Here is a 114,505-nt window from a genome sequence, read left to right on the forward strand (position 1 = left end):
ACGTTCTGGTCGACGAAGCGGCTGAGCCGGATCACCACGCAGGTGTCTGTTGGCGGTGGCAACTACCGGGACGTCGACCGGTGGGACTTCGCCCACACCTATCTGTCGCCGGGTGACGGTACGGCGGCCGGACTCTGGCTGAGCAGCATCACTCACACCGGCGTCGCGGGCACTCCGGTCGCTACACCGCCGGTCACCTTCACTCCGACCCTGCTGCCGAACCGCGTCGACACTCCGACCGACAGCCGGCCCGCACTATGGAAGCCGCGCATCACCACGATCACCAACGAGACAGGCGGCCAGGTCACGATCAAGTACGCCGATCCGGACTGCACACCGACCTCTCTGCCGACCGCTGCCGACACCAACGGCAAACGCTGCTATCCGGTCAAATGGGCCGAGCCGCCGGAGGAGACGCCCCGCGACAACTGGTTCCACACGTACGTGGTCCAATACACGGTCAAGCACGACCTGGTGACTGACAACCGCGACGAGCTCACCGCGTACGTCTACGAGGGCGATGGGGCCTGGGCGTACGACGACAACCCGCTGGTCGACCCGAAGTACCGGACGTGGTCGCAGTGGCGTGGCTACCAGAAAGTCGTTGTGGTGAAGGGCGATGAGGTACACGACGTCGGTGTGACGCGCACTGCGACCCGCTACCAGTACTTCCGCGGGATGAACGGCGACAAGCTCGCCAACGGCGGTACGAAGAGCGACCAGATCGTCGACACCACCGGAACCGCCACTCCGGACCTGGAGCAGTACGCCGGGTTCATGCACGAGTCGATCACCTACCTGGGTGTCGGCGGCGGCGAGGTCAGTGCGGAGATCCACGACCCGTGGTCGCGCCTGACTGCGACCGAGGGGACGGAGAAGGCCTACCAGGTCGAGGACGGCCGCACCCGGACCCGGACCACGCTGGCCGCCGGGGGAGTACGTCGTACGGACGTGTCGACGACGTACGACAACTATGGCAACGTCACGCAGGTCAACGACCTCGGTGACACCGCTGTGGCGACGGACGACCGCTGCACCACCACGGCGTACGTACAGAACGCGGGCGCGATGCTGATGGACCTGCCGAGCCAGGAGACGACTGTCGGCGTCGCTTGCGGTACGACGTCGTCGCTGCCGGCAGATGCGATCTCCGACACGCGGACGTCGTACGACGGGGCGGCCTTCGGGACTGCTCCGACGCGTGGTGATGTCACCCGGACCGAGCAGGCCAAGGCCTACCCGGCGCAGTACCTGACGACTGCTACTACGACTGTCGACGCGTTCGGTAGGCCGTTGGTGCAGGAGGATGCGCTGCACCGGAAGACGACTACTGCCTACAGCGACGTCAACGGGCTGAACACGACGACAACTGTCACCAATGCGCTCGGACATGTGTCGACCAGCACGGTCGACCCGGCCTGGGCACTGCCGGTGTCCCAGGTGGATGCCAACCAGCGGGTCACGTCGTCGACGTACGACGCGCTCGGGCGGCTTATCAAGGTGTGGAAACCCGGACGGACCGAGGTGAATCAGCAGACACCCCATCTGGCCTACGAGTACGGCGTACGGCAGTCCGGTGGGCCGAGCTGGGTCAAGACGCTCACCCTGAAGGCGAACGGGAACCAGGTGGCGTCGTACAGCCTGATCGACGGGTTCGGGCGCGAGCGGCAGTCGCAGCAGCCCAGCCCGGCCGGCGGACGGATCCTGTCGGACACGGTGTACGACAGCCGCGGCCTGGTCGTGCTGAAGCGTCCTGCGTACTACAACAGCGACGCTGCTCCCGGTACGACGCTCTTCAAGCCGGATCCGGGTCGGGTGCCGAGTGCGACGGTGCTGGGGTACGACGGGGCGGAGCGGCAGGTCAGCGAGACGTTCGCGGCGTACAACGTCGGGCAGTGGACGACGTACACGACGTACGGCGGCGACCGCGTGACCGTGCTGCCACCGGGGGGCGGGACGTTGACGACGACCGTCTCGGATGCGCGGGGGAATATGACCGCGAAGATCCAGTACCGCGGCCGGACGACCAACACGGCGGCTGACACGACCAGCTACGGCTACACGAAGCGGGGCGAGCTGGCGCGGATCACCGACGCGGCCGGCAACAACTGGCGGTACGAGTACGACGTACTGGGTCGCAAGGTGAAGGCGGACGACCCGGACAAGGGCGTGGCTGAGCTGACGTACGACGATGCCGGGCAGGTGATCTCGAGCAAGGACGCGCGGGGCCGGGTCGTCCAGACCGACTACGACGACCTGGGCCGCAAGATCCGGACCAAGTCCGGTGGAACGGTCCTGGCGGAGTGGACCTACGACACCCTCGCCAAGGGCTCGCCGACGTCGTCGACGCGGTACGTCGGTGCGGATGCCTACGTGCGCGCCGTGACCGGCTACGACACCGGCGGACGGCCGACCGGGGAGCGGGTGACGATCCCGACGTCCCAGAGCAAGCTGGCCGGCGTCTACGACACCACCCAGCGGTACGCCGACGACGGCAGCCTCAAGTCGACCCGACAGCCCGCACTGGGCGATCTGGCGGCGGAGACGATCAACTACGAGTACGACCCGTTCGGCATGCCGGACAAGGTCACCGGTGCGCTGCCGTACGTACGCGACACCAAGTACACCGGTCTGGGCGAGGTCACCCAGCAGCTCCTCGGCAACGACACCAGGCCGCTGTGGCGCACCACGTCGTACGAGGACACCACGAGGCGCCTCGCCGAGGTCCGCACCGACCGCGACCAGTCAGGCGGTCTACTCCTCGACAAGCTCACCTACGCCTACGACCAAACCGGTAACGTCACCAGGACGTCCGACCAGGTCCCCTCCACCGGCACCGACACCCAATGCTTCACCTACGACTACCTGCGCCGAGTCGACACAGCCTGGACCGCCACGGACAACTGCGCCGCCTCTCCCTCCACTGCGGTCGTCGGCGGACCGGCGCCGTACTGGCAAGAATTCGCCTACGACTCAGCAGGCAACCGCACGAAGCTGGTCAAGAAGGGTCTCGGCGGCACCGCAGATGTGGCGAGCACGTACACCTACACCCGCCCCCACGCCGTCAGGTCGGTGACAACCGGCTCGACGACCAAGTCGTACACCTACGATGCCGCAGGCAACACCCTCACCCGGCCCGGGCAGTCCCTCACCTGGGACGACGAGAACCTGCTCACCGCGGCCGGCCCGTCGACCTATCTGTACGACGCCGACGGCAACCAACTGATCCGCCGGGACAAGGACTCGGCGACGCTCTTCGTGAGCGGCGGCGAGATCAGAGCCGGAGCCGGCGGTACGGCGACGGGGACGCGGTACTATCCGAATCTGGGTGTCCGGACCGCATCCGGCTTCACCTGGACGGTCTCGGATCGCAACAGGACCGCACAGACCGCCATCACCGAATCGACCCTCCAGGTCACCAATCGGCGGCTCGACCTGTTCGGCGATCCTCGTGACGCAGCACCGTCCTGGACCGGCGGCGCACGCGGGTTCGTCGGCGGTACACCGAACACCGACACCGGGCTGACCCGCCTGGGGGCTCGTGAGTACGACCCGACCGAGGGCCGCTTCCTGTCGGTCGACCCGCTCTTCGACCCGCAGAACCCGCAACAGCTCAACCCGTACGCGTACGCCGGGAACAGCCCGGTCACGTTCAGTGACGCGAACGGCCTGATGCTCATCGAGGGTGACAGCGGTCGCACCTACGCCAATGCGAAGGCGGTCGAGAACGTCGCCTGGAAGAAGTGCCTGAGCCGGATCGGAGACTTCTTCGGCCTCGGTTGCCCGAAGAGCTTCCGGTGGTACTTCCACACGCAGTGCCCGCCGTCGAAGCCCAAGGACAAGGCGGCGTGTTCCCAGCCGAGGCCCGGGCCGAAGAAGACGCAAGGCCCGACGGCGCCCAAACCGAAGGACAAGCCGGCGCCGAAGATCATCCCGATCCCGATTCCGGACTGGGCCAAGGAGGAGATGGCCGGGGACGGCTCCGGATCACTGTGTATCGGCGCGTCGGCCGGGGCCGGAAGTGGTCGTGGTGCGGAGGCGTGTTTCACGACCGATGACCGCGGCTTCACCTTCAACGCGTCGTACAAGGAGTACCTGCTGGCCGGAGCCTCGGCCGGTGTCTCGATGGGGTACCGGCGCAGCACGCAGCGGGCCGACCAGATGAACAACGGTCAGAGCCGCTACGGGCAGACCGGGTTCGAGGTCGACGAGTTCGGGGCCAGCGCGAGCATGGAGGGCAAGAACGTGGGGGCCGTCGACGCCGGTGTCGGTCTGGGCGCCGGAGCCTCGATCGGTGAGTACGGCGACAGCTACGGTGCGAACTCCGGCTATTTCCAGTGGTGGTGGACACCGGACTACTTCGGCGAGGTGCCGTACAACTGCACGCTGAAATGCCCGTCGTCCGGTCCGGGCATGTCCTGAGCCCGCCGCCGACTGCAGGTGAGTGGACCGATACGATCTGTTCCTGGACGGGCCGGGTCGTGTCGGTCCACGGGCTTTGCGCGGGCGGCGCTTAGCCTGAGTTGGGGTCGAGTGGGAGGTGCCGCGGTGGCGAACAGCATGCTCGGCCGCGACATGGCGGTCGACCTCGGGACGGCGAACACGCTGGTGTACGTGCGCGGGCGGGGTGTCGTGCTGAACGAGCCGTCCGTGGTCGCGACCCGGACGGACGACCCGCGTGAGGCGGTCGCGTTCGGGCACGAGGCGAAGAAGATGATCGGCCGTACGCCGGGCAACATCACCGCGATCCGGCCGCTCAAGGACGGCGTGATCGCCGACTTCGACGCCGCCGAGCAGATGCTGCGGTACTTCATCCAGCGCGTCCACCGCCGGCGGTACTTCGCCAAACCGCGGATCGTGGTCTGCGTCCCGTCCGGGATCACCGCGGTCGAGCAGCGCGCGGTCCGCGACGCCGGATACATGGCCGGCGCCCGCAAGGTCTACATCATCGAGGAGCCGATGGCCGCCGCGCTCGGCTCCAACCTCGAGGTCCGCGACGCGACCGGCAACATGGTCGTCGACATCGGCGGCGGTACGACGGAGGTCGCGGTCATCTCGTTCGGCGGCATCGTCACCAGCCAGTCGATCCGGGTGGCCGGCGACGCCATCGACAAGGCGATCGTGAACTACTGCAAGAAGGAGTTCTCGCTGCTGCTCGGCGAGGCGACCTCGGAGCAGATCAAGATGACGATCGGGTCGGCGTTCCCGACCACCGACGGCCCGGACAGCGAGATCCGCGGCCGGGACATGGTCTCCGGCCTGCCGCGGACCGTGAAGGTGTCCTCGGCCGACATGCGTCAGGCGATCGAGGAGCCGATCACGGCGATCGTCGACGCGGTCAAGGCAACGCTGGACAAGACCCCGCCGGAGCTGGCCGGCGACATCGTCGACCGCGGCATCGTGCTGACCGGCGGCGGTGCGCTGCTCAAGGGCATGGACGAGCGGCTGCGGCACGAGACCGGCATCCCGATCCACGTCGCGGAGAACCCGCTCGACGCCGTCGTCCTCGGCGCCGGCAAGTGCGTGGACAACATCGAGACCCTCAACCGCATCCTGGTCACCGACAACCGGCGCTGAGGTACCACCCGATGCTCAAAGACCTCGGTACCCCGGCGAAAGGCCTGCTCCGCGCGACCGGTATGCCGCGGCAGATCCGTCGCCGCCGGACCGTGCTCGTGCTGGTGATCCTGGCCTGTTTCACGCTGATCGTGCTCGACGCCCGCCGCTCGGCCGGTTCGCCGGTCGAGCCGCTGCGGGAGGCCGCGGCCGGTGTGTTCGGCCCGCTGGAGTCGACCGCGAGTTCGGCCCGGCAGCCTGTGGACAACCTCCGCGACCGGTTCGCGGAAATGGATAGGTTGAAAGCAGAGAACGAAAAACTCAAGCAGGACAACGAGAATCTGACCCAGGAGCTGAACACCTCCGACTACGCCCGCAACCGGGCGCAGGAGTTGGACAAGCTGCTCAAGGTCGCGCCGGCGTACACGATGACGCCGGCCCGGGTGATCGGGATCGGTGGCGCCCAGACGTTCAGCCACACGGTCACGATCGACGCCGGGACGGCGGACGGCGTGCACACCGACATGACCGTGATGAACGGGACCGGTCTGGTCGGCCGGGTGGTGCGCACCACCACGGGGACCGCGACCGTGCTGCTGATCGGCGACCGCAACTCGACCGTCGGCGGCCGGCTGAACTCGTCGATGGCGCTCGGCTTCGTCTCCGGACGCGGCGACGTGGCCGGCACCCTCGACTACAAGCTCGTCGACCCGAAGGCCCGGCCGAAGGTCGGGGACCGGATCGTCACCTGGGGCTCGAGCGGCAACGCGCCGTACGTGCCGGGTGTCCCGATCGGCGTCGTCACCTCCGTGACGCCGAACGAAGGCTCCCTCGGATCCACCGCAACCATCAAGCCGTTCGTCGACCCGACCCGGATCGACACCGTCGGCGTGGTCACCGGACCACCCGCCCGTCCGCCGAGAGCCCAAATACCAGGGAAGGGGAACTGACACCGTGATCGCTTTGCGCATCGGCCTGGCTGCCCTTTTCCTGATGGTGGCCGTGACCGTGCAGACGTCGGTGCTGACCAACATCGCCGTCGCCGGGGTGACCTGTGACCTCACGCTGATCGTGGTGATCGCGCTTGCGCTGTCCCGCGGTCCGGAGTGGGGTGCGATCGCCGGATTCGTCGGCGGTCTGCTGCTCGACATCGTGCCGCCCGCGGACCACACGGCCGGGCGCTGGGCGCTGTCACTCGCGATCGCGGGATACATCGCCGGCCTGATCCGCCGCGAGACCTCCAGCGGACCCGTCGGGCCGCTCGGTGTTGCGCTGACGGTCGTGCTCGGGACGGCGGTCTCGTTCTTCATCTACAGCGCGACCGGCTCGCTGCTGCACGACCCGTCGGTCGACTGGGGCGAGTTCGGCGTCCGCCTCGGCATCGCGGCGGGGTACGACGTGGTCGGCGCGATCGTGGTGATCCCGCTGGTCATGTGGATCATGGGCCGCGTCCAACCCGCCCGCGAGCGCCGAGTCGCGCCATGAGCTGGGACGGCTTCGAAGCGCCGCTCAAGGCCCGGTTGCGGTTGTTCGTGATCGGGGTGCTCGTCTTCTCCTTGCTGTGCACGCTCTTCGGCCGGCTCTGGTACATGCAGGTGATGTCGAGCGCCGACTACACCCAGGCAGCGACCGCCCAGCACATCCGGCAGGTCCTGATCCCGGCCCCGCGCGGCACGATCGTCGACTCACAGGGCAGGACGCTCGTCGGCAACCGGGTCTCGCTGATGATCACCGTCGACCGTTCGGTGCTCGCCAAGCTCCCCGACAGCCAGCAGAACGTCGTTCTGACCCGCCTGGCGAAGGTGCTCGGCCAGAAGCCGGCGGATCTCAAGGCCCGCACGATGCTGTGCGGCGAGCCCGGCGCGTCCAAACCACCCGCCTGCTGGAACGGCACGCCGTACCAGCCGATCCCGGTGGCGAAGGACGTCAGCGAGCAGGTCGCGATCGACGTGATGGAGCGCCGCGAGGACTTCCCCGGGATCGCCGCCGACTCGCAGACGCTCCGTGCGTACCCCGAGCCGTACAAGGTGAACGCGGCCCACATCCTCGGGTACCTCTCGCCGATCACCACCGAAGAGCTCGAGGACATGGACAAGGCTGGGCAGGACTCGGTCCCGCACCGGTCCGACCTGGTCGGCCGCGCCGGCGTCGAGCGCTCGTACGACAAGCTCCTGCGCGGTACGCCCGGCGAGAAGGACGTCATCGTCGACGCGGTCGGGTACACCACCGGCATCAAGAAGCAGACCGCGCCGGTTCCGGGGGCCACGCTCGTCACCACGATCGACGCGCGGATCCAGGCCTCGGTCGAGGCCCAGCTGAAGAACGCGATCATGACCGCGCGCAAGCAGACCGACCCGGTGACCCACAAGAAGTACGTCGCCGACTCCGGTGCCGCCGTGGTCATGGACACCAAGACCGGCCGGGTCGTCGCGATGGCCAGCTACCCGACGTACGACCCGGGTGTGTGGGTCGGCGGTATCACCCAGCGCGAGCTCGACGCACTGTACTCGGCCAAGTCCGGCACGCCGCTGGTCTCCCGCGCGCTGCAGGCCCAGTTGGCGCCGGGCTCGACGTTCAAGCCGATCACGACATCGGCCGCGCTGAGCGCCGGGTACAGCACAAAGACGCGGCTCGACTGCTCGTCGTACTTCGAGGTCGGCAACCGCCGGTTCAAGAACTACGAGTCGGCCTCCTACGGGATGATCGGCTTCGACCGGGCGCTGGCGTTGTCCTGCGACACATTCTTCTACCGGGTCGCGTACGCGCTCTGGTTGAAGGAGGGCGGCAACTCCAGCGACATCAGCACCTACGACCCGCTGGTCGAGATGGCGAAGAAGTTCGGCCTCGGCAAGCCGACGGGCATCGACCTGCCCGGCGAGGCGACCGGCCGGATCGCGGACCGCCAGTGGAAGAAGACCTACTACGACTCGATGAAGGACTACTACTGCAAGCTGTCGGCCAACCCGCCCTCCGGGACGTCGGCCTTCCTCAAGCAGTTCGCCCGCGAGTTCTGCGTCGACGGGTACAAATACCGCGCCGGTGACGCGGTGAACTTCGCGATCGGCCAGGGCGACACCACCGTCACCCCGCTGCAGCTCGCGACCGTGTACTCCGCCCTGTCGAACGGCGGCACGCTCTTCGAGCCGCGCGTGGTCCAGTCCTGGGTCGGCGCGAACGGCAAGCCGCATGAGATCAAGCCGGCGGTGAAGGCCAAGCTCCCGGTCGCGAAGAACACCCTGCGCTACATCGACACCGCGCTGAAGCAGACCACGGTCAGCGGCACCGCGGCGTGGAAGTTCCAGGGCTTCCCGCTCGACAAGATCCCCGTCCGCGCCAAGACCGGTACGGCCGAGGTCTACGGCAAGCAGACGACGTCATGGCTGGCGTCGTACACGGATCGGTACGCCGTGGTGATGATGATCAGCCAGGCCGGTACCGGTTCGGGTGCCGGCGGTGACGCGGTCCGGAAGATCTACGAGACGCTGTACAACATCAAGCCGGCGCCGCCGCCCGGGCAAGAGAAGCCGAAGCAGTGAGGGCGCGCAGATGGCAACCCTGACTCCGATCCGGATGCGGTCGCGGATGGACCGGCGGTCGACCGTGTGGCAGGTGGACTGGGTCCTCGTGCTCGGCGTGGTCGCGCTGTCGTTCCTCGGCGCGATGCTGATCTGGTCCGCGACCCACAACCGGACCTCGCTGACCGACGGCAACCAGTACGCGTTCCTGGTCCGGCACGCGCTGAACTTCGCGATCGGCCTGATCCTCGCGATCGGCGCCGCCGTCACCGACCATCGCCGGGTCCGCATCCTCGCCCCGGTCCTGTACGCCGCCTCGATCGTCGGACTGATCCTGGTCCTGGTCCCGGGCGTCGGCTCGACGATCAACGGGTCGCGGTCGTGGATCCAGCTGCCGTTCATGTCGATCCAGCCGAGCGAGTTCGCCAAGCTCGCGGTGATCGTCGGGATGGCGTTGCTGATCGCGGAGAAGGGTGAGACCGACCGCAACGAGAACGCCCGTACGGTCGACGTCGCGCAGGCCGTCGCGGTCGCCGCGCTGCCGGTGATCCTGGTGATGCTGCAGCCCGACCTCGGCACGGTGATGGTGCTCGGCTCGATCGTGTTCGGGATCATCGCGGTCTCCGGCGTACCGAAACGCTGGATGCTCGGTCTGCTCACCGCGGGCGTGCTGGTCGCGGCGATCGCGATCAAGCTGCACATCCTGAAGCAGTACCAGATCTCCCGCTTCATCGCGTTCGCCCACCCGTCGTCGGATCCGCAAGGCATCGGGTACAACGTGAACCAGGCGCGGATCGCGATCGGGAACGGCGGGGTCTTCGGGCAGGGCCTGTTCCACGGCGGCCAGACGCAGAACGCATTCGTTCCCGAGCAGCACACCGACTTCGTCTTCACCGTCGCGGGGGAGGAGCTCGGCCTGATCGGCGCCGGGGCGATCATCGTGCTGTTCGCAGTGATCCTGTTCCGCGGGCTGCGGATCGCGATCAACGCACGGGACGCCTTCGGCCGGCTGGTCGCGACCGGGATCGTCTGCTGGTTCGCGTTCCAGGCCTTCGAGAACATCGGCATGACGCTCGGCATCATGCCGGTCACCGGCCTCCCGTTGCCGTTCGTGTCGTACGGCGGTTCCTCGATGTTCGCCTGCCTGCTCGCGGTCGGCCTGCTGCAGAACATCCACCTGAGGTCCCACCGCTACTGACCCGCGAACTGACACGTCAGGTACGCTCCCTCCGCGCTCCCAGTCCCCGCCGGAGAGGCCCCATGACTCTGTTGAATGCCACGACTCCGTCGCGGCGTGTCCCGGGGCTGTTGCTCCCGGCCTTCCCTCGTCGCTCCGGTCGCTCCGCTCCCTCCGCTCCTCAGTCCAGGCCGGGAGGCCCCGTGACAAGGTTCCCGCTCGCCCTCGCCGCCGCCCTTGCGCTGTCCCTCACCGCCTGTGGTGGGGATGACGACAAGAAGGGTGCCGGTACGCCGCTCACGCCCGTCCCGAGCTCGACGCCCAGCACACCGACGGCGGCGTCGACCGTCCCTGTGACCCGGACGACTGACGAGCTGACCAAGGCGCTGCTCGAGCTCAACGACCTGCCGAGCGGGTTCTCCCAGGAGAAGGACGAATCCGATGACGGCTCGAAGCCGTTCTCGTCGTCGAGCAGCCGCTGCAAGACCCTGGTCAAATACCTCAACGCCACCAAGGCTCCCGGGTCGAAGGCGAGCGTGACCCGCACCTTCACCGGCGGCCAGGAAGGCCCGTACATCGACTACGGCCTCGACTCGATGGGCACCGCGGCCGAGGTCGCCGACCTCCGCGATTCGTACGCGAAGGCCGTCGACTCCTGCACCAAGGTGACGCTGAAGACCGAGGGCTCCGGCAACACCTCGATGAAGGTCGAGAAGATCACCGCCCCGTCGTACGGCACGAAGCCGTTCGCGTTCCGGCTCACCGGGACCAGCGGGCCCAAGCGCGGCCTCGAGTACACCGCGGCCGTGACCGGCGTCGACGACGTGATCCTGTCGGTCGGCGTACTCGCCGGCCAGGGCGGCGAGCTGGAACCGGCGACCGAGGCCGCCGTCACGAAGGCCAGGCAGGTCCTCAAGACTGCGTGACCGGCGTCACACCTGCCGTTGTCACGCCGGCCGCCCGCGCCACCGTCGTGTTGGCATGGAAGAGCGGATGAGCTTCAGCAAGGTATCGCCGGCCGGCTTCCGGGCCGTGTACGGCGTGGAGAACTATGTGCAGGGCGTTCTGGACCACACGTTGCTGCACCTGATCAAGGTCAGGGCGTCGATGCTCAACGGGTGTGCGTTCTGCCTCGACATGCACACGACGGACGCGCTGAAGGAAGGCGAGAGCAGTCAGCGCCTGTTCGGGCTCGCGGCCTGGCACGACTCCTCGTTCTACGACGAGCGTGAGCGTGCCGCGCTGGCGCTGACCGATGCGGTCACGGTGCTCGCGCGTGACGGCGTACCGGACGATGTGTGGGATGCGGTGGTCGAGCACTTCGGCGAGGAGCGTGCTGCCAACGTGCTCCTCGCGATTGGCACCATCAACCTGTGGACCCGTCTGAACATCGCGACCAGGAAGCAGCCGGAACTGGCCGGTTGATCCTGCAGGAGTTCGAGTCGGCCCGCGGCATGCTCGCCGGCCTCGCGTACCGGTTGCTGGGCAGCTGGCACGACGCCGAGGACGTGCTGCAGGACGCGTACGTCCGCTGGTCCGCCGCCGACCGCGCCGATGTGGCCGAGCCGCGTCGCTACCTGACCCGGATGGTGACGCGGCTGTCCATCGACGTACTCCGAACCAGGCAGGCGCGGCGTGAGAGCTACACCGGCGAGTGGCTCCCGGAGCCGGTCTCCGCGGACATGCTGGAGCTGGAGGACATCTCGATGGCGCTACTGCACCTCATGGAGCGACTCACGCCACCGCAGCGTGCTGTCTACGTACTGCGCACCGCCTTCACCCTCCCGTACGACGAGATCGCGGAGATCCTCGACCGTACGCCGGAACACTGCCGCCAACTCCACCGCCGCGCCCTGCACGAGCTGGCCGACGACCGCCCCCGCTTCCACCCGACCGCCGCCGAACAACGCCGCCTCATCGCCGACTTCGTAGCCGCCGCCCGCGAGGGCGACCTGGCCCGCCTGGAGGACCTCCTCAAAGACTCCGTCACCTCCTGGACCGACGGCGGCGGCATCCGCCGAGCCGCCCGCAAGCCGGTCGTAGGCCGCGAGAAGGTAGCCGCCTTCTTCACCCACATCTACGCCCACACAGACGTCATCATCACCCCAGTCGACCTAGCCACCGGCCCAGCCCTGGACATAACCATCCGAGGCCACCGCCACCTCTTGACCGTCGACGCCGACGGCCCCCAAATCACCACCATCCGAGTCCTGGCCAACCCCCACAAACTCACCGCCATCTAGCGGTACAGCGGGAGGGCGCCCGTGAGGGAATCGATGGTTGGGCGGGGGCCGTAGAGGGCCAGGCCCAGGTACTCGATGTCTTCGGGCTTTGTGCCGCTCAACCTCGTGGACATCTGTTCGTAGGTGCGGGCCTGTTGGGCTACCTGGGTCATGTCGTGGATGGTGAGGTCGGGGCGTGTTGCTGCTTCGGCGCGGAGCGCGTGGAGCTGCTCGGCCGGCGCTCGGAGTACTGGGATGGGGTAGGCGCACATGCCGGTGTGGGGTGTGCCGGAGGCGTCGGCGGTGTCCGGGCCGACGGTGTCGTCGTGGTGGCGGCCTAGGCCTACGCCTAGAAGAGCGGCGGTGTTGAGGGCTACGCCGATCGGCGCTTCGGTGGCGATGATCACGACCAGTTTGTTCGTCAGCACGCCGCTCAAGCTAGCCCGATGGTCAGGCATTCCGCACAGACTCCGAACATCGTTCGGCAGATCTGCGAAACTGGCCGGCATGGACGAACTTGATACGGCGCTGCTGCGGATGCTGCAGAACGACGCCCGCCGGACCAACCGGGACATGGCGGCCGAGCTCAAGATCGCCCCGTCGACCTGTTTGGAGCGGATCCGCGGATTGCGCGATCGCGGCGTCATCAGCGGGTACCACGCGGCCGTCGATCTGAAGGCGATCGACCGGTCGACCCAGGCGATCATCTCGATCAAGCTCCGGCCGCAGGCGATGGCGGTGGCGACGGCGTTCCAGGCATACGTGATGGACCTGCCGCAGACCTTGGACATGTTCATGGTGTCCGGCGGCTCGGACTTCCTCGCCCACGTCGCGGTCAAGGACACCGAAGCCCTCCGCGACCTGGTGCTCGCCCTGGCCAAACGGCAGGAGATCGCCGACATCCGCAGCTCGGTCGTCTTCGAGCACCACCGCCGCACGACGATCATGCCGCTGACTTCGTAGGGTGGCGGTATGCGACTCAACTACGTGGAGACCGGTTCGGCTGATGCGCCCGTGGTGTTGCTCGGGTCGTCGCTGGGTGCCAATCAGGCGATGTGGGCGCCGCAGGTGGACGTACTCGCCAAGCGGTTCCGGGTGGTTGCGTTCGATCATCGGGGTCATGGCGGCTCCGAGGTCCCCGACGGCCCGTACACGATCGACGACCTCGGCGGCGACGTCGTCGAGCTGCTCGACATGCTCGAGGTAGAGCAGGCGTCGTACGTCGGGATCTCGCTCGGCGGATCGGTCGGGCTGTGGCTGGCGGAGCACGCGCCGGAGCGGATCCACCGGCTGGTGGCGATCTGCCCGCCGACCAACACGGCCGAGAACCCGCAGATGTGGATCGACCGCGCCGCGCAGGTACGCGCCGAGGGCACGCAGTCGATCGCCGACGCCACGCTCGGCCGCTGGTTCCTCCCGGAGTTCGCCGAAGACATCGAGCCGGTCCGCCAGATGCTGCAGGACTGTCCCGACGAGGGCTATGCCGCCTGCTGCGAGGCGATCAGCACGCTCAACCTCCTCCCGAAGCTGCAGGACATCACCGCCCCGGTCCTGCTGATCACCACCGACTCGGACCAGTCCGTCCCGCCGGAGACCGTCGTACCGCTGGCCGGCCAGCTCCCCGGCGCCCACCTCGAAATCATCGAGAAAGCCGCCCACCTGGTGACCTACTCCCACGCTGACGTCATCAACCCGCTGCTCCTCGCCCACCTCGCCTGACTACGCTCTGGATGCAGCCCACCGCGAGCAGGAACAATGGGGCGACCGAGAGAGAGGACGATGCGTGAGCGTGCACGACCAGCCATTCGCGCGGTCGGCAGGTCAGGCGGATCTCGAGTTGGCCGACTACGCGACGACGTTCGGCACCGAGCGCCGGCGGCGTACGTCGCCCAGCCTGATCGGTCCTGTCATGGTCGCCGGCCTCCTCGCCTTCTTCGTGGCCGACTCGGTGGCTTCGAGCCGGAGTGCTGTCACAGCCTTCTTCGTGGCCGCCGGCGCCCTGCTGGTGCTGTTCTTCGTCGTCGCCCTGGCGTCGATCGCCGCCGGACGGAGGCGCAAGTCCCGCCCGACTCCGAGCTCGCGTCGATTCCTGCCCATGGCCGCCCTCCAGACGTACGCGAGCGAGGCGGCGCAGGGTGCGGGGTTCGTCGACCTCTCGTGGATGGCCGCTGAGCAGCTCCGTACGACGACGCCGGAGCAGGGCAAGCCGATGGCGTCGGCCGCGGAGATCAACGCGGTCTTCAGGGAGCTGCTGGTGACCATCGGACGCCTGCCGCGCGGCGAGGCCGACCACGTCATCCGCGACCTCCTGCGGTACCTGATCACGCGCTCCGACCGCCCTTCTGCGGCGACCCTCCTGCACACGCCCATCCGTCCGGAGCCGCTGGCGAGTCAGTTGCGGCTCTTCACCCGGATGGTCGACCGCGCACCCGAATCGGTCGTCCGGGGTATTCGCGACGATCTCTGGCGACAGGTGCGCCCCCGGTGATCGATGACCTGGGGAAGCTGCTGGATCGGGCCTCGTCGCCGGTCGATCTCGCGGTCGTACTGCTGACCGGGCCGCTCGCGTTCGCACTCGATGCCGGCCTCGACATCGTCGGATTCCTGCCGCCGGGTTACGTCGCGATCCTCGCCGCCTCGTTCGCGCTCGGAGTACGGAAGGTGGTCGAAGCCCGGCTCGCGCCGCGGCGGGAGCGGCGTGACCGCGAGGCCCGACGGCAGGTGACCCGGAATCGCGCGACCGCGCTCCAAAGCCGGATTGCGGAGTTCAACCCTCCCTCGGAGCTCGGGAACCGGTTGCTGCAGGAGGTGGAGCTGTACCGGGCCGGGATCATCACCGACGAGCAGTTCGAGAGCGCGGTCGCAGACTGCGTGGACGACTACCGCTATCTGGTCCGGACCGCGTTCGATTCCGGCGTAGAGCAGCGGCAGCGTTAGTCTGGTAGGCGCTCTGCTCCCCGACCGGAAGTGCCCGATGACTGTTGAATCGCTGTTCCCGCGCCTGGAGGCGTTGCTGCCGAGTGTGCAGAAGCCGATCCAGTACGTCGGAGGTGAGCTGAACTCGGTCAGCAAGGACTGGGACTCGGTCAGCGTGCGCTGGGCCCTGATGTACCCGGACGCGTACGAGGTCGGCCTGCCCAACCAGGGCGTGCAGATCCTGTACGAAGTGCTGAACGAGCGCGACCACATCCTGGCCGAGCGGACGTACTCCGTCTGGCCGGACATGGAACAGATCATGCGGGACAACGCGATCCCGCAGTTCACGCTGGACTCGCACCGGCCGGTCCGGGCGTTCGACGTCTTCGGGCTGTCGTTCTCGACCGAGCTCGGCTACACGAACATGCTGACCGCGCTCGACCTGGCCGGCATTCCGTTGCACGCCGTCGACCGCACCGACGAGGACCCGATCGTGCTCGCCGGCGGGCATGCCGCGTTCAATCCGGAGCCGATCGCGGACTTCATCGACGCGGCGGTGCTCGGTGACGGCGAGGAGATCGTGCTCGCGATCTCCGAGGTGATCCGGGAGTGGAAGGACGAGGGCCGCCCGGGCGGGCGCGACGAAGTACTGCTCCGGCTGGCGAAGTCCGGCGGCGTGTACATCCCGAAGTTCTTCACCGTCGACTACCTGCCGGACGGCCGGATCCAGCGCGTCATCCCCAACCGCCAGGGTGTTCCGTTCCGGACGGCGAAGCACACGGTCATGGACCTCGACGCGTGGCCGTACCCGAAGAAGCCGCTGGTCCCGCTGGCCGAGACTGTGCACGAACGCTTCTCGGTCGAGATCTTCCGCGGCTGCACGCGCGGCTGCCGGTTCTGCCAGGCAGGCATGATCACCCGGCCGGTGCGCGAGCGCAGCATCACCACCATCGGCGACATGGTCGACAACGGCCTCAAGCAGACCGGGTTCGAGGAGGTCGGTCTGCTCAGTCTCTCGAGTGCCGACCACAGCGAGATCGCGGATGTGGCAAAGGGCCTCGGCGACCGGTACGAGGGCAGCAACGTCTCGTTGTCGTTGCCTTCGACAAGGGTCGACGCGTTCAACATCACGCTGGCGAACGAGTTCTCCCGCAACGGCCGGCGCAGCGGTCTGACGTTCGCGCCCGAGGGCGGGTCGGACCGGATGCGCAAGGTGATCAACAAGATGGTCACCGAGGAGGACCTGATCCGCACGGTCTCGGCGGCGTACAGCCACGGCTGGCGGCAGGTGAAGCTGTACTTCATGGTCGGCCTGCCGACCGAGACCGATGAGGACGTACTGGCGATCGCCGCGCTCGCGAAGCGGGTGATCGAGACCGGCCGAGAGGTGTCCGGCAGGCGCGACATCCGCTGCACGGTGTCGATCGGTGGATTCGTGCCGAAGCCGCACACGCCGTTCCAGTGGGCCTCGCAGCTGGGCGCCGAGGAGACCGATGCCCGGCTGTCGAAGCTGGCCGCGGCGATCCGGTCCGAGAAGGGCTACGCGAAGGCGATCGGCTTCCGGTACCACGACGGCAAGCCGGGCATCATCGAAGGCCTGCTGTCCCGCGGCGACCGCCGCGTCGGCCGCGTGATCGAGGCGGTCTGGCGCGACGGCGGCCGGTTCGACGGCTGGAGCGAGCACTTCTCGTACGACCGCTGGGTGCAGGCCTGCGAGCAGGCGCTCGCCGACGAACCGGTCGACCTCGCCTGGTACACGACGCGGGAGCGCGAGTACGCCGAAGTACTGCCCTGGGACCACCTGGACTCGGGCCTGGACCGGGACTGGTTGTGGGAGGACTGGCAGGACTCGCTCGAGGAAGACGGCGCGATCGAGGTCGAGGACTGCCGCTGGACCCCGTGCTTCGACTGCGGCGTCTGCCCCCAAATGGGCACCGAGATCCAGACCGGCCCCACGGGCAAGAAGCTGCTCCCGCTCTCAGTCGTTTAGTTGCAGTAGTACGCCGGAGTCGGCGTCGTCTCGGTCTGATCCTGCCAGCGCGCGACGCCGACGCAGATTAGGTCACTCAGTTACGGGCCGTCGACCCTTTCGATGCCGCTGAAAGGAGCAGGTCGGTGAGCAACACCTCGTCAGCGCTGCTCAGAACCAGGTCGGCGGCCGCGACCGCGTCCGGCGTGACGAACGGATTTGGTACGGCGACCGCGAACATCCCCGCAGCCTGCGCCGCCGCGACGCCGTGGGCCGTGTCTTCGACAGCAATGGCGGGTACGCCGACCCGCTGGAGCGCCAGCTGGTAGATCGCCGGGTCGGGCTTGTGGGTCGTGACCTCGTCGCCGGTGACGATCTCGTCGAACAAGTCGACCGCGTCGACCCGCTCCAGGTGACCGACCACCCAGCTCCGCGGCGAACTGCTGGCGATCGCGACCCGAAGCCCCAGCTCCCGGGCCGACGAGATCCAAGCACGGATCCCCGGCCGGAAGTCGAGCTCGGCATGCATCTGCTCCCGATGGGCGAGCCGTCGCGCATGACTCTCGGCCCGGTCGAACCCGCTCCCGACGGCTGCCGCGAGTACGGCGTACCTGTCCTCGCTGACGTCTCCGCCGTGTCCCGGCCAGAAGCCGTCGAGGTCGAGCTCGAGACCGTGGTACGCCCACTCGGTCTGCCAGCTCTCGACCATCGTCGTCTCGGTGTCCATCAGCAGACCGTCGAAGTCGAACACGATCGCCTGCACGTCCGTCGGCACGAGTCGCGTCGCGAGCCGATGGATCTGCGTCTCGCTCAGGCCTAGCCAGGCGAGGTACCCGCGGACCCCGCCGAAGCGCCCGTCGAGATACGAGAGCGATCCGAGGATCGTGTCCGGGTGGGACCGCGAGAACGCCGGCGCGTCCTGCAGACCGAGGTTCGTCTCGCTGATCGCGTAGTCCGCCGCGATGTCCGAGCGGGGTACGCCGACCAGGTCCAGCAGCACCGCGACCGTCAGCCCGGTCCGATCCTTCCCGGCCTTGCAGTGCACGACAACCGGCCGATCCGCCGGTGCCTCGGCGATCGCGGTGAAGATCCTGCGGACGTGGGCCGCGTTGCGGGTCAGGCTGTTGCGGTACACGTCGACCAGCCGCGGCTCGGCGGCCGGATCACGAGTCGCCTCGGCCGCCGGGTCGATCCACGGGATCCGCTGGTATACCAAATCTCCGGCCAGCGGATGTGGTTGCCTCAACTCCCAATCGGACCGCAGATCGAGCACCAGTCCGGCGCCGACCGCCTCGAATTCAGCCAGGCCGGCCGCGTCGATGCACTCACTGCGGAGCAGAGCCCGCGCACGCGTCGGTACGCCGTACCGGGTCGGAAGTCCGCCAACGTCACGCGCATTCGGGCTCCACATACCTGTCAGCTTATAGGGGGTGTCCGGCGGCCCATCGCCTACTGCGGGGCACTCGACACGGCACCTCGCCGCACGGGTGCAAAGGCCACGATGCTCCGCATCGAGACCTTCGCCCCCGCGCGCCGATGCACCGCACCGAGCACCTCTTCGCTACGGCGCTGGGCCACCGGACACCCCCTGGACAATGCCTCCTAACGACTCGAAGTCGTGCCAGGTTCCGTCGAAGGCCTTGTGATGTAAGGCGGAATCCATGCCGACCGCGAACACGTCGATCCGGCCCGGTCCCCAGGAGACCACCGAGCCCGCCGGCTGTGGACGGCGTTGTACTGCGGCCGGCTCCAGCCAGCCCGCCAAAGCGGCGATGTTCATCCGGAGGATCTCCGCGGCCAGCGACCAGTCGATGAAGTTCAACGTGTCATTGGCGGAGTGGATATGGCCGTTCGCACTGTCCCCGCCCTCGATCGTCAGAACCGCTGGTATACCAGCGTTGATGAACGGGACATGGTCGCTGGCGAACGGATTCAGCGACGTCTCGACGGTCAACCCCGTGTACGTCGCAGCCGCCGTCGCGAGATCCGCGATCTGACCCGACGAGACCGCAGCGCCTTCAAGCAGTACGCCGGGTGTCGCGGTGTTCTTCGTCGCGATCATGTCCATGTTGAGTACGGCGCGGACCCGCGACCGCTCCGCCGGCGGCAGCGCAGCGACGTACTGCTTGCTGCCGAACAGCCCCTCTTCCTCACCACCGAAGAGAATCAGCCGGATGTCGTGCTGCCAACTCCGCGTCGACAGCAGCCGACCGAGCTCGAGCACCCCGGCCGACCCGCTGCCGTTGTCATCCGCCCCCGGAGCCGCCGCGGCCGGACCGCCGGCGATATTGATCGAGTCCAGGTGCGCCGTGATGATGACCAGCTTCCGGTCAACCCCGACACCGGCCCGATCGCCGATCAGGTCCGCCGAATGCCCCGCGCCGACGTTGATCGGCGTCCGCGCCGCTTGGTAGCCAAGGGCAACCATCCGGTCGGACGCGAAATCCATCGCCTGCGTGAACGTCGTACTCAACGAATGCCTGGTCGGCAGACTGGCCAACCAGGTCAGGTCACTCTGGTACGACGCTGTCGACACCTCGCCGACCAGATCCGCGACGACCGGGTCGACCCGGGCCGCAGAGGCCGTCTGATGGTCGACGACCGTCGTGTTCGGGCGGAGCGCTTCGATCCGCCAGTGGTGGTTGGACCGCCGACGGGGTTTGTCGGCCGACGAGATGACCAGATGCCGGCCGTGGTCGAGCAGCGGCGTGACATCGGGGTACTCGTCCTGGAAACTCCGGCCCACCTGCGTGACAAGCAGCAGACCGGGAACGGTCCGGGAGGCCCGGCCGAGGCGTTGTTCGGCCGGGACCCAGAGGAGGGTCTTTTCCCCGAACCGTGCCGACCGCGCGCCACCGGCGGCGTCCGCGGTCGGTACGACGAGATAGCGAACATTCATTGTTGGTCCTGCCAAGCAATCTCGAGTCGGTCGGGCGCCGAGGAAACGATCCGCCCGGTCCCGTCCGGCAGGTGCAACCGGCCGGCCGGGTCCCAGCGCCCGGGCGGTCCGGGGGAAGGAGCGTCGCCGCGGCCGATCTGCAGCGGTACGAACGTCCCGTCCGGGCGGAACTCCACCCCCCGCCGGCCACGGGCCGGCGGGAAGGCGAAGTCGTCGCGGCGGTAGACGCTGATCCCGTCGTGGTCCTCCTCGAAGGAATGCGTCCAGCGTCCGGTCGGCGTGCTGGTCAGATCTTCACCGCCTGCCCGATCGAGGCGGGGGAGTCAGGCACGGTCAGCTTGAAGTCGCTGATGATCCCGCCGAGCGGTTCGTAGCCGGTGACCGACGGTCCCCAGGCCGATCCGTCCCACCACTTGTGGTACAGCTGCTTGTCGGTGCCGGTGACGAACACGTCGAGCCGGTTCGTGTCCCACGAGACCACGCGCGGCTCGTCGGTGCAGATCCCGCCCATGTACTCGTATCCCGTGACGCTCGGTCCCCAGGAGGATCCGTCCCACCACTTGTGGTAGAGCGCGGAGTCGGTCCCGAGCAGGAATACGTCGAGCCGGTCGGAGCCCCACGAGACCACGGTCGGCGCCGTCGTACACACGCCGCCCATGTACTCGTACCCGCTCCACGACGAGCCGTCCCACCACTTGTGGTACAGCGCCGAGTCGGTGCCGATGACGAACAGGTCGAGCCGGTTCTCGCCCCAGGCCACCACGCGTGGCGGGGAGGCACAGACGCCGCCGAGGTATTCGTAACCGTTCCACGACGACCCGTCCCACCACTTGTGGTAGACCGCGTTGTCCGTTCCCAGCACGAACACGTCGAGCCGATCGGGGCCCCAGGCAACGACTTCGGGCGGGCTCATGCAGACTCCGCCGAGATACTCGTAGCCGTTCCAGGCGGAGCCGTCCCACCACTTGTGGTACAGCGCCCGATCCGTGCCGAGGACGAACGCGTCGAGCCGATCGGGTCCCCAGGTCGCCAACCGCGGCGGGCTCATGCAGACGCCGCCGAGATACTCGTAGCCGGTGACGGACGGTCCCCAGTTCGAGCCGTCCCACCACTTGTGGTACATCGCGTGGTCGGTGCCGAGGACGAACGCGTCCAGCCGGTTCGGGCCCCAGGACGCGACTTCAGGAGCGCTCATGCAGATACCACCCATGTACTCGTATCCGGCGACGGACGGTCCCCAGGCCGATCCGTCCCACCACTTGTGATACATCGCCAGGTCGGTGCCGAGCACGAACGCGTCCAGCCGGTTCGCGCCCCACGACACCACCGAGCCGGCCGGTTCCGGCGTACCAGCGGCGCCGAAGTCCGGCAGGTCCATCCGGACGGTGTCCAGCGTCGCCTGCATCCGCGCCACCTGGTCGGTGGTGAACATGACCATGCCGCGGTCGTCGGTGTAGTCCATGTAGTCGTAGAACAGGTCACCGTTCGGCCCGTTGCTGCAGGTCACATGCGGGAACGTCGGTACGCCGAAGTTCGGGCCGGCCGCGTTCGGGGTGTCGGCGCACTCGTCGGAACCGCTGCAGCCGCTGCCGTCGTCGCCCCAGATGTGGAACAGATTCAGGTAGTGGCCGACCTCGTGCGTCGTCGTCCGGCCGAGGTCGAACGGTGCCGCCGCCGTACCGTTGGTGCCGAACCCGCTGTGCAGGATGACCACGCCGTCGGTGTTCGCCGGACCGCCCGGGAACTGTGCGTACCCGAGCAGACCGCCGCCGAGCTGGCAGACCCAGATGTTCAGGTAGTGCGCGGTGTCCCACGGGTCGATGCCGCCGGTCGCCGACGACTTCACCTTGTCGTCCGTGCCGAAGCTCGCCGTACTGGTCTGGGTCCGGGTGACACCTGTCGTCGGGTTCCCGTTCGGGTCCTCGGTCGCCAGGAAGAACTCGACCCGCGAGTCCGCGACCAGCCCGCTGAACACACTCGGCACGATGCTGGTGTCCGGGTTGGTGGCGCGGTAGTCGCGGTTCAGTACGTCGATCTGGCTGTCGATCTGCGCCTGCGAGATGTTCTGGGCGTTGGTGTTCCAGACGACGTGGACGACACACGGGATGCGAGCGACCCCGGTGAAGCGATCCTCGCCGGAGACGTAGTTCATCGTCGCGGTTTCGAGCGCCGACCGCGCTGCGGCGTACGACGGATCTGTCGTCAGCAGCCGCCGGTGTACCTCCATCACACCGCACTGTCTGCGGCTGGGGAACTCCGTCCGCCCGTCCGTGCCGCTCATACCGGCACCACTGGCCTGGCCGCCGCCTGTCATCCCCACACCGGCAGGCGATCCGCCACCACTCATGTCAGCCGCGGGTGATCCGCCGCCGCCCATGTCGGCTGCCGGTGACCCGCCGCCGCCCATGTCTGCCGCGGGCGATCCGCCGCCGCTCATCGTCGTACTGCTCGAGGCCGGTGCCCCGGTCATCGGCATGCCGTCCGCCGCGGGCTGTCCGTTCGCGGCGTGCCCGTTCTGCTCGGTCGCCGGTGCCTCACCCGGCATCCGGTGATCGTCCCGGTGCTTGTCCGCTCGCCCGTTGGCCTTCCTCGGCATCTCTCCCCCTTCCGCGGGGGCGCACGGGCAGGTCGACGTACGCGCGCCGAACCGAGAAGATTCACCCCCAGCGCACCCCTCGACCGAAGACGGTCCCTACCGCCTTCCCCCACCGAACAGTCGGCCCCCAAGTCACTGTTCTGCGTTTCACCTTGCTCCGATCGCCTCGCGCACACAACCCTTCATGACAAGACTTTCGGATCTCACTGGCCTCGATTTGTCTACAGTGCAGGATTGACCCATGCAGCGTGAGAAGTCGGTCCCGTTCGAGGTGCGTGCTCATCGTGGGTTGATCTCGGTCCGGGTGGTGCCGAACGACGATCCGTGGGCGTCCGGGCACCAACTCGTCGTACCCGGTCTGAACGCCGAGGCGTTCCGCGGCTTCCCGATCTGCACCGCGTCGATCAGGTACCACGGGCACGGCATCAACGCGATCATGGGCTGGATCCAGGTCGTCACGCGCGGGGCCGAGGTGTCGATCGATCTCGCCCCGAACTTCGACGCCACCGACCCGTTCTACGCGTACGGCTACCTGCCGACGTTCTTCGATGCGCCGGCGAACCCGGACCATCCTGACGGGATGTGGCGCGCCGACACGTTCCTCACCGTCGTACCGGACGTGATCCACTCGCGCCACGTGGTACCGATCGCTGCGTTCACCTGGGGCTACGAACTGCGCGCCGGCCGACCGACGCTGCTGGACGTCGCCGCCCTGCCCGCCGCGGACTGGGCCGGGCATCGCGACGTGCTCTCGGCCAAGCACCCGACCTGGACCTTCGGCTAGAGCACCCGCTCCCACATCGTGCGTTGCGCGACCGCCCGGAACCCGAGCTTGGCGTTCACCGCGATCATCGGGGTGTTCTCCGGCGCGTTCCAGGTGTGCATCACGGCGGGGCCGGTCTGGATCGCCCGCAGGTTCGGTGCTTTCACCGCGATACCAAGTCCGTTTCCGCGGTGCGTACGCCGTACGTAGGTGTCGTACTGGTTGAGGCGGCCCGGGCTCTCCGGCGTACCGCCCATCTGCGTGTACGCCGCGAGCTCGCCGGACGCGATGTGCACGGCCGCCGTGGTGTAGGTGAACCGCCCCTGAGCCACGCGCCGAGCCTCTGCGTCTCGCACGAGCTCGGGTGTCCACTGCACCGGCTCGTCCGTCCGATCGCCGGTCGGCACGTCCTCGCTCATCCCACTCAACAGCTCGACAAACTGCCCGAGCCACTCGTCCGGCGCCTGCTCCCGCCACTGCACGAGCTCGTACCCGTCAACCGGTTGCTCCAGCCCGCTCACATCGACCGGCAACTCCAGCACCTGATGCAGCTCGGCATGCTTCTTCTCGAACCCTCGCGCCCGAGCAAACGCCGTACCCGCACTCTCACCCGTCACTGGATCGCCCGCGAGGTTCGTCCCCGAGACAATCCGCCGGCCGTCCGCCCGAGCCCGCCCGATCGCAACCTCCAGCAAGCGACTCGCGACACCCTGCCGCCGGTACTCCGGAGCCACAGCCAGCTCCACGTCCACGGTGTCCGTGTTCCCCACCAACCACCAGTCCAGCCAGGCAACCCCCAGCCAGGTGTCCCCGTCCACCAGTCCGAGCCCGTCGGCCCGGACATCAGCATGCTCCCCACTCATGAGCACCCGAGCTTCCTCGACCCCCATTCCGACGGGAAACTCGAGCTCCTCCTGCCGAACCCCGAACTTGACGTCGTAGAACCGTCGGAACACCTCGGGATCGCGCCCGTCCACCGCAATAATCTCCACCCGCGCACCCTAGGGGGCCGGCGCCTGCGGATTAGTGGTGGGGGCGGAGGGCCCGGTTCGCGGCCGGTTCGGCGATGGAGTTGCGGAAGGGGTGCGCCGGGTAGACGCCCAGCAGGCGGACCTCGACCGAGAAGAAGGCGAGTTCTTCCAGGGCCAGCGCGACATTCGGGTCCTCGGGGTGGCCTTCGATGTCAGCGTAGAACTGAGTGGCGAAGAACATGCCGCCGAGTTGGTAGGACTCCAGCTTGGTCATGTTGACGCTGTTGGTGGCGAATCCGCCGAGCGCCTTGTAGAGGGCAGCCGACACGTTCCGCACGCGGTACACGAAGCTCGTGATGACCGGACCCGACCCGACCGGCGGTACCTCCGGCTCGCGGGACAGCACCAGGAAGCGGGTCGTGTTGTGGTGTTCGTCCTCGACATCGGACGCGAGCGTGTCCAGCCCGTACAGCTCGGCGGCCGCGCGCGGCGAGAGCGAAGCAACCGTCGGATCGCCCAGCTCGGCGACCTCACGCGCCGCGCCCGCGGTGTCATCCGCGACGACCGTCGACCACCCGTGCTCACGGATGATCTTCCGGCACTGCCCGAGCGCGTGCACGTGACTGCGGACGGTCTTGATCTGGTCGAGCGTCGTACCAGGAGTTGCCAGCAGCTGGAAGTGGATCGGAAGGAAGTACTCGCCGACGATGTGCAGCCCGGACTCCGGCAGCAGGTGGTGGATGTCCGCGACCCGGCCGGCGATCGAGTTGTCCACCGGGATCATCGCCAGCCCGGCGCGCCCGCTGCTCACCGCCTCGAGCGCGTCCTCGAACGTCGTACAAGGAAGCTGCTCGCGGTCCGGGAACATCTCGGTGCACGCCATCGCCGAATTCGCGCCTGGCTCACCCTGGTAAGCAATCGGTCCGTCCACGATCTACCAGCCTAGACCCCGAGCATCTCACCAGCCGGATCAGGTGTCCGTCTTACGGACCTTGTCCGGCGCTCCGGTGATCGCGCGACCCTCGAGCGACTTGGCCTTGGTGGCGTACATGTCGATGTACTCCTGGCCCGACAGCTCCATGATCTTGTACATGATCTCGTCGGTGACGGCCCGCAGGATGAGCCGATCGCTCTCCATCCCCTCGTACCGCGAGAAGTCCAGCGGCTCACCGAATTTCACCGTCGGCGACGCGAACGACGCGACGACCTTCCCGGGCGGCGCGACCACATCGGTCCCGATCACGCCGCACGGGATCACCGGCACCTTGGCCTCCAGCGCGAGCCGGGCCACGCCGGTCCGCCCCTTGTACAGCCGGCCGTCGTGCGACCGCGTCCCCTCCGGGTAGATCCCGAACAGCTCGCCGCGCTCCAGCACTTTCATCCCGGCCCGCATCGCCCCCTCGGACGCCGACCCGCCGGACCGGTCGATCGGCACCTGCCCGGTGCCCTTGAAGAACCCGCGCTGGAACCGTCCCTTGATCCCGGCCCCGGTGAAGTAGTCGGACTTCGCGACGAACGTGACCCGGCGGCGCAGCGCCAGCGGCATGAAGATCCAGTCGGAGTACGAGAGGTGGTTGCTGGCGATGATCGCCGCGCCGGTCTCCGGGATGTTCTCCGCGCCGACCACGATCGGCCGGAAGATGCGCTTCACCGGTGGTCCGACCAGCACGTTCTTCAGCACCCAGTAGATGCCCTTGCCGTCGCCGTCGCCGGCATCCACGACCGCAGGGTCCGGCTCCCGCCGCGGCGACTGTGCCGGTTCCGTCATCGGTGTCCTTTCCTCACACGTTCCCCGAACCTTCATGATGCCGTACGGCACCCCGGATCGGGATCAATCGCCCTGGGCCGGCCTGAAGTGTGCCTTGACGTCGGGGCGGTTGGCGAGGACGAAGGTGGTGATCAGTACGACGATCTGCAGACCCTGGCCGATGCTCATCCAGACCGGATTCTGGCCGGACGCGATGTAGTACACGTTGAGCACGGTCACCACGATCGCCACCACCCGGATCCGCCGGTACGACGAGCGCTTGCCGTGCCGCAGCCCTCTGATGATCCGCAGGTAGACGAGCAGGATGATCAGCGCCGTGATCGGCCGCGACCACAAGGCCCACGACAGGCTGGTCCGGACCTGGTCCCGGACGGCCGGATCGGGTGAGTCGTGGTTCGGGGCATGGGCGAACTGGTAGTTGAGAACGCTGTGGTGGAAGACGGCGACGAGGACCGCGATCAGGATGCTCAGGCCGAGGTAGATCGCCACCAGCCGGATCACCGGACGCATCACGCGTTCCCGCTCGACGGCGATGGTGTCGTCAATTGGATTGGTCATGAATGCAAGTTAGTGCCGCCCCCGGGGCATCGGGCCCGGTCGCCACGCGGAAGCCGCTGACATCGCGGCGCACCGCTTCGTAAGCTGCTGACCACACCGTCGCCCAGGTGGGGGAGTCCGCATGCGCATCAAGGTCCTGACCGCTGTCCTCGTGTTCCTCGCGGGAGCACTCGTCACGCAGTCGGCCAGGGCCGCGGCACCCGAAGCGACGGTGGTGCCGATCCAGGTGACCGGCCCGGCGGCGTCGCGGTTCAACCTGGTCGTGATGGGCGACGGATACACCGCGGCCGAGCTGCCGAAGTTCCGCGAGCAGCTCGACAAACACCTGAACATCCTCTGGAGCATCGAGCCGTTCAAGTCGTACCGGAACTACGTCAACGTGTACGCCGTCGAGATCGCCTCCCCGGAGTCCGGCGTCGACTGCGATCCCAATCTGACCTCGCCCCAGCGCGATACCCCGCTGCAGATGGGGTTCTGGGGCGGCTGCAACCCGGGCAGCGTCCAGCGTCTACTGACGGTCAGCTCGGCGGCCGCCACGCAGTACGCCGATCTGGTTCCCGGCACGACCTCCTCCAACCGGCAGATCCTTGCTATCGGCAACAGCAACACGTACGGCGGGGCGGGCGGCACATACGCGACCGCGTCCGGCGGCAACGCGCTGTCCGCGCTGATCACGCCGCACGAGCTCGGCCATTCGCTCGGCGGGCTGCAGGACGAATACGACTACTACGCCCGGGGCGAGCGCGGCGCGCCGTACGTCGGTCCCGAGCCGTCCTCGATCCACCACACGTTGCTGACCGAGCAGCAAATGCTCGACCAGCACGCGAAGTGGTACCGCTGGCTGGGGGAGCCGTCGGAATCCGGCGGCACGATCGGCCGCTACGAAGGCGGGATGTACGCCGGTTCAGGCGTCTGGCGGCCCAGCGCGCACTCGATGATGAAGGCGCTAGGGTACTACTTCGACCAGATCTCACGCGAGCGAATGACCCAACGACTCTCGGCCAAGGCAAACCTGTTCCAGGACAGCACGCCGGTCGGCCCAGTCGCCGCAGACCAAATCGTCTGGCTGCAAACGCTGCATCCGGTGGACCACGAGCTCACGGTGTCCTGGGCCGTCGACGGTACGACGCTGCCGACCGCGAGCGCCCGCTCCGTCGACCTGTCCACCCAGCACCTCACCGCGGGCAAACACACCCTGACCGCGACGATCGTGGACCCGACCAGCTTCATCCGCGACCCCGCCGTACGCCCGACCGCCACCCGCTCCTGGACCATCGACACCACGCTGACCGCACCGTCGTCGACCGGTACGCCGACATTCACCGGATCCACCTCGACCGAGCACCCGGTGAGCGCCGACGAGGTCGTGTACGCCGAGACTTCGCAGCCGAGCGCCCCCATCACCTGGCAGGTCGACGGGCAGACCGTCGCGAACTCGGGCAACGACCGCGACCTCGCGCTCGCCCCGCTCAAGCTGACCGGCCGGCACACGCTGACCGCCCGGACCGGCGCCCAGACACTGACCTGGCAGGTCGACGGCGTCGAGGCCGTCGTCACCCCGACGATGTCGAAACCGCTGCTCACCGTGCAGAAGCCGACCGGTCCTGAGTACGTATATAACGACGCTTTCACGATGGGGCTGACGGCAACGGACGACAGCCCGGGGTACGTCGTACCGGAGTTCCGTGTCGACGGCGACGGTTGGTACAACTACTACGGCTGGCCGACGGATGCGTCCCTGCCGTTCAAGTTCACGGCCGAGGGGACCGAGATCGATCAGCTCGTCTACGGCAAGCTCGGAGTACCGCGGGTGGTGCCGTGGGACGACGTACCGCCCGGGTACGGGCGTCATCAGGTCGAGTACCGCGCTGTCGATGCCACCGGCAACATCGCGAGCCCGCGCCGGTTCGCCGTCACGCTGCTGCACCCGGCGCCCGCCTGCACCACGACGATCAGCGGCACGCAGAACGGCCCGCTGTACCTGCGCTCCGGCGTCACCTGTCTGACCAACGCAACCGTCAACGGCCCGGTCGTGGTCGCGGCAGGCGCATCGCTCGTGGCGACCGACGCACGAGTCTCCGGTCCGGTCCGCGCCGACCACGCCGCCGACCTGCAACTCCTCCGCTCCACTGTCGCCGGCCCGGTCACCGCCGATCATGTCAGCCGAAGCGTGGTCCTCGTCGGAAGCACGGTCCAGGGCCCGGTCTCCGTCACCAACGCCTCGACCGCCCAACCTCCGGCCCTGGCCGGAAACATCGTCAACGGCCCTCTCGCCTGCTCCGCCAACGCCCCGAATCCGACCAATCTCGAGGCGCCGAACAAGGTCTCCGGACCCCGATCCGGGCAGTGCGCGAAGCTCTGAGCCGAGCAGACATGCACGTGAGTTTCGCCGACATGTTCCCGGGACCGCGGTTCTCATAACTTTTCTGGTGCGGGGAGTTCCCGCCGTACAGAAGGAGTGAGATGAACGGACTGCGGGTGGCGTCCCTGATGGCGGCCACGATGACAACAGGTCTGGTGGCCGGCGTATATGCGATCTACGCGAACGCGTTCATGCCCGGCCTGGCCAAGACCGACGACAAGACCTTCGTCAGCGCGTTCACGGCGGTGGACCGGGCGATCGTGAACCCGCTCTTCCTCGGCCTGGGCTTCCTGGGCGCGGCGCTGTTCACCGTGCTCGCCGGACTGCTCAGCCTCAAGGAGAAGTCGCTGCCGTGGATCGCGGTCGCGTTCGTGCTGTACCTGGTCTCGATCATCGTCACGATCGCGGTGAACGTCCCGCTGAACGACGCGCTGAAGGCCGCCGGGGATCCGGCCACGATCGACGTCGCGGCCGCCCGGGCCGCGTTCAACGAGTCGAAATGGGTCGCCTTCAACCTGCTCCGCACGATCCTCGCCCTGATCTCCTTCGGCCTCCTCGGCTGGGCCCTCTACCTGACCGGCAAGTCCGCGGCCCAGCCCTGAGCCTGCGACAATGCCTCCGTGGCACCAGTTCAAGCACCGCCCTCGCAGCAGCTCCCCGCGGTCCAGAAGCTCCGGGTGAGATTCGCCAAGCGGGGGCGGTTGCGATTCACCTCACACCGCGACTTCCAGCGGGCGTTCGAGCGCGCCGTACGGCGGGCCGAGCTCCCGGTGGCGTTCTCGCACGGCTTCAGCCCGCACCCGAAGATCTCGTACGCCGGTGCCGCGCCGACCGGCGCCGCCTCCGAGGCCGAGTACCTGGAGATCTCGCTCACACACGAGCGGGACGCCGAGGAGGTCCGGGCCGCCCTGGACGAGGCGCTGCCGCCGGGGCTCGACGTACTCGAGGTGGTCGTCGCCGGGCCGGGGTCGCTGGCCGAGCGGCTGGAGGCCAGCGAGTGGCGGATCGCGTTACCGGGGGTGGATCCCGCGACTGCAGGAGCCGCGGTGGAGGCGTTCCTGGCGCGGGAGGAAATTCTGGTCGAGCGCATGACCAAACGGGGGGTTCGCTCGTTCGACTGTCGGGCTGCCGTTCTCCGACTCACCGTCGCGAGTGAACCGGGGTCGGTTGAGACGTGTGCGATACTGCAAGTGGTGTTACGGCACGGAACCCCGGCCGTGAGACCCGACGACGTTCTCGCCGGCGCGCTCGAGGTAGCGACGCTCCCGGTGACGGGCCCGGCTCTTTTGACCAGGCTCGCCCAGGGCCCGCTCACCACGGACACCGGCACGGTGGAAGACCCGCTCGCTCGTGACCGCGACGCCAACCAGGCGACCGCGACCGGCCAGGCAGATCCCCACCAGACGCACACAGCGGAGGGCGACGCCGCCGCTCCCTCTGTGCCCTGAGCGCGGGCGGAGCGGATCCAGCAGGCTTCCGCCACGCGGCGGCCCCGGGAAGATTTCCGGGCCGGGCGCGGCGAACCGTGACCGCCTTGTGGCCGCGCCGGACCCGTGACAGGGGTCGCAGGATGCGCCGGAGGGCTTGAGGAGACCCGCACTACATGCTCGACAACGAGCCGACCACCGAGGCAGCCGACACGGCTGCCACCGCCCAGCCAGCCGCCTCCACCCGCAGGACCGCGAAGAAGGCGCCGGCTGCGAAGAAGACCACCACGCGCAAGCGCACGGTGAAGACCGCCGACGCGGTCCCGACCCAGTCCGACGCCGAGGCCGCCGATCCGGCGCCCGCGCCGGCGAAGAAGGCGGCAGCCAAGAAGACTGCCGCGAAGAAGACCACGGCCAAGAAGGCCGCGGCGAAGGCTCCGGCCAAGAAGACCGCCCGCGCCGCCAAGAAGACCGCGGACCAGGACATCTTCCCGCAGTTCGTCCCCGACGAGGCGGCGGAGACCGCAGATGCGGCCCCCGCGAAGAAGACCGCCCGCAAACGCACCACGAAGAAGACCTCCGCCCCGGACCTGCTGTCCGCAGACTCTCCGATGACGGACGGCCCGGTTGCCGACGCCGAGCGCGCGCCGAACGCCGCCGCCAACACATCGGCCGACGACGCGGCGAACGCAGGCACCTCCGCCCGCAAGCGCACCTCCCGCCGCCGTACGGCGAAGACCGCCGAGTCCACCGCGAACGCAGAGGCATCACCGGCCCACGCCGACGCCCCGGCCCAGGCCGACTCCGCCGCAGGCACCACGGACCGCGCCGACAGCGGCGCGACGAGCCGCGGCCGTCGCGGCCGCAACCGCGGCGCAGCTGAGGCCAACTCGAGCGCAGCCGAGGCCAACTCCGGCGCGACCACCGCGCTCACCACGGACCACGCCGGTCCCTCCAACACCTCGGGCTCTTCCAGCACCTCCGTGGACGGCGCCGCCTCGGATGCACCCGAGGAGTCCGGCACCCGCCGTACCCGTCGGCGTGCAGCCGCCCCCGCGGCCGTGCTGTTCCAGGCGCCGACCGGTGGACCGCAGCAGACCGCACCGCAGCAGGCCGAGCCGACGGCGGTCGAGGCGACCTCCGACGAGCCCCCGGAGCCGGGTACCGACGAGCAGCCGACCGGCAACCGCCGTCGCCGCAGCCGTCGTAACCGCGACGCCGAGGCCCGTGAGATCGAGGTAGCCGAGGAGTCGACCGACGCCCAGCCGCAGGCGAGCGCCGACGACACCGACCCGGCCGCCGAGAAGACCACCACCAGGACCCGCAGCCGGTCCGCCCGCAAGGCCGCCGCCGCGCAAGCAGCCGGAAGCGCGACGACCGGAGGCGCGACCGCAGACGCCACCGCCCCAGGCGCCACCGCCGCCGAGGCCGACACCGCCGCGGACGACGAGTCCGACGGCGCGAACGACGTACAGGGCGAGGACGGCGAGGAAGGTGGCGAGGGGACTCGCCGTCGCCGTCGCCGCCGTGGTGGGCGTCGTCGTCGCAAGTCCGGCGACGGTGCGGACGACAACGCCGACGACCAGTCCGACGACGAGGACGAGCACGACAGCCAGGACGCCGACCAGGACGCCGACGCGTCCGACGACGGCGACCAGGACGGTGCGGCCGACTCCGACGAGGACGGCGAGGCGGGCAGTTCGTCCCGGCGTCGTCGCCGTCGCCGTCGCCGCAAGGGCGAGGACAGCGCCGCGTCCCCAGACGACCCCGACGAGACCGTCGTACGCGTCCGTGAACCGCGCAGCAAGACCGTCAACAACGAGATCACCGCGGTCGAGGGCTCGACCCGCCTCGAGGCGAAGAAGCAGCGCCGCCGTGAGGGTCGCGCCGCCGGCCGCCGCCGCGCGCCGATCGTGACCGAGGCCGAGTTCCTGGCCCGCCGCGAGTCGGTCGAGCGGACGATGGTGATCCGGTCCCGCGAGGACCTGACCCAGATCGCGGTCTCGGAAGACAACGTCCTGGTCGAGCACTACGTGACCACCGCCGAGCAGACGTCGCTGATCGGCAACGTCTACCTCGGCCGCGTGCAGAACGTGCTGCCGAGCATGGAGGCCGCGTTCATCGACATCGGCAAGGGCCGCAACGCGGTCCTGTACGCCGGTGAGGTGGACTGGGCGACCCTTGGTGGCGCCAACGGTCCGCGCAAGATCGAGCAGGTGCTGAAGTCCGGCCAATCGGTCCTGGTCCAGGTGACCAAGGACCCGATCGGCCACAAGGGCGCCCGGCTCACCAACCAGATCAGCCTGCCCGGCCGGTACGTCGTGTACGTCCCGCGCGGCGGCAACGGCGGCATCAGCCGCAAGCTGCCCGACACCGAGCGGAACCGGCTCAAGACGATCCTCAAGGACATCGTCCCCGACGAGGCCGGCGTGATCGTCCGGACCGCCGCGGAAGGCGCCTCGGAGGAGGAGCTGACCGCCGACGTCAGCCGCCTGCAGTCCGCCTGGGAGGACATCGACAAGAAGTCGAAGAACGGCCAGGCCCCGCAGCTGCTGTACGGCGAGCCCGACCTGCTGATCCGTGTCGTACGCGACCTCTTCACCGAGGACTTCGCGAAGCTGGTCATCTCCGGCGACCGTGCCTACGAGCAGGTCCGTGAGTACGTCGCGGGCGTCGCGCCGCACCTGGCCGACCGGGTCGAGAAATGGGGCGGGGACGGCGACGTCTTCGCGAACTACCGGATCGACGAGCAGATCAAGAAGGCGCTGGACCGCAAGGTCTGGCTGCCGTCCGGCGGCTCGCTGATCATCGACCGGACCGAGGCGATGACCGTCGTCGACGTCAACACCGGCAAGTTCACCGGCTCCGGGGGCAACCTCGAGGAGACCGTCACCAAGAACAACCTGGAGGCGGCCGAGGAGATCGTCCGGCAGCTCCGGCTCCGCGACATCGGCGGCATCATCGTCATCGACTTCATCGACATGGTGCTCGAGTCGAACCGCGATCTGGTCCTGCGCCGGCTGGTCGAGTGCCTGGGCCGCGACCGGACCAAGCACCAGGTGGCCGAGGTCACCTCGCTCGGCCTGGTCCAGATGACCCGGAAGCGGATCGGTACCGGCCTGCTCGAGGCCTTCAGCGAGAACTGCGACCACTGCGGTGGCCGCGGTCTGATCCTGCACGACGAGCCGAAGGAGTCCCGCCGCCGCGACAGCCGCAACGGGCAGTCCAACGGCAACGGTCAGAACAACGGTCAGGGCAACGGTCAGGCGAACGGCAACGGTCACGACCACGGCAAGCCCGCGCAGGCGGAGGAGGGCGGCCGGAAGAGCTCGCGCCGCCGCCGGGGCAAGGGCCGCGGCGAGGAGGAGGCCACCGAGGCCGAGACCGCGCAGCACAACGCCGACGCAGCCCAGAAGCTCGCGCAGATCGCCGCCGCGACGGTCAAGAAGGACGGTGAAGGTACGCCGGAACCGACCGGCTACCCGATCTCTGCCGACGCCGACGAGCACGTCAGCCCCGAGGCGACCGGCTTCCCGGCCGAATCCGCCGCGGCGACGACGCTGATCACCGAAACACCGGCCGGCTCCGAGACGGCCGGCTCCGAGGTCGGGGCCAGCGAGGCCGCCGATCCGGCCGACGCCGCGCAGAACGGCGCCACCAAGAGCACCCGGCGGCGGCGCAGCAGCCGCAGCCGGAGCAAGACTGCTACCGAGGGTGAAGGCGCGGAGCCTTCCGAGCTCGTCACCACCGGCAGCTAACCGATTTCGGGTTTGCCGACCCGGGGTTGTAAGCTATTGGTTCGGTGCGCTGAGGCGCACCGAACCTGTGCCTGATGTGAGAGTGAGTGGATTACAGCCTCCCGCGTCATGCTTGTAATTTTCCGAACCAGCAGAGAGTGAGATCCACGGTGTACGCGATCGTGCGCAGTGGCGGCACCCAGCAGAAGGTCGCCGTCGGCGATGTCATCGAGATCGACAGCCTGACGGACAAGGTGGGCGACACTGTGTCCCTTCCGGCAGTCCTCGTCGTCGATGGCGACACCGTGACGACCGACTCTGCGGCGCTGGCCAAGGTGGCCGTTTCGGCTGAGGTTCTCGGCCGCAGCAAGGGCCCGAAGATCACCATCCTCAAGTACAAGAACAAGACCGGTTACCGCAAGCGCCAGGGGCACCGTCAGCACTACACCCAGGTCAAGGTCACCGCGATCGACGCGAAGAAGTGAGCTGATTACCAAATGGCACACAAAAAGGGAGCGGCCTCGACCCGCAACGGTCGCGACTCCAACGCGCAGCGCCTCGGCGTGAAGCGGTACGGCGGTCAGCTGGTCAACGCCGGCGAGATCATCGTCCGTCAGCGTGGCACCCACTTCCACCCGGGCAACCTGGTCGGCCGTGGCGGCGACGACACGCTGTTCGCGCTGGCCGAGGGCCACGTGGAGTTCGGCACCCGGCGCGGTCGCCGCGTCGTCAACATCGTCCCGGCCCCGGCGGAGTAACACCGCCACCCGGACGAATCAGTAAGCTCTGCAAAGGGCGGGTCGCGGAATACCGCGGACCCGCCCTTTTGCTGTGTATGTGGTTGAAGTACTTGGTAGGACCCGACAGGAAGTAGAGACACACCGATGGCAATCCCCAGCTTCGTCGACCGCGTGACGGTGAATGTCGCCGCGGGCCGCGGCGGAAACGGCTGCGCCTCGGTGCACCGGGAGAAGTTCAAGCCCCTGGGCGGTCCCGACGGCGGGAACGGCGGCGACGGCGGCAGCGTGATCCTGCGCGTCGACCCCGACGTCACCACGCTCGTCGACTACCACCGCTCCAGCCACCGCACCGCGACGAACGGTGCCCAGGGCAAGGGTGATCACCAGGCCGGCAGCAACGGCGGCGACGTCGTACTGCCCGTCCCCGACGGAACGGTCATCAGCACGGCGGACGGCGTCGTACTCGCTGACCTCGTCGGCCCTGGCGCGGAATTCGTTGCTGCCCAAGGCGGCAAGGGCGGTCTGGGCAACGCGGCCCTGGCCAGCAGCGCGCGTAAGGCGCCTGGATTCGCCTTGCTGGGTGAGGATGGCGAGGAGCGCACGCTCGTCCTCGAGCTGAAGGTCGTCGCCGATATCGGTCTGGTCGGCTTCCCGAGTGCGGGCAAGTCCTCGCTGGTGGCCTCGATCAGCCGCGCCCGGCCGAAGATCGCCGACTACCCGTTCACCACCCTGATCCCGAACCTCGGCGTCGTCGTCGCCGGTGACGTGACGTTCACCGTGGCCGACGTACCGGGTCTGATCGAGGGTGCGAGTGAAGGGCGCGGTCTCGGGCACGACTTCCTGCGGCACGTGGAGCGGTGTGCGGCGCTCGTCCACGTCATCGACTGCGCGACGTACGAGCCGGGTCGGGATCCGCTCAGCGATCTCGACACGATCGAGGCCGAGCTGCAGGCGCACGGTGGGCTCGAGGACCGGCCGCGACTCGTTGCCCTGAACAAGATCGACGTACCGGACGCGCGGGAGATCGCCGAGATGGTGCAGGCCGAGCTGGAGCAGCGCGGGCTGCGGGTGTTCCCGATCTCGACCGCGTCGCACGAGGGCCTGGAGGCGTTGAAGTTCGCGATGGCCGACATCGTCGTACGGCGTCGTGCGGAAGAGGAGAAGCCCGACACCACGCGGATCGTGATCCGGCCGCAGGCGCAGGGCGGGCCCGAGTTCAAGGTGAAGAAGCTGCCGGAGGACGCCGGCTGGCTGGTGCAGGGTGACAAGCCCGAGCGGTGGGTCCGGCAGACCGACTTCGCGAACGCGGAGGCGACCGGCTACCTGGCCGACCGGCTGAACCGGCTCGGCGTCGAGGACGAGTTGCTGAAGCTGGGCGCGCTCGCCGGCGACGCGGTGATGATCGGCGACGGACCGAACGCGATCGTGTTCGACTTCGCTCCCGACGTACTGGCCGGTGCGGAGATCCTGGCCCGGCGCGGTGAGGACCACCGGCTGGAGGAGGATCGTCCGGCGGCCCAGCGGCGGCGCGAGAAGGACACGGAGTACCACGCCAACAGGGGCCTGCGGACCGACTACAAGCAGGAATGGGGCGAGGACGAGGTCGACCTGTCCCCGGCCGAGGCGAAACGAGCAGCGGTGAAGGCGGAGAAGCTGGCGCGCAAGGAAGCGCGCGAGCTCGAAGCGGCGGAAGAAAGCACAGATCAGGACTTCTGATGGACGCTCGCGCGGAGGTCCTTGCGGCCACGCGAATCGTCGTGAAGGTCGGCTCGTCATCGCTGACCCAGCGCGGCAAGATCGATCTCGAACGACTCCGGCTGCTCGTCGACGCCATCGCGGCGCGACGGGTGGAGGGGGCCGAGGTCGTGCTCGTCTCCTCCGGCGCGATCGCCGCCGGCCTGGCCCCGATGGGGCTGCGGTCGCGACCGCGTGACCTCGCCACGCAGCAGGCTGCTGCTTCGGTCGGGCAAGGCTTGTTGATGGCTCGGTACAGCGATGCGTTCGCGGCGCACGGGCTGCGGGTCGGGCAGGTGCTGCTGACCGTCGATGACGTGACGCGGCGCAGCCACTACCGGAACGCGTACCGCACGTTCGCGCGGCTGCTCGAGCTCGGCGTCGTACCGATCGTGAACGAGAACGACACCGTCGCGACCACCGAGATCCGCTTCGGCGACAACGACCGGCTGGCCGCCTTGACCAGTCACCTCGTGCACGCCGATCTGTTGCTGCTGCTCTCTGACGTCGATGGCCTGTACGACGGGGATCCGCGGAAGCCTGGTACGTCGATGGTGACCGAGATCCGTGGTGCTGCTGATCTGGAGCCGCTCGCGATCGGCAAGTCTGGTGCGTCCGGTGTCGGTACCGGTGGCATGCAGACGAAGGTCGAGGCGGCCGCAATCGCCACAGAGGCAGGGATTCCGGTCGTCCTGACGTCTGCTGCGCGGGTCGGCGAGGCTCTCCGCGGTGATCGGGTCGGCACTCTCTTCCACCCGACCGGCCGCCGTCGCAAGACCCGGCTGCTGTGGCTGGCCCACGCCACCTCGGGGCAGGGCGTGCTCCGGTTGGACGAAGGCGCCGTCCGGGCTGTCACTCAGCGCCGAGCGTCCCTGCTGCCGGCCGGGATCTCTGCGGTAGAAGGCACTTTCTCCGCCGGTGACCCGGTCGATCTCGTGTCGCCATCGGGCGTCGTGATCGCGCGCGGCTTGGTCAACTACGACGCTGCCGAGCTGCCCGACCTTCTGGGGCGCTCTACCCGGGACCTCGCTCGCGAGCTGGGTGCGGCGTACGAGCGCGAAGTAGTCCATCGTGACGACCTGGTGTTGCTGTGAAGAAGGTTGCGTGGGGTTTGCTCGCGGCGTGGATCGTCCACGACCTCGAGGAACTCGCGACGATGCCGTCGTTCTCCCGGCAGCCTGACCTTCCGTCCTTCGTGCGTACCTCTCGAAGTGAAGCTGCCACTGCGATCGGTCTCACCGGTGTCGCGATGGCCGCTGCGTCTGCCGTTGGTGCTGCGACGGGTGGGCGGAGCAAGTTCTTCCAGGCCTCGCTGCTGGGCTTCGGACTGCACGCTGGGACGCATATCGCGCAGTCCGTAGTACTGCGCCGCTACACGCCGGGCTTGGTGACGACGCCTCTCGTCGTGATCCCGTTCAGCGTTTGGGCCTGGCGTCGGCTGAAGGCTGAGGGTGTGCCGATCGCGCCGAGTGACCGTCGGTTCAACGTCGCGCTGGCGGCGGTCGTTCCGGTGTCGCACGCGATCGCCCGGCTTCCGCGGTTGAGACGTCGGGTCCTTACTTGGAACAACGGACCTAGGATGAGCGAGTGAGCGAGATCATCGAGCTGGCGCGGCGGGCGCGCGAGGCGTCGTACGCCTTGGCCGACGCGTCCCGGGCGACGAAGGATGCGGCGCTGCACGCGATGGCGGCGGCGCTGCGCGAAAACACGGACGCGATCGTGGCGGCGAACGATGTTGACGTCGCAGCGGCTCGTGAGGCGGGTACGCCGGAGTCGACGGTCGACCGGTTGGCGCTCAACCCGGCGCGTGTCGACGGGATGGCGGCCGGGCTGGAGCAGCTTGCTGGGCTGACCGATCCGGTCGGTGAGGTGGTCCGCGGGTACACGCTGCCGAACGGTCTCGAGCTCCGCCAGGTCCGGGTGCCGTTTGGTGTCGTCGGCATCATCTACGAGGCGCGGCCCAACGTGACCGCTGACGCCGCCGGCATCTGCCTTAAGTCCGGCAACGCTGTGCTTTTGCGCGGCTCGTCTTCCGCTGCGGCATCCAACACGGCGATCATCGCGGTACTGCGGGATGCTGCCGCGGCGTGTGGGTTGCCGGCAGATGTGATCCAGGGCGTGCCGACTGATCGTGCTGCCGTGAAGGAGCTCATGCAGGCGCGCGGGCTGGTCGACGTACTGATCCCACGGGGTGGGGCCGGTCTGATCCAGACTGTTGTCGGCGAGTCGTCGGTGCCGGTGATCGAGACGGGCGTCGGCAACTGCCACGTGTACATCGACGCGGACGCCGACCTCGAGGTCGGTCTCGAGATCCTGCTGAACTCGAAAACCCAGCGACCCAGCGTGTGCAACGCCGCCGAATCCCTGCTGGTTCACTCCGCTGTTGCGGATGAGTTCCTGGCGCGTGCCCTTCCGGCTCTGCTTGAGGCCGGCGTAACAGTCCACGGCGACTCCACAGTAGTTGCCGCAGGCAATAGCCTGCCGGCATCGTCGGCCACCGACGAAGCGGGTGACGCCGCTGCGGGCGACGCCGCAAGCGACGTGGCAGGTGCTCGTGGGGCGGGTGTCGTGGCTGCGACGGAGGAGGACTTCGGGGCGGAGTACAACTCGCTCGACCTGTCGGCGGCGGTGGTGGATTCGCTCGAGGACGCCGTACAGCACATCCGCCGCTACAGCTCCGGTCACACCGAGGCGATCATCACCCGCTCCCAGTCCGCAGCCCGCCGCTTCACCCAAGCGGTCGACTCCGCCGCGGTCGTCGTCAACGCCAGCACCCGCTTCACCGACGGCGGCGAATTCGGCTTCGGCGCCGAAATCGGCATCTCCACCCAAAAACTCCACGCCCGCGGCCCCATGGGCCTCCCCGAAATGACGTCCACCAAATACATAGTCACCGGCGAAGGCCAACTCCGCACCTAAGCCCCCTCAGCCCGGCTGCCGCGGCCCCGCACACGCATCAACTGAGCAGCTGGGCCCCCGCAGCCACGTCACCTGACCAGCTAGCCCGACCCGCGCCAGCTCAGCAACTGGCCCCACCCGGGATCGCGTCAGCTCAGCAGTTGCGTTGCGTCTTCGATCCGCACGACCGGCGGCTCTGCGCTCACCACCGCCAGAGCCGCCCGGTGATCTGCGCCCACGTCGAGCTCCTGCACCTGAATCCCCGCCGGCACCGGCCCCCGCAGCTCCCCGCGCAAACCTTCCCCGGTCGCCTTCAGCACAGCCTCTCTCCGCGTCCAGTACGCCGTGAACGCCCGCGCCTTCGCGATCCCGTCGTACTCCGCCAACGCCCGCACATCGTCAGCGCTCAACGCAACCCGAGCCACCCCATCGACATCCACCCCCGCATCAACCTTCTCCACATCAAGCCCCACCGGCCGCTCACCGAACGCAACCCCGACCAGGTCCCCGGAGTGCGTCACCGACAACTCCACCCCCTCAGCCCGCACTTTCCCATGCGGCTTCCCACACTCAGTACACGTCCGATCCAACGAAACACTTGCCGCCAGCAACGAAAACCGCCGCCCAAGCGCCCGCCGAGTAATCGTCACCCCCAGCAGAAACCGCGCGCGGTCCACCTCCCGCACATACGCCGCCAACCGCCCCCGCTCCACCGAATCCAAATCCCCAACAAACCCATCCCGAGCCGCCCCAACCCGAGCCCACCACACCTCAACCACAGCCCGACCACCGCCGACACCCACCGCGCCACGCGCGCCGCCCACACCCACCGCGCGGTGCGCGCTCTCCACACCCGCCGCGCCGCGCGGTCCCGCGGCGTCGGCCCCCGGTCGGCCCGCGGTGGTCCTCCGGGTGTCTGTCACACCGGGCCCGGTGTCCACGTCAGCTTGCCGGTGTGCAGGTCGTGCAGGACCCCATCGATCCACTTCGCCTCGGCGATCGCCACCGCGACCTGGTACTCCGTCTCCAGGAGCGCGAACCGGGGGATCGGCTGCCCATCCACCTCCGACCGCAGCTCCAAATGCAGCTCCGCGATCCGCTTGGTCAGCGACTCCCGCCGCTGGCTCAGCAGCTCGCCCGCCGTCTCCGGCGTCAGCAGCATCACGAACGACAACCCAGCCGGGAACTCCGGGAACTCGTTCCGAGGCGTAGTCAGAATCTCCGCCAACCACTCCCGACAGACCTTCCGCCCCTCGTCCGTCAGGTGATAGACCGTCCGCTCCGGATACCGCTCGTCCTGCTCGACCGCTCCGGCCGTCAGCAGCCCGGCCTCCTCAAGCCGCACGATCATCCGGTACAGGCTGGTCCGTTGCCCGACGTTGACGACCTGGTCCTTGCCCCACTGCTTGATCAGCCGCTGGATCCCGTACGGGTGCATCGGCCCGTTCTCCAGCAGGCCGAGGATCGCGAGCGCGAGCGGTGAGCGTCGAAAAGTCACCCCCTCAGCATAGGGGGCAAAGTAACTAGTTGCAATGTAACTAGATCCCATGTAACTATCGATCCATGAAGACCGCAGAACTCACCCAAGGCACCGTGACCTCCCGCGACGGCACCGAGATCGGCTACTACAAGACCGGCCAGGGCCCCGCCGTCGTCGTGCTGCACGGCAGCATGGAGTCCGCCCGCAGCCACACGCTCCTCGCGGAAGCTCTGGCGTCAGACTTCACCGTCTACCTCCCGGACCGCCGCGGCCGCGGCCTCTCCGGCCCGCACCGCCCCGGCCACACGGTCCGCACCGAGGTCGAGGACCTCGAAGCAGTCCTGACCGAGGCCGGCGCCGAGAAGGCCTTCGGCGTCAGCGCCGGGGGAGCGGTCGTCCTGGAAGCCGCCCGGACCCTGCCCCTGAAGCAGATCGCGCTCTACGAGCCCGCGATCGTCGCCGACGGCGCCCCGCACCGCGCATGGCTGACCCGCTTCGACCAGGAGATCGCCCGCGGCGACCTCGCCGCCGGGATGGTCACCAGTATGTTCGGCTTCGAGATGGCCCCGCCGTTCCTCAAGGTCATTCCCCGCGGCCTGCTCCGCCGGATGACCGAGAAGATGATGGCCAAGGAAGAGCGCCAAGCCCCCGCCGACGCGATCACCATGCGCCAACTCGCCCCCACCATCCACGCCGAAGGCACGATCGTCGCCGAGCTCGCCGGCACGTTCAACAACTTCCGCGCCCTCAACGCCGACGTACTGCTCCTAGGCGGCACCAAAGGCCTCCCCGGCCTCAAGCCCGGCCGCGACACCCTCGAGCAGGTCCTCCCGCACTGCCGCCGCATCGAGTTCGACGGCTACGACCACGGCTCGTCCTCGGACCCCGGCGGCGTCAACCCGACGGGCAAGCCGGCCGCCGTACGACGGATCGCCGAAGAGGTGAATGCCTTCTTCAAGCAGTCGTGAGCGCCCACTCGACTGCATCAGCGATATCAACCACCGGATACCGCACAGCCCGCACAATCCGGTCGCGCCCGATCACCAGCAGGACCCGCTTCAACCGCTCGTACCCACCCGCCCGGAACGTCGGCAACCGCAGCGCCGCCACCAGTTCCAGATCGAGATCCGACAGCAGCAGGTGTGGAATCTCCTCCGCCCGCGCGAACGCCTGCTGCTCGTCAGTCCGCTGCGTACTCACCCCATGGACTGCGATCCCGCGCGCGACGAAGTCGTCGTACCGGCCGGCAAACAGCCGGTTCTCCAACGTGCACCCACTGGCCCCCGCGATCTCGTTCCACCCGTCCGGCAATGGCGTCGGCCGCCCGGTCGCCGGATACCCGAAGAGCACCGTCGCCCGCGCGTCGGAGTCCACCACGTCGACCGTCGTACCAGCGATCGACGGCAGGGCGACGGACGGCACCCGCTGACCCACCAGCTCGTGCAACCGATGCGTCGGTGGCTCGTCGTCAGAATTCGTCCCACTCAACGACCCGTCCCCAAGCAGCCACCGATCACCCCAGTCCTGCAACGCGACGAGCACCGGCAGCAACGCCCGCCCGCGATCAGTGAGCCGGTACGCGTACCGAGTCGGCCGCTCCTGGTACGCCGACCGCACCACGATCCCGCTCTCGAGCAGACCGTTGAGCCGCTCGGTCAGCACCTTCCGCGAGATGTGCAGCGACTCGGCGAGCTGGTCGAACCGCTCCAGCCCGCGGGCGAGATCCCGGACGAGCAGCAGTTCCCAGCCGTCGCCGATGACGCCGAGGGACTGCGCGATCGCACAGTCCGGCTCGGGCGAGAAGGTGCTCCGCCGCACGACGTACTCCTTCGATTCCGGTTGCCACCACGCTAGCTGGCCAAGTAGGTTCCCAACAGGAACTTACTAGAGGAGGTCAAGGCATGTACTGGCGCCGCATCGCGGACCTGCCCACCTGGCTCAAGGCCGTCATGGTCGGCCAACTCGTCAGCTCCGCGGGCGCCCTCGCCTGGATCTACCTCACCCTCTACCTGGTCGAGGACCGCGGCATGTCGGCGCAACAGGCCGGCTTCGCGGCGGCGGCGTACGGCGTCGGGCTGCTCGGCGGCAACCTCGGCGGCGGCTGGTTCGGCGACCGCTTCGGCCTCCGTACGGCGGCAGTCGCCAGCCAACTGCTCTGGGCCGCGAGTTGTATCGCGATGCCGTTCGCGCCCGGCGCCACGATCGCGGCCGTCGCGGTCTGCGCGGGCCTCTTCGGCGGCGCGGGCCGCCCGAACATGAGCGCCCTCGTCGCCACCGCGCTCCCGCCGGACCGCCGCCGCGAAGGCATCGCCCTCTCCCGCACGGCGAGCAATGCCGGCTTCACCATCGGCCCACCGCTCGGCGGCCTGCTCGCCGCCTACAACTTCTCGCTCGTCTTCGTGATCGACGCCGCGACAAGCCTGATCCTCGCTGCGATCGTCTGGCGATGGGTCCCGCCGGCCCGCCGTACGGCGACTGCTTCCACCGCCGGCGTGTGGAAGACGGTTCTGGCTGACCGGCCGGTTCTGCTCGTCCTCGCGACGATCGTCATCGTCGACACCGTCTACCGCCAGATCTTCGCGACGATGCCCCTGCTGCTCCGCGACGCAGGCACGCCGGCCGTCGCCTACGGCGTACTCATTGGCGTCAGCTCCGCCGTCATCGTCCTGTGCGAAGCGCCGCTCGCCGTACGGCTCCGCGGCCACCGCGCGACCCGGGTCATCGCAGTCGGCTTCGCGCTCGTCGGCGCAGGGCTCGCGATCCTCGGCATCTGGCCCGCGCTCGCCGGGGCGACGCTGGCGATCGTCGTGATCACGGCGGGGGAGATGCTCTACAAACCGACGGCCACCGCGCATGTCGCCGACGCGGCGCCGGAGGGGATGGTCGGGCGGTACTCCAGCCTGTACGCCGCTGCGTCGATCAGCGGCATGTTCCTCGCGCCGGCGCTCGGCGGATCGGCGTACCAGCACGCACCGCAGCTGCTCTATCCGATCGCCGCGGCCCTCGCGCTGGCGGCCGGCGCCGTACTGCTGGTCACTCGGGCAGCGGCGCCGGACGCCCTTCCCACCGAGTCGAAAGCACAACCGTCGTCCGCGTCCTGACCACGCCGTTGACGCGGCGCAGCGAGCCGACCACCGCCTCGAGCTGGGTGACGTCCGCGACCCGGACCTTGACCACGAGCTCCTGGTCACCGGCCACGAACCAGCAGTCCTCGACGGCGACGATGTCCCGGACCTGCTCGACGATGTCATCGGTCTCGACGTCGTCACGCTGGAACAGCCCGATCAGCGCGCTCGTCCCGAGTCCGACCTGATCCGGCGCGACGACCGCGCGGTACCCGAGCAGTACGCCGCGCTCCTCCAACCGGCGTACCCGTTCCTGGACGCTCGGGCCGGACAGACCGACCTCGCGGCCGAGCTCCGCCCAGCTGGAGCGGCCGTTCAGCCGGAGCGCCTCGATCAGCTGCCGGTCGATCGCGTCCATGACGCCTCCTGTTCACCGCAGATTCTAAGGCTTGGAATGTTTCAGACCTTTAATTCGTTTGTGACATCGTAGTCAAAACCGTACAATCACAGGTACTGGGGTCAGTCCGCCCCAGCTCCGCCGTACCAACCCCAGTGAAGGAATCATGATCACCCCCGAAGTTGCCCGTGCCCACATCGACGAGCGGCACCGCGTCGCAGCGCAGGCCCGCCGCGCCCACGCCGTACCGTCTGCCTGGCGCCGGCTGCTGACCCGTCACGTCCGCCACAGCTGACCTATTACCGCGACCGGTGTCCTCGTGAGGCCACCGGTCGCTGTCGTCGGGGCGGCCACGAGATAGGCTTCGCATCATGTTCTCGATCCTCGTGCCGCAGGTGGCGGCCATCGAAGCGACCGCCGTCGAGGCGTCGCACATCTCGAAGTGGTGGTACGGCGGGTTCGCGCTGGTCGTGTTCATCCTGCTGCTGCTCGTCACCGTCATCATGGGCAAGGGCCGGCCGCACAGCTAGGCGGCTGTCTTGAAGGGCTGACGTGGCTTCTGTGGAGCGGGTACGACGCATCGGTGTGATGGGCGGCACGTTCGACCCGATCCATCATGGCCACCTTGTCGCGGCCAGCGAAGTGCAGGCGTACTTCGATCTCGACGAGGTGATCTTCGTTCCGACCGGCCAGCCGTGGCAGAAGTCGGACAAGAAGGTCTCTCCGGCCGAGGACCGGTACCTGATGACCGTGATCGCGACCGCGTCGAACCCGCGGTTCTCGGTCAGCCGGGTCGACATCGACCGGCCGGGTCCGACGTACACCATCGACACCCTCCGCGACCTCTCCAGGCTGTATCCGGACGCCGAACTGTTCTTCATCACCGGCGCCGACGCGCTCGCCCAGATCCTCACCTGGCGGGACGTGGACGAGATGTTCAAGCTCGCCCAGTTCGTCGGCTGTACCAGGCCGGGGACCGAGAGCCTCGTGCTGCCGCTCGACCAGCTGCCGATGGACCGGATCACCCTGCTCGAGGTGCCGGCGCTGGCGATCTCGTCGACCGAGTGCCGTGCCCGGGTCGCCAAGGGCAACCCGACCTGGTACCTGGTGCCGGACGGCATCGTCCAGTACATCGCCAAGCGTGAGCTCTACACCAACCGTTAGGACGTTTATGTCTGCCAGTGAACGCGCAATCGAGCTGCTGACCGCGGCTGCGGAAGCAGCCCACGACAAGAAGGCCGAGAACGTCCTCGCCTTCGACGTGTCCGAGCAGCTCGCGATCACCGACGCGTTCCTGGTCGCCTCCGCCTCGAACGACCGCCAGGTCCGCGCGATCGTGGACGCGATCGAGGAGAAGCTCCGCGTCGACTTCGACGCCAAGCCGGTACGCCGGGAGGGCGCGCGCGAGGGCCGCTGGGTACTGCTCGACTACCTCGAGATCGTCATCCACGTCCAGCACGACGAGGAGCGGGCGTTCTACTCGCTCGAGCGCCTCTGGCGCGACTGCCCGGTCATCCCGCTGCCGTCCCCGGTCGCCGGTCCCGGTGCTGTCGTGCCCGGCTCAGGTCTGCCCGGCTCAGGTCTGCCCGGCTCGGGTCTGTCTGGCTCGGCCTCGGCCGAATGAGCGCGGGCCGGCTGATCGTCTGGCGGCACGGCCGGACGGAGTGGAACCTCCAGGACAAGATCCAAGGCCAGGCCGACATCCCGCTGGACTCGGTCGGCCTCTCCCAGGCCCGCTCCGCCGCCGCCCGCCTGGCCGCCCTGGCGCCGACGAGACTCTTCGCCAGCGACCTCCAACGCGCAGTCGCCACGGCAGGTGAGCTCGCCGCGCTCACCGACCTCAAGATCGAGTACGACGAAGCGCTGCGCGAGATCGACGTCGACGACTGGGCCGGCCTCACCTCGGCCGAACTCGCCGCCATCAACCCCGAAGCCGCCGCCCGCATCCTCAGCGGCGAAACCCAACGCCGCGGCACCAACGGCGAAACCGTCGAAGAAGTCGCCACCCGCTTCAGCGGCGCCCTCCAACGCATCTCGGAGGAAGGCACCTCCGAAGACACCATCGTCATAGCCACCCACGGCCTGGCCGCCCGCGTCGGCATCTGCGTGTTCCTCGGCATCCCCCAAGCCAACTGGCCCGCCTTCGGAGGCCTGGCCAACTGCAACTGGGTCTCCCTCCTCAACGGCCGCCGAGGCTGGCGAATCGAGGAATGGAACGCCGGCTCCCTCCCCGAACCAGTAATGAGCGACGACCCCCAACGCTGACTCCTGTACGTCGGGTGAACAGCCAAAGGACACCGCTCCGCGGCGGCTGTCTTATTGGCCGGCTCCGCCGGCGCGGGATCCGTCCCTCGGCGACTGTCTTGCCGCGGAGCTACTTAGCCCGGTGTGCCACCCGAAAAGGACACCGCTTCGCGGCGGCTGTCTTGTATGGCCGGCTTCGCCGGCGGCGCTGGATCCGTCCCGGGGCAACTGCCTCGCCATGGGGCTGTTGGGCTGGTGTGACACCCCCAAAGGACACCGCTTCGCGGCGACTGACTTGTTGGCCGGCTCCGCCGGCGCCGGGTCCGTCCCGCGGCGACTGTCTTGCCGTGGAGCTACTTAGCCTGGTGTGCCATCCGAACGGACACCGCTTCGCGGCGGCCGTCTTGTTGGCCGGCTCCGCCGGCGCTGGAACGGCCCCACGGCGAGTGTCTCGCCGTCGAGCTACTGGGCCGGTGCGGCACCCTCAACGACGACGTTCCGCGGCGCCAGCGTGAGCCGCCTCCGGCGGACGCAGAGCGTGATGCCGCGCACGCTGCTCGGCCTACAGACAGCGGCGAACTGTCGCCTACGCGAGCCCATCAGAGAGGGCAACCGACCTGTCGCGTACCTCACCAGCCCCACGAGCCAACCGATTTTTCTTTGCCGCCCCCCATCCGCTAAACTTCCGGAGTCGCAAGACACCGCGGGGCTTTGGCGCAGTTGGTAGCGCGCTTCCATGGCATGGAAGAGGTCAGGGGTTCGAATCCCCTAAGCTCCACCACAGGTCAGAGGCCGGTTTCCCCTTCGGGAGACCGGCCTCTGGCATGACCTGAGTGTCTAACTGAGTGACTACCGGTTTGCAGGTAGCAGTTGGTCCATCGCCTCCGCTCCCTCGATCAGGACCGGTCGGAGCTGGTGTCGGTAGACCGTCTCCGTGACCTGAGTGCTCTTGTGGCCAACCAGGAGCGAGATCTGTTCTTTGGTCAGACCGCCCTCGCTGAGCAGGGACACGAAGCTGTGACCTAACTCGCGGGGCGTCCAGTCCGCGCTATTCAGGCCTGGTGTCAGATCAACGACACGGCGGAAGTCTCGTCGCACGTTTGCCGCGTCAAGCTCGGTTCCGGTCGCGGAGCAGAACACGAGGTTGTGATGCTGCCAGCGATCCCCGGTCGTTGCGCGCATAACCGTCTGTCGTTCTAGGTGCTCAGCGAGCCCAGCCACACAACATTCAGGGAGTCGTAGCGTCCGGCGCGACCGACGAGTCTTGGTGTCGTTTCCCTCACGGACCGAGCGCCACTTCCCGGTGCCAGCGGAGATTGATGCTGAGGGTATAGGAGATCTGCTTACTGCGCGCCAACTCCTGAGTGGCCAGCCCGTCCGAAGGCAGTGGCAATCGGCGGAGGTCAAGTTGGAGGAGGCTGCTTGGGGCCTTCTCAAAGAGGCTGTGGGGGAGTCAAGTCGGCATGAGTTCCTCCAGGTGGCTCAGATGGCCATGCAAATCGGCGATACGACCATTCCGCTAGGCGAAGTGCAGGATCAGTTAAGCGACGCTGTTGTCGACGATTTGTCAAAGGAGGCAGGTACTGTCACTCTCAAGTTGAGGGCTTACAGCGGCTCTAGCCCGGCTGAGATGCGGCCGGCCGTTCTTGCCCCGCCGCGGATCGAAGCGCACGTAGTCATTCCCGAAGCGACGTTCAATGAGATGCTTGAGGATCTAGATGCTCCTCGTCGCCCCAGCAAGCTCCGCGAGTTGATGTGAGCGCGGAAATCGTGCCGTTGAACGGCGCTCATGATGTGACGCAACTCAATTGCGGTGTTCCGGAGTTTGACGAGTGGCTCAAGAAGACGGCAAGGACCTCTGAGGAACGCGATCTCGCGAGGACCTACGTTATCGCAGATGAGAATGACGTAGTCATCGCTTGCCGCGCCCTGGTTGCTTCGAGCATGGAATCCAGTGCCCTGACCTCGAACAATCGGCATGGGCTGCCGAGGTTTATCCCTGCGATACTTCTCGGGCGACTGGCGGTTGATCTTGAACACAAAGGCCTTAGGAGTGCCTTCCTAGGGCATGCCTGCCGCACCGCAGTCGAGGTGAGCGGGCAAGTTGGAGCACGATATCTGTTTGCTGATGCTATGAATGAGGCAGCAAGAAGCTGGTACCTGAAGAAGGAAATGAAGGCTGTGAACGATAGTAATGTCTGCTACGCTCGCATCAAGGATCTTAGAGCCGAAGTCTAGCGGGACGAGCTCTCTTTGCCGCCTTTGCGTGAAGGTGTCTTTTTACCTCTAGATCGGCCGTTCCAGGATTCTTCATGCCACGAGGCAGATCTTTCGCGCACTTCTCCGCCGGATGTGAACCCGTAGAAGATGGTTGCGCGGATCTCCTTGATCCTCGTTCCGGGAGGTTCAGGCTTCGATTCGAATTTGAAGTCTATATTCTCGCCTCGGTGTAGCTGGTGTGGGAGCTTTTCTTCGCGTGATTCCAGATCGATCTCGCAGCTTGTCGTAATGGTCATGGTTTTACTGTCTTCGACAGGCTTTCCGATCGCGTCGATTCGACACCCGTGGATATAGACCGTAGATTCCATGCATTCTACTTTGACACCGTCAAGTTCCATGAGCGGCTGCAAGAAATCTGAAGTAATGGGGTCTTTCGCCTTCAACCCGGAGGCCTCTGCCTTGTCAAGAAGTTCCTTGAGGGCGCTGCCGAGGAAAACGAGGTTCGGAGTCACTGCGAAATCGATGTTGATCGCGGCCTCTGTTGCGGCGACCGAGGCTTGCGATGCCTCCGCCGCCGTCTGTGAATGCTTAGCGGCAGTTCGGGCAGCATCAGCCATTACCTTGGTGAGCCACGCGAGCCAGGCCGTGATGGCGGCCAGCAGGACGGTGCTCGCTAGCGTGATCAGCGGACCCCAGGTTTGGACCCACCCCGTCACGTTCTGTGTGACTTGCGTAGTCGATGAGCCTGCTCCGGACAGTGTCAAGCTGGGTCTCCCGGTGTCGTTGGCGTTGACCTCGACCCCACGTGATCAAGGCGATCAAGGCACCGTAGCGGCCTTTGAGGCTGCGCGGCAGCGTCTCGGAGTTGAGTGACTAGCTGAGTGACAACGGAGTCGCACCCGGCCGGACGGCTGCGGACGCTGACGGACGGCGGGTACGCTCCAGTTTGCGGAGCCGCGGAGGTTCAGTGTGAATGGCATGGATGAGGTCAGCGGTTCGAATCCCCTAAGCTCCACTGCAAGAGTTAGCAGGTCAGGAGGCACTTTCACCCCCTCACCTGTTCTCGTTAGAGGGATCGTGGGAGCGAAAGTCCACTCCCACCAGCTTCGTCGCAACCTGCGCCGCCTCCTGCTGAGCCTTCTGGACGGTGTCCTCGATCACGGGCACCCACGTGAGCAGCTTGGCCCGCTCATCGTCGTCCAGGGCGAGCACTGAGGACAGGAAGCGCTCTTCCAACGCCTCCAAGATCTGCCGTTCCATCTCCGCAGTCACGTGGTCATACACGCGACCTTCCCTTCATCTTGTGCCCGAGCCAAGCTCGACGTGCAACCTCCACGATGCCGTCTCCGTCAACCAGGTGGCGTGAGTGTGTCGGCCTTAATGGAAGGTGAATCCCGGCAGGATCGCCGGGCGATGACGCTCCGAGGACGGATCGTCCGTATCGACTCCATCCCACGCCGGTCGCCAGAACCGCTGCCGGAAGTTCGAGCGATACCACGGCTTGCCCTGCAACGAGGTGAAGGCAAACGAGGTGCCGGAGGGTCTGGTCCGCCAAGAGCAGCTCGTACATCACCGCGATGGTCGGCGGCAGTTGAACCCAGCGCTCGCCAGCTGGGGACTTCGTCCGAGCGTTCCGCCTGATCCGTCGAGGTCGACGTGCTCAGACGGCTGTCGCCATCGCAACCTTGTCCGTGACGTCGGCCCCACTCTTCAGTAGCCGTCCGTCCACTTCCTTGAGCGGCTCGAATACGGCAACGGCCTTCTTGACCTGGCGTACTCTGCGAGGGTCTGGCCGGCCAACTCACCCCATCGACTACCGGTGTAGCCGTCCAGGGGGCCGAGCAATAGGCCCCGAGACCGAGGCATCAGTGCGCGCCTACCTCGAGTCCGTCAACCTCGCCCACCACATCCGCCACATCGAAGCACGCGATCCGGTTCACGTAGAGCGGATGAAGCTGAGCCCCTATCTGGTGTATCGAGCCGCCTCGATTCTGAGCGTTGCCGTGGACGAATGTGTCGTGATCGGCCACCAGGTCAGGCGACGCGGCCGCCGCTATCGCCGCCCGAGTCCGGAAGCATCGGCTATGCGAACAAGCCCGGCAAGGCCGCGGATCTGGCTGCGGCTGGCGCAGATGCAGTGGTCGAGGACATCGGCAGTGTGGCTGCAGTCCTTGGACTCTCTCGCTGAACCGGCTAAGTCATCTCCGCAAGGATCTCGTCAGTTCGAAGCTGGACGATCCGGGAAATTATCCTAAGCTAGACGCGTGCGTGATCCTTTTGGGCGATACCACGAAGAATCAGAGGAACCCGATCCATTCGGTCGGTTCCATGACTTGCCGGCACTCATCGCCGAGCAGGTGCCAATGCTGGATGGTGCGGTTCACGTCGCAATCAGGTCGCAAACTGCGCTGGTATCTCTGATTCTCGCTGACACCCCAACACATAAAGCGCCCAAATTGATATTCACGCAGGCCGTCAACGACCTGATTGACCTGCTTGCTGAAATCCAGTCTGGACGTGGCCGCGCTGCAATTCGCACCAGCCGGGCCTTGATCGAGCATGCCATAAATCTCCATACCGTCACGGTGGACCTGCAGCAGGCGCAGCGATATTTGGAACATCTTGATCTAGGAAAAGCTCTCATGTTAGAGCTTGAGATCGGAGCGGACCTCCTGGACCGCAGATCCAAAAGTCAATATAGACACTCGCTGAAACGAGTTGGACGCGGCGCGCGACAGCGTTTCGAGCAAGCCAGAGCCAACTGGGGAAGTGGCTTCAGTCGAGGATGGAGCAATCAATCTCTCGCGACGCGAGCAGCACGATATGATCTAGATCACCTGTATGAATACTACCGCCTTACATCCCTCGTGACTCACGGCAGCGCAGGCGGAATTCTCGGATCCATTCGGGATCATCATGAGGGAGAGATTTCGACCTACAGGACTGGACAATCGCTCGAACTTGCGCCGGTGGCATTGCATATCGGGATAGTCGCCTACATGGACGCTCTGACGGCGCTAGCTGGCCTGCGAGAAGACTTGGACGTCGAGGACTACATGCTGGGAGTGGGGGTTCTCGTCAACGTATGGCCGGAGTATTACAAAGCGTTGACTCGAATTGATTCTAAGATATGGCCAAAGAAGCCGGGTCTGCCACCGCAGGCCGTATTTGCGATATCTCGTTCTGGACGGCGGCGTTGGTATCTACATTTGCCATGGGCTTCCGTGCTTATGCCAGCTGAGCCACCAGATCTGGAGACTGGGCCGTTCGCGAGGTTGGAGGAGATCGTTAGAGAGGTCATGTCCGATCCGGACCGCTACTTCATCCCGGGAACGACTTGGTTTACCTTAGGATTCTTTGGCGTGCCACTGAAGCTCGCGGACAGCGGCTCGCCTGTTCCGGACACAGCTATCCTGTATCGACCTGAAGACCTTCCCGAGGGTTGGTCTTACAGACTTGCGTGAAACCCGCCAGGCAACGGGGCTGGCTGAGGCCGCCTGTCTGCCTGGGGACTGCACCAGCACGTTCCGTCGGAATGCACGGTCCTGACAAGTTTCTCTACGTCTTCGAGACGGGCCCCTCCAGGGCCCGAAAGCGCGCCGCCACCGCAGGGCGGGACGCCTGCCTCCCGCTCCGCTTCGCTGCGCTCCCGGCGCGTCCCTTGGCTTGACGCGCACGTGCCAAAGGGTGCCGAGTCGAAGACAGCACAACTCGCCATCAACGATCCGACACCCTGCCGGTGCGCCACACGCCGGAATGGCCGGCTACCGCCTCGCGGGTTGCCCGGGCCGCCATCCTGGCCGTGGGTTCCCGCATCGCCGCGCTAGCAATCATGGAAGGGACGGCCCGGCACGGCATGCGTCAAGGGCGCCTACGGCGTCCCTCCGGGATCTCCGACCCTTGACCCGCACCGCACCGCACCTAAGGTCGGCAGCTATCGGGGCGATGCGGGAGGACTGCCCGTGCGCTTGACGCGTAACCGTCAAGCGGCAGAATTAGGTAGATGGCTTCGAGTCGTCCCCTACAATGAATCTTGCGCGTTCAAACAATTCGTCGAAGGTGATGATCTCGATATCGATCATTGAGCGGCGGTATAGCTCGAAACTCATCGACTTCTCCGGGTTGATGTCTCCGTTTACGACGAACTCGTCTAATTTGCCGATGATAAGGATCTGCTTAGGTTTGACGGTCGACACCTCGAACCCTAGGGGAGTGCCATCTGAGTCGTACGCTCGACGCAACTGGTCTCCAATTCCTCTAACCGCCTTCTCGGCTGTCTTCTGAAGTTGAGCTACGCCACCACTGAGCTCTTTTGAGGGCCGGAATACATCGGGAGGCCGGTAAGCCTCGTTATACAACAAGGCTGCGGCAGGAGTCTTGATTTCGGCGAACATTAGGCTGCTGATATATCCCTTGGATCGCAGGACAGCGTCACTTCGCTTGCCTGCTCCTCCGAAGATATTTGCCCCAGTCGTTATCTGTTCGAGCTTCTGATCGCTAAATGACTCGCTGGAGATCAAGCTCAGGCCATACCCGAAGATCCATTGGTTGGCCTCGAAGAAGTGCTGCCAGATGCCCTCTTCGCCGATGCTCCGGATCGAATGCTCATTCCGGTACTGTTCCGTGTAGCCCTCATCAAACAGCAGTTGCTTGAAAACTTCGAGTGCGCCCTTGCGATTCGCAAGAACGGCAATATCCTCCTCCGTGAGCGAGCCACCTATAGCTGTGCGAACAGCCTCGACGATCGTGGCTTTATCCTCACCTTCCAGGCTGCGGGCGAGAGATAAACTGTCGCCGTGAATGACTCGGAATTCATCTTCAGGTAGAACGACTCCGCTGAAGCTCTCTAAGAATCGGATGACTTTCCAAAAGTTCTCGTGGCAGCCGTCAGTGTCCACGTTCGCTTTGACTCTTTTGGTCTCATTTGTTGCTTGCACCTCCTCTTCGAGGATCTTTCTCCCTGGGCGAGTTTTGTCTTTTTTCCACAGGCGGATCCGGGGCGTGTAAGTATCGCCCTTCTTTATCAGTTTAACCTGACACAGTGTCGCAACCTGCGGCCCGTCCTGAAGGAGGAAGTCTCTTACTAGACTATGAGACTCCTCGTCATAGAAGTAATGGAATCCGGTGTTGTTGCCGCTGTCTCGGATTGCAAGCTGTGAGAAATCGCCATTCTCAACGTCAAACTCGCCGTCGGAATACAGAGATGAAAAGTCGATCAAAACGCCCCCTCTGCGATCGTGATTCGGCGGATGCGCTGTCCACTGGCCCCCCAGATCTGCATGCCCGCCGTCACCCAACGTTACAGCGTTGGCCACTTGTCGACAACGATCCGCAACTGTGGGTAGTCCAGGCTGGCGAGGCCACCAACCCCAAACCTGGCCGGAAGTCATCGCGAGCGGCGGGAGGGGAGTTGTCGGCGGGCCACCGGACCGCCGGTCGCCATGGGAGGATTTTGGGAACCAACCATGCGTAACAACGGTATTGATGCAGGTCCAACTCGCAACAACCAGAAGCGCGAGAACGCCTTGCAGGTAAGAGGATGAGTGCAATCCCGTGTAGGTCGCCAACGCGACCCCCGCCAATGGCATGGAAGAGGTCAGGGGTTCGAATCCCCCAGGCTCCACCGAGAGACATTGCAGGCCAGGAGGAACTTCGCCTCCTGGCTTGTTTTCGTTTGAGGCCCCAGTGGGAGAGCTCTGGGAGAACCGCTCGCCTCCACCAACTTGGCTGCCAGGTTTGAGCCTCCTGCTGAGCCCTCTCGATGGTGTCGCAGAGGTGCGACACATCTCCGCCAACTGATGCGCGACAGGCTGCGCGTCTGGCGACCGACTGACGGAGTCGGCCCAACGCAGGGAGCAGCGGATGCTGGAGCGCGTCATGAACCAGCTGGGCAGTGCCGCCTTGGTCACGGGCGGTGCCGCAACGTGGTCAGTGCGCTTCCAGCTCGAAGAATAGGAAGCAGATGAATGAGCGACCGTCTGCGTTGGGGAGCAGTTCCGCGGGGGTGTTGGCCGCGGGTGGCGGCTCGGTGACCGTCTTGATGCCGAACCCCGCGTCGATGAAGGTGTTGATGACGTCCTGCAGGGGGCGGTGCCAGTAGGTCATCCATACGGTTCCTTCGCCGAAGTCGTAGTCCTCGGAGTACTGGGTGAGGGCGAAGTAGTCGGCCTCGGGGTAAACGACCGCGTAGACCGTGGGATGGATGATCGAGACGATGAGCCGGCCGCCTGGTTTGAGCACACGCCGCAGCTCGGCCAGTGCCGAGGCCCAGTCCTTGACGAGTGCAAGGACAGTGACGCGACGACGCTGTCGAATGCGTCGTCGGGATAGGGAAGGGGCGCACCAAGGTCGGCGACTTTCAGGTCCGCGTCCTCGCCCAGCCTTTCGCGGGCGAGTTCGATCATGGCGGGGCTCAGGTCGAAGCCGGACACCGACGCATCCTTGCCGCGCAGAGCTTCCATCAGGGGGCCTGAACCGCAGCCGGCGTCGAGAATCGCCAGGCCCGCGACGTCGCCGGCGAGGCGGATCATCTCCGGACGCGCGTAGTAAGCGTTGAAGAGGTTGTTCTCGTTGCTGGCCGAGTATGCGGCGGCGAAGCCGTCGTAGTCAGCGACTGGGGCAGCGGACTTGCTCACCGAATCGGGCATGACAGGTTTCTACTACGCCGGGAGGGCATGTGCGCGCCGACTATGCACTCGATCCAGTCGGCGGCACTCTCATTTGCCGCGATACGCCCTTCCGACTTTCGCAGATCACCTGGCGGACAGGGTCGCGCATCAGTCGACGGAGGACTGTCGCGGGAAGGCGAACATCAACGATCCGACTCGCAACAACCAGCGACGCGAGAACGCCCTGCAAAATAAGGCAATGAGAGCTGGCCCGCGTGGGTCACCTACGCTGCTCCGCCCATGCCCTGGACGAGAGCAGGCTCGAGTCCCCTCAGCTCCACCTGCGGTGACTATGGAGTTGCGAGCACGTTGCTGATGGCGTGACGGGCGGAGGTTGCGAGGGCTGGGTTGGTGTCCTTGAGGTGGTGCAGGACGGTTAGGGCCTGGGAGAGGACGCGGCCGCGGCCGCGGAGCCAGGTTGGGGGGTCTGTGTTCAGGGTGGTGCGGAATTCGGGGTGGACGGTGGCGGGTAGTAGGTACCAGATGGGGAAGAGGTCGCAGGCTGGGTCGCCGAGGCCGGAGGTTTCGAAGTCTAGGACTGCGGTTAGGCGGCCCTTCGGGGAGACGAGTAGGTTGCTTGGGGTGAGGTCTGAGTGGACCCAGACCTCGCGGCCGTCGTAGGGGGCCGCGAGGGATTCCTCCCACGATGCAAGGGCTGCGCGGGTGTCGATCAGGTCGGCCAGGTCGTCGATTGCCTTCCGTGTCGGGGAGTCCAGTGAGGCCATCGGGGCTCGGGTGCGGCGTTCGCCTGGGTAGGCCGGTGGGCGGTCCGGGAGGTTGATTTGGCGGAAGGCGTCGATGAAGGCCGCGAGGTCCGTTGCCAGGCCGCGTGGATCGACCAGCGTGGAGGGGGAGGGGTGGGCACCGGGGAGCCAGCGGTGGATGGACCACTCGCCGGGGTACGCCTTGGTGGGTGTGCCGATCGCCTCGACGGAAGGGATGGCCACGGGGAGGAACGGCGCTAGTGCCGCGAGTTTTGCCTGCTCTCGTTGGACTATGCCGGCGGTCGAGGGGCGGAGCGGTAGGCGTACGGACAGGTCGGGGCCGAGGCGGTAGATCGCGTTCACCAGTCCGCCGGAGTCGATCGGCTCCAGTGGCAACGCGGCCCATTGTGGGAACTGTGCAGCTACCAGCTCGCGGACGAGCGGGGTGCCGATGTCGGCCTGGTCGGCGTACACCTTGCGGGGGCTCACAAGGCCATCGGATCGATCGGAGCCGTCTGCCGTCAACCGAGTATCTAGATCCCATAGCGGCGCAATCACCCACGCCGGACGATGACTCGGGGCGCTGGGGCTCCGACGATGGGTTCCTGACGAGTGTCGCCCGGCGCGCGTGACGCGACTTTGGGAGTCGTGATCGGACAGGACATGACGGAGCGACGCGAGGTGTACGAAACGCTCGATCTGGCGTTGCGGATCGGCGAGGTGCTCCTGTCGTCGGGGGCCGGGGCGGCTGATGTCACGGTCGCCATGCTGGCGGTGACACGGGCCTGCGGGGTGAGTCACGTGACCGCGGACGTGACGTTCGTGAACCTGACCCTCCGCCACCAACCGACGCGTGACGAGCCCGCCGCGATCCAGGTACGCCGGGTGACCCGGCGCCCGGTCGACTATGCGCACCTGATCGAGGTCGACGAAACGCTGACCAGCCTCGTTGCCGGCGACATCAGCAGGGCCGAGGCTCGTGATCAGGTCGCCCGGATCGTGTCCACCGGTCATCACCGACGCCGATGGGCGGTGACCTTCGGTTGGGGCGTGATGGGAATCGGAATCGCGCTCACCCTGGGCGGCGGCCCGCTCGTTTGCCTGCTCGCGTTCCTGGCGGCCTGTGCGATCGACGGGACCCAGTTGCTCCTGCCCCTGCACCGCATCCCGGCGTTCTACCAGCAGGCGGCCGGGGGCTTCGTCGCCACGCTCGTAGCGGTGATCGCCTCGGCAACAGAGCTCGAGGTGGACCCGTCTCGCGTCGTCACAGCGGGGATCGTCATGCTCCTGGCCGGGGTCGGCATCATGGGTGCCACCCAGGACGCCTTGACCGGCTTCCCGGTGACGGCCAGCGCCCGGTTGATCGATGCCGTGCTGAACACGGCCGGCATCATCGCCGGCGTGGGTGCCGGGCTCACCGTCGGCGACCTGCTCGGGGTGGGCCTGACCACCTTCACGCCGGGCGCGGCCGGGCCCGCGGAGGTCGGGGTCACGGTGCTCGGCGCCGCCCTGGCCGCCGCGGCTTTCGCGTTCGCGTCGTACTCCCCGCGGCGGTCCCTGATAGCGGTGGCCCTGGTCGCGGCGCTCGGGCAGGGGTTCTGCTGGCTGTCGACAGGTCCGAGGTCGGCCGGACTTGGGGGTCGGCGGTCGCTGCCGTCACCATCGGTGCGGTCTGCTACCTCGTTGCCGGGCGTTTCCGGGTCCCGGCGCTCGGCGTCGTGGTTCCCGCGATCGTGCCGCTCCTGCCGGGACTCGACATCTACCGGGGGCTCGCTCTCTTCGCGGAAGGCAAGGACGGCGCCCTCGAGTTGGCCTCCGCGCTCGCCACGGCGCTGGCGCTCGCGTCCGGTGTGATCCTCGGTCAGTACCTCGCGCAACCGGTCAAGCGTGAGGCGCATCGATTGGAGACCCGGCTCGCCGGCCCACACATGGTCGGCCCGTTGCGACGCCGCGCCGGCAAGGACACCTAGCCCGGGCAAAGGTCGAGCGGGCAGGCCACCTAGCCCGGGCAGAGGTCGAACGGTCAGGCCACCTGACGGCGTACCCAATGGTTGCTGACGATGACGCCGGCAGCGATCGCCAACGCGACGGTCGGGACCTGGAGGGCGAAGTCCGACAGGTTCTGCAGTCCGGTGACGATGTCCCCGCCGAGGAGGGCGGTGGCGCCGCGTACGCCGACCCCGCCCACGGTCAGGACGAAGAACCCGCCCAGCAACAGGATGAGGCGCGGGGGTCGTTGCGGGTAGGCGCCGACAAGGTTGCCGCAGGCACCGAGCACGGTACCGGCCACGAGCGTGCCGATGACCGCGCCGGCGAGACGGGTCACTCCCTGCTGGACGAGGAACGTGCCGATCACGCCGGGCACCAACCAGACGAGCGCTCCGGGTTCGGCGTTGAACGCGAGCACCAGGCCCACGGAGAACACCACCCACCCGGCCAGGACGACGACGAAGGAGAGCTCCGGCGGGGGCAGTGTCTCGGCGAGAGCGGATCCGTTGCCGGTGGCACCGGTTGCCGCGACGATGCCGATCACGATCAGCCCGAGGGTGAGGAACCCGGACACGAGGCGCACCGCGCCGGCGGTGAGGCGGCCACCCAGGAGTTCCTCGGCGGCCGCCGACAGAGTGTCGCCGGGGACCACGATAAACAGCGCCGGCAGCACCATGAGCGTGACGCCCGTGGTCTCGGCGAGGCCCGACATCACCGTGAGAGCGAGCGTGGTGACGATGAAGGCGCCGAAGAACGGGACCAGCCCCTCGAGGGGACGCCCGGCGGTGAGGACGACGAGCGCGCCAATGACCAACCCAAGGATGGCGGCCGCACCCGCCTCGCCCCAGGTCGCCACCACGCTCGGGGCGAACCCCGCCGCGAACAGCGCGACCCCGAGGATCCGCACCCACGCGGGCCAACGGGGCTTCGACTGTGCAATCGCGTCGAGACGGCGGCACGCCTCGTCGGGGTCGATCGGCTGTCGCTGCAGCTGGACGAGAAAGCGCTTGATGGCGGCGACCTGGTCGAGCCGGAAGATGCCGGGCGCCGCCCTCACCACCGCTGCCTGCCTGACCTCCCTGGACGACCGCTCCGTAAGCAGGATCTGCTCGGGAAGGACCACCAGGTCGACATGCAGGCCGTACGCCGAGGCCGCCTTGGTGACCGAATCCTCGAGCGTCTCGACACCCTCGGCACTGGACTCCAGGGCGAGCCTGGCGACGCGGACCACGACGTCGAAGCGGGTCACGTCGCGCCGACGTCTCAGCTGTTCAGGGAGGCGTAGTGCTGGAGGAACAGTGCCTCGGTCAGGGCCATGCCCTCGATCTCGGTCGGGTCCACGCTCTCGTTGGGGGCGTGGATGAGGGCCAAGGGCTCTTCGACCCCCATCAGGATGAGCTCGGCGTCGGGGTACGTCTCCTCGAACACATTGCACAAGGGAATCGAGCCGCCCTGCCCGAGACTCGCCATCGGCCGGCCGTAGGCCTCCTGCATCGCCGTAGCCATCGCCCGGTACGCCGGACCGTCGGTGGACGCCTCGAACGGAGCACCGGTCGCCTCGACCTCGACCGTGACATGCACGCCCCACGGAGCGGCAGCCTTCAGGTGCTCGATGAGGGCACGCTGGGCGACGTCGGGCGACAGGCCCGGCGGGATGCGCAGGTTCAGCCGTGCCGAGGTCTTCGGGACCACGGCGGCAGCCGAGCCGACCACCGGCGGGCAGTCGATGCCGAGGATGGTCACCGCCGGCCGAGCCCAAAGCATGTCGGACACGCTGCCGTCCCCGAGCAATGAGACTCCGTCGAGGACCCCGGCGTCCGAGGTGAACTGCTCGGTCGGGTACGGCGCACCAGACCAGGTACGGGTGTTGTCCAGCCCGGTGATCGTCGTGTTCCCCTTCGCGTCCCGCAGCGAGGACAGCATCGCCACCAGGGCGGCGAGGGCATCGGGGGCGGGGCCGCCGAACATCCCGGAATGGATCTCCGATGTGAGGGCCTCGACGGTGACGACGACGTTGACCATGCCGCGGAGACTCACGGTGGCCGCCGGACGCCCGACCGCGGCGTTGCCCGTATCGCAGACGAGGATCGCATCGGCACGGAGAAGATCCGCGTTCTCCGGGACGAACGCCTCGAGGCCGCCGGTGCCCTGCTCCTCGGAACCCTCGACCACCAGCCTCAGGTCGACCGGGACTTCATCGCCGAGTGCGCGCAGAGCCGCCAGGTGCATGACGATATTGCCCTTGCAGTCGGCGGCCCCGCGGCCGTACCAGCGTCCGTCGACCTCGGTCAGCTCGAACGGGGGCGTGCGCCAGGCGGCGTCGTCGAGCGGAGGCTGTACGTCGTAATGGGCGTAGAGCAGCACCGTGGGAGCCGCCGTACCGGAGCTTTTCCGGGATCCGACGACTGCCATGCTGCCGTCCGCGGTCTCTTCGAGATGGGCGTCGGTGAAACCGATGTCGGCGAACTTCTCCAGCACCCATTGCGCAGTGCGCTCGCACTCGGCGGCGGGGTACTGGCGGGGGTCGGCCACCGATCGCAGTGCAACGAGCTCGGCGAGTTCGTCGCGCGCCACCGGCATCAGGTTCGCGATGCGCTGCCGCAGGTCCGCCATCTCAGTCGCCCACCACGTCGTCGGTCTTGAGATCCTCGACGAACTTCTGGAAGTCCTTCAGCTCGTTGGGACAGTAGATCTGGATGATCAGGAGCTGGCCCTTGAGCGCCCGGCTGTCGACGATGACCGGCCTGGCCCCCGGGCCCGCAGCGCCGTTGGCGAGTTGGGTGAACAGCACGGCCCGGCCCAGCGCGTTGTTCGGGTCCTCGCAGGTCGCGCCTCCGTCGCTCCCGAGCACACGCACGATCTGGTCCTTGTCCGGAGTACGGGACCCGGTGGCGGCCAGTGCGGCGATCAGCTGGTCGGCCTTCTGGTCGGCCTCGTTGCTCTCCTTCCGGGAGTGGAAGGTGAGCAGCCCGATGATCAGCAGGACGGCGAGGATGACGCAGGCAGTGATGTAGATCCAGGACCGTTCGCGTCCGGACTGGGTCTCGACAGGTGTGCTCATTCCGGAGTCACCCCCTGCGGCTCAGGCTGCTTCCAGGAAGGCTTGCGGAGCCGGTAGAACAGGAAGGGCACCAGCAGGCCGAGACCGAGGGCGCCGCCGCCGACGATCAAGAGGTACACGGCGGTGTTGCCGGACTCGAACTGCGACGGCGGGATGAACCCGACCAGCAGGGCCGCCAGCGAGGCCGCGAACCCGACGCCGCACAGCCCGACCAGCATCGGCGCCCGGTAGCCACGGGGGTGGTCCGGATCCTTGCGACGCAGTTGGACCGCGGCCACGAACATCAGCAGGTACATGATCAGATAGACCTGCGTGGTGATCACCGAGAAGATCCAGTACGCGCTCGACACATCGGGGATGAACGCGTACGCGAGGCCGATCAGGGTGGTGAGCAGGCCTTGGACGACGAGGATGTTCTGCTGTACGCCGTTCTTGTTGAGTCGCTGCAGGAACGGCGGGAGGTAGCCCTCCTGGCGGGAGATCAGCAGCAGGCCCCTGGAAGGTCCGGCCAGCCAGGTCAGCATGCCGGCGAGGGACGCGGTGACCAGCATGATCCCGACGATCGGCGTCAGCCATTGCCAACCGAAGTTCGCGAAGACCGCGTCGAAGGCCTGCATGACGCCGGCCGTGAGCGAGAGCTCCTTGGCGGGCACGATCCAGCTGATCGCCAACGCGGGGAGGATGAAGATCGCGAGCACCAGACCCATGGCCAGGAAGATCGCCTTCGGGAATTCCTTGGCCGGCTTCTTCAGGGACGACACGTGCACCGCGTTCATCTCCATGCCGGAGTAGGACAGGAAGTTGTTGACGATCAGCACGAGGCTCGAAAGCCCTGCCCAGGCAGGGAGAATGTTGTCCGACGTCATCGGTGCGGCCGATTGGTTGCCCTGGCCAAGGAAGACGATGCCGAGGGTCACCAGGACGACGCCCGGGACCAACGTCCCGATGATCAGACCGCCGCTGGCCAGGCCGGCGACGCCCTTGGTGCCGCGCGAGGAGACCCAGACGCCGGACCAGTAGACGACGATGATGACCGCCGCGGTCCACGCCCCGCTGCTGGCCAGCTCGGGATTGAACACGTACGCGAGGGTGCTCGCGACGAACCCGAGGAGACTCGGGTAGTAGAAGATCGTCATCGCGAACTGGCACCAGACGGCCAGGAAGCCGGCCGGTTTCGAGATGCCTTGCGAGACCCAGTTGTAGATCCCGCCGTTCCAGCCCGATGCCAACTCCGCGGAAACGAGCGAGGTCGGCAGCAGGAACACGACGGCCGGGAGCAGGTACAAGAAGACGCAGGCGAGTCCGTAGACCGCCATCGTCGGCGCCGCCCTGAGGCTGGCCACCGAACTCGTCGTCATCATCGCCAGCGCCACCCAAGAGATCCACTGGGTCTTGGCGCGTGTGCGTCCGGCGGCAACGGCCTCGGTGTGGTCGGCCGGTACTTCCGCTGCGCTCATCAGATTCCTCGAGGTAAAGCTCGTCCATCCATGAGAGAGCCTCCGCAGTAGGCCCCAGAAAGTGGGCCACCGGTGACAGTCTGGAACCGGCCTGGCTGCCCGATCTTCATCCTCGGCGGATGAGCTGCCGGGTCGACCTGCGCCTGATGCGCCGGACCTACTCGACGATGCGGAGGTCGCGCTCGGTGTTGTTGAGCCGACGACCGCCGTCCCCGGTAACCGTCACGATGTCCTCGATCCGGACCCCGAAATCCCCGGCCAGGTAGATGCCCGGCTCAACGGAGAAGCACATCCCGGGGACGAGTTGTTGCTCCTCACCCTCGATCATGTACGGCGGTTCGTGGGTCGTCGTACCGATGCCGTGGCCGGTGCGATGAATGAAGCGCTCGCCGTAGCCCGCGTCCGTGATCACCTTGCGGGCCGCGCGATCGATCTCCTGACAGGCAACGCCCGGCCGGACCGCCTTGACGCCGGCCTGCTGAGCCAAACGGACGATCTCGTGCACCTCACGGACCACGGCGGACGGCTCGCCGACACAGACGGTACGGCTGGTGTCCGAGCCATAGCCGTACATCAGTCCGCCGAAGTCGAGGACAACCACGTCGCCGACCTCGATGGTGCGGTCACCGGCCTCATGGTGCGGATTGGCGCCGTTGGGGCCCGAGCCGACCACGGTGAAGTCGACCTGCTCGTGCCCGAACTCCCGCAGCAGCCGGGCCAGATCGGCCGCGACGTCGGTCTCCTTCCGGCCGGCGAACCGGACTCCGACGATCTGCTCGTACGTCGCATCCGCGGCCGCGCCTGCTGCGTCCAGCCGGGCGAGCTCGTCGGCGTCCTTGACCGCCCGGAGCATCGGCAGGCTCTGCGTCAGCGATCGATAGGAAGATCCGGGCAGCGTCTCCTGCAGGCCGAGCAGGTGCATCGCCCAGGCCGAGTCCGCGATGCCCATCGTCGCGGTCGCGCGAAGGTAGCTGCCGGCCTTCGCGAACGGGTCGTCCCCGTCGGCCCAGTCCACGATCGTGAGGCTCGGCGCACCGACGGCCGCTTCTGCGTCCGGCCGCTCCAGGGTCGGCACCAGCAGCGTCGGGTCCTTGCCCGGGGCAAGGATGAGCATCGTCAGCCGCTCGGTGATGGCGGTGGGTTGGTATCCGGTGAGCCAGACCAGGTCGGGCCCGGGGGTGATCAGCAGCCCGTCCAGTCCCGCGCGCTCGGCGTCGCCCACGACGCGTCGCATCCGGGCCGAGTAGTCCTCGGTCGTGAAGGGTGCCGGCGGTGTCGGCTGGGTCGTGGTCATCGATTCCTCCCGGGGACGTACGCGTTCAGGTTCGCTCGGGCGCGGCTCGGCCGGCGGTTGCCGAGGTTGGCAGGGTGTGGGTGTGTGCGGCCGCTGCCGAGGCGGCGTCGTACAACGTCCCGGTCGCCGCGCGGTGCCGGCCGATCACGAACGCCATCAGGACGCCGAGGAAGCTGAAGATCGCCATCATCCAGGAGGCCGCGGCCAGGCCCGAGGCGAGAGCATCACCCTTCGGCGCACCGTCGGCGGTGTGGTTGCCGATCACCGTGCCGTAGATGGTGGCGGCCAGAGCGGTCGCCACCGCGGCGCCGACGTACCGGGCCATGTTGGAGACACCGGAGGCCCCGCCGACCTGGTTCTCCGGCACCGACGCTGTCGCCGCCGACGATGCGGGACCGTTGGACAATCCCATGCCCACCGCGATGGCAACCAGCGGCAGCAGGAACGCGGCGTACTTCCATGAAGCGTCGACGAACCCCACGATGACGAATCCGATGGTGGTGAGGGCGAACCCGACGCCGATCGTCTGCCGTCCGCCGAACTTCTTCGCCAAACGGGGTACGAAGGGCGCCACGACGACGAGACCGATGGTCGCAGGCAACGTCGCCAGACCGGCCTGGAGCGAGCTGAAGTCGAGGGTGGAGGGATCCTGGAAATAGAGGCTGAGCAGGTACATCAGCCCGTTGATCGTGCCCGCGCCGATCAGGATCGCGATGGTCGAGCCCACCAGGACTCGGTTGCGTAGCAGTGAGAGGTCCAGCAGCGGTACGGCGACCCGTCCCTCGACGGCGATGAACGCGTACCCCGCCGCGATCGAGATCGCGAAGCAACCCAAGGTGGCGAAGGAGATCCATCCCCAGTCCCCGCTCTTGGTGACCCCGAGGATCAGCGGAGTCAGCGTCAGCGCGACGAGCACGGTGCCCGCGTAATCGATCGTTCTCGGTCGATCCGGATCCCTCGACTCGCTCACGGTCGCCGCGGTCAGCACCATGCAGAGCACGGCCACACCGGCGTCGATCCAGAACAGCCCTTGCCATCCGCTGAGCTCGACGAGCACGCCGCCCACCAACGGACCAGCGGCCGCGCCGACGGCCGCGGCCGCGCCCCACAGCGAAACCGCCCGCAGTTGCGCGGCATCCTTGTTGGCGACCGTGAGCAGGCTCAGGCCGCACGCGAGAATGGTCGCCCCGGCCGCGCCCTGGATGACGCGTCCGGCGATCACCAGCCCGCCGGACCCGGCGAGCGCGATCATCACGCACGACACCACGAACAACAGCAGGCCCAATTGGAACACCCGCTTGCGGCCGAAGACGTCACCCAGCGAGCCCGAGGTGACGATCACCGCGGCACCGACCAGCGAATAGCCGGTCACCGCCCACTGCAGCGTCTGGACCGAAGTACCGGTGTCCTCCGAGATCGCGGGAAGGAGAATGCTGACCGCCGAGGTGTTCGCATTCACCACGAGCGTCGAGATGCACGTGGCCGCGAGTACCCCACGCGCTCGGCTCCTGACCTCTACGGCGTCGCTCATGGGCTTCCTCCCGTCACCGGCCAGAGTCCGAACCAACGGTAGGGCGGCCACCCCGCAGCAGCCCTCATCCGCTACGGACGAGCCTGACCCGCTCGCTGCGGGCAGAGGTTGTCGGATCCGGAACGTACTGTTCGTTGAACAGGTGAAGGGTGGCCAATCTCGGGAGGCGATGTGAAGCTGCTTTTGACATCCGGAGGCGTCACGAACGAGAGCATTCGTGAGGCGCTGGTCGAGTTGCTGGGCAAGCCGATCTCCGAGTCCCGTGCGCTCTGTATCCCCACGGCGCAGTGGGGCCACCCGATGCTGGGACCTGCCTCGGTGCGAGGCGTCATCGCCGGCGAGCCTCCGTTCCACATGTTGACCAGCCTGGGCTGGGCGTCCTTGGGCGTGCTGGAACTGACCGCGCTGCCCAGCATCGGCGAGGAGCGGTGGGTGCCGTGGGTGCGAGAGGCCGACGCGCTCCTGGTAGACGGCGGCGACGCGACGTACCTCTATCACTGGATGCGGGAGTCGGGGCTGTCGGACGTCATCTCGTCGCTGCCCGAGACGGTCTGGGTGGGGCTCAGTGCCGGCAGCATGGTGATGACACCGCGAATCGGTGACGGCTTCGTCAAGTGGCCTGCTGCACCGGACGACCGCACGCTCGGGGTTGTCGACTTCTCGATCTACCCGCACCTGGACCACGAGCTCATGCCGAGCAACACGATGGCCGACGCGGAGAAGTGGGCTGCCGAGATCGCCGGTCCGGCGTACGCCATCGACGATCAGACCGCCATCAAGGTGACCGATGGCACCGTCGAGGTCATCTCCGAGGGGCACTGGAAGGCCTTCCCGGCCTAATCGCCGATCGGCGGGTTGCGCGGTCAGATTCATCCCCGTGGGGTGACGTTCTTGCGTTTGTCCGGGGTGACGATGGGTGCGGCAAGTACAGCGCAGGAAGCGTGCTCGGTTTGATTGACGGCAAGGAGTGCACGATGACCGCCTTTACGGTGTGGAAGTTCGACAGTCCGGGTGGAGCCGAGGGCGCTGCTTCGATCCTGAAGGGCTGTGAGGCAGACGGGCTGGTGAAGGTCCTCGACCACGCGGTCGTCTCGTGGCCCGAGGGTGACTCGCATCCGACCACCAAGCAGAGCCACGAGGAAACCTGGCGCGGGACCGGGTGGGGTGCGTTGTGGGGAGTCCTCCTCGGCGCCCTCTTCTTCGTGCCCGTGATCGGTGGCGTGGCCGGGGCCGCGATCGGCGCGATCAGCAAGGTCACACAGGACTCCGGGATCACCAAGGAGCAGCTGCACAAGATCCGTACCGAGGTCACCCCCGGAACCTCGGCCCTCTTCGCGGTCACCGAGAACGGCAACCTCGACCGGGTCGGTGAACGCTTCCACGGCATGCACAGCAAGCTCATCGACACGAACCTGACCGAAGGCGAACGTGAAATCCTGCTGGAGACCTTCGGCGGCAAATAGCACCTAGCCGCCCGCCGGCGGCCAGTGATGGTTGCGCCACTCTTTCCAGGTCGCGAATCCGGCGGGCGGGTCGTCGATAGGTTCGGTGCCGTTGAGTTCGCCTGGCGTCGGGATCTCGATGCTGGCGGCCCACTCGGCGAGTTCCTCGTCGGACATGGGCCAGGTCGTATGTGGTGCTTCGGCCTGGCGTTGGTCGAGACGTTTGCGCTGCTCGGCTGCGGGGAGTTCGAAGTACCGCAGCTCTGCCGTTGCGCCCAGATCTGCTGCGGCCTGCCGTAAAGCGGAGCGCTCGTCGCGGCTCCAGAGGCCGTAGTCGATCACGACGTTGTTGCCGAGCTCAAGAGCGCGCAGCCCGATCTCGATCAGCCGTCCTTCGATCACCCGTTGGGCTGAGTCCGGGTTGTCGTGCCCGTAGAGAGCCTTCACCCATTCGTCCTTGGTCAGACGAAGTGCGCCGTGCTCGATCTCTATCCGCCGCGCGGCCGTGGTCTTCCCGGTACAAGGGAGTCCCACGGTCAGGAACAGCGTCGGTTGTCTGGTCATCACCGCCCATCCAAGCAGCACGTGGAGCAGCATGTAGTTATGGCGGCAAGGGATTTGGTGTTCGGGGTGGGCGACCGGGTGCGGACCTGGGGGCGGTTCGTGGCCAGGGCGGATGGTGATTGGTTGGATTTGGCGCGCGTGCATTACGGGACCCCGAGAGCACCGGATTGGAAGTCACATCGGTCGGTTCGGTTGATCGGGGCGGATGCCGACGCGATCGCCGCCGGCTCGGCCGCGGACCCCGGGCTGGGCTACCTCTCGGTGGTTGGGGTCTGGGGCGACGAGAGCATCGAGGTCGAGGAGTTGTCGGCGGAGCTCCCGCCTCGGGAGACGCGGGCAGTCTGGCGGGAGCCACCGTGCCCGCCGCCGCCCGGTGGCTGGCGGCATGGCGTGGTCGAGCTGGACGCCGACGTCCACGACCGCGGACCGTCCGGACCGATCATCCACATCACGATCTTCCGTCCCTCCGCAGATCAGGAGGTCCTGGTCGTCGCTGCCACCGACGTGGACGCGGTGATCCGGCAACTGTCGCCGAAATTGCCCGGACAGTTGTGCGTAGTGCCCAGCCGGTTCACCCGCGCCCAGATCGACGAGGTGTACGACGTACTGCACGCCCGTTGGCGAGACTGGCGCCTGGAGACCTTCGGCACCGGCTCGGACGACCAAGCTCAGCCGTACATCCCGGCGACGATGTTTCGGGTCACCGCTGACCTGGCTGAATGGGTCGACGCCTTGCCCGAGGGACTGGTCCGTCTCGAGCCGACGCTGGTCCCGGCGTCAGTGCCGTACATCAGGATTCGATGATCAGCCGCGCGATGAGGCCGTCGCGGAGCGTGAAGCGGAAGTGCAGGTCCGCGACGCCGCCCGGAAAGTTGCCCTCCAGGCGATGCAGGACATCGAAGTGGTCCTGGTCGCAGCGATAGGCAGCGGTGACTTTGCTTGTATAGGTGTACTCGGTGGCTGCACGGGCCAGCCAGGTGCGGATCTCCGCCGGTCCGTGGTACTCGCGGCCGTCGTCGATCACAACGGCATCGGTGGTGTACTGCGCGATCGCGGTATCGAGGTCACGCGACTGGTGCGCGGTCAGGTAGGTGGTGATCAGGTCGGGGAGCTCATCCGGCGTGATCTTGGTCGCTTGGGTCCAATCGAACTGTTCCATGCCGTCCAAGCTGGGCTCTCTCGCCGGGAGAGGGTCAAGTCGTGGACTCTCTCCCGGCGGGAGGGTGCACAGTGGGGGCATGCACGCTGGGCTGACCATCGGAGAGTTCGCGACCCTCACCCACCTGAGCGTGCGCACGCTGCGCCGCTACCACGAGTCCGGTCTGCTGGTGCCCGCGACCGTCGACGCCACGAGCGGCTACCGGTACTACGCTGCGGCGCAGATCCCGTCCGCACAGGTGATCCATCGGCTGCGGCAGCTCGACGTACCGCTGGCCGAGGTGAAACAGATCCTTGCCACGGACGATCCTCTGCTGCGCGCCGACCTGGTCGCGGCACACCTGCGGCGGCTGGAGGACACGCTCGACCGAACCCGCGCCGCCGTCGTGTCGCTGCGCACGCTGCTTCGCACCGACAACGACGAACTGCCGGTGAGCCTGCGCTCCGTACCGGCCCGCACGGTGGCCGCCATCCGCGGCACGGTCGGATTTGACGGCGTCCATCAGTGGTACGCAGCTGCCATGGCGGAGCTGGACGCCGCGTTCTCGCCCGACGAGCGCACCGGACCGCCCGCCGGCCGATACGCGAATGAACTGTTCACCCACGGATCGGGCGAGCTGACCGTGTTCCATCCCGTCCGCGAACCCCGGACGAGCGGGCGGATCGAGGTTGTCGAACTCCCGGCGGTCGAGCTCGCCATCGCCGTACACGCCGGACCACACGACGACATCGACGTCACCTACGGCCGCCTGGGCAGCTGGGCAACCACCCACACCATGACCGTGGCCGGCCCGGTCCACGAAACCTACTTGGTCGGCCCCCGCGACACCAACGAGTCCGCCCAATGGCGCACCGAAATCGGCTGGCCAATCTTCCGCCTGACTCCCGGCTGATCGGTGGGCAGCACGCCGATAGCAGGCATGTACGCCTCAGTCGCCTACCTGCGGGCGGCCTTGCCCCAAACCTGGCACTCGACGAGAACGTTGGTCATGGGTGTTGGAGGAGTTGCTCGCGCTGGGAGATGCGGGTGGTGGCCGGCAGTTGCCACATGGTGTAGGCGGCGGCCATCAGTTGTGCGGCTCGACCGGCTGACACGCGGCCGTACCCGGTGCCGAATCCCGGTGAGGCGATCTTCGTGATGGTGGGATGGTTGCCGACGGCCAACAATGCGGCCCAGAAGGCGTCGTGTACGGCGATGTCCAGCCCGCCGGTCAGAGGCATCGGCACGCGCATGGTAGGTGCGTAGACGAGCCAGCAGCAGGGCTCGTCTCCTGTGGGGACCATGCTCGCTGACCCGACCGATTGGTAGCCGCGGTATTCGTCGGCGATCGCGGCCCACACCGAGCGCTGGATCTCGGGCCTCAGTACGGCGTCGACCTGTGGCAGCACGTCCAGCAACGAACCTTGGCGTACTTCGACGGCGCCGGTACGAATCTCCTCGGCGAAGACCTCGCACCAGGCCGAGACGAGATCGGCGTCGAGGTCGACGAGAAGCAGGCGAGGTGACATCGCGTCCGACGATACGACATGCCTCGTCGCGGGAGGCAGGTCGAGAGAGGGGCTACGAGACGTCTGGTCTGGTCATCAGGGGGTGTTGTAGGTGGAGGGTGAGGTCGGGGCCGGTGAGGGGGACTGTGTTCCAGGTTGTTGTGGCTGTGTTGGTGGTGATGGTGAGGCGTACTCGGTGGGGGGTGGTGATGACGTAGAGGTCGGCGGTGAAGGTGTTGTTTTGCCAGGCGGCGGAGGCTACGACGGGGCGGCCCAGGGGTGCGGATTCTTGCCAGTGGTTGTGGCCGGCTTTGACCGTCAGGGTGCCGAGTTGTAGGAGCCAGCCGTCGGGGGTGGGAGTGACGGTGATGGGGGTGCCGGCGGGGAGGGCGGAGGAGGGGGAGGGGGCGAGGGTTGCCTTGATGGAGGGGCCGGTTTTGCCTGCTACGGGTGGGAAGGACAGGTGGCGGAGGCGGTTGGCGAGGACGTCGTCGTACTCGGGGGTTGCTGGGGCGTCGTCGAGGAGGTGGTTCCAGAAGAGGCCGGGGCGAACGTCGGTGGGGCCGACGGACGCGGTGAGGGCGATGACGAGGTCGTGGGACGGGACGACTACGCAGTACTGACCGAAGGAGCCGTGGCCGTGGTAGCCGTGGCGGGAGATCCAGAACTGGTAGCCGTAGCCGGACTCGAAGTCGGGGTTCGGGAGCCAGTTGGGGAGGGGGAGGGTATCGATGTGGCGTTTGGTTGCCAGGCCTACCCATTCGCTCGGGACGAGTTGTTGGTCGCCCCAACGGCCTCCCCGGAGTAGCAGTTCGCCGAAGGCGGCGATGGCCTCGGTGGTGAGGTGAAGACCGTGGAAGCCGAAGGCGGCGCCGCTCGCTACCCGGTCCCACTCGGCGTGGTCGATGCCCATCGGCTTGAAGAGGCGCTCGTCGAGGAACTCGGGAAGCCCACAGCCGGTGACCCGTTCGATCATGCGCGCCAGGATGAACGTGGTCGCGTTGTCGTAGTCGTGCTGCGTCCCCTCGACGGCGACAAACGGTGCGCGCAGGAATCCCTTCACCAGGTCGTTCGGCTCCAGCTCCCACGCTTCCTCGAGGCTGTCCTTGCCGTGCCCGGCCGTCATCGAGAGCAGGTGGTGAACGGTGATGCGGCGGCCCTGCTCCGAAATGTCGTCCGGAACGTGGTCGGGCAGTACGTCGATCACCCGGTCGTCCAGCGACAGCAGCCCGTCGGCGATCACCAGACCAACGGCGATCGACGTGAACGACTTGGTCAGCGAATACAGCAGATGCGGGCGCTCAGCGGAGTACGGCGTCCACCAGCCTTCCGCGACGACGTGACCGCGGCGTACGACCATGATCGAGTGGCATTCGATCGACCGCGCTTCGAGCTCGTCCAGCAGCGCGAGGATCGAACTGGACGACATGCCCGCGGCGGCCGGCGTCGACCGCGGCAGCAGGAAGCGCTGGGAAACCATCTGGGCAGATTAACAAGGCGTACGGTCGTTCGATGGGGAGTTTCGAGGACGGGCTTTGGCCGCTGGTGGAGGGCTTCGTCGCGTCGCATGACGTGGCCGGCCTGGCTGTTGCGGTCGTGCGGGACGGCGAGGTTGTCTCGCGTGGGTTCGGTGTTCGGGACGTTGGCCGCGGTACGCCAGTCACGCCGGAGACGATGTTCCACCTGGCCTCCGTGTCGAAGCCGTTCGTCGCGACGGCGGTCGTCCACAAGCTCGACCTGGACGCGCCGATCACCGAATGGGTGCCCGAGTTAACGCTGGCCGACGGCCGGGCCGGGGAGGTGACGGCGCGGCGCCTGCTGAGCCACACGAGCGGTCTGCCCGACGTGTCGGAGTACGGCTGGCACGATCCGCAGCTCGGCGACGACGCGCTCAGCGAGTTCGCTCGCAGTCTGTCGGGTTGGCGGCTGCGGGACGATTCGGCGTTCTCCTACTCCAACGCCGGCTACGAGCTTCTCGGGTTGGCGCTGTCGAGGGCCACGGGCACGACGTTCGAGGATGCCGTACGGCGGGAAGTCCTCGCGCCGGCCGGGATGCGCAACAGCACCTTCCTCCGCGCCGACGTACCCGCGGAGCTGGCCGCGTCACCCCACGTGGGGATGCCGCTGATGGTGCCCGGCGACGCGTATCCGTACACCAGGCGGCACGCCCCCAGCTCGACCCTGCATTCCAACCTGGTCGAGCTCTCCCGCTGGATCACGAACGCACCAGAACTCGAGCTGATGTCGCAGCCCGTGGTGCAAGTCGGTCGTCCGCCGTGGGAGGAGGCGATGGGCCTCGGCTGGGCGCTCGGGACCTATCGCGGGCACAGGACCCTGAGCCACAGCGGACTCGATCCCGGCTTCGGGGCAAGGATCGTGCTGGTGCCGGACCGACGTACCGGCGTCGTCGTGCTGGCCAACTCCAACACCGTCCCCGCCTCGTCCATCGCGAAGGCGGCGCTCGACATCGCCCTCGTCGGCGAGCCGGGGGAGGGCGTGACGGAGCTGCGTACGTCGCAACGCCCGATCGCCGGCCCCGTCGCCGAGACGCTCGCATCCGAAGGGCCGGATGCGGCGAAAGCGACGTACGACCGGCTGACCGCCATCGAGCAACCCGAGGACGACGGGTTCGACGACGCCGTGTGGGGCGCGATCGAGCTACACCGCACAGACCTCGTCTGGCCCCTGCTCCGCCTGTGGACCGACCTGCGCCCGGACTCCTCCGCCGCCTGGACGATGACCGCCTGGGCCCACGAGGTGGACGGCGACCCCGACCTAGCCCGGACGGCCGCCCAACGCGCCCTTACCCTCGACCCCACGAACGACGAGGCCACCGACATCATCAGCAGACTCAGCGCTTCTTGGTGAAGGTTAGGTGGGTGGTGCCTGAGGAGGTGGTGACCGGCTCGATGTTGTAGGTGTCTTCGAGGGACTCCAGGCCGTCCCAGAGGCGTACGCCGCGGCCGAGGACGATCGGGACCACCGCGACATGCATGTAGTCGACGAGGCCCTCGGCAAGGAAGTCGCGGACCACCGTGGCGCCGCCGCCGATGCGGATGTCGGCGTCGCCGATGACTTCGCGCACCTGCGCGAGGGTCTCGGTCGGGGTGGCGTCGAGGAAATGGAACGTGGTGCCGCCTTCCATCTCGATCGACGGGCGGGGGCGGTGGGTCAACACGAACGTCGGCGTGTGGTACGGCGGATTCGGGCCCCACCAGCCCTTCCAGTCCGGGTCGTCCTGCCAGCCGGGCGGGCCGAACTTGCCGGCGCCCATGATCTCGGCGCCGATACCGGGGTTGTGCTGCGCCGCGAACGCGTTGTCGGCGCCGAGCGTCCCGCCGGCCAGCTGGTCTCCCGCGTGGAAGAACTGCGTGCCGATCAACCATTCGTGCAGCCGCTCCCCGGCGTGCCCGAACGGCGTCTCGAGCGCCTGACCCTCACCGGTGCCGAACCCGTCGAGTGAGATCGAGAAGTTGTGAACCCTGACCTGTGACATGAGATTGCTCCTCAGTTAGGTGAGAAGCCGCGGTCCGGCCTCTCACCCCCCAGTCGGAGCCGACCGACAGACCTTGACACGCCCCTGATATCTCGTGCCGGTCAGGCGCGGCGGATGGTGATGTTGCCGCCGTGGGTGCGGGCTCGGACGTTGATGGTGCGGTCGGTCGGCTCGTCGGCGTCGAGTTCGTTGAAGACGCGGCCGATCGAGGTGTGGGCGTCCAGCTGGGCGGCGACGCCGGCCGGTACGCCGATCGCGAGCGAGCCGGTAGCCGTGTACAAATCGGCCGCTCCGGTGCCCAGCTGGCCGACCCGGATGTCGCCGCTCGCCGTACGGGCGTTGACCGCTGCCCGCGCCATGTCGACGCTGATGTTGCCGGTGGCCGACTTGGCGCGCAGGTCGCCCGCAACCGTGCTGACCTGGATGTCGCCGTTCGCGGTCTTCAGCTGGCAGGCGCCGACCTCGCCGTCGACGACGTAGTTGCCCTTGGCGGTGTAGCCCTGGACGTCGGACCCGGTCGGGAGCTCGATCAGGACGGTCACCTCGCCGTACTTCTTGGAGAACAGCGTCCGCAGCTTCGGGTGCCTGACCTGCAGTTTCCCGTCGGTGAACTCGATCACGACCTGCTCGGCGGCCTGTACGTCGAGGTCCCAGGCCGGGTCGACCGGGCGGACCTCGACGACGGTGTCGGTCCGGTCACCGGCGTGGACGGTGACGTTGCCGAAGATGATGTCGACGTCGGCGGAGATCGGTGCGGGAGTGGCGAAGATCGGCATGGTGTCTGTCCTTAACGAGTCGGTGTTGACGACAACTCTCGTGAGGACCGCTGACACCGCGCCGCCATGAGCGGGAGACACCGGGCCTGACACGGTGTAGGCGGCGTGTCAGGTGCGTGTCAGGGCGGCTGCCGAAGGTAATCCCATGACAACTTCGGCGATCGCGGTCTCAGGACTGCGCAAGACCTTCGGCGACAAGACCGTGCTCGACGGCATCGACTTCGAGATCCCCGCGGGCACCGTCTTCTCGCTGCTCGGCCCCAACGGGGCCGGCAAGACGACCACGGTCAACGTGCTGACCACGTTGATCAAGGCTGACAGCGGCACGGTCCGGGTGGCCGGGCACGACGTCGCCACCGAGGCCAAGGCGGTCCGTTCGGCGATCGGCGTCACCGGCCAGTTCGCGGCCGTGGACGAGCTGCTGACCGGCCGGGAGAACCTCCAGCTGATGGTCGACCTCACCCGCGGATCGACGAAGGTCGACAAGCGGATCGTCGACAGTCTGCTGGAGCGCTTCGACCTGGTGGAGTCGGCCGACAAGTCCGCGGCGACGTACTCCGGCGGCATGCGCCGCAAGCTCGACCTGGCCATGACGCTGGTCGGCAGCCCGCGGATCATCTTCCTCGACGAGCCGACGACGGGCCTCGACCCGCGCAGCCGGCGGACGATGTGGACGATCATCCGCGAACTGCTGGCCGACGGCGTGACGATCTTCCTCACCACGCAGTACCTGGACGAGGCCGACGAGCTGGCCGACCGGATCGCCGTACTCAACCAGGGCAAGTTGGTTGCCGAGGGCACCCCCGAGGAGCTCAAGCGGCAGATCCCCGGCACGCATGTGCGGTTCCGGTTCGCCACCATCGACGACCTCGACGTCGCCGCCGGAATCCTGCCGGAATCGACCCGCGACGACGACGCACTGACCCTGCGGGTCCCGAGCGACGGCGGCACCAAGTCGGTCCGCGCGCTGCTCGATCGCCTCGACGAGCACTCGCTCGACGCCGAGGAATTCTCCGTCCACACCCCTGATCTCGATGACGTTTTCCTGGCCCTGACCGGCCACGACACCGCGGAGGTAGTCGCGAAATGAAGAACCCCTCAGTGGTGATGCTGCGCCGCAACTTCAAGCACATCGCCCGCAACCCGACCTCGGTTTTCAACGCAGTACTGATGCCGGTCGTGGTCATGCTGATGTTCGTCTACATGCTCGGCGACGCCTTCAGCGTCGGTGTTCCGTACGTCGATTACGCGACGCCCGGCATGCTCCTGCTGGCCGTCTGCTACGGACTGGGATCAGTGGCCACGTCGGTGAACTCGGACATGACCAAGGGCATCATCAACCGGTTCAAGGTGATGGACGTACCGCGTGGCGCGGTGCTGACCGGTCACGTGATCGCCAGCCTGATGACCAACCTGGTCGCGATCGCGGCGATCATCGGCGTGGCCTTCGCGCTCGGGTTCAACCCGTCGGCGAGCTTCGTCCAGTGGCTCGGCGTGATCGGCATCGTCGTACTGCTCGGTCTCGCGACCGGCTGGTTGACCGTCGCGCTCGGTCTGTTCGCGAAGACTCCTGAGACCGCGGGGCTGGCCTCGGTTCCGCTGATCATGCTGCCGTTCTTCAGCAGCGCGATCGTGCCGGCCGACAAGATGGGCCCGGGCGTGAAGCAGTTCGCGCAGTACCAGCCGTTCACGCCGATCATCGAGTCCCTGCGCGGGCTGCTGAACGGCTCGGCGGCGACCGGCGACCTGCTCGCCGCGCTCGCCTGGCTGGTCGGGATCGCGGTCGTCGGCTACATCTGGGCGACCTCGACGTTCAAGAAGCGAGCGTGACCCGGACCAGCTCGGACCAGTCCGCCTGCCGTCCCTCTTCAGTCGCCTCGGTGAACCTCGTGTCACCGAGGCGACTGCGCGTTTCCTGCTCGATCCGGGTCAGGTCGGGGTTCGACAGATCCGGCAGACCACCGACGACGGCGCTCGCCGCGAGGAGCCGGGCAGCCTGCTCGTCCTGACCGGTGCGCAACGCCAGATCGGCGATCCCGACGAGTACCTGCGCGATGCTGGGGATGTGGCCGGTCTCGGTCGCCGCCTGGACCGCGGCGGTGCGGTGCTCCCAGGACTCGTCGAGATCCTCGGCCAGGTATCCGAGCACGTCGTGCCGGATCGTCCGCAGACTGGCGCGCTCGGCCTCGTGCCCCAGCATCGTCGTCGCCACGGCTAGTTGCCGTCTCGCCTCATCGGCATCTCCGCTCCAGCGCGCGAGCTCCGCCTTCGACAGCGCCAGCTCGACCAGCGCCTCCGGCCAGGCGACCCGTTCGGCCGCCCGTTGTGCCTCGGCCATCGCGGTCGCGCTCGACTCCAGATCACCTGCCAGCCAATAGAGCTGCGCCTGCCGCGACCGCGTCCGTACGACGTCCTCCGTGGCGCCGACCTCGGTGGCGACCGCGATCGCCTGTTCGCAGTACTCGCACGCGGCCGCGAAATTGCCGCGGACAGCGACCCGGTCGGCCAGCTCGGTCAGCGCGAACGACATACCCCACCGCTCGCCGATCGCGCGGAACTCGGCCAGCCCGGCCTCGAGCAGGGCGTCCGCTTCAGGGTCGCCGTCGCCGAGCATGATCCGCATCTTGCCGGTCTGCAGGCGAGCCAGCGCCCGTACCCACGGATCGTCGTCGGCAAGCAGCGATTCGAACGCCGAGACGAACGCGCTCGGTCCATCCAGCAGTCGTTCCAGGGCGGTCGACAGCTTCACGGCCGGGTGCGGGTTCCGGACCCGGCGGCTGACGTCGGCAGCCTTGCGGATCCATTCCTCTGCGTTGTACTGGTCGCGTCCTCGCCCTGATGTCAGCAGGTTCGTGACGAAGGCGTAGACCACGGCCAGGATCTCGTCGTCCACTTCACCTGGTACGCCGGGGGCCGCCATCAGGTACTCGTTGCCCTCGACCTTGTGACCGGCGAACCACCAGTACCAGCCGGCCGCCGCGCCCAGCCGCATCGCTCCGTCGGCCTCCTGAGCCGCGAGCGCGCCCCGCATCGCCGCGGCGATGTTGTCGTGCTCCGGTTCGAGAGTGGCCAGCCATTCGAGCTGTTCGGCGCGGCGCAGATGCGGGTCCGCGGTCTCGGCGAGCTCGGTGAAGTACGCGAGGTGGGTACGCCGGGTCAGATCCGACTCACCCGCTTCGTCGAGACGCTGCTGGGCGTACTCCTTGATCGTGCCGAGCATCCGGTACCGCGGAGCGCCCTCGTTCTTCGTGACCACGAGCGACTTCTCGGTCAACGCGGTCAGCAGGTCGAGCACCTCCCACGACTCGACCTCGCCGCCGGCGCAGACCTGCTCGGCCGCCTCCAGGCTGGCGCCGCCGGCGAAGACCGAGAGTCTGCGCAGTACCGATCGCTCGGCGTCGGACAGCAGCTCCCAGCTCCAGTCGATCACCGCGCGCAGCGTGCGGTGGCGGGGGAGCGCCGTACGGCTGCCGCCGGTCAGCAAGCGGAAGCGGTCGTCGAGGCGGTTGGCGAGCTGTTCCAACGACATCGTGCGCAGGCGGGCCGCGGCGAGCTCGATGGCGAGCGGCATACCGTCCAATGCCCTGCAAATACGGGCCATCGTCGCCAGGGTCTGCGCGTCCGCTGTGAGATCTGCACGTACTGCACCGGCGCGGTCCTGCAGCAGGCGAACCGCCGGCGAGGTGTCGATCTCGCTGCCGTCAGCGGGGACGGCGAGCGGTGCAACCGGCCAGAGGGCCTCGCCGGTGATGCCGAGCGGCTCGCGGCTCGTCGCGAGGATCCGCAGCCGCGGGCATTCGCCAAGCACTCGGTGAGCGAACGCGGCCGCCGACTCGATCACGTGCTCGCAGTTGTCCAGGATCAGCAGCATCGCCCGCTCGCGGACGGCGGCGATGACACGGTCCGTCGGGTCCGCCTCCGGTACGTCGCCCAGCAGTGCGTCCCGGAGCGCGAGCGCGGACAGGGTCGCTTGGGCTACGTCGCCATCGGGGCCGATGGCCGCGAGTTCGACCATCCAGGCTCCGTCGGGAAGGTCGCCGAGCAGGGTACGCGCGGTCTCGGCGGACAGCCTGGTCTTCCCCGAGCCGCCTGGTCCGATCAGCGTGGTGAGGCGGTGCTCGGCGATGAGGTCGCGGACGGCGGCGACATCGGCGTCCTTACCGACGTACGTCGTGAGCTCTTCGCGGAGGTTGGTGTTGCGCTTCTCGTCTCGTCGTACCAGCTCGCCGCGGAGGAGGGCGACGTGGAGGGCGGACAGCTCCGGTGACGGGTCGACGCCGAGCTCGTCGGCGAGGGTCTCTCTGGTGCGCTCGTACACGCGGAGCGCTTCGGTGTCGCGACCGGAGGCGACGAGGGCTCGCATCAAGGCGGCGACCAGGCGTTCGCGGACCGGGTTCGCGGCGACGAGATCGGTCAGCTCGGTGACCATTTCGGCGCCGTGGCCGAGCGTGATCTCAGCGTCGTACCGATCCTCCATCGCGGTCAGGCGCAGCCCGTCGAGCCGGGTCACTGCCGCGTCGAACGCGCCGCTCTCGGTGAGACCGACATCCTGCATCGCGGGACCACGCCACAGCTCGAGCGCCTCACGCAGCAGCCGGACCCCCTGCGGATCCTGATCGGTCCGAGCCCGCGCGACGAGCCGCTCGAACCGCACGGCGTCGACCGCGTCCGGATCCACCTGCAGCCGATAGCCGTCCGTGTGCCCCTCAACCGAACCTTCCGGAAGCACCTTCCGCAGCCGGGAAACCAACCGCTGCAAAGCATTCGCCGCGTCGGCCGGCGGCTGCTCCCCCCAGATCCAGTCAACCAGCGTCGCCTTCTGCACCACCCGCCCCGGGTCAAGGGCCAGCGCAATCAACAACCCCCGCAACCGCGCCCCCGGCACGTCGGCGACGCCACCATCGCCCGTACGCACCTCAAACGGCCCCAACAACCCAATCTGCACCTGCGAGATTGTGCCACGCGCCGTCGGCCGGCAACTTCCCCGCTAGCGGACGGCCTTCTTGACCAGGGCGATGAGCTTCTTCTCGATGGCCGGTGTCAGCTTCATGACGGCGTACGACGTGGGCCAGAGGTCGCCGTCGTCGATCTTGGCCTCGTCGCTGAAGCCGAAGGTGGCGTAGCGGGCCTTGAACTTGGCGGCGTCCTGGAAGAAGCAGACGTTCTTCCCGCCGAGCGTCCAGCCGGGCATGCCGTACCAGAGCTTCGGCGACAGCTCCGGCACCTCGGCCGCGATCAGGTCGTGCAGCCGCTGAGCCATCTCCCGGTCACCGTCGGCCATGCCCGCAATCTTCGCCAGCTGCGCCTCGGTCGGGTCTTCCTTGCCCTTGAGCTCCTTGGCCCGCTCCTTCATGGCGTCGCGCTCGGCCTCGCTGAAGCCCTCGTACGACTTGGTCTTGGCGGTGGTCTTCTTCGTTGCGGCCATCGGAGTGTCCTCTCGGGTCGGTCTGAACACTCCAAACACTAGAAGCCGCCGTACGCCGGGCGCTTCTTGAAAACTGATCGATCAGGTCAAGGCGGTCAGACCCGGGTGGCGCTGGGCAAGGTACGCGCTGCGTACGATCGTCTCCTTGTAGCGGGCGGCGGCGCGCCCGGTGAGGACGGTCTTGCGCGGCGAGTCGTCCGCGTGGACGAACTGGATCAGCGCGTCGTTGCGCCCGAGGCTGATGCACTGGTTGATGTAGCGGAACCGCAGCGGCTTGGGCTCCTGCCCCTCCAGACGAGCCTTGAGCGAGCGTACGGCGTGGGCCGCCGCCGGCAGACCGGTCGCGCAGGCCATCCGCAGCTCCTGACCGCTGGTACGGCGTACCGCTGCCGCATCCCCGACCGCGTACACGTCCGGGTGGGAGGTGGAACGCAGCGTCGCGTCGACCTGCATCCGTCCGTGTTCGTCGACCGCGAACCCAGCCTCGGCGGCCAGCGGCGACACCTCGAAGCCGGTCGTCCACACCACGACGTCGGCCGCCACGCGATCCCCGTCGTCCAGCTTCAGCCCGTCGGTGTCCACGGCGGCGACGCGGACGTTCTCGACGAGCTCGATGCCGAGCCGGTCGAACGCGCGGTGCAGGTGCTTGCGCCCGCGCTCCGAGAGGGCCGAGCCGAGTCGACCGCTGGTGACGAGCCGTACGACGCGATCCGGGTACGTCTCGGCGAGCTCGGTCGCGGCCTCGATCCCGGTCAGTCCGCCGCCGACGACAGCGATCGTGCCGCTGGTCCGCAGGCGGTCGCGGAGCTGGCCCGCCTGGTCCACATCGGCCACGGTGTACGCGTATTCGCTTGCCCCAGGCACCGAGTTCAGGTCGGCGCGGCTGCCGAGCGCGTAGATCAGCACGTCGTACCGCAGCTCGCGATCACTCAGTACGACGCTCCGGTTCGCGGCATCGATCCGCTGCACGCGACCGGCCACGAACTCGACCCCGGTCCCCTCGAGCAGGTCCTTGATCGGCCGCTCCGGCAGCTGCTGCCCCGACGCGAGCTGGTGCATCCGAACCCGCTCGACGAAGGTCTCCCGAGCGTTGACGAGCGTGACGGCCGAGCCCGTCCGACGGGCCGCCAGCTTGGCCGCGACGAGACCGGAGTACCCGGCTCCCAGTACGACGATGTGCATGTCCGCACTCCTTTCGACGAACACCAGACACCGCCCACCACCCCGCATGTGACGTGACGCCCACCACACTCATACGGTTGATCTCATGCTGGACTTCCCCGCGGAGCTGACCACCGAGCGACTGCACCTGCGGCGCTGGCGGCCGTCCGATGCCGCGGACCATCGCGGGCTGTGGGCCGAGCGAGACCACCGTGCGGTGCACCGGATCGACGCCGACGGGCGGCCGACGCTCGAGGAGATGCGCGGATGGTTGGTCGAGAATCCACTCGGCGCGGCGCCCGGGCTCGGGTTGCTGGCGATCGAGCTGCGGGCGACGGGGGAGTTCATCGGGTACTGCGGACTCACCGTCGGGAATGCGACGTTCGAGGAGCCTGAGATCGCGTACGAGTTGGCGGCGCGGGCTCGCGGGCACGGGTACGCGACCGAGGCGGCGCGGGCCGTGGTCGAGGCGGCTCGGCGTACTGGCCGGCGGCGGTTGTGGGCGGGCGTGCGGGAGTGGAACGCGGCGTCGTTCCGCGTGCTCGAGAAGGTCGGTTTCGAGCGCAGCGGCCGGGTCGACGGGGATCCGGAACGGGGTGCGTCGGTCTGGATGACCCGTTCCCTGGATCAGCCGTTGGCGTAGAGGCAGAAGGGATGGCCGGCTGGGTCGAGGAGGACTCGGACGTCGTCCTGGGGTTGGAACTCGGCGAGGGTGGCGCCCAGCTCGACGGCGTGCTTGACCGCGACATCGAGATCGCCGACCTCGATATCCAGGTGCATCATCATCTGCTGCTCGCCCTCGGTGGCCGGCCAGACCGGGCGGGCCCAGGGGGCGGAGGTCTGCGACTGGAACGCGAGGTACGTCTCGGAGTTGCCGGGGACCGCGAGTGCGAACTCGTCGGGCTCGTCCTTGTGGATCTCCCAGCCGAGCACCGCGTGATAGAACATGCCGAGCGCCTGCGGATCCGGCGCGTCGATCACCGTCCCGAACCAGTGGCCCTTGTCCGAACGCCCTCGCAGCATCGCAGTACCTTCCTCCGTCGTGGTCTGCCTGACACTAGACCCGTGAACCGACAGAACGATCTCGCCGCCGAGGGGGAGCCGGAGAAGGAGTTCAACCCCGGCATCGCCGCCCGCCTGCCGCGCAAGACAGCAGCCGGCGGCGCACTCATCCGCGACCGCTCCGGCCGCATCCTCTTCCTCGAGCCGACCTACAAACCCACCCTCGACATCCCCGGCGGCATCGTCGAGTACGACGAATCGCCGTACGAGGCCTGCAGCCGCGAGGTCAAAGAAGAAATCGGCCTGGACCTCGAAATCGGCCCCCTCCTCGTCGTCGACTGGGTCCCCGCCCTAGGCCCCTGGTCCGACGCCCTCGCCTTCATCTTCGACGGCGGCATCCTCGACAACACCCCCCTCACCCTCGACCCCTCCGAGGCAAGAGCCCACCACTACCTAACCCTCGAAGCCGCCACCCCCCACCTCCGCCCCTCCATGACCCGCCGCCTAACCCTCGCCCAACAAGCCCTCACCACAGGCATCCCCACCTACTCCGACTTCGGCCGCGTCGTCAGCTGATGGCGTTGGCGAGCAAGGCGGCGTAGTCACCGGTGTCCGCGGCGCGCAGAGCGTCAAGGTAGTAGCGGCGAGCTTCACTGGCAGGTACTCCGGAACGTCTGCCCCAGGTGAGATGGTCTGCTCCTAGCCCGAGGGAGTCTGCGAGCGCACCGGCGGCGAGGCGTGCGTGCCGGCCGTTGCCGTTCACGAACGGATGAACGAAGACGAGCCGATGGTGGAACCGAACGCAGATCTCCGAGGAGCCGAACGTCTCCTGCTCGATCCAGAACGCCGCGTCGCCCAGCAGCACCTGCAGCTCTTCCTGGATTCGCGACGGCAGTACCCCGATCGTGGTGTCGCGCTGCCGCAGTTTGCCTGCCCAGGTCCACACCTCGCCGAACATCCGGCGATGCAGCTCCCGGAGGAAGGACTGGTGCAGCAGGTCACCGGGCTCGAGCACCTGGTCGCCGAGCCAGAGGAGTCCATCGGCGATGTTCGACGCCTCGGCGTCGTTCAACTCGTCCCGGGATCGAATCCAGGCGTAGTCGTCGTTCAGGTACTGCGCATCATCGGCATCAACCGGTGTCTGGCCGTCTTGTGATCCGCCGAGTCCCGTCACGCGGCGGAGCGAGCGACTCGATGCGCGACGATCTTGCGGAGTATCTTCTGGAAGCCGTCATCGGTGAGCGGCTGCGCCTCGAGGGCCATTGTCCAGGCGATCTTCTGTGCCTGCGAGATATCCGCCTGGGTGGGCTGCTCGTCCTTCGCCAGCAGGCTGAAATCCAGCACCTGCAACACGCTCAGGACCTTGTCCGCCTCCAGCCGGCGGGCGCCGTGCTCGAGCCGGCCGAGCCACTCACGGGAGACCCCGGCCTGCGCTGCCAGCTTGGCCTGCGACAGCCCGAGTCGCCGGCGCTCGGCACGAACGGCTGCACCGAGGTCATCCATCTGTCCGATCGCCATGGTGAGAGCCCTTCGATGTGACGGTACTGTCACAGCGTATCCCATCACGTCCATCTACAGCTCCGTCCAGAAAAATAGTAGCCATGTACTTAGTAGCCATGTACTGTATCTGTCATGAGTGAAGCGACTCCGGGGCATCTCGTGTGGCGGTTGTCTATGAAGTGGCGGGTGGCGGTGGATCGGGCGTTGGCTCATCGGGGGTTGACGCATGCGCAGTACGTGATGCTCGCGTCGTTGTACGGGCTGGAGCGGGACGGGCGGGTCCCTAGTCAGCGGGAGTTGGCTGATCACACGGGGCTGGAGGCGTTGTACGTCTCGAAGTTGGCTCGGAGTCTTGACGCCGACGGGCTGATGCAGCGGACCCGGGATGCCGTTGACACGCGCACGATGCGGCTCGAGCTGACCGCCAAGGGGCGCGAGGCCATCGAGCCCGCCATCGCGGAAGTTGCCGCTCTGCTGGACAAACTGCTGGCGCCGCTCGGTGGCCGCCGCGGCGCGCGGACGAAGGGCTTCGTGCGCGATCTCACCGAACTACTCGACACTCCACTGTGAGGAACGGTCATGCCTGATATCGAACTGCTCGACTCGACCATCCACTACGAAGACACCGGCAGCGGTACGCCGATCGTCTTCCTGCACGGCAATCCCGCCTCGTCGTACGTCTGGCGCAACATCACCCCGCTCGTCGGCGAAGGCCGCCGCCTCGCGCCCGACCTGATCGGGATGGGCCGCTCCGGGAAGCCCGAGCTGGACTACAAGTTCGCCGACCACGCCCGCTACCTCGACGCCTGGTTCGACGCGCTCGAGCTCGACGACGTGATCCTGGTCGGCCACGACTGGGGTGGTGCGCTCGCGTTCGACTGGGCCGCGCGTCATCCAGAGCGGGCGAAGGGCATCGCGTTCTTCGAGAGCATCGTGAAGCCGATGGCGTGGGAGGACCTCTCGCCGCAGGCCGCGGAACGCTCCCGCCTGATCCGTACGACGGGCCCCGGCGAGGACCTCGTCCTCGAGAAGAACCTCTTCGTCCGCCAGGCCTTCACCGGCGGCGTGCTCACCCCCGTCCCGGACGAGGACCTGCAGACCTACCTCGCGCCGTACCCGACCCCCGAGTCCCGCAAGCCGATCCTCGCCTGGGCCCGTCAGATCCCGCTCGGCGGCGATCCGGCCGAGCTGGTCGCAAGGATCGACGCGTACGACGCGTGGCTGGCGGCGAGCGCCGACGTACCGAAGCTGCTGCTCACCTTCGAAGGCTCGCCGACGCTGCTGATCAACGAGGACTACAAGAACTGGTGCGAGGCCAACATCGCCGCGCTCGACGTCGTGCATGTCGGCGAGGCCGGCCATCACGCCGCCGAGGATCGCCCGAAGGAGATCGGCACCGAGATCTCGACCTGGATCGACAAGCGGAGTCTGCGCTAACCGGAGAGCATCTCTCCGCTTCGTGCTACGCTGATAACCGGAGAGCAGATCTCCGTTAAGCGGCGAGGTGGAGCAGATGGCTGAGACGGTGCTGGTGACAGGCGGGACCGGGTACGTCGGCGGCTGGGCGATCGTCGCGCTGCTCGAGCGCGGATACGCCGTCCGCACGACGATCCGCAGCCTCACGAAGGCCGACGCGGTGCGCGCAGCGGTCGGCGACCCCGGAGACCGGCTCACGTTCGCGACAGCGGATCTGATGAACGACGGCGGGTGGGATGCGGCAATGGCAGACGTCGACTACGTCTTGCACGTCGCGTCCCCACTCGGCGACGAAACCTCGAAGGACCCCAACGCCCTGATCATCCCGGCCCGCGACGGCGCCCTGCGCGTACTCAAGGCCGCGACGGGAGCCGGCGTCAAGCGAGTCGTGATGACGTCCGCCGCCAACGCAGCCAGCCCCGCGTCGTACGCTGAGAACGGCATCACCGACGAGACCTTGTGGACTGTCGACGACCCCAAGCTGCCCGCCTACAGACGCTCGAAAACCCTTGCAGAGAAGGCAGTCTGGGACTTCATGGCGTCGTACGACGGCCCGACCGAGCTGACCACGATCCTGCCCGGCGCGGTCCTCGGCCCGATCCTCAGCGCGGACAACGTCGGTACGACGCGGATCATCCAGCGGATGCTGTCCGGCAAGATGCCCGGTACGCCGAAGATCGGGCTGGAGGTCGTCGACGTACGTGACCTGGTCGACCTGCACATCCGCGCGATGCTCTCACCCGAGGCGGCCGGCGAACGCTTCCTGGGCACCGGCGAATTCGTCTGGATGCGGGAGATCGCCGCCGCGCTCAAGGCCGGTCTCGGCGTACAGGCCAAGTCAGTGCCGACCCGCGAGCTACCGAACTTCGTCGTACGGTTGGCGTCGCTGACCGACCCATCGTTGCGAGCGCTGACGATCTCGCTCGGCCGGCGCAACCGCCACACCACCGCGAAGGCGGATCGCCTGCTCAGCTGGAAGCCGAGACCAGCGGCCGAGACAGTCGTGCAGTGCGCGCAGAGCCTGATCGACCACGGCGTAGCTGCATGACCCGCAAAGACTCGGTGCGCAATCGGCAGCGGCTGGTGACGTCCGCGCGCGAGGTGTTCGCCGAGCACGGGTTCGGCGCGACCCTGGACGACATCGCGCGGCACGCCGGCCTCGGCACGGGTACGGCGTACCGGCACTTCCCGAACAAGCACGCGATCGCCGCCGAGGTACTGCGAGAGGCCACCGAGCAGATCGTCGTCGACGCCGAGGATGCACTGAGCATCGACGACCCGTGGGACGGACTCGTGCAGTTCTTCGAACGCACCGCCGCCCGCCAGGCCGCCGACCGCGGTCTGTACGAAACCCTCACCGGACAGGGCGATTACGACGAGCAGGCCCGGATCTGGCCACGCATCGTTGCCTCGGTCACCGAACTCTTCACGAAAGCCCAACGCGCCGGCGCGATCCGAGCCGACGCCGCCCCGCAGGACGTCGCCGCGATCTTCGCCATGCTCGGCCCCGCCTTCGCGATGAGCCGGACCATCGACCCCGAGCTGTGGCGCCGCTACATGGCTCTCATGCTCGACGCACTCAAGCCAACCAACGGCCCACAGCTCCCGGTAGGCCCGCCTCCGGCCGAAGCCCTCGACGCGATCCTGCGAAGCGGCAAAGGCTAGAACTTCAGCCGCACGATCACATTGTCGATCGTGCTCGGAGTACCACCGTTCTTGTCGTCGTTCGTCGACGTCAGCCACAGCCCGCCGTCCGGCGTCCGCGTGACACTGCGCAGCCGTCCCCAGCGACCCGAGAACACGGCCTGCGGCGTATCCACACCGTTGCCGGCGGCATTGATCTTCGTGACCCAGAGCTGCTCGCCGGTGACGCCGGCGATGTAGATCCAGTCGTTGACGATCTCGATGCCACTCGGCCCGGCCTGCGAGGTCGACCAGGTCCGCTTCGGCGCGATGTACCCGCCGCAGTCGCCGATCGTGCCCTCGCACGACGGCCAGCCGTAGTTCCCGCCCTTCTGGATCAGGTTGAGCTCGTCCTGACTGTTCTCGCCGAACTCAGCGGCCCACAGCTGACCGCGCGAGTCCCACGCGAGGCCCTGCGGGTTGCGATGACCCCAACTCCAGACGTACCGCGCGTTGCCGCCGCTGCTGTAGAACGGGTTGTCGCTCGGCGGCGTACCGTCCGGGTTCATCCGCAGGATCTTGCCGTTGAGCGAGTTCTTGTTCTGCGCGTTACCCGAGTTCTTCGCATCGCCGACGGTCGCGTACAACTTGCCGTCCGGACCGAACGCGATCCGCCCGCCGTTGTGGTACCGGTTCTTGGCGAGACCCGTGAGCACCGGCGACGACGTCGTGGCGAGCTTGCCGTCCTCGTACTTCATCCGCACGATCCGGTTGTCGCCGGAAGCCGTGTGGTAGAAGTACACCCAGTGGTCGGTCGCGAAGTTCGGCGACAACGCCAAGCCGAGCAGACCGCCTTCACCGCTGGTCGTCACCACGCCCGGCACCTTCCCGAGCGTCGTCTTCTGACCCGACGCCGTCACCCGCAGTACTTCGAACCGGTCCCGCTCGGTCACCAGCGCCGACCCGTCCGGCAGGAACGCCACACTCCAGCCGAGATCGACCTTCGCGATGTCCTTGTCGTACGCCGGAATCCCGCCGGCGCCGCCGGTCGACGTACGAACCGTGACGGCATTGCTCGCCGCGGAAGCATTGCCGTCAGGGTCACGCGCCTTGACGGTGAACGTGTACTCCGTGTTCGCCGTCAACCCGGTGACCGTCGTGGTGAGCGAGCCGGTCGTCGCGACCTTCGTCGAGGCTTGATACACGTCGTACCCCGCGATGCTGCCGCTGTTGTCGGTCGACGCGTTCCACGCCAGCGACACGCTGTTCGCGGTGACGCCGGTCGAATGCAGGTTCCCGGGCACCGACGGCGGCTGCGTGTCCCCACTGCCCGGCGTGGTGAACGTGACCACATTGCTCTGCTGCGAAGCGTTGCCCGCAGCATCGAACGCGCCGACCGAGATGTCGTACGACGTGTTCGCCGTCAACGTGTCGACGGTCGCGGCGAGAGTGTTGCCATCGACAACCTTCAGGACGTTGCCGCCGCGGTTGATCTCGTACCGAACGACGCCGACGTTGTCGGTCGCGGCGGTCCAGTGGAAGGTCGCGGCGTTGGACTTGATGTCGCTGACGGTGAGGTTGCCGGGCGCCGACGGCGGTGTGCTGTCGTCGGTGGTCGGTGTGACGGTCAGCTTGTCGGCGTTCGGCCCGCCGTCGGCGCTGGTCGCGCGAGCGCGGATCTTGTTGGTCCCGGCGGTGAGCTGGAGACGGACGGTCTTGGTCTGCCAGGTCGTCCACGCACCCGTTCCGGGGAACGTGATGCCGACCGCGCCGGGCTGACCGTTGACGGTGAAGTCCATCGGCCGGGTGGCCGCCGTACCGTTCGCGTATCGCAGTGTCACGTCGGCCGGCCCGGCCGGTGCCGACACTGTCCACTCGACATAGCTGCCGACGAGATTGTCGTAGTTGACGAAGCCGCTGCCGGTGTAGCCGGCGTGGTTGGACTCGACCACACCTTGCGAGATGGTCGCGTCCTCGGCCTGGTAGTCGGTGGCGGCCGCGGTTGCAGCCGGGGGAGCGCTGAGCCCGAGCGTGGCGACGGCCAGCGCGGTGACAGCCCAGATCGAGCGGGGTCTCATGAGGTCTCCTGGATTTCCGGGGCGGAGGAGCTGCAGGGGACTAACTATTAGGAAAGCTTCCTAACGATTATGGGTTCTGTCAACAGCACGATGCCCCCGCGGCCAGGTCCGCGGGGGCATCGCTTCAAACGGTCAGACGGTGGCGAGCACCGTCGGGCGGTAGAGGGTCAGACCCGAGGTCTCGTCGACCACGGCGACCCGGACGGACTCCGGTGTGGAGTCATGATGCGGTACGGCGAAGACGGCGGTCGCGCGGCGGCCGTCGTACCTGGCGATGTAGCTGAGGTAGCGCCAGTCGTCGTCGTCCCAGTAGTCGTGGATGTCGGAGCGCAGGTATCCGTCGACCGCGCGGTACGCCGGGCTGAGCAGCACCCGTCGTTGCGTGGCGACGAGTGGGGCGGTGCTGGATGCCGTACCGGCATACGGATGGCTGAGCCTGATCCGGAATCGGCGGATGGGGAGCAACCAGTAGCGGTCGAGCTCGGCGGACAGCATGACGAACACAGCTGCCTCTACGACCAGAACCAGCACGGCCGGACCCGCCGACCACCAACCGGTTGTTGCCGTTGTCGCCAGCGCAGCAGTTGCCAGTAGCAACAAAGCGCGGGCGATGGCACGCCGGCCGACGGGTTTCGCCGACTTTCCGGCACATCCACAGGAGGCCTCAGGCACGACGACCTTGGAGTAGATGAGGAAGCCGGTGAAGCCGATCGACAGCGCGACCGCGGCAACTGCCTCGATTGCCCAGACCGGCGGTAGAAGAAGGGCTAGCGCGATGATGGCTTCGACCGCGGCAACCGCTTGATAGGCGGGCTTAGCACGTGATTCGCCGACCAGTCGGGGAAGTGCGGTGCGGTCCGCCTGCTGCGGCTCGGCGAACTTGCCGTACGACGACCAGAGCAGGAGCAATCCGATCAGCAGCGGCTGAGCAGCCGCGAAACCGGTGCCCATCTCAGTTCGACGTGTAGATCGTCGCGATGTCGATCTCGTTGGTACCCGGTCGCCAGGCGCCGATCACCTGGGCATGCCGGCCGACCTTGAGCATCGACAGGTCCGATACCGCCGGCGTGCCGTTGTACACGGCTGCCGTCGTACCGGACTGGACGTGTCCGACGACCTTCTGGCCGTGGTGGTCGAACTGCACGCCGGAGCGGCTGATCGACGTGATCCCGACGGTCAGGTTGACGATGTTGACCCAGACGGCCTCGGCGGCCAGCACGCCGTCCGGCAGCAGTACGCCGCGCGCGTACAGGCCGTCGCCGATCTTGGCCTGGTCGATCGTGGTCGGGCGGAGCTTCCAGACGCTCGTCACGCCGGTCAGCTGGATCCGGTGCAACCGGCCGTCGGATCCCTGTACCTGCAGGAGATCCTGGTTGCGGCCCATGATCAGGCCTTCGGCGAAGTTCGGGTCCGGCTGACCCGCGTCCGCGAACTGCCGGGACGACGCGAACGCCGTCTCCGGCGCGAGCGATCCCATCGCGGTGGCAGCGACCAGTCCGGTCGCACCGAGAGCGGCGCGGCTGAGCAGCGAGCGGCGATCCATCGTGGTTGTCATCTCGGTTCTCCTCTCAGGCCGCGTTGATCGTCACGGGGGACAGGCCGCTGTTCAGGCTGAGGCCGAGCGCGCTGAACGCGGCCGGCGTGAAGTCGATGACCCGGTTCGAGGCGCAGTTCCCGCCGCAGCAGGTACGTTCACCGCAGAACAGGTCGGTCTGCGGACCGCAGTCGGCGATCGACGTGACGATCCGCTTACCGGTGCACAGACTGGTCGTGGCGTGCTGGAAGCCGCAGGTGCGCCGGGACATCCCGGTGATCCCGCAGCTGTCCGGATGGGTGATGGCGAAGCACGAGTCCGAGGTGTTCGGCCACGCGTGCTGCATGTTTCCCGAGTTACAGGTGCCGCAGGCGCCGTGCCCGGCGCTTCCACAGGGTCCCCATGCGTTCCCGCAACAGAACCATGAGGCTTCAGCAGTGATTCCGGCCATGACAGATTCCTCCTAGGCCTAGGGGCGGTAAGACCTAACAGGAACTGTTTGTACTCCGATCCGGCGGAATCTCCCAGAGCTCAGCGCGGAAATGGAAACTTTTTGCCTAGTGTTCGTGCGTGCTCAGGGTTTGACCGCGCAGCAGGAACCACGCCGCGACCGCTGTTGTCAGCAGGACGACGGCCCCGACCCCGGCGGCGGTTGCGACGCCATCGGCGAAGGACTGACGGGCCGCATCCAGCAGGGCGGCAGCGGCGTCCGGCGGCAAGTGCCCCGCGGCCTCGACGGCACCGCCGAGCGACTCGTGCGCTGTTTCCGGCGTACCGGCCGGGCTCGAGAAGCCGCGGTAGATGCCCGTGACGATCGAGCCGAGCAGTGCGATACCAAGCGCCGCACCGAGCTCGTACGCCGTCTCGGACACCGCGCTCGCCGCCCCAGCCTGCTCCTTCGGTACGGCGGCCAGGATCACGTCAGCCGTGACGGTGAACGAGAACCCAGCTCCCGCCCCGACCACGAGCAACGCAGCGCCGAGCAGCGGGTACCCGGTCGTTTGGCTGATCGTGGTGAGCGCAGCCAGCGCCACACCGATCGCAGCCAAGCCGCCCGCGACCACCGCACGCACCGAGAACCGCCGCGCCACGCGACCCGCCAGCAGACCGGCGACGACCGCCCCGATCGCGGCCGGCAACTCCGCCAGACCGGCCTCGATCGGCCGCATGCCCTGCACCAGCTGGAGGTACTGCGAGAGGAAGAAGATCAACCCGGAAAGCCCAAGAATCGTGAGCAGATCGGCCAGCACCGCGCTGCTGAAACCACGGCTGCGGAACAGGCGCAGGTCCAGCAACGGAATCGGTAGCCGACGCTGACGCCGTACGAATCCGTAGAGCCCGGCCACGCCGATGACCAGCGCCGCGAACGCGATCCAGCCGAAGCCTTGCGCCGCGAACTCCTTGATCGCATAGACGACACCGATCATGCCGACCATCGACAGGGCGACGCTGACCAGATCCCAGGGACCCGGCGCGGGGTCGCGCGACTCGGGCAGCAGCTTCGCGCCGACGACCACCAGCACCGCCATCACCGGCAGGTTGATCAGGAAGACCGAACCCCACCAGAAGTTCTCGAGCAGTACGCCGCCGACGATCGGACCGACCGCCATACCTGCCGAGGCGGCGGCGCCCCAGATGCCGATCGCGAGACTGCGCTCGCGCGGGTCGTGGAAGATGTTGCGGATCAGGGCGAGCGTGGCCGGCATCAACGTCGCGCCGGCGACACCGAGCAGTGCGCGGGCGACGATCATCAGCTCGGCCGAGTTTGCGTACGCGTTGAGCACGGAGATCGCGCCGAACGCCGTCGCGCCGATCAGCAGGATCTTCTTGCGTCCGATCCGGTCGCCAAGGCTGCCCATCGAGACGAGCAGTCCGGCCAGGACGAACGAGTATGCATCGCCGATCCACAGCAGCTGCGTGCCCGACGGCTGCAGATCCTCTGTGAGGAAAGGAGTTGCGAGGCCGAGGACCGTCGCGTCGACCGCGACCAGCAGCACGGCAAGCACGAGTACGCCGAGCGCCAGCCAGCGCCCCGGTCGGGTGACCTGCTGCTTCATTGCGTTCTCCGTACTGCGCCGCCGAGGAGCAACTCGGTGATGTTCGAGGTGAAGTCGTTGGAGGCGACCCGGCCCTCGGAGACGGCCCAGGCCGCGGAGACCAGCAGTCCGTAGAGCGCCTCGCTCAACCAGACCGGGCTGAGGTCGATCCGGAACTCGCCGGCCTCCTGACCGCGCCGGAACAGCGCGACCATGCGCGCGTCCAGCCGGGCCCAGCCCACGTGCTGCCCGTCTCCTTCGAAGAGCTGGTTCTCCGAGTACAGGAACGCGAGCAGGCCCGCGGACGGCTCCAGCTCCCGCACCAACCGCCGCACCGCGTCGGCGGCCGGACCGTCATCGAGACCTGCCTTCTCGACCGCGCTCTCACACTCGGCCAGCCCTAGTTCCTCGAGCGCGCGCACCAGCGCATCCCGGCCGGCGAACTGGCGGTTCAGCGTCGCGCGGCTGATCCCGGCCGCCCGCGCGACCTCGTCCATCGTCGCCCCGGACTTCCGCATCAGCAGGCCGGCGGCATCCCGCAGTACCCGCTCCCGATCAACAGCCATGAGACAAGGATAACCCATTTGAGACATTCATGTCTCATCTCTAGCATTGGAGTCAGTATGCGGTATACGATTCTGAGCAGCGAGGCAGTGTGTCCGGGAATAGATCGGGACCGGATATGCTTGCACCGTTTGTGGAGGGGAGTATTCCGCCACGGCAGTGTCGTCATCACGGGAGGCCTAGCGGCCGAACCGGTGCTGCCGGCCCAAGGGAACTTGGGTGGGAGAGACCTCCGGACCGAGCTAGAGGTATGCCCACGTCCGGAGGTTCGTCATGGTCTCAGTCATGCCACCAGTGGTTTGGGTGCTCACGATCGTCGGCCTGCTCGCGATCGTCGCGTTCGATCTGATCGTGATCGCGCGCCGCAACCACACCGTGACGATCAAGGACGCGACCCGCTGGGTGCTGTTCTACGTCGGCCTCGCGGGACTCTTCGCGCTCGGGCTGTTCCTGTTCAGTCCGGGACAGAGCGGCAGCGAGTTCGTCGCCGGCTACATCACGGAGTACAGCCTCAGCGTCGACAACCTGTTCGTGTTCGTGATCATCATGGCGCGGTTCGCCGTCCCGAGCCTGGCGCAGGACAAGGTGCTGTACATCGGCATCGTGGTCTCGATGCTGCTGCGGGCGATCTTCATCCTGGCCGGCGCGGCGGCGATCTCGGCGGCGAGCTGGGTGTTCTACATCTTCGGCGCGTTCCTGGTCTATACCGCGATCCGGCTGGCGCTCGAGGGCGAGAACGACGAGAGCGACTTCCAGGAGAACGCCGTACTGCGGGGGCTGCGCAGGATCCTCCCGCTCGCGCACGACTACGACGGCGACAAGCTGACCACCCGGATCGACGGGCGCCGGCTGCTCACGCCGCTGGTGATCGTGATCGCCGCGATCGGGATGGCGAACGTGATCTTCGCGCTCGACTCGATCCCGGCGATCTTCGGCCTCACCCAGGACGCGTACATCGTGCTGACCGCCAACGCGTTCGCGCTGATGGGTCTGCGCCAGCTGTACTTCCTGATCGGCGGCCTGCTGGAGCGGATCATCTACCTGAACGTCGGCCTGTCGGTGATCCTCGCGTTCATCGGCGTCAAGCTGATCATCGAGGCGCTGCACGGCTCGCACATCGACGACATCGGCGCGATCCACCTGCCGCATATCGGCATCCTGACGTCGCTCGGCTTCATCCTCGCCACGTTGTTCGTGACGACCGTGGCCAGCCTGATCAAGTCGTCGTACGACAACCGCCGCGAAGAGGTCCGGGTCAAGATCGACGACTGACTTCAGGGGTACGGCGTACGTCCTTGAGGCGCAGGTACAACACGGGGATCGGCGTCCAGATCAGCCCGGATGCCAGCAACGCGGCGCGCAGCGACGAGCGGCCCAACGCGCCCAGCGGCGGGCCGCCGACGACCTGACCGATCGCGTTCGCCTGGGAGACCATCGAGATCACCGTCGCGCGCGAGCGGGAGTCGACGTGGCGGTTCAGCCAGGCGGACTCGATCGGGTACGCGAGGGTGCCGGCGACGGTGTTGAGCCACATCGCGGCCAGCGCGAGCCAGAGGTTGCCGAGCAGGGCGAACGAGCAGATGCCGACCACCTGCAGCATCGCCAGCGTCGCGAGGATGCCGGTGGGATGGGCGGCGGACAGGCGGTCGGGGGACAGCCGGTTCAGCACCAGGGACGTGAACAGCGACAACAGCGTCCCGACCAGCGCGAGCGCGGTGAACCAGAACGCGGGGTCCGACGTACCGAAGACCGTCGGGAAGCTGAAGTTCAGGATCTTGACCGACCACAACCGGTCGAACGCCTCGCTGGCGAGGCCGGAGATCAGGCTGATGATGACCAGTGTGCGTACGACGGGACGCCGCCGGGCCGCTTCGAGGCCGCTCTTGAACGTCTCGGCCATCTGCCGGAAAGTCTCACGCTCCTCCTTCGGGGTCCGGTGGAAGTTCTGCTCGCGCATGAAGACGGCGAGCATCAGCGCGAGCAGGATCATCCCGGCGCCGGAGATCGCCATCGGCAGCGGCAGGCTGACCAGGCCGAGCGCGCCGGCACAGACGATCCCGACGATCCTGCCGCCGAGCTCGAACTGCTGCGCCCGGACGAACACGGGAGCCGCGCGCTCGGTGCCGATCTCGTCGGTGATCCAGGCCTGGTCGGCGCCGGAGGTGAACGTGAAGCCGACGCCCCACAGCACCTGCGCGGCGAGGATCGCCAGGAACGCGGGCACCAGGCCCTGGAGCAGGAAGCCGGCGCCGATCAGGACGAAGCCGATGATGATCGAGAGCCGGCGGCTGTAGAGGTCGGCGACGATGCCGGTGGGGATCTCGAACAGGAAGCAGGCGAGCTCGAGCGTGGTCCCGACCAGGACCATCTGCAGCGGGTTCAGGCCGGCGTCGCGGACGTAGTACACCGCGCTGAGGGTGAAGGACAGCGCGGCGAGGAACGACCAGGCGCCGTTGTAGACGTAGTACGTCCGAACAGGGTCCGCGGACCGGTAGACAGACATGTCGAAGTGCTCCCGAAAGCGTGTGCGGGCATGACGAAGCGCGACCGGCGGTCAAGCGCTTGACGTGACGCACGACGGTGGCCCGGATCGGGCCGCGGAGGTGCGCTTTCAGGAGCGGGATTGCATGTCGCTCAGGGTAGAGGAGACCCGGCGCGTCCGCCTCCGAATTAGCCGACCACGGGCGGTGATCCGGGGTACTATCGATACTGCCTGGCCCGGCCGTTCCCCCGTGATGGTCGGGTCAGGTTTTTGCCGCGTTGCGTAAGTAGATTCTTACGCGTAAGGTCGGGCTTACCGATTGAAGGAGTGCTGTGGCGGTCGAGGTCGGCGCCGTCCTGGCGGCGGTCGCCGATGCGTCCCGGCGACGGATGGTGACGCGGCTGGCGCAGGGTCCGGCGACCACCGGGCAGCTGGCCGAATTGTTCCCGATCAGCCGGCCGGCGGTGTCGCAGCATCTGAAGATCCTGCAGACAGCCGATGTGGTGCGGACCACTCTGGTGGGTCGCCACCGCTGGCACGAACTGAACCCCGACGCACTCCACGCCATCGCCCACTGGGCCGTCGACGTGGCCACCCGTCACGACAAGGCGCCACCCCTGCGCCGCACCCCTGGAGATGGGTCGACACCGGCCTGATGCCGTCGCGCGACGGCCGGCCGCGAACGATTCCGGCCTCCACGCCGACGAAGTCAGGTCTTGACATTTGGGTCGGCGGGCGGGTTGACTGCCATATAGTTAACAGCAGAAATAAATTGTGGATCGGTCCGGTGTCGGCGGCTCAGAGCGACCCCGGGCTTGATCGGTGTATGCCCGGATCCGATGGCTGGCCATCGGATCATTTGGCGTTTGCCGTCCGGTAGTTGCTGCGGGCAACACTGATTACTCCTTGTTTACAAGGGATTCAGTGGCATCGGTCACCGTCCGGTATCGACCGGGCCGGGAACTCTTCCGCTCCGCAGGGGTTGTGTGTCATCCTCCGGGATAGCGAAACCCGAGATCCTATCGGATATCGGTTCCACTCCAGCGCGTGAGGGAAAGGATGCGGAGTGAGCGCAACCTTCGAGGTGAAACCGGCGCCGGCGCCCCCGGCGTCGCGGGCGGGTGAGACGGCTGCCCGGAAGCCACCGCGAACATCCCGCCGGACCCAGGCCCGGCGGAGCCTGCGGCGGCATTGGCAGCTCTATCTGCTGATCGTCGTACCGCTCGCGTACTTCGTCATCTTCAAGTACATCCCGATCGCCAACGCGGTGATCGCGTTCAAGGACTACAGCCCGGTCAAGGGCCCGTGGGGCAGCGACTGGGTCGGGTTCAAGAACTTCGAACTGTTCTTCCAGAACCCGGTGTTCTGGACCCTGGTGAAGAACACGTTCCTGCTGTCGGTCTACACCGTGCTGGCCAGCTTCCCGATCCCGATCATCCTGGCGATCGCGCTGAACGAGATCCGCAACGGCCGGTTCAAGAAGACGGTCCAGCTGGTCACGTACGCGCCGTACTTCATCTCCACCGTCGTTGTGGTCTCGATGACGATCCTGGTGCTGTCCCCGCGGCTCGGTTTCGTCAACGACGCGATCGGGCTGTTCGGCGTACCGTCGGTCGACTTCCTCGGGAACCCGAACTACTTCCGCCACATCTACGTCTGGTCCGACGTCTGGCAGACCACCGGGTACTCCGCGGTGATCTACCTGGCGGCGCTGTCGGGCATCGACCCGGCGCTGCACGAGTCGGCCCGGATCGACGGCGCCAGCCGGCTGCAGCGGATCCGGAACGTCGACCTGCCGGGGATCATGCCGACCGCGGTGATCATCCTGGTGCTCGGCGTCGGCAACATCATGTCGATCGGGTTCGAGAAGGCGTTCCTGCTGCAGAACCCGCTGAACACCCAGCAGTCCGAGATCATCGCCACCTACGTGTACAAGACCGGTCTGCTGAACGCGGACTTCAGCATGGCGACCGCCATCGGGCTCTTCAACTCGGTGATCAACCTCTTCCTCCTGCTCGGCGTGAACTTCGTCGCCAAGCGCATCACCGGAAACGGACTTTGGTCATGAGCATCACGTTGCAAGGCTTCCGGCGTACGGCGCCCCGCCCGGAGAGCTCGAAGCGGACCGCGATCGAGGAGACCCGCACCGACAAGATCTTCCTGGTCGGCGTGAAGGTCATGCTCTGGCTGGCGCTGATCATCGTCGCCGTCCCGCTGATCTACATCGTCGCGAACTCGTTCAGCAGCCCGTCGGCGGTGAGTGCCGGCCGGGTGCTGTTCTGGCCGATCGAGCCGAGCATCCGCGCGTACAAAGAGGCCTTCAGCGATCCGCTGATCATGAAGGGCTACCTGAACTCGTTCATCTACGCGATCGGCGGGACGCTGATCAGCGTCACGCTGACGATCGCGATCGCGTACCCGCTGTCCCGCCGGACGTTCTTCGGCCGGAACGTGATCATGAGCGTGCTGATCTTCACGATGCTGTTCTCCGGCGGCCTGATCCCGACGTACCTCGTGGTCCAGGACCTCGGGATGCTGAACACCCGCTGGGCGATGGTGATCCCGAGCGCGATCGGGGTCTGGCAGGTGATCATCGCCCGGACGTTCTTCCGGTCGACGATCCCGGACGAGCTGTACGAGGCGGCCACCATCGACGGGGCCAGCGACCTGCGGTTCCTGTGGTCGATCGTGCTGCCGCTGTCCAAGCCGGTGATCGCGGTGATCGCGCTGATGTACGCGATCTTCCAGTGGAACAGCTACTTCGATGCCCTGATCTACCTCAAGGATCCCGGTCTGTACCCGCTGCAGATCGTGCTCCGCAACGTGCTGATCCTGAACACCCTCACCGGATCCACCACCACGACGAACCTGGCCCAGCAGCTCGAACAGCAGCAGCTGGCCAACGTCCTCAAGTACGCGCTCATCGTCATCTCGAGCCTGCCCGTACTGATCATCTACCCGTTCGTCGCCCGCCACTTCACCAAGGGCGTAATGGTCGGCGCGGTCAAGGGCTGAGCCAAGAGGCTCGACCCACTTCAGAGAGGAACACAGCAATGCGCTCATCCGTGAGCAAGGTCGTCGCGCTGGCCGCCGCCGGCGCGCTCGTCCTGGCGGCGTGCAGTTCGGACAAAACGTCCAAGGGAGCGGCGAACGAGACCTCGTCCGACGGCAAGACCGTCATCGACACGTTCACGCCGTCGGACTCCAGCACCAACCTGACCACCAACGCGGTCACCAAGATCATGAGCGACAAGTTCAAGATCCAGTTCCGCTGGCAGACCACGACGTACGACGCCGGGCCGGCCAAGGAGAAGCGGCAGATCGCGCTCGCCAGTGGCGACTACCCGGATCTGTTCTTCCTGATCCCGTGGGTCGACGCGTTCACCCAGGCCGAGGTGCTCAAGCTCGGCCAGCAGGGTGTCGCGGTGCCGCTCGAGGACCTGATCAAGGAGAACGCGCCGAACATCCAGAAGGTGCTGGACTCCAACAAGGAGTACAAGGAGATGGCGACCGCGCCCGACGGTCACATCTACGCGCTGCCGCAGTGGGCCGACTGCTTCCACTGCACCTACCCGGACAAGCTGTGGATCAACAGCGCCTGGCTGAAGAAGCTCGGCCTGGCGGTGCCCAAGACCACCGACGATCTGCGTAACGTGCTCGAGGCGTTCAAGACCAAGGACCCGAACGGCAACGGCAAGGCCGACGAGATCCCGATGACCACCGACGTCCAGGACAGCAGCCTGATCGCGTACCTGATGAACGCGTTCGCGTACGACCCGGTCGGTGCCAACAACGGCGTACGGTCGCTGCTCACGCTGCAGGGCGACAAGGTCGTCACCCCGGTGACCTCGGACCAGTGGAAGGAAGGCCTGAAGTACATCCACGGCCTCTACAAGGACGGCCTGATCGACCAGGCGGCGTTCACCCAGAACGCGCAGGCGTTGCAGGCCCAGGGCAACGACCCGAAGGCCGTCAAGCTCGGATCGGTGCCGGTGCTGTGGCCGGGCATCTTCGTTCAGCTCGACTCCAAGGACGGCCGCGACAAGCAGTACGACTCCGTGCCGCCGCTGACCGGTCCCGAGGGCAAGAGCTACACCGGGTACAACCACCCGACCTCGACCGGCTACACGTTCATGCTGACCAACAAGGCCAGCAAGGAGGCCCAGGTCGCGGCGATCAAGATGCTGGACTGGATCTACAGCGACGAAGGCCAGATGATCACCAACATGGGCCCGGAAGGTGTCGGCTGGACGAAGCCCGCCGCCGGTGACATCGCCCTCGACGCGAGCACCAAGCCGCTGTACAAGCCGGTGCAGAACGCGCCGAAGAACATCAGCTGGGGCGCGCTCGGCCAGTACAACAACACCTTGGCCTTCCGGAATGCGCAGGTCACGCCGAAGGACATCTACAGCGGCGCCGGCCTCGAGCGGCGGCTGTGGGACGCGACCAAGCAATACGAGGGACATGTCGACAAGTCGCAGTGGTTCCCGCAGGCGTTCATGTGGCCGGACCCGAGCCTGAGCGGCGAGATCGCCACGCTGCAGACCAACCTGGACACGTACGTCAACCAGAACCAGCTGGCGTTCATCACCGGTTCGAAGAACATCGACACCGACTGGGACGCGTACGTGAAGGGTCTCGAGAGCACCGGCATGCCGCGGTACCTGGAGATCAACCAGCAGGCCTACGACAAGTACAAGTCCGGGAGCAAGTAACACCTCATGTCGCACGAACTGTGGTTCCGCACCCCTGCACCGGACTGGTTCGAGGCGTTGCCGGTGGGCAACGGGCATCTCGGCGGGAAGGTGTTCGGCCGGGTCGGCGAGGAGCGGATCGCGCTCAACCTCGACGACGTCTGGTCGGGCGACGGTCCGCGCACGTTGACCGTGCCGGACGGCCCGGCGGTGCTGGCCGACGTACGACGGTTGTTGCTGCAGGAAGGCGATCGGCTGGCGGCCACCGAGCGGACCCGGGCGTTGCAGGGTCCGTTGGTGGAGTCGTACCAGCCGCTCGCCGACCTGGTGATCCGGTCGGCGGGTTCGGCGACCGACTACCGGCGCAGTCTGGAGCTGCGGACCGGGATCGTCGGTGTGGAATACACAGTGGATGGAACCCGGTTCCGGCGTGAGACCTTCGTGTCCACGCCGGACCAGGTGATGGTCTGGACGATCACGGCCGACCGGCCGGGTGCTGTCGACCTCGAACTGTCGTTGGAGAGTCAGCACCCGGTCCGGCCGGAAGTTGCCCATGGCACCTATGGTGTGGTCGGGCATGCGCCGTCGGATCTGACGATCGAGTACCGGGAGAGTCCGGATCCGATCCGGTACGAAGAAGGGCGTGGCATCGGGTTCGGTGTCGCTCTCCGTGTGCTGGCCGACGGCGGCACCGTCGGCCCCTCCGCTGCCGGTGTCGCCGTACGCGGCGCCGACAGCGTGACGGTGCTGCTGTCGGCTGCGAGCACATTTGCCGGCTGGTCGGTGGCGCCGGGGCGGGATCCTCTCGTGGCGCTGCGGTCTGCGGTCGAGGTGCTGGATTCGGTTGCTGTGGACAAGCTTCGGGAGCGGCACGTCGAGGACCACGCGGCGTTGTACGACCGGGCTTCGCTTTCGTTGGGTGCGGCAAGTGACTTGCCGACCGACGAACGGATCAAGGCGGTGGCTGCCGGGGGCAACGATCCGGACCTGGTCGCGTTGACGTTCAACTTCGGTCGGTACCTGTTGATGGCGTCCTCCCGCCCCGGGACGCAGGCGGCCAACCTGCAAGGCATCTGGAACCAGGACCGCCGGCCGATGTGGGCCAGCGACTGGACCAACAACATCAACACCCAGATGAACTACTGGCCGGCCGACCTGACCGGCCTGCACGAGTGCTTCGACCCGCTGACGGATCTGCTCGAAGGACTGGCTGTTTCGGGTGCCGACACCGCTCGGATCTTGTACGACGCACCGGGGTGGGTCTCGCATCACAACTCGGACCTGTGGCGGGCGACCTGGCCGGTGGGTGCGGGCGGGGACGATCCTGTTTGGGCAATGTGTGCGACGTGCGGGGTGTGGTTGACGGCGCATCTCATGGAGCACTACCGGTTCACGTTGGACGTGGACTTCCTGCGCGACCGCGCGTATCCGTTGATCGCGGGTGCGGCGGAGTTCGTGCTGTCGATGCTGGTCGAGGACGGTGACGGGGTGCTGCAGTTCATCCCGTCGACTGCCCCGGAGCATCATTTCATCTTGCCGTCGGGAGCGAAGGCTTCGGTTGATCTGACGTCTACCTATGACATCTGGTTGATCCGCGAGTTGTTCGCGAACCTGGTCGAGGCTTCTGAGGTTCTGGGGCTCGAGTCCGCGGTGGCTGCACGTGTTGCCGCGGCGCGTGATCGGCTAGCTTCGGTGCGGGTGACGCCGGACGGGCGGCTGTACGAGTGGCCGACCGACTGGCCGCCGTCCGAGCCGCAGCACCGGCATCAGTCGCATCTCTACGGCTTGTATCCGGGAGCAGAGATCGACCCGACACGTACGCCGGAATGGGCCGCGGCTGCTCGTGCCTCGTTGGACCTGCGGACCGATGGTGCTGTGAACGGTGGGTGGACTGCGGCGTGGCTGGTCGCGTTGTGGGCACGACTGTTCGAGCCCTCGAAGGCTGCTGCGGTGATCCAGGACTACTTGGGCCGGCTGGTGTCGGACAACCTCCTGCACCGCGACGGCGACATCTTCCAGATCGACGCGAACTTCGGCATGACCGGCTGCATCCCGGAGCTGTTGCTGCAGAGCCACACCGACGTGATCCGCGTCCTGCCGGCGCTGCCTGCTGAATGGCCGGACGGGTCGTTCCACGGTCTGCGGGCGCGCGGCGGTCTGTCGTTCGACGTGACGTGGCGGAACGGCGTACTGACCGAGGCCGTCGTACGGGCGTCGCACGCGGGCACGCACCGGATCGCGCTGCCGGACGGGGAGCGGGCGGTGGAGCTCGCGGCCGGCCAACAGGTGGACCTGGTTAGGACTGCCTAACCTTGGTTGTTGTAGGCTCAACCTCCGTGAAGAAGCTGATAGGGATCGTCGTGTCGGCCGCCGTACTGCTCGTCGCGGGTTGCGGTGGTGGCGACACCAAGAGTGCGGACACCGGGGTCGGGGACAAGGACGTGGCGACCGGCGGGCGGCTGTTCAGCACCGCCGACACCGAGACCGCGAAACTTGGCTCGGACGCGGCGCCCGGTGCGTTCCCGCGGACCGTCAAGGGCGCGCTCGGCTCGGTGCAGATCCCGGCGAAGCCGACGCGGGTCGTCGTACTGGACAGCGGCGAGCTGGACGACGTACTGGCGCTGGGGATCACGCCCGTCGGCATGGCCACGACCGCGGGGCAGAACGGCGTACCGTCGTACCTCGCCGACAAGGCGCAGGGGATCAAGACGGTCGGCGGTATCAGCGAACTCAACCTCGAGGCGATCGCGGCGCTCAAGCCGGACCTCATCCTCGGCAGCAAGCTGCGTGCGAACGACCTGTACTCGAAGTTGAGCGCGATCGCACCGACGGTCTTCAGCATCCGGCCCGGGTTCCCGTGGAAGGAGAACTTCCTGCTGGTCGCGGACGCGCTCGGCGAGGAGGACAAGGCCACCGGAATCCTGAACGACTACCAGAAGCGCGCCAACGACGTGAAGTCCAAGGTGCAGGGTACGCCGACGATCTCGCTGGTGCGGTTCCGGCCGGGGGAGATCCGGCTGTACGGCAACCTGTCGTTCATCGGCGTCATCCTGAAGGACATCGGCCTGCCGCGGCCGAAGATCCAGGACGTGCAGGATCTCGCGGTCGAGGTCTCCCAGGAGAACATCGGCAAGGCCGCCGGCGACTGGATCTTCTACTCCAGCTACGGCAAGCCCGACACCACCGACGAGAACAAGGTTGTCAACGGCAACCTATGGAAGTCCCTGGCCGCGGTGAAGGCAGACAAGTCCGCACGCGTCGACGACGAGGTCTGGTTCCTCGGCCTAGGCCCACTCGGCGCCATGAACGTCCTCACCGACCTGGAAAAACTCCTCGGCCCGAAGGGATAGTCTCGCCCGCGCGCCACGCAGGCGCTTTCTTCGCCGAGTAGATTCAGTCGTCCTTCACAGGCAGCAGATTGCGTTCGGTGAAGACTTTTTTGGCGATGGTGATTGCGTTGAGGGCGCGGGGGAAGCCGGCGTAGCCGGCGGCGTGGGTGAAGGTTTCTACGATCTCGGTGGGCGTCAGGCCGACGTTCAGGGACGTGCGGATGTGGACCTCGAGCTGCGGTTCGCAGCCGCCGAGTGCGGTCAGGATGCCCAATGTGACGAGCTGGCGCTGCTTGGGATCAAGCCCTGGCCGCGAATAGATGTCACCGAAGCCGAAGGCGACGATGTGGTGAGCCAGCGCCGGCGCGATGTCGGCGAGGTTCTCCATCACGGCGGGTGCAGAGCCGCCGTCGACCGCGTTCAGCACCTCCAGCCCTCGCTGGTAGCGGATCTGCTCGTCGGGACTGTTGATGTCAGGAGCCGTCATACCCCGACGCTAGCCCGCGACCGGCCGACGCCGCGGCCAGCAGGCTCAGTACCGGCGTCGTCCGCGTTGGTACGGCGTGAAGCCGGCAGGCTCCTCGTTGCCGACCCAGTCGCCGTCCTCGAGGCGACGAAGGCTGGTCTCCAGCTCGAGAGACAACCACCCGGCGAGCTGCGGATGGCTGGAGTGTTGCCACAGGCCGTACGGACCGCGCAAGGTCTCCAGATAGTTGACCAGCTCGCGGATCCGGCGGTCCTGCGGGGAAACGCCGCAGCGGGACGCAAGATCGAGCAGGAAGGCGAGGTCGAAGGTGGCGTAGAACGTGATCTGCCCCATCGCCCGTTCGAGCCCGACAAGCCGTGATACCTCCCAACCGATGGCCGACGCGTCCCGGGTCTCGCGGGCGAGTAGGTGGTCGACGCCGGTCCGCGCGGCCTCGGACCGCCGTCGCTCGGGATGCATGGCCAGGCAGGCGACCGCACCGGTCGTCGCCGATCGGCAACCAAGTCCGCGCGGCAGCCGGCGATACTCCTTCTCCGGCGGCGCCGGTCGCCCCGCCTGGCCGAGGTCAGCTTTCGGGCCGGCCGGCCACGATCCGTCGTCGAGGCGGACGCCGAGGAGCCACTTGTAAGCACGCTCGGCGCGAGGATCCGTCGCGAACCCGGCGGCGGCGATCCCGCGCAGCGGTACGACGGTATGCATCGTGACGAAGCGAGCCCCTTCGATCGGCCCAGGAACCGACCACGAGCCGTCCGGCCGTTGATGCCGAAAGATCGTCTCCACTGCAGCCGCCATCGCAGGCCCGCCGTACCCGAGATAGGCCAGCCGACACAGCAGATAGCCTGCTTCATAAGGCCGAGCCTCGGCCAGCTCCGCGACCAGCGCATCGATCTCAGGGCTTCGATCAATCTCGACTCGCCACGCGGCGACCTCCGCGTCCTGATCGTCGGCGCCCTCGAGCTCGCGGGCGGCCCGCCACCGCAAGGACGGGGACGGGTCTCCGAGCAGCAGGGCGCCGATGCTCATCGCAGTACCTCCAGGAGATGAGGCGCTGTCAGCGTGCCGGCGATCGCGTCGGGCGGGCCCTCGAAGACGATCCGGCCGCCGTCCGGTCCCGCGCCCGGTCCGAGTTCGATGAGCCAGTCGCAGGCGGCGAGGAAGGCCGGATCGTGCTCGACAACCACCACGCTGTTGCCAGCAGCAACGAGCGCGTCGAGCGTGCGGACGAGTACTGCGACATCCGTGGCTTGGAGACCGACGGTCGGCTCGTCGAGCACGTACAGGGCGGTTGCCTTCGTTTTGCGGGCGAACTCCTTGGCGAGCTTGAGCCGCTGCGCTTCGCCGCCCGACAGGCTCCAGCCCGGTTGCCGCAGTACGAGGTAGCCGAGTCCGAGTTCGACGGCGGCACCGCCAACCCGGCGTACGGCGTCAACGTCGCCGTACTCGTCGACCAGTTCGGCGATGGTGAGGGCGTCGATGTCGGCGAGACTCCGGCCCCGGTCGAGCAGCGCGGCGGCCTCGTGGCGGTATCCGGATCCTCCGCAGGCATCGCAGGTCTGGCGAACCGACGGCAGGAACGACATGTCCTGCTGCCACACCCCTTTGCCCTTGCAGGCATCGCAGTTGTAGGTCAGGTCCTTGATCGTGACGCCTTGTTCAATGACTGCCTCGCTCGCGGCGAACTCCTTCCGGACGGCGCCGATCAGTCCGAGGAACATGCCCGGAGACGTGATCTCCGCGCGGGACTGGTCGGCCACAACCGTTCGCTCGGGCGCGCCGGAGATCGTGTCGTGGTCGCCGGGCCGGAGGCGGACCACGCCGCGGCCAGGTATGTTGGTCTTCGGTTGGGCCAGACCGAGCGCGATGGTGTCGACGACGAGCGAAGACTTTCCCGACCCTGACACCCCGCAGACCCCGACCAGTACGCCGAGCGGCACGCGAGCGTCGAGTCCGTCGAGGTTGTTCTCGCGCGCCCCGGTCACCTTCATCCAACCTGTCGGCTCCCGACGGCGGTCGCGGTGCGCCACTGGAACCTGTCCGTCCAGAACCGCTCGGGTCACCGACTGCGGGCTATCCGGACCGACCAAGCGACCGCCGGCCGGCCCAGCACCGGGACCGATCTCGATCACGTCGTCGGCCGCGCGGATGATGATCGGGTCGTGCTCGACGGCGATGACGGTGTTGCCGGCGGCCCGCAAATCGGTCAGCGTCCGGGCGAGGGCGGTCACCTCCGACGGATGCAGACCCCTGGAGGGCTCGTCCAGCAGTACCGTCATGCCGACGAGTCCGTCGCCGAGCACCGATGCCAGCTTGACCCGCTGCGCCTCGCCGGCCGATAGCGTCCAGGTGCTCCGATTCAGCTGGAGGTAGCCCAGTCCGACGGCACGGAGGAAGCCGAGCCGCCGGATCGCGATGGTCCGGGCGTCTGCCGCCTGTGCATCGTCGGGCACGTCCATCGAGGTCAGTACGTTCTCCAGGTCGGCGAGCGAGGCAGCGAAGAACTCGTCCCGCGCGAGTCCCTGGATGCGGATCGTCAGGTACGGCGGGCGCAGCCGCCGGCCGCTGCACTCGCGACACGGAAAGGCGTGCGAATACTGGCCGCCGACGTCGTTCGACGCCCAGTGGTTCAGCCCCTCCCACGACCCGTCGCCGTACAGGACAGCCTGTCGGGCCTCGTCGTCCAACTCCGCCCAGGGAGCGCGATTCAGGTCGAAACCGAAGCGCTCGGCCAGCAACTGAATCGGTGACCCGAGGCCTGCGCGGAACCATGACAGCCCGGCGCTCGCGCGGAACCAGGACAGGGCGCCGCCGAAGACTCCGTCGGCGATGGGCGCATCCGGATGCACGATCAGCTTGGCGAAATCGAACTCGTGCTCGACGCCGAGGCCGAGGCACTGCGGACAGATCGACATCGGTGAGCCCACGAGGTGTCGCGGCTCGATCGGTACTGCGCTGGTCCCGCAGTCGCTGCAGCTCCACGGCGCCTCCGGCTTCGGCGACGTCCGTCGTACTGCCTCGTGACCGCAGGCAAGGCAGGTGCGGACACCGGCCCTTGCGATGATCACGGCGAGCAGGCGGTCGAGGTCGCTGGATCGGCCAACGGTCACCCGGTCGGCATCCCAGACGTAGAAGCCCGGACCGCTCCCGTCGAAGCTCAGGCCGGACGGGTCGACGCTCATCGTCGGGCCGAGGCCGGTCAATGAGTCGACGGGAGCCTCTGGTCCCTCGCGGACCGACTGCCGCTCGTAGACCGACAAGCACTCGAGCAACCGTCTGGTCGCCTCCGACTCGAGGACGTCGTGGACCAGCGACGACTTGCCCGAACCCGATACACCGGTGACGACGGTGAACCGGTCCTTCGCGAAATCGACGTCGACTCCCTGCAGATTGTGGGCGCGGGCGCCGCGCACGCGGATCGCGTTGCTGGACCGGCGGTCGGTGCGCGGCTTGCGGCGAGGTCGCACCGGCGGCTGCTTGTCGGCGACGGGCGGCCCGCAATGCTGCAGACGCCCGCCATCGGGACCGCCGCCCGGGCCTAGATCGATGCGCCAGTCGGCGGCGGCGATGACGTCGGGCTGGTGTTCGACGACGACCACCGTGCAACCGCTGCCCGTCAGCCGGTCGAGTACTGCGAGCAACCGATCGAGGTCGCCGGGATGCAGACCCGTCGTCGGCTCGTCGAGCAGTATCAGGTCGCCGGACCGCGCCTTGGCCACCTCGCGGGCGAGCCGTACGCGTTGGGCTTCTCCACCGGATAGGCTCGGAGACGGTTGCCCGAGCGTCAGATAGCCCAGCCCGACCTCCTGCAGAGGTTGCAGGATGCGGCTGACCGACGGGTGGTCGGCGAACACCTCGATGGCCTCGTCGACGCTCAGGGCCAGTACATCGGCAATCGACCGGCCCGCCCAGGTCGCTTCGAGTACTTCGGGACGGTAGCGCTGGCCGTCGCAGGTCTCGCAGGGGATCCAGATCGGCGCGAGATAGCTCAGGCCCATCGCCACCGATCCCATGCCCTCGCAGTCCGGACAGGCGCCCTCGGGCCGGTTGAAGGTGAAGTCCGAGGCGGACCGTCCGGTCTCGTTCGCGAAGACGTCGCGGATCCGGTCGAGCACCTTGGTGTACGTCGCCGGATTCGACCGCGGGTTGTTGCCCAGCGGGGCTTGGTCCACCGCGCGAGCACGTGTCGCCGGCGCGTCGAACGTCGTACATCCGACCGGGGCATGTTCGCGCAGGGACGCCAGCAAGACCTGCTGGCTGATGGTGGTCTTGCCCGCTCCGGATGGACCAGTGATCACGGTCAGCGATCCGAGTGGGATCTCGCAGTCGACCGCGTGGAGGTTGCGTAGGTTCGCGCCGGTGATGCGGATGCGGTCGTCGGATAGCGGGCGTTGCGCTCGGGGGCGGCGTACGCCGGCGGAGAAGCCGATGCCGGATGCCGTGCCGGCGCGCCAGAGGTCCGCGGGCGGGCCTTGGAACACCAGCCGTCCTCCGCCGTCCCCACCGCCGGGCCCGATCTCGACGATCTCGTCGGCCATGGCGACGGCCAGCGGGTCATGTTCGACCATCAACACCGGTCCGGGCAGGGCGGCGATGGCGTCGAGCAATCGGCTGAGATCGCTGTGGTGCAAGCCGATCGTCGGCTCGTCGAGGACGTGCAGGAGGTCTTCGAGGCGCCCCGACAGTACGACGGCGAGCCGGGTACGTTGCGCCTCACCGCGCGAGAGGGTCGGCATCGATCGGTCGAGGGCGAGGTATCCAAGGCCGAGGTCCTGCAGCGGACGCAGGCGTCTGAGCAACTCGTCCTGGATGCGCCTCGCCGGCGACCCGAGTGGGAGTTGCTCCATGAAGTCGAGGACCTCGGTCACCGATCGAGCTGTCAGCTCCTGGAGTGTGACGCCGGCTATGCGGTGTGACGAGGTGTCGTTGTCGCCCCGGAAGGCTGACGGTGCGAGCGGGCGGACCCATGCGCCGCACCGCGGGCAGATCGGCGCCCGGAGTACGGGTGTGCCTCCGAGCAGCACCTCGGGTTTGCCCAGCGCGTCGGCTCGTTCCAAGGTTGCGCGGACCTCGGCGGCGGACATGCCGGGGTGAAGGGTGGCGACTCGTACGACGACGTCGTGGGGGAGTGCTGGATCGAGGCGCTTCGTCGACTTCGCCGGCCGCGGGCACCCGTCGACGGTGACGTGGTCGAACTGTCCTCGGATGCCGGCGAGCAGACGCGCGTGACTTCCCACCAGCCCGCGCACGATCGCGACGTCGACGTTGAGTCTGTCGCTGCGGGCGAGCAGGTCCAGGGCTGTGGTGAGACGCTCCTCGGCGGAGATCGCCCGCACCGGCACGTGGCAGTGCGGGCATTCGACCTCGGCAAACCGCGAGTACAAGATCCGCAAGAACGGATGCAGCCCGACGGAGGTCGCCACTGTCGAGGCGGGGTTCCGATTGAGCACGTTCTGAGCCACGGCCACCGCCGGCCCCAGCCCGTCGATCCGCCGAACCCGTGCGGCGGGAACCCGCGCTCCGTTGCCACCAAGCGCCAACGATTCAAGAAACCGCCGCCGAGCCTCGGCATAAACCACATCGAACGCCAGCGACGACTTCCCCGACCCCGAAACCCCAACAACAGCCGTCAACCCCGGCCCGAAAGCCACATCAACATCACGCAGATTGTGCTCCCCAGCCCCAAGCACATCGACAATCCGCCCGCGCTCGTGCGCCGGACCAGAAGCTGGCCCGGCCCCATCCTCTCCCGCGCCCCGGCGACCCACCCCGCCCATCTTTGCAGCTCCAGGGTTCCGGCCCGGTCCACAAGGGGGAGGTGGAGCGCTGCGCAGCACGCGGAGCTGACCACGAGCACGCCGCAGCAGAACCCACGGCGATAGCCGGAACGCCGGGGCGAGAGCCGGAGGGGGAGGATGTACGGCGCTGAGCCGCGGCCGGCTGGTGCGCGCGTAGCGGTTGCGCTGAGGAGCGTAGCGACGAAGGAAGCGACCGCGCAGCACGCGGGCGGACGACAACACCCCGGCGGTAGCCGGAACACCCGGCGGTAGCCGGAAACGCCCGGCGGCAGCCGGAAACGCCCGGCGCTAGCCGGAAACGCCCGGCGATAGCCGGAAAGGGATGTACGGCGCTGAGCCGGGGGTGGGTGGGGGCGCGCGTAGTGGTTGCGCTGAGGAGCGGAGCGACGAAGGAAGCGGCCGCGGAGCACGCGGGGCTTCCCGCAGTACGCGGGGGCTTCAACGGCAGTACGTCGTGAGTTAGTCCTCGACGCGGCCGCGGTTGGTTACCTGGATGTGTGGGGCACGTTGAGCCACGGCGCTCACGAGTTCGTCGTACGCGAGGGATCGCCCGAGGATCTCGTGTGTCCCCGGCCACGGGCACGACGGCCCCCACGCCTTTGTACTGCGAGGCAGCGCCCCCTCGTCCAGCAACATCACGACCAGCCGCGGTTCCCAGATGTCGTCGCCCTCGTCGTTCACCTGGTGTCGCTCGAGCCGGCACACCCCGCGGATCTCGCCCCATGGGATCGTGCGAGGTTGCTCACCACCGAGATAGATCCCGGAGTCGTCAACAGTCAGCAATACGTCCTCATCGTCCGACTCCCGCCGCTCCTCCAGCGCCGTGATCGCCCCCACAATCAACAGGATCGGCAACCCGACCGCAAAGATCAGCGGCGTACCGCCCCACGCCAGCCAGACCGCCTCCAGCGGCTCCCGGATCGACTCCCCGCGGATCGCCTGCACGACGACGATCACCAGCGTCAGCGCAACCATCAACCCGAACACCACAGTCCCCAGCGCCAGCGCGGTCGTCGTGGTCCCGATTCCGTGGCGCTTGACGACGAACGGCTGGCTGAGTTGATGCGCTGACGGCATACGGGCATTGTCTGCGCTGTCACTCCAAGGCACCAGACCTCTCACAGATTCCTCATCAGAACGGTCAGAACTGTCCTCCGGACGGATGAAATCGCCGCGCCTGACCGGCCATCGACTTTGGTCCGGGCCGAGTGTCCGCAACAATCGCTGCATGCCGGACCGCCAAACCGCAGTCGCCACCCGCCAGCCGCCGTCGCGCAGCAGCACGCGCCGACGGAAGAAAGGCGGCATGTGGCGACGTGGCTGGTTCATCGCATTCCTGGCGATCCTGGCCGCGGCGACGCTGATCTTCCACCGCTACGTTCCGAACTCGATCGGCAACCTGGGCAGTCTGCTCGATACGTTCCTGCCCTGGGTCGGCGTCGCCGTGCCGATCCTGGCGGTCGCAGCCGTCGTACGGCGTTCCGCGACGGCCGGCGTCGCCCTCCTCGTCCCCGCTCTCGTCTGGGGCGTGATGTTCGGCGACCTGCTGCTCCCGGGCAAGGGCTCCGGCGGCGCGTACGACCTGAGGGTCCTCACCCACAACGTCGACGCCGCCAACCCGGACCCGAAGGCGACCGCGAGTGATCTGCTCGGCGCCGACGCGGACGTGATGGCGCTCGAGGAGCTCACCGCCCAGGATCTCAAGATCTACAAGGCCGCGTTCGCCACGAAGTACCCGTACCAGGTGTCCCGCGACACAGTCGCCCTCTGGTCGAAGTACCCGGTCGTCGAGACCAAGTCGGTAGACGTCGGCTTCGCCTGGACCCGCGCGCTGCGCGCCGAGGTCAGCACCCCTGAGGGCAAGGTCGCGGTGTACGTCGCCCACCTCGCCTCCGTGCGCGTCGGCACCAGCGGTTTCACCTCGGATCAACGCAACAACACGATCAAGGCGCTCGGCCGCGCGATCGCCGACGAGAAGCTGGCCGGCGTGATCGTGATGGGCGACTTCAACGGTACGGCGAACGATCGCAGCCTCGCCCCGCTGACGGCCGGACTGCGGTCGGCGCAAGGCGCGGCGGGTACCGGATTCGGGTTCACCTGGCCGTCGAAGTTCCCGATGGCGCGGATCGACCACATCCTGGTGCGCGGCGTCACACCCACCAAGGCCTGGGTAATGAACCCGACCGGCAGCGACCACCGCCCGGTCGTCGCCGAGCTACGAATCTGACGCGATCCCCTTGCGATAGGCGTACCGGACCGCCTCCGCGCGGTGCCGGGCGCCGATCTTCGCGAACGTGTTGTTGATATGTGTCTTCACGGTCGCCTCGCTGATGAACAGTTTCCCGGCGATCTCCGGGTTGCTCAGCCCGCGCGCGATCAACCGCAGTACTTCGGTCTCCCGAGCGGTCAGCCCGTCGCCGCCCGCACCAGCCGAGGGTGCGAGGCCGGCGATCAACCGCTTGGACACCTCAGGATCGAACGTCGACTGCCCGGCCGCCGTCGACCGCAGCGCGGCCCCGATCTCGGCCCGGCCGGCGTCCTTGGTCAAGTAGCCGCGAGCACCGGCACGCAGGGCATTCGCGATCGACGCATCATCGGCGTACGTCGTCAGCACCAGTACGGCGACGTCCGGGAACTCGGCCGCGATCCGCGCGGTCGCCTCCGTACCGTCGAGCACCGGCATCCGCAGGTCCATCAGCACCACATCGACGTTGCCCCCAGCAACCAACTCGACAGCCGCCAGACCATTCGCAGCAGCACCCACGACCTCGACACCGTCGATCAGCCCGAGCAGCGCCTCCAGACCTTCACGCACGACCTGCTGGTCATCCGCCACCACGACGCGGATCGGATCACTCATTCGGCACCTCCGCGACCACCAGCCAGTCATCCCCGTCCGGGCCTGCCGTCAGCGTCCCGCCAACCAGCGCCAGCCGCTCTCGCATGCCAGCCAACCCGAACCCTTCGCCACTCGTCGCGCCCTTGTTCCGCACGGACAGCCTCACGCCGTCCGAGTAAGCAAGCACCAGCTCGACCGGCTGACCAGGCGCATGTCGCGCCGCGTTCGTCAGCGCCTCACGGGCAGCGTTGAGCAAGGCAACAGTCACCCCCGACTCAGTCCGCGCAACAACGCCGGTCACGCTCAGCCGCACCGCCGTACCGTGGTCGTTCTCATGCTGCTCCGCCAGCACAGCAACCGCCTGATCCAGATCCGGTACGGCGTCAGCACGCAGCGCAGCCACCGCATTCCGCGCCTCCGTCAACCCCTGTACGGCGAGCCGCCGCGACCGCCGTACCCGCTCCAGCGCCCCCTCGGTATCACCGCGCTCGTCGAGCAGCGCCTCGGCCACCTCCAGCTGAACGCTCAACGCGCCAAGCGAATGCGCGAGCACATCATGCAGATCACGCGCGATCCGCCCACGCTCCTCCAGCGTCGCAGCCCGGGCGTGTTCGCTCTGCGCCAGCCGGGTCTGCTCGAGCAGCTGCTCGGTCTGCTGGGCCTGCACTTCGTACTGCCGCCGGTTCAACCCGAAGGCAATCAGTACGGCGGTCCACAACAACTGCGTGAAGTACCAAGTATCCGGCTGACCGAACAACCATGCCGATCCCGCATAAGCCGCCGCGACACCGATGCCGGCGGCAATGATCGGCCGATTGCCGTGCCGCTTGAAATCGATCACCGCGATGTCCGTGATCCCGACCAGCACCAGCGCCAGTGCGTTCGACTGCGGATACCCCGCGATCAGCGCGTTGGTCACCGCGACCGCGGACAGCAGCCCGAGAGCGGCGTACGGACGGGACGCCATCAGCACCGAACCGACGCAGAAGACGACGAAGCTCACGCTGAGTACGACCCAGACCCACGCGTCCGCCGGGCGCGCCGTCGCCAGTACGGCGACCACGACGCCGGCGGTGAGAACGCGGCCGACCCAGCCGCTCTCGCCGTGCGGCCGCGTCGGCAGCAGCGCCTTCAGCTTCACCGGGTGCTGTACTCCTCTGCCTCGCGACGGGCCTTGTTCTGGATGACCACAGATTGAGTCAACAGGTTCGCACCCATCGACACCATCAGCGCAGGACCACCGGACATCGAGGCGCCGAGCAGATGCCCGACTCCGGCCAGCCCGAGCCGGATCACCAGGTAGGCCACCATGATGCCGAGTCCGGGCATGCCGAGCCGGAAGAACACCTTCCCGGCGCGCCGCTCGACCTGCGCGACCCGGCCGGAGGCAGTCCCCGCGATCAGCGCGACCGCGGCGCCGATGACCAGCAGTACGACGTCGATGAAGCCCATCCCGGTGTGCCGGTCGTACAACTGGTAGACCCCGACCCCCATTAGGACGAGCGGCCCACGCCAGACGTCTGTGTCGGAGTTCTCCAGCTCGGACCAGGACAGCCGCCGGGCCAGGACGATCACGACGACGGCGATGACGACGAGTGCGTTGGGTAACGTTCCGAAGCTCATGTCACGGACGGTAGGTCT

At 67.4% G+C, this 114,505-nt stretch carries 107 protein-coding genes, 1 tRNA gene and 2 pseudogenes (1 of these 110 cut by a window edge); 59 read left to right on the forward strand and 51 right to left on the reverse strand.

The window, feature by feature from the left end:
• The 9 genes from FDA38_RS09545 to FDA38_RS09585 form a co-directional block, all read left to right on the forward strand.
• Positions 1-4,422, forward strand: partial view of an RHS repeat-associated core domain-containing protein gene (locus tag FDA38_RS09545; RefSeq protein ID WP_202877602.1) — the 3' portion only. Its footprint begins 1,179 nt before the window's first position; the window shows 4,422 of its 5,601 coding nt (coding positions 1,180-5,601); the start codon falls outside the window, past its left edge; it ends in the stop codon at positions 4,420-4,422.
• 126 nt (positions 4,423-4,548) lie between these two features.
• Positions 4,549-5,577 (forward strand): rod shape-determining protein MreB, encoded by a 1,029-nt coding sequence (mreB, locus tag FDA38_RS09550; protein ID WP_442914338.1) that lies wholly within the window; start codon positions 4,549-4,551, stop codon positions 5,575-5,577.
• A gap of 11 nt (positions 5,578-5,588) precedes the next feature.
• Positions 5,589-6,506 carry a rod shape-determining protein MreC gene (mreC, locus tag FDA38_RS09555; protein WP_137253653.1) on the forward strand — a complete coding sequence of 306 codons (918 nt, stop codon included), beginning with the start codon at positions 5,589-5,591 and terminating at the stop codon, positions 6,504-6,506.
• 4 nt (positions 6,507-6,510) lie between these two features.
• A complete protein-coding gene (gene mreD / locus FDA38_RS09560) occupies positions 6,511-7,041 on the forward strand; it encodes a rod shape-determining protein MreD (RefSeq protein ID WP_137253654.1) in 531 nt (176 codons plus the stop codon).
• Positions 7,038-9,092, forward strand: a complete 2,055-nt coding sequence (mrdA, locus tag FDA38_RS09565; RefSeq protein ID WP_137253655.1) for a penicillin-binding protein 2 — start codon at positions 7,038-7,040, stop codon at positions 9,090-9,092. The genes mreD and mrdA overlap by 4 nt, the downstream gene beginning before the upstream one ends.
• Before the next feature lie 10 nt (positions 9,093-9,102).
• Complete coding sequence (gene rodA / locus FDA38_RS09570; RefSeq protein ID WP_137253656.1) at positions 9,103-10,269, forward strand: rod shape-determining protein RodA; 1,167 nt, start codon at positions 9,103-9,105, stop codon at positions 10,267-10,269.
• Between the two features lie 182 nt (positions 10,270-10,451).
• Complete coding sequence (locus tag FDA38_RS09575; RefSeq protein WP_137253657.1) at positions 10,452-11,174, forward strand: hypothetical protein; 723 nt, start codon at positions 10,452-10,454, stop codon at positions 11,172-11,174.
• A gap of 67 nt (positions 11,175-11,241) precedes the next feature.
• Entirely contained in the window at positions 11,242-11,673 is a 432-nt protein-coding gene (locus tag FDA38_RS09580; protein WP_137253658.1) for a carboxymuconolactone decarboxylase family protein, read from the forward strand.
• A complete protein-coding gene (locus tag FDA38_RS09585; RefSeq protein ID WP_202877603.1) occupies positions 11,622-12,491 on the forward strand; it encodes a sigma-70 family RNA polymerase sigma factor in 870 nt (289 codons plus the stop codon). The genes FDA38_RS09580 and FDA38_RS09585 overlap by 52 nt, the downstream gene beginning before the upstream one ends.
• Here FDA38_RS09585 and FDA38_RS09590 read toward each other — a convergent pair.
• On the reverse strand, positions 12,488-12,898 hold the full coding sequence (locus FDA38_RS09590) for a DUF2000 domain-containing protein (protein ID WP_170989647.1): 411 nt from the start codon (positions 12,896-12,898) through the stop codon (positions 12,488-12,490). The two genes, FDA38_RS09585 and FDA38_RS09590, sit on opposite strands and share 4 nt — an antisense overlap.
• Positions 12,899-12,977: 79 nt before the next feature.
• On the opposite strand from FDA38_RS09590, the gene FDA38_RS09595 reads away from it, so the two are divergent.
• From FDA38_RS09595 to FDA38_RS09615, 5 genes are all read left to right on the forward strand, one after another.
• A complete protein-coding gene (locus tag FDA38_RS09595) occupies positions 12,978-13,433 on the forward strand; it encodes an Lrp/AsnC family transcriptional regulator (protein ID WP_137253660.1) in 456 nt (151 codons plus the stop codon).
• Positions 13,434-13,442: 9 nt separating this feature from the next.
• The gene (locus FDA38_RS09600; protein WP_137253661.1) at positions 13,443-14,189 is read left to right on the forward strand and encodes an alpha/beta fold hydrolase; all 747 of its coding nucleotides are present in this window, start codon (positions 13,443-13,445) and stop codon (positions 14,187-14,189) included.
• Between the two features lie 64 nt (positions 14,190-14,253).
• The gene (locus FDA38_RS09605; protein WP_137253662.1) at positions 14,254-14,958 is read left to right on the forward strand and encodes a hypothetical protein; all 705 of its coding nucleotides are present in this window, start codon (positions 14,254-14,256) and stop codon (positions 14,956-14,958) included.
• On the forward strand, positions 14,955-15,407 hold the full coding sequence (locus tag FDA38_RS09610; RefSeq protein WP_137253663.1) for a hypothetical protein: 453 nt from the start codon (positions 14,955-14,957) through the stop codon (positions 15,405-15,407). The genes FDA38_RS09605 and FDA38_RS09610 overlap by 4 nt, the downstream gene beginning before the upstream one ends.
• Before the next feature lie 37 nt (positions 15,408-15,444).
• Positions 15,445-17,376, forward strand: a complete 1,932-nt coding sequence (locus FDA38_RS09615) for a TIGR03960 family B12-binding radical SAM protein (RefSeq protein WP_137253664.1) — start codon at positions 15,445-15,447, stop codon at positions 17,374-17,376.
• A 76-nt stretch (positions 17,377-17,452) separates the two neighbouring features.
• Here the strand turns inward: FDA38_RS09615 and FDA38_RS09620 are convergent, their stop codons facing one another.
• The 3 genes from FDA38_RS09620 to FDA38_RS09635 all read right to left on the reverse strand — a co-directional run bounded on the left by FDA38_RS09620 (position 17,453) and on the right by FDA38_RS09635 (position 22,850).
• Complete coding sequence (locus FDA38_RS09620) at positions 17,453-18,766, reverse strand: HAD-IA family hydrolase (protein WP_137253665.1); 1,314 nt, start codon at positions 18,764-18,766, stop codon at positions 17,453-17,455.
• A 150-nt stretch (positions 18,767-18,916) separates the two neighbouring features.
• The gene (locus FDA38_RS09625) at positions 18,917-20,254 is read right to left on the reverse strand and encodes a M28 family metallopeptidase (RefSeq protein WP_137253666.1); all 1,338 of its coding nucleotides are present in this window, start codon (positions 20,252-20,254) and stop codon (positions 18,917-18,919) included.
• Positions 20,255-20,540: 286 nt separating this feature from the next.
• Positions 20,541-22,850 (reverse strand): M43 family zinc metalloprotease, encoded by a 2,310-nt coding sequence (locus tag FDA38_RS09635; RefSeq protein ID WP_233714614.1) that lies wholly within the window; start codon positions 22,848-22,850, stop codon positions 20,541-20,543.
• Between the two features lie 241 nt (positions 22,851-23,091).
• On the opposite strand from FDA38_RS09635, the gene FDA38_RS09640 reads away from it, so the two are divergent.
• The gene (locus tag FDA38_RS09640; protein WP_137253667.1) at positions 23,092-23,634 is read left to right on the forward strand and encodes a hypothetical protein; all 543 of its coding nucleotides are present in this window, start codon (positions 23,092-23,094) and stop codon (positions 23,632-23,634) included.
• On the opposite strand, the gene FDA38_RS09645 is transcribed toward FDA38_RS09640, so the two are convergent.
• The 4 genes from FDA38_RS09645 to FDA38_RS09660 all read right to left on the reverse strand — a co-directional run bounded on the left by FDA38_RS09645 (position 23,631) and on the right by FDA38_RS09660 (position 26,910).
• Positions 23,631-24,605, reverse strand: a complete 975-nt coding sequence (locus FDA38_RS09645) for a GNAT family N-acetyltransferase (protein WP_233714615.1) — start codon at positions 24,603-24,605, stop codon at positions 23,631-23,633. The genes FDA38_RS09640 and FDA38_RS09645 overlap by 4 nt on opposite strands.
• Before the next feature lie 31 nt (positions 24,606-24,636).
• Entirely contained in the window at positions 24,637-25,515 is an 879-nt protein-coding gene (locus FDA38_RS09650; protein ID WP_137253668.1) for a prephenate dehydratase, read from the reverse strand.
• Between the two features lie 39 nt (positions 25,516-25,554).
• Positions 25,555-26,352 carry a lysophospholipid acyltransferase family protein gene (locus tag FDA38_RS09655; RefSeq protein WP_137253669.1) on the reverse strand — a complete coding sequence of 266 codons (798 nt, stop codon included), beginning with the start codon at positions 26,350-26,352 and terminating at the stop codon, positions 25,555-25,557.
• A 63-nt stretch (positions 26,353-26,415) separates the two neighbouring features.
• Positions 26,416-26,910, reverse strand: coding sequence for a hypothetical protein (locus FDA38_RS09660; RefSeq protein WP_137253670.1), 495 nt, complete (start codon positions 26,908-26,910; stop codon positions 26,416-26,418).
• A 121-nt stretch (positions 26,911-27,031) separates the two neighbouring features.
• Here FDA38_RS09660 and FDA38_RS09665 point away from each other — a divergent pair, with 121 nt between their 5' ends.
• From FDA38_RS09665 to FDA38_RS09710, 10 genes are all read left to right on the forward strand, one after another.
• The gene (locus tag FDA38_RS09665) at positions 27,032-29,272 is read left to right on the forward strand and encodes a M64 family metallopeptidase (RefSeq protein ID WP_137253671.1); all 2,241 of its coding nucleotides are present in this window, start codon (positions 27,032-27,034) and stop codon (positions 29,270-29,272) included.
• Between the two features lie 101 nt (positions 29,273-29,373).
• A complete protein-coding gene (locus FDA38_RS09670) occupies positions 29,374-29,874 on the forward strand; it encodes an anthrone oxygenase family protein (protein WP_137253672.1) in 501 nt (166 codons plus the stop codon).
• A gap of 18 nt (positions 29,875-29,892) precedes the next feature.
• Positions 29,893-30,720, forward strand: a complete 828-nt coding sequence (locus tag FDA38_RS09675; RefSeq protein WP_137253673.1) for a TIGR03936 family radical SAM-associated protein — start codon at positions 29,893-29,895, stop codon at positions 30,718-30,720.
• Between the two features lie 155 nt (positions 30,721-30,875).
• The gene (locus FDA38_RS09680) at positions 30,876-34,457 is read left to right on the forward strand and encodes an Rne/Rng family ribonuclease (protein ID WP_137253674.1); all 3,582 of its coding nucleotides are present in this window, start codon (positions 30,876-30,878) and stop codon (positions 34,455-34,457) included.
• A gap of 149 nt (positions 34,458-34,606) precedes the next feature.
• Positions 34,607-34,921, forward strand: a complete 315-nt coding sequence (rplU, locus tag FDA38_RS09685) for a 50S ribosomal protein L21 (RefSeq protein WP_137254211.1) — start codon at positions 34,607-34,609, stop codon at positions 34,919-34,921.
• 12 nt (positions 34,922-34,933) lie between these two features.
• Positions 34,934-35,194, forward strand: a complete 261-nt coding sequence (rpmA, locus tag FDA38_RS09690; protein ID WP_130381076.1) for a 50S ribosomal protein L27 — start codon at positions 34,934-34,936, stop codon at positions 35,192-35,194.
• 126 nt (positions 35,195-35,320) lie between these two features.
• Entirely contained in the window at positions 35,321-36,892 is a 1,572-nt protein-coding gene (gene obgE / locus FDA38_RS09695) for a GTPase ObgE (RefSeq protein WP_137253675.1), read from the forward strand.
• Entirely contained in the window at positions 36,892-38,004 is a 1,113-nt protein-coding gene (proB, locus tag FDA38_RS09700) for a glutamate 5-kinase (RefSeq protein ID WP_137253676.1), read from the forward strand. Before obgE ends, proB begins: the two co-directional genes overlap by 1 nt.
• Positions 38,001-38,501, forward strand: coding sequence for an HXXEE domain-containing protein (locus tag FDA38_RS09705; RefSeq protein WP_137253677.1), 501 nt, complete (start codon positions 38,001-38,003; stop codon positions 38,499-38,501). Before proB ends, FDA38_RS09705 begins: the two co-directional genes overlap by 4 nt.
• Positions 38,498-39,829 carry a glutamate-5-semialdehyde dehydrogenase gene (locus FDA38_RS09710; protein WP_137253678.1) on the forward strand — a complete coding sequence of 444 codons (1,332 nt, stop codon included), beginning with the start codon at positions 38,498-38,500 and terminating at the stop codon, positions 39,827-39,829. The genes FDA38_RS09705 and FDA38_RS09710 overlap by 4 nt, the downstream gene beginning before the upstream one ends.
• Positions 39,830-39,957: 128 nt before the next feature.
• Here FDA38_RS09710 and FDA38_RS42140 read toward each other — a convergent pair whose 3' ends face one another.
• Positions 39,958-40,329, reverse strand: a complete 372-nt coding sequence (locus FDA38_RS42140; protein WP_170989648.1) for a 4'-phosphopantetheinyl transferase family protein — start codon at positions 40,327-40,329, stop codon at positions 39,958-39,960.
• A 398-nt stretch (positions 40,330-40,727) separates the two neighbouring features.
• Positions 40,728-41,306, reverse strand: a complete 579-nt coding sequence (locus FDA38_RS09720; protein WP_202877604.1) for a PadR family transcriptional regulator — start codon at positions 41,304-41,306, stop codon at positions 40,728-40,730.
• Positions 41,307-41,371: 65 nt separating this feature from the next.
• On the opposite strand from FDA38_RS09720, the gene FDA38_RS09725 reads away from it, so the two are divergent.
• Positions 41,372-42,256, forward strand: coding sequence for an alpha/beta fold hydrolase (locus FDA38_RS09725; protein ID WP_137253681.1), 885 nt, complete (start codon positions 41,372-41,374; stop codon positions 42,254-42,256).
• Here FDA38_RS09725 and FDA38_RS09730 read toward each other — a convergent pair.
• The gene (locus FDA38_RS09730) at positions 42,243-43,106 is read right to left on the reverse strand and encodes a winged helix-turn-helix transcriptional regulator (protein ID WP_137253682.1); all 864 of its coding nucleotides are present in this window, start codon (positions 43,104-43,106) and stop codon (positions 42,243-42,245) included. The genes FDA38_RS09725 and FDA38_RS09730 overlap by 14 nt on opposite strands.
• 83 nt (positions 43,107-43,189) lie before the next feature.
• On the opposite strand from FDA38_RS09730, the gene FDA38_RS09735 reads away from it, so the two are divergent.
• Positions 43,190-44,389 (forward strand): MFS transporter, encoded by a 1,200-nt coding sequence (locus FDA38_RS09735; protein ID WP_233714616.1) that lies wholly within the window; start codon positions 43,190-43,192, stop codon positions 44,387-44,389.
• Here the strand turns inward: FDA38_RS09735 and FDA38_RS09740 are convergent.
• A complete protein-coding gene (locus FDA38_RS09740; RefSeq protein ID WP_137253683.1) occupies positions 44,322-44,771 on the reverse strand; it encodes an Lrp/AsnC family transcriptional regulator in 450 nt (149 codons plus the stop codon). The genes FDA38_RS09735 and FDA38_RS09740 overlap by 68 nt on opposite strands.
• 145 nt (positions 44,772-44,916) lie before the next feature.
• Here FDA38_RS09740 and FDA38_RS43390 point away from each other — a divergent pair, with 145 nt between their 5' ends.
• The 6 genes from FDA38_RS43390 to FDA38_RS09760 all read left to right on the forward strand — a co-directional run bounded on the left by FDA38_RS43390 (position 44,917) and on the right by FDA38_RS09760 (position 47,775).
• Positions 44,917-45,045 carry a hypothetical protein gene (locus FDA38_RS43390; protein ID WP_267901740.1) on the forward strand — a complete coding sequence of 43 codons (129 nt, stop codon included), beginning with the start codon at positions 44,917-44,919 and terminating at the stop codon, positions 45,043-45,045.
• A 76-nt stretch (positions 45,046-45,121) separates the two neighbouring features.
• Complete coding sequence (locus FDA38_RS42145; protein WP_170989649.1) at positions 45,122-45,280, forward strand: hypothetical protein; 159 nt, start codon at positions 45,122-45,124, stop codon at positions 45,278-45,280.
• Between the two features lie 22 nt (positions 45,281-45,302).
• A complete protein-coding gene (gene nadD, locus FDA38_RS09745; RefSeq protein WP_137253684.1) occupies positions 45,303-45,914 on the forward strand; it encodes a nicotinate-nucleotide adenylyltransferase in 612 nt (203 codons plus the stop codon).
• A gap of 7 nt (positions 45,915-45,921) precedes the next feature.
• Positions 45,922-46,374 carry a ribosome silencing factor gene (gene rsfS, locus FDA38_RS09750; RefSeq protein ID WP_137253685.1) on the forward strand — a complete coding sequence of 151 codons (453 nt, stop codon included), beginning with the start codon at positions 45,922-45,924 and terminating at the stop codon, positions 46,372-46,374.
• Positions 46,371-47,015: a histidine phosphatase family protein gene (locus FDA38_RS09755; RefSeq protein ID WP_137253686.1), complete on the forward strand. Its 645-nt coding sequence runs from the start codon at positions 46,371-46,373 to the stop codon at positions 47,013-47,015. The genes rsfS and FDA38_RS09755 overlap by 4 nt, the downstream gene beginning before the upstream one ends.
• Before the next feature lie 684 nt (positions 47,016-47,699).
• Positions 47,700-47,775, forward strand: a tRNA-Ala gene (locus FDA38_RS09760).
• Positions 47,776-47,843: 68 nt separating this feature from the next.
• On the opposite strand, the gene FDA38_RS43620 is transcribed toward FDA38_RS09760, so the two are convergent.
• Entirely contained in the window at positions 47,844-48,215 is a 372-nt protein-coding gene (locus FDA38_RS43620; protein WP_380090302.1) for a tyrosine-type recombinase/integrase, read from the reverse strand.
• Between the two features lie 265 nt (positions 48,216-48,480).
• On the opposite strand from FDA38_RS43620, the gene FDA38_RS09770 reads away from it, so the two are divergent.
• Together FDA38_RS09770 and FDA38_RS09775 are read left to right on the forward strand one after the other, a co-directional pair.
• The gene (locus FDA38_RS09770; protein WP_137253688.1) at positions 48,481-48,753 is read left to right on the forward strand and encodes a hypothetical protein; all 273 of its coding nucleotides are present in this window, start codon (positions 48,481-48,483) and stop codon (positions 48,751-48,753) included.
• Positions 48,750-49,232, forward strand: a complete 483-nt coding sequence (locus tag FDA38_RS09775) for a hypothetical protein (RefSeq protein ID WP_137253689.1) — start codon at positions 48,750-48,752, stop codon at positions 49,230-49,232. Before FDA38_RS09770 ends, FDA38_RS09775 begins: the two co-directional genes overlap by 4 nt.
• Here the strand turns inward: FDA38_RS09775 and FDA38_RS09780 are convergent.
• A complete protein-coding gene (locus FDA38_RS09780) occupies positions 49,229-49,978 on the reverse strand; it encodes a hypothetical protein (RefSeq protein ID WP_137253690.1) in 750 nt (249 codons plus the stop codon). The two genes, FDA38_RS09775 and FDA38_RS09780, sit on opposite strands and share 4 nt — an antisense overlap.
• A 289-nt stretch (positions 49,979-50,267) precedes the next feature.
• Positions 50,268-50,498: a hypothetical protein gene (locus FDA38_RS09785; RefSeq protein ID WP_137253691.1), complete on the reverse strand. Its 231-nt coding sequence runs from the start codon at positions 50,496-50,498 to the stop codon at positions 50,268-50,270.
• 980 nt (positions 50,499-51,478) lie between these two features.
• On the opposite strand from FDA38_RS09785, the gene FDA38_RS09790 reads away from it, so the two are divergent.
• The gene (locus FDA38_RS09790; RefSeq protein ID WP_137253692.1) at positions 51,479-52,678 is read left to right on the forward strand and encodes a DUF5677 domain-containing protein; all 1,200 of its coding nucleotides are present in this window, start codon (positions 51,479-51,481) and stop codon (positions 52,676-52,678) included.
• A 531-nt stretch (positions 52,679-53,209) separates the two neighbouring features.
• On the opposite strand, the gene FDA38_RS09795 is transcribed toward FDA38_RS09790, so the two are convergent.
• The 4 genes and pseudogenes from FDA38_RS09795 to FDA38_RS09805 all read right to left on the reverse strand — a co-directional run bounded on the left by FDA38_RS09795 (position 53,210) and on the right by FDA38_RS09805 (position 57,075).
• Positions 53,210-54,529, reverse strand: coding sequence for a Shedu immune nuclease family protein (locus FDA38_RS09795; protein WP_202877606.1), 1,320 nt, complete (start codon positions 54,527-54,529; stop codon positions 53,210-53,212).
• A 613-nt stretch (positions 54,530-55,142) separates the two neighbouring features.
• Positions 55,143-55,454: a hypothetical protein gene (locus FDA38_RS42960; RefSeq protein ID WP_233714617.1), complete on the reverse strand. Its 312-nt coding sequence runs from the start codon at positions 55,452-55,454 to the stop codon at positions 55,143-55,145.
• A gap of 30 nt (positions 55,455-55,484) precedes the next feature.
• A pseudogene (locus FDA38_RS43625) lies at positions 55,485-55,861 on the reverse strand (class I SAM-dependent methyltransferase); the annotation flags it as partial.
• Positions 55,862-56,172: 311 nt separating this feature from the next.
• Positions 56,173-57,075, reverse strand: a complete 903-nt coding sequence (locus tag FDA38_RS09805; protein WP_137253693.1) for an aminoglycoside phosphotransferase family protein — start codon at positions 57,073-57,075, stop codon at positions 56,173-56,175.
• 174 nt (positions 57,076-57,249) lie between these two features.
• On the opposite strand from FDA38_RS09805, the pseudogene FDA38_RS43630 reads away from it, so the two are divergent.
• Positions 57,250-57,948, forward strand: a pseudogene (locus FDA38_RS43630) (threonine/serine exporter family protein); the annotation flags it as partial.
• 299 nt (positions 57,949-58,247) lie between these two features.
• Positions 58,248-58,556, forward strand: a complete 309-nt coding sequence (locus FDA38_RS43635; RefSeq protein WP_380090503.1) for a threonine/serine exporter family protein — start codon at positions 58,248-58,250, stop codon at positions 58,554-58,556.
• Positions 58,557-58,609: 53 nt separating this feature from the next.
• Here FDA38_RS43635 and FDA38_RS09815 read toward each other — a convergent pair whose 3' ends face one another.
• The 6 genes from FDA38_RS09815 to FDA38_RS09840 all read right to left on the reverse strand — a co-directional run bounded on the left by FDA38_RS09815 (position 58,610) and on the right by FDA38_RS09840 (position 65,918).
• Positions 58,610-59,824, reverse strand: a complete 1,215-nt coding sequence (locus tag FDA38_RS09815) for a threonine/serine exporter family protein (RefSeq protein ID WP_170989650.1) — start codon at positions 59,822-59,824, stop codon at positions 58,610-58,612.
• Between the two features lie 14 nt (positions 59,825-59,838).
• The gene (locus FDA38_RS09820) at positions 59,839-61,188 is read right to left on the reverse strand and encodes a dipeptidase (protein ID WP_137253696.1); all 1,350 of its coding nucleotides are present in this window, start codon (positions 61,186-61,188) and stop codon (positions 59,839-59,841) included.
• 1 nt (position 61,189) lies between these two features.
• Positions 61,190-61,636, reverse strand: a complete 447-nt coding sequence (locus FDA38_RS09825; protein ID WP_137253697.1) for a hypothetical protein — start codon at positions 61,634-61,636, stop codon at positions 61,190-61,192.
• Positions 61,633-63,093 carry an APC family permease gene (locus FDA38_RS09830; protein ID WP_137253698.1) on the reverse strand — a complete coding sequence of 487 codons (1,461 nt, stop codon included), beginning with the start codon at positions 63,091-63,093 and terminating at the stop codon, positions 61,633-61,635. Before FDA38_RS09830 ends, FDA38_RS09825 begins: the two co-directional genes overlap by 4 nt.
• Before the next feature lie 157 nt (positions 63,094-63,250).
• Complete coding sequence (locus tag FDA38_RS09835) at positions 63,251-64,387, reverse strand: aminopeptidase P family protein (protein ID WP_137253699.1); 1,137 nt, start codon at positions 64,385-64,387, stop codon at positions 63,251-63,253.
• A 25-nt stretch (positions 64,388-64,412) separates the two neighbouring features.
• The gene (locus tag FDA38_RS09840) at positions 64,413-65,918 is read right to left on the reverse strand and encodes an MFS transporter (protein ID WP_137253700.1); all 1,506 of its coding nucleotides are present in this window, start codon (positions 65,916-65,918) and stop codon (positions 64,413-64,415) included.
• A gap of 171 nt (positions 65,919-66,089) precedes the next feature.
• Here FDA38_RS09840 and FDA38_RS09845 point away from each other — a divergent pair, with 171 nt between their 5' ends.
• Together FDA38_RS09845 and FDA38_RS09850 are read left to right on the forward strand one after the other, a co-directional pair.
• On the forward strand, positions 66,090-66,758 hold the full coding sequence (locus tag FDA38_RS09845) for a Type 1 glutamine amidotransferase-like domain-containing protein (RefSeq protein ID WP_137253701.1): 669 nt from the start codon (positions 66,090-66,092) through the stop codon (positions 66,756-66,758).
• A gap of 134 nt (positions 66,759-66,892) precedes the next feature.
• Positions 66,893-67,381 (forward strand): DUF1269 domain-containing protein, encoded by a 489-nt coding sequence (locus FDA38_RS09850; RefSeq protein WP_137253702.1) that lies wholly within the window; start codon positions 66,893-66,895, stop codon positions 67,379-67,381.
• Between the two features lie 3 nt (positions 67,382-67,384).
• On the opposite strand, the gene FDA38_RS09855 is transcribed toward FDA38_RS09850, so the two are convergent.
• Complete coding sequence (locus FDA38_RS09855) at positions 67,385-67,924, reverse strand: ATP-binding protein (protein ID WP_137253703.1); 540 nt, start codon at positions 67,922-67,924, stop codon at positions 67,385-67,387.
• A gap of 192 nt (positions 67,925-68,116) precedes the next feature.
• Between FDA38_RS09855 and FDA38_RS09860 the strand changes: the two genes are divergently transcribed.
• Positions 68,117-68,728 (forward strand): hypothetical protein, encoded by a 612-nt coding sequence (locus FDA38_RS09860; RefSeq protein WP_233714618.1) that lies wholly within the window; start codon positions 68,117-68,119, stop codon positions 68,726-68,728.
• Here FDA38_RS09860 and FDA38_RS09865 read toward each other — a convergent pair.
• Complete coding sequence (locus tag FDA38_RS09865) at positions 68,715-69,083, reverse strand: nuclear transport factor 2 family protein (protein ID WP_137253705.1); 369 nt, start codon at positions 69,081-69,083, stop codon at positions 68,715-68,717. The genes FDA38_RS09860 and FDA38_RS09865 overlap by 14 nt on opposite strands.
• 79 nt (positions 69,084-69,162) lie before the next feature.
• Between FDA38_RS09865 and FDA38_RS09870 the strand changes: the two genes are divergently transcribed.
• Complete coding sequence (locus tag FDA38_RS09870; RefSeq protein ID WP_137253706.1) at positions 69,163-69,975, forward strand: MerR family transcriptional regulator; 813 nt, start codon at positions 69,163-69,165, stop codon at positions 69,973-69,975.
• Positions 69,976-70,069: 94 nt separating this feature from the next.
• On the opposite strand, the gene FDA38_RS09875 is transcribed toward FDA38_RS09870, so the two are convergent.
• Positions 70,070-70,591: a macro domain-containing protein gene (locus FDA38_RS09875; RefSeq protein WP_137253707.1), complete on the reverse strand. Its 522-nt coding sequence runs from the start codon at positions 70,589-70,591 to the stop codon at positions 70,070-70,072.
• 52 nt (positions 70,592-70,643) lie between these two features.
• A complete protein-coding gene (locus tag FDA38_RS09880; RefSeq protein WP_170989651.1) occupies positions 70,644-72,050 on the reverse strand; it encodes a serine hydrolase domain-containing protein in 1,407 nt (468 codons plus the stop codon).
• A 32-nt stretch (positions 72,051-72,082) separates the two neighbouring features.
• Between FDA38_RS09880 and FDA38_RS09885 the strand changes: the two genes are divergently transcribed.
• Positions 72,083-73,438 carry a serine hydrolase domain-containing protein gene (locus tag FDA38_RS09885; protein WP_137253708.1) on the forward strand — a complete coding sequence of 452 codons (1,356 nt, stop codon included), beginning with the start codon at positions 72,083-72,085 and terminating at the stop codon, positions 73,436-73,438.
• Here FDA38_RS09885 and FDA38_RS09890 read toward each other — a convergent pair.
• Complete coding sequence (locus FDA38_RS09890; protein WP_137253709.1) at positions 73,422-74,066, reverse strand: dihydrofolate reductase family protein; 645 nt, start codon at positions 74,064-74,066, stop codon at positions 73,422-73,424. The genes FDA38_RS09885 and FDA38_RS09890 overlap by 17 nt on opposite strands.
• A gap of 101 nt (positions 74,067-74,167) precedes the next feature.
• Entirely contained in the window at positions 74,168-74,842 is a 675-nt protein-coding gene (locus tag FDA38_RS09895; RefSeq protein ID WP_137253710.1) for a DUF4097 family beta strand repeat-containing protein, read from the reverse strand.
• A gap of 145 nt (positions 74,843-74,987) precedes the next feature.
• Between FDA38_RS09895 and FDA38_RS09900 the strand changes: the two genes are divergently transcribed.
• Positions 74,988-75,932 carry an ATP-binding cassette domain-containing protein gene (locus FDA38_RS09900; RefSeq protein WP_137253711.1) on the forward strand — a complete coding sequence of 315 codons (945 nt, stop codon included), beginning with the start codon at positions 74,988-74,990 and terminating at the stop codon, positions 75,930-75,932.
• The gene (locus tag FDA38_RS09905) at positions 75,929-76,672 is read left to right on the forward strand and encodes an ABC transporter permease (protein WP_137253712.1); all 744 of its coding nucleotides are present in this window, start codon (positions 75,929-75,931) and stop codon (positions 76,670-76,672) included. The genes FDA38_RS09900 and FDA38_RS09905 overlap by 4 nt, the downstream gene beginning before the upstream one ends.
• Here FDA38_RS09905 and FDA38_RS09910 read toward each other — a convergent pair.
• The 3 genes from FDA38_RS09910 to FDA38_RS09920 all read right to left on the reverse strand — a co-directional run bounded on the left by FDA38_RS09910 (position 76,656) and on the right by FDA38_RS09920 (position 81,449).
• Positions 76,656-79,787 (reverse strand): BTAD domain-containing putative transcriptional regulator, encoded by a 3,132-nt coding sequence (locus tag FDA38_RS09910; protein WP_137253713.1) that lies wholly within the window; start codon positions 79,785-79,787, stop codon positions 76,656-76,658. The genes FDA38_RS09905 and FDA38_RS09910 overlap by 17 nt on opposite strands.
• A gap of 42 nt (positions 79,788-79,829) precedes the next feature.
• A complete protein-coding gene (locus FDA38_RS09915; RefSeq protein ID WP_137253714.1) occupies positions 79,830-80,267 on the reverse strand; it encodes an iron chaperone in 438 nt (145 codons plus the stop codon).
• An 81-nt stretch (positions 80,268-80,348) separates the two neighbouring features.
• Positions 80,349-81,449 carry an NAD(P)/FAD-dependent oxidoreductase gene (locus FDA38_RS09920; RefSeq protein ID WP_137253715.1) on the reverse strand — a complete coding sequence of 367 codons (1,101 nt, stop codon included), beginning with the start codon at positions 81,447-81,449 and terminating at the stop codon, positions 80,349-80,351.
• An 85-nt stretch (positions 81,450-81,534) separates the two neighbouring features.
• On the opposite strand from FDA38_RS09920, the gene FDA38_RS09925 reads away from it, so the two are divergent.
• Complete coding sequence (locus FDA38_RS09925; RefSeq protein ID WP_137253716.1) at positions 81,535-82,071, forward strand: GNAT family N-acetyltransferase; 537 nt, start codon at positions 81,535-81,537, stop codon at positions 82,069-82,071.
• Here FDA38_RS09925 and FDA38_RS09930 read toward each other — a convergent pair.
• The gene (locus FDA38_RS09930) at positions 82,056-82,451 is read right to left on the reverse strand and encodes a VOC family protein (protein ID WP_137253717.1); all 396 of its coding nucleotides are present in this window, start codon (positions 82,449-82,451) and stop codon (positions 82,056-82,058) included. The genes FDA38_RS09925 and FDA38_RS09930 overlap by 16 nt on opposite strands.
• Positions 82,452-82,493: 42 nt before the next feature.
• On the opposite strand from FDA38_RS09930, the gene FDA38_RS09935 reads away from it, so the two are divergent.
• On the forward strand, positions 82,494-83,006 hold the full coding sequence (locus tag FDA38_RS09935) for an NUDIX domain-containing protein (RefSeq protein WP_137253718.1): 513 nt from the start codon (positions 82,494-82,496) through the stop codon (positions 83,004-83,006).
• On the opposite strand, the gene FDA38_RS09940 is transcribed toward FDA38_RS09935, so the two are convergent.
• Both FDA38_RS09940 and FDA38_RS09945 read right to left on the reverse strand, forming a co-directional pair.
• Complete coding sequence (locus FDA38_RS09940; protein WP_137253719.1) at positions 82,999-83,604, reverse strand: mobile mystery protein B; 606 nt, start codon at positions 83,602-83,604, stop codon at positions 82,999-83,001. The genes FDA38_RS09935 and FDA38_RS09940 overlap by 8 nt on opposite strands.
• Positions 83,601-83,948 (reverse strand): helix-turn-helix domain-containing protein, encoded by a 348-nt coding sequence (locus FDA38_RS09945; RefSeq protein ID WP_170989652.1) that lies wholly within the window; start codon positions 83,946-83,948, stop codon positions 83,601-83,603. Before FDA38_RS09945 ends, FDA38_RS09940 begins: the two co-directional genes overlap by 4 nt.
• 114 nt (positions 83,949-84,062) lie before the next feature.
• On the opposite strand from FDA38_RS09945, the gene FDA38_RS09950 reads away from it, so the two are divergent.
• The 4 genes from FDA38_RS09950 to FDA38_RS09965 all read left to right on the forward strand — a co-directional run bounded on the left by FDA38_RS09950 (position 84,063) and on the right by FDA38_RS09965 (position 87,071).
• Positions 84,063-84,500 (forward strand): MarR family winged helix-turn-helix transcriptional regulator, encoded by a 438-nt coding sequence (locus FDA38_RS09950; RefSeq protein ID WP_137253721.1) that lies wholly within the window; start codon positions 84,063-84,065, stop codon positions 84,498-84,500.
• Positions 84,501-84,509: 9 nt separating this feature from the next.
• Positions 84,510-85,367, forward strand: coding sequence for a haloalkane dehalogenase (locus FDA38_RS09955; RefSeq protein ID WP_137253722.1), 858 nt, complete (start codon positions 84,510-84,512; stop codon positions 85,365-85,367).
• Between the two features lie 76 nt (positions 85,368-85,443).
• The gene (locus tag FDA38_RS09960; protein ID WP_137253723.1) at positions 85,444-86,454 is read left to right on the forward strand and encodes an NAD-dependent epimerase/dehydratase family protein; all 1,011 of its coding nucleotides are present in this window, start codon (positions 85,444-85,446) and stop codon (positions 86,452-86,454) included.
• A complete protein-coding gene (locus FDA38_RS09965) occupies positions 86,451-87,071 on the forward strand; it encodes a TetR/AcrR family transcriptional regulator (protein ID WP_137253724.1) in 621 nt (206 codons plus the stop codon). The genes FDA38_RS09960 and FDA38_RS09965 overlap by 4 nt, the downstream gene beginning before the upstream one ends.
• Here the strand turns inward: FDA38_RS09965 and FDA38_RS09970 are convergent.
• The 6 genes from FDA38_RS09970 to FDA38_RS09995 all read right to left on the reverse strand — a co-directional run bounded on the left by FDA38_RS09970 (position 87,068) and on the right by FDA38_RS09995 (position 93,243).
• A complete protein-coding gene (locus FDA38_RS09970; protein ID WP_137253725.1) occupies positions 87,068-89,107 on the reverse strand; it encodes a PQQ-dependent sugar dehydrogenase in 2,040 nt (679 codons plus the stop codon). The two genes, FDA38_RS09965 and FDA38_RS09970, sit on opposite strands and share 4 nt — an antisense overlap.
• A gap of 132 nt (positions 89,108-89,239) precedes the next feature.
• The gene (locus tag FDA38_RS09975) at positions 89,240-90,058 is read right to left on the reverse strand and encodes a MauE/DoxX family redox-associated membrane protein (RefSeq protein ID WP_137253726.1); all 819 of its coding nucleotides are present in this window, start codon (positions 90,056-90,058) and stop codon (positions 89,240-89,242) included.
• Between the two features lies 1 nt (position 90,059).
• Complete coding sequence (locus tag FDA38_RS09980; protein ID WP_137253727.1) at positions 90,060-90,662, reverse strand: cell wall protein; 603 nt, start codon at positions 90,660-90,662, stop codon at positions 90,060-90,062.
• Between the two features lie 13 nt (positions 90,663-90,675).
• Positions 90,676-90,987 carry a septal ring lytic transglycosylase RlpA family protein gene (locus FDA38_RS09985; protein ID WP_233714619.1) on the reverse strand — a complete coding sequence of 104 codons (312 nt, stop codon included), beginning with the start codon at positions 90,985-90,987 and terminating at the stop codon, positions 90,676-90,678.
• Positions 90,988-91,198: 211 nt separating this feature from the next.
• A complete protein-coding gene (locus FDA38_RS09990) occupies positions 91,199-92,698 on the reverse strand; it encodes an MFS transporter (RefSeq protein ID WP_137253729.1) in 1,500 nt (499 codons plus the stop codon).
• Positions 92,695-93,243, reverse strand: coding sequence for a TetR/AcrR family transcriptional regulator (locus tag FDA38_RS09995; protein ID WP_170989653.1), 549 nt, complete (start codon positions 93,241-93,243; stop codon positions 92,695-92,697). The genes FDA38_RS09990 and FDA38_RS09995 overlap by 4 nt, the downstream gene beginning before the upstream one ends.
• 283 nt (positions 93,244-93,526) lie before the next feature.
• Between FDA38_RS09995 and FDA38_RS10000 the strand changes: the two genes are divergently transcribed.
• On the forward strand, positions 93,527-94,513 hold the full coding sequence (locus FDA38_RS10000; protein WP_137253731.1) for a TerC/Alx family metal homeostasis membrane protein: 987 nt from the start codon (positions 93,527-93,529) through the stop codon (positions 94,511-94,513).
• Here the strand turns inward: FDA38_RS10000 and FDA38_RS10005 are convergent.
• On the reverse strand, positions 94,497-95,744 hold the full coding sequence (locus tag FDA38_RS10005; protein WP_137253732.1) for an MFS transporter: 1,248 nt from the start codon (positions 95,742-95,744) through the stop codon (positions 94,497-94,499). The genes FDA38_RS10000 and FDA38_RS10005 overlap by 17 nt on opposite strands.
• Before the next feature lie 311 nt (positions 95,745-96,055).
• Here FDA38_RS10005 and FDA38_RS10010 point away from each other — a divergent pair, with 311 nt between their 5' ends.
• From FDA38_RS10010 to FDA38_RS10035, 6 genes are all read left to right on the forward strand, one after another.
• Complete coding sequence (locus tag FDA38_RS10010) at positions 96,056-96,379, forward strand: ArsR/SmtB family transcription factor (RefSeq protein ID WP_233714620.1); 324 nt, start codon at positions 96,056-96,058, stop codon at positions 96,377-96,379.
• 410 nt (positions 96,380-96,789) lie between these two features.
• Positions 96,790-97,791 carry an ABC transporter permease gene (locus FDA38_RS10015; RefSeq protein ID WP_137253733.1) on the forward strand — a complete coding sequence of 334 codons (1,002 nt, stop codon included), beginning with the start codon at positions 96,790-96,792 and terminating at the stop codon, positions 97,789-97,791.
• Positions 97,788-98,738 (forward strand): carbohydrate ABC transporter permease, encoded by a 951-nt coding sequence (locus tag FDA38_RS10020; RefSeq protein ID WP_137253734.1) that lies wholly within the window; start codon positions 97,788-97,790, stop codon positions 98,736-98,738. The genes FDA38_RS10015 and FDA38_RS10020 overlap by 4 nt, the downstream gene beginning before the upstream one ends.
• A gap of 38 nt (positions 98,739-98,776) precedes the next feature.
• A complete protein-coding gene (locus FDA38_RS10025) occupies positions 98,777-100,438 on the forward strand; it encodes a type 2 periplasmic-binding domain-containing protein (protein ID WP_137253735.1) in 1,662 nt (553 codons plus the stop codon).
• A gap of 6 nt (positions 100,439-100,444) precedes the next feature.
• Positions 100,445-102,727: a glycoside hydrolase family 95 protein gene (locus FDA38_RS10030; RefSeq protein ID WP_137253736.1), complete on the forward strand. Its 2,283-nt coding sequence runs from the start codon at positions 100,445-100,447 to the stop codon at positions 102,725-102,727.
• 26 nt (positions 102,728-102,753) lie between these two features.
• A complete protein-coding gene (locus FDA38_RS10035; protein WP_137253737.1) occupies positions 102,754-103,767 on the forward strand; it encodes an ABC transporter substrate-binding protein in 1,014 nt (337 codons plus the stop codon).
• 43 nt (positions 103,768-103,810) lie between these two features.
• Here FDA38_RS10035 and FDA38_RS10040 read toward each other — a convergent pair whose 3' ends face one another.
• From FDA38_RS10040 to FDA38_RS10055, 4 genes are all read right to left on the reverse strand, one after another.
• On the reverse strand, positions 103,811-104,233 hold the full coding sequence (locus tag FDA38_RS10040) for a carboxymuconolactone decarboxylase family protein (protein ID WP_137253738.1): 423 nt from the start codon (positions 104,231-104,233) through the stop codon (positions 103,811-103,813).
• Between the two features lie 45 nt (positions 104,234-104,278).
• Entirely contained in the window at positions 104,279-105,256 is a 978-nt protein-coding gene (locus FDA38_RS10045) for a hypothetical protein (RefSeq protein ID WP_137253739.1), read from the reverse strand.
• Positions 105,253-109,878 (reverse strand): excinuclease ABC subunit UvrA, encoded by a 4,626-nt coding sequence (locus tag FDA38_RS10050; protein WP_137253740.1) that lies wholly within the window; start codon positions 109,876-109,878, stop codon positions 105,253-105,255. Before FDA38_RS10050 ends, FDA38_RS10045 begins: the two co-directional genes overlap by 4 nt.
• Positions 109,879-110,484: 606 nt before the next feature.
• The gene (locus FDA38_RS10055) at positions 110,485-111,102 is read right to left on the reverse strand and encodes a hypothetical protein (RefSeq protein WP_137253741.1); all 618 of its coding nucleotides are present in this window, start codon (positions 111,100-111,102) and stop codon (positions 110,485-110,487) included.
• A 229-nt stretch (positions 111,103-111,331) separates the two neighbouring features.
• On the opposite strand from FDA38_RS10055, the gene FDA38_RS10060 reads away from it, so the two are divergent.
• A complete protein-coding gene (locus FDA38_RS10060) occupies positions 111,332-112,252 on the forward strand; it encodes an endonuclease/exonuclease/phosphatase family protein (protein ID WP_380090505.1) in 921 nt (306 codons plus the stop codon).
• On the opposite strand, the gene FDA38_RS10065 is transcribed toward FDA38_RS10060, so the two are convergent.
• The 3 genes from FDA38_RS10065 to FDA38_RS10075 are packed head-to-tail and all read right to left on the reverse strand — an operon-like array spanning position 112,241 to position 114,487.
• Positions 112,241-112,885: a response regulator gene (locus FDA38_RS10065; protein ID WP_137253743.1), complete on the reverse strand. Its 645-nt coding sequence runs from the start codon at positions 112,883-112,885 to the stop codon at positions 112,241-112,243. The genes FDA38_RS10060 and FDA38_RS10065 overlap by 12 nt on opposite strands.
• Positions 112,878-114,005, reverse strand: a complete 1,128-nt coding sequence (locus tag FDA38_RS10070; protein WP_202877608.1) for a sensor histidine kinase — start codon at positions 114,003-114,005, stop codon at positions 112,878-112,880. Before FDA38_RS10070 ends, FDA38_RS10065 begins: the two co-directional genes overlap by 8 nt.
• Positions 114,002-114,487: a hypothetical protein gene (locus FDA38_RS10075; RefSeq protein WP_137253744.1), complete on the reverse strand. Its 486-nt coding sequence runs from the start codon at positions 114,485-114,487 to the stop codon at positions 114,002-114,004. Before FDA38_RS10075 ends, FDA38_RS10070 begins: the two co-directional genes overlap by 4 nt.
• Between the last annotated feature and the right edge of the window lie 18 nt (positions 114,488-114,505).

This window comes from Kribbella jiaozuonensis (genome assembly GCF_005233875.1).
GTDB lineage: Bacteria > Actinomycetota > Actinomycetes > Propionibacteriales > Kribbellaceae > Kribbella > Kribbella jiaozuonensis.

Excerpts from the sequence above, each read along its gene's own strand:
- mreC (WP_137253653.1), top strand. The coding sequence starts at position 5,589 with ATGCTCAAAGACCTCGGTACCCCGGCGAAAGGCCTGCTCCGCGCGACC.
- mrdA (WP_137253655.1), top strand. The coding sequence starts at position 7,038 with ATGAGCTGGGACGGCTTCGAAGCGCCGCTCAAGGCCCGGTTGCGGTTG.
- rodA (WP_137253656.1), top strand. The coding sequence starts at position 9,103 with ATGGCAACCCTGACTCCGATCCGGATGCGGTCGCGGATGGACCGGCGG.
- FDA38_RS09580 (WP_137253658.1), top strand. The coding sequence starts at position 11,242 with ATGAGCTTCAGCAAGGTATCGCCGGCCGGCTTCCGGGCCGTGTACGGC.
- FDA38_RS09595 (WP_137253660.1), top strand. The coding sequence starts at position 12,978 with ATGGACGAACTTGATACGGCGCTGCTGCGGATGCTGCAGAACGACGCC.
- FDA38_RS09600 (WP_137253661.1), top strand. The coding sequence starts at position 13,443 with ATGCGACTCAACTACGTGGAGACCGGTTCGGCTGATGCGCCCGTGGTG.
- FDA38_RS09615 (WP_137253664.1), top strand. The coding sequence starts at position 15,445 with ATGACTGTTGAATCGCTGTTCCCGCGCCTGGAGGCGTTGCTGCCGAGT.
- FDA38_RS09620 (WP_137253665.1), bottom strand. The coding sequence starts at position 18,766 with ATGTGGAGCCCGAATGCGCGTGACGTTGGCGGACTTCCGACCCGGTAC.
- FDA38_RS09625 (WP_137253666.1), bottom strand. The coding sequence starts at position 20,254 with ATGAATGTTCGCTATCTCGTCGTACCGACCGCGGACGCCGCCGGTGGC.
- FDA38_RS09635 (WP_233714614.1), bottom strand. The coding sequence starts at position 22,850 with ATGCCGAGGAAGGCCAACGGGCGAGCGGACAAGCACCGGGACGATCAC.
- FDA38_RS09640 (WP_137253667.1), top strand. The coding sequence starts at position 23,092 with ATGCAGCGTGAGAAGTCGGTCCCGTTCGAGGTGCGTGCTCATCGTGGG.
- FDA38_RS09655 (WP_137253669.1), bottom strand. The coding sequence starts at position 26,352 with ATGACGGAACCGGCACAGTCGCCGCGGCGGGAGCCGGACCCTGCGGTC.
- FDA38_RS09660 (WP_137253670.1), bottom strand. The coding sequence starts at position 26,910 with ATGACCAATCCAATTGACGACACCATCGCCGTCGAGCGGGAACGCGTG.
- FDA38_RS09665 (WP_137253671.1), top strand. The coding sequence starts at position 27,032 with ATGCGCATCAAGGTCCTGACCGCTGTCCTCGTGTTCCTCGCGGGAGCA.
- FDA38_RS09670 (WP_137253672.1), top strand. The coding sequence starts at position 29,374 with ATGAACGGACTGCGGGTGGCGTCCCTGATGGCGGCCACGATGACAACA.
- FDA38_RS09680 (WP_137253674.1), top strand. The coding sequence starts at position 30,876 with ATGCTCGACAACGAGCCGACCACCGAGGCAGCCGACACGGCTGCCACC.
- rpmA (WP_130381076.1), top strand. The coding sequence starts at position 34,934 with ATGGCACACAAAAAGGGAGCGGCCTCGACCCGCAACGGTCGCGACTCC.
- obgE (WP_137253675.1), top strand. The coding sequence starts at position 35,321 with ATGGCAATCCCCAGCTTCGTCGACCGCGTGACGGTGAATGTCGCCGCG.
- proB (WP_137253676.1), top strand. The coding sequence starts at position 36,892 with ATGGACGCTCGCGCGGAGGTCCTTGCGGCCACGCGAATCGTCGTGAAG.
- FDA38_RS09725 (WP_137253681.1), top strand. The coding sequence starts at position 41,372 with ATGAAGACCGCAGAACTCACCCAAGGCACCGTGACCTCCCGCGACGGC.
- FDA38_RS09735 (WP_233714616.1), top strand. The coding sequence starts at position 43,190 with ATGTACTGGCGCCGCATCGCGGACCTGCCCACCTGGCTCAAGGCCGTC.
- FDA38_RS09740 (WP_137253683.1), bottom strand. The coding sequence starts at position 44,771 with ATGGACGCGATCGACCGGCAGCTGATCGAGGCGCTCCGGCTGAACGGC.
- FDA38_RS43390 (WP_267901740.1), top strand. The coding sequence starts at position 44,917 with ATGATCACCCCCGAAGTTGCCCGTGCCCACATCGACGAGCGGCACCGC.
- FDA38_RS42145 (WP_170989649.1), top strand. The coding sequence starts at position 45,122 with ATGTTCTCGATCCTCGTGCCGCAGGTGGCGGCCATCGAAGCGACCGCC.
- rsfS (WP_137253685.1), top strand. The coding sequence starts at position 45,922 with ATGTCTGCCAGTGAACGCGCAATCGAGCTGCTGACCGCGGCTGCGGAA.
- FDA38_RS09755 (WP_137253686.1), top strand. The coding sequence starts at position 46,371 with ATGAGCGCGGGCCGGCTGATCGTCTGGCGGCACGGCCGGACGGAGTGG.
- FDA38_RS09770 (WP_137253688.1), top strand. The coding sequence starts at position 48,481 with ATGGCCATGCAAATCGGCGATACGACCATTCCGCTAGGCGAAGTGCAG.
- FDA38_RS09820 (WP_137253696.1), bottom strand. The coding sequence starts at position 61,188 with ATGGCGGACCTGCGGCAGCGCATCGCGAACCTGATGCCGGTGGCGCGC.
- FDA38_RS09825 (WP_137253697.1), bottom strand. The coding sequence starts at position 61,636 with ATGAGCACACCTGTCGAGACCCAGTCCGGACGCGAACGGTCCTGGATC.
- FDA38_RS09830 (WP_137253698.1), bottom strand. The coding sequence starts at position 63,093 with ATGAGCGCAGCGGAAGTACCGGCCGACCACACCGAGGCCGTTGCCGCC.
- FDA38_RS09835 (WP_137253699.1), bottom strand. The coding sequence starts at position 64,387 with ATGACCACGACCCAGCCGACACCGCCGGCACCCTTCACGACCGAGGAC.
- FDA38_RS09840 (WP_137253700.1), bottom strand. The coding sequence starts at position 65,918 with ATGAGCGACGCCGTAGAGGTCAGGAGCCGAGCGCGTGGGGTACTCGCG.
- FDA38_RS09850 (WP_137253702.1), top strand. The coding sequence starts at position 66,893 with ATGACCGCCTTTACGGTGTGGAAGTTCGACAGTCCGGGTGGAGCCGAG.
- FDA38_RS09855 (WP_137253703.1), bottom strand. The coding sequence starts at position 67,924 with ATGACCAGACAACCGACGCTGTTCCTGACCGTGGGACTCCCTTGTACC.
- FDA38_RS09865 (WP_137253705.1), bottom strand. The coding sequence starts at position 69,083 with ATGGAACAGTTCGATTGGACCCAAGCGACCAAGATCACGCCGGATGAG.
- FDA38_RS09870 (WP_137253706.1), top strand. The coding sequence starts at position 69,163 with ATGCACGCTGGGCTGACCATCGGAGAGTTCGCGACCCTCACCCACCTG.
- FDA38_RS09875 (WP_137253707.1), bottom strand. The coding sequence starts at position 70,591 with ATGTCACCTCGCCTGCTTCTCGTCGACCTCGACGCCGATCTCGTCTCG.
- FDA38_RS09880 (WP_170989651.1), bottom strand. The coding sequence starts at position 72,050 with ATGGTTTCCCAGCGCTTCCTGCTGCCGCGGTCGACGCCGGCCGCCGCG.
- FDA38_RS09885 (WP_137253708.1), top strand. The coding sequence starts at position 72,083 with ATGGGGAGTTTCGAGGACGGGCTTTGGCCGCTGGTGGAGGGCTTCGTC.
- FDA38_RS09890 (WP_137253709.1), bottom strand. The coding sequence starts at position 74,066 with ATGTCACAGGTCAGGGTTCACAACTTCTCGATCTCACTCGACGGGTTC.
- FDA38_RS09895 (WP_137253710.1), bottom strand. The coding sequence starts at position 74,842 with ATGCCGATCTTCGCCACTCCCGCACCGATCTCCGCCGACGTCGACATC.
- FDA38_RS09900 (WP_137253711.1), top strand. The coding sequence starts at position 74,988 with ATGACAACTTCGGCGATCGCGGTCTCAGGACTGCGCAAGACCTTCGGC.
- FDA38_RS09905 (WP_137253712.1), top strand. The coding sequence starts at position 75,929 with ATGAAGAACCCCTCAGTGGTGATGCTGCGCCGCAACTTCAAGCACATC.
- FDA38_RS09915 (WP_137253714.1), bottom strand. The coding sequence starts at position 80,267 with ATGGCCGCAACGAAGAAGACCACCGCCAAGACCAAGTCGTACGAGGGC.
- FDA38_RS09920 (WP_137253715.1), bottom strand. The coding sequence starts at position 81,449 with ATGCACATCGTCGTACTGGGAGCCGGGTACTCCGGTCTCGTCGCGGCC.
- FDA38_RS09925 (WP_137253716.1), top strand. The coding sequence starts at position 81,535 with ATGCTGGACTTCCCCGCGGAGCTGACCACCGAGCGACTGCACCTGCGG.
- FDA38_RS09930 (WP_137253717.1), bottom strand. The coding sequence starts at position 82,451 with ATGCTGCGAGGGCGTTCGGACAAGGGCCACTGGTTCGGGACGGTGATC.
- FDA38_RS09945 (WP_170989652.1), bottom strand. The coding sequence starts at position 83,948 with ATGGCGATCGGACAGATGGATGACCTCGGTGCAGCCGTTCGTGCCGAG.
- FDA38_RS09950 (WP_137253721.1), top strand. The coding sequence starts at position 84,063 with ATGAGTGAAGCGACTCCGGGGCATCTCGTGTGGCGGTTGTCTATGAAG.
- FDA38_RS09955 (WP_137253722.1), top strand. The coding sequence starts at position 84,510 with ATGCCTGATATCGAACTGCTCGACTCGACCATCCACTACGAAGACACC.
- FDA38_RS09960 (WP_137253723.1), top strand. The coding sequence starts at position 85,444 with ATGGCTGAGACGGTGCTGGTGACAGGCGGGACCGGGTACGTCGGCGGC.
- FDA38_RS09965 (WP_137253724.1), top strand. The coding sequence starts at position 86,451 with ATGACCCGCAAAGACTCGGTGCGCAATCGGCAGCGGCTGGTGACGTCC.
- FDA38_RS09970 (WP_137253725.1), bottom strand. The coding sequence starts at position 89,107 with ATGAGACCCCGCTCGATCTGGGCTGTCACCGCGCTGGCCGTCGCCACG.
- FDA38_RS09975 (WP_137253726.1), bottom strand. The coding sequence starts at position 90,058 with ATGGGCACCGGTTTCGCGGCTGCTCAGCCGCTGCTGATCGGATTGCTC.
- FDA38_RS09980 (WP_137253727.1), bottom strand. The coding sequence starts at position 90,662 with ATGACAACCACGATGGATCGCCGCTCGCTGCTCAGCCGCGCCGCTCTC.
- FDA38_RS09985 (WP_233714619.1), bottom strand. The coding sequence starts at position 90,987 with ATGCAGCACGCGTGGCCGAACACCTCGGACTCGTGCTTCGCCATCACC.
- FDA38_RS09990 (WP_137253729.1), bottom strand. The coding sequence starts at position 92,698 with ATGAAGCAGCAGGTCACCCGACCGGGGCGCTGGCTGGCGCTCGGCGTA.
- FDA38_RS09995 (WP_170989653.1), bottom strand. The coding sequence starts at position 93,243 with ATGGCTGTTGATCGGGAGCGGGTACTGCGGGATGCCGCCGGCCTGCTG.
- FDA38_RS10000 (WP_137253731.1), top strand. The coding sequence starts at position 93,527 with ATGCCACCAGTGGTTTGGGTGCTCACGATCGTCGGCCTGCTCGCGATC.
- FDA38_RS10005 (WP_137253732.1), bottom strand. The coding sequence starts at position 95,744 with ATGTCTGTCTACCGGTCCGCGGACCCTGTTCGGACGTACTACGTCTAC.
- FDA38_RS10020 (WP_137253734.1), top strand. The coding sequence starts at position 97,788 with ATGAGCATCACGTTGCAAGGCTTCCGGCGTACGGCGCCCCGCCCGGAG.
- FDA38_RS10025 (WP_137253735.1), top strand. The coding sequence starts at position 98,777 with ATGCGCTCATCCGTGAGCAAGGTCGTCGCGCTGGCCGCCGCCGGCGCG.
- FDA38_RS10030 (WP_137253736.1), top strand. The coding sequence starts at position 100,445 with ATGTCGCACGAACTGTGGTTCCGCACCCCTGCACCGGACTGGTTCGAG.
- FDA38_RS10040 (WP_137253738.1), bottom strand. The coding sequence starts at position 104,233 with ATGACGGCTCCTGACATCAACAGTCCCGACGAGCAGATCCGCTACCAG.
- FDA38_RS10045 (WP_137253739.1), bottom strand. The coding sequence starts at position 105,256 with ATGAGCATCGGCGCCCTGCTGCTCGGAGACCCGTCCCCGTCCTTGCGG.
- FDA38_RS10055 (WP_137253741.1), bottom strand. The coding sequence starts at position 111,102 with ATGCCGTCAGCGCATCAACTCAGCCAGCCGTTCGTCGTCAAGCGCCAC.
- FDA38_RS10060 (WP_380090505.1), top strand. The coding sequence starts at position 111,332 with ATGTGGCGACGTGGCTGGTTCATCGCATTCCTGGCGATCCTGGCCGCG.
- FDA38_RS10065 (WP_137253743.1), bottom strand. The coding sequence starts at position 112,885 with ATGAGTGATCCGATCCGCGTCGTGGTGGCGGATGACCAGCAGGTCGTG.
- FDA38_RS10075 (WP_137253744.1), bottom strand. The coding sequence starts at position 114,487 with ATGAGCTTCGGAACGTTACCCAACGCACTCGTCGTCATCGCCGTCGTC.